We start from the raw sequence: 112,729 nt of genomic DNA on the forward strand, positions 1-112,729 counted from the left end.
CGGACCAGGACAGGCACATGTCGCCGACGAGGATCGCGACGGCGGTGCCGTGGCGCTCGGCGTCCCCGCGACGCTGGGCGCGCAGATGGGCGTCGGCGAAGTGTCGGTGCACGGTGGGCAGGCCGCGCCGGACGTCGCTGTCGTCCATCACGTCGTCGTGGACCAGGGCGGCGAGATGGAACAGCTCGATCGCGGCCGCCATCTCGACGATGCCCGGCACGGTCCGGCCCTCGGCTGCGCCTCGTGCGCCCCAGAGGCAGAACGAGGCGCGCAGACGCTTGCCGCCGCCGATGCGTTCCGACACGACGTCGATCGCGGGAGTCAGTTCCGCCCCGACCTGCTGCAGGGTCGAGGCGTGGCTGCGGAAGTGTGCGACGAGCACCTCTTCGACGAGTTCGAGATCGGTCGTCGAGGAGTCGATCGGATGCAGGTCGCAGGCCGGGGAGATCGACCGTGCAGGCGGCGCTGACGAGTCGGTCATCTCGGCGGTCGGTGTCATGACGGGGTCCTTCGGAAGTCCTGGGGTTGCGCTCGGTTACCCCGTCTTCGGAGCCGTAATCGTGGACGGATTGGTGGCGGCCGTGAAGCCGGTAGCGTGAGGCGCATGGCTGTGGATGCAACGGTGCCCGTGGTGGCGGTCGGTCTTGTCGGTGGTTTCGCGGTCGCCCGGTACAGCGGTCGACGTGAGCTGGGCGGTGTGGTGCTCGGCACGGCCGGTGCCTGGTGTACCCGCCAGTGGGCGGTGACGAAGGGGCCTGCTGTCGCGGGCGGTCTGCTGGTCGGCTACCTGGCGGCGTTCGGCGGATCGCATCCCCTGGCGAAGAAGATCGGCGCATGGCCGGCCGTGGCGGCCGTGACCGTCGCCGCGACAGGTGCCACCGCCGTCGCCACCCGCTGAGCGGCGCGCCTCGGCAATATCGGCCGGACGGCCGACGCCGGCACTACCATCACCACCCATGATCTCCGGATACGGGCGGGCGCGGCAGAACGAGATCTACACGGCTGGGGTGCATCGGCGAAAGCCGCGTGTGCCAACGGATTTCGCGGAACTCGAACGACGTGCCAAGCGTGCGATGTCGGCTCGGGCCTGGGCGTACATCGCCGGCGGCGCAGGCGAGGGCCGCACCATGGCGGCCAACCGCGCGGCACTCGACCGGTGGGCGATCGTGCCGCGCATCCTGCGGGATGTCTCTCAGCGGAATCTGGGTGTCGAGCTGTTCGGCCGGCAGTTGCCGGCGCCGGTGCTGTTCGCACCGGTCGGGGCCGGTTCGCTCGCTGCCCCCGACGCCGACGCGCTCATCGGTCGCGCCGCCGCGGAGCTCGGTGTGCCGTACATCTTCTCGAATCAGGCGAGCGTCGCCATGGAGAACGTCGCGGCGGCGATGGACGAGGTGGCGGACGGGGCGCCGCGGTGGTTCCAGCTGTACTGGTCCACCGACGACGACCTCGTCGACAGCCTGCTCGCACGCGCGGCGGCGATCCGCGCCGAGGCGGTGGTGGTCACGTTGGACACGACGATGCTGGGATGGCGGCCGCAGGACCTCAACCTCGGCTCGCTGCCCTTCGCCCGGGGTCAGGGCATCGCGCAGTACACCTCCGACCGTAGGTTCGTCGACATCGTCGCCGACCGGTTGCGCATCGCGACCGACGAACGCCCGGAGATCTCCCTCGGCGCGATCGCGACTCTCGTCTCGATCACCCGCAACGCACCCGGCCGGTTCCTGCAGAACATCCGGTCGCCGCAGCCGCGGGCCGCGGTGCAGACATTCCTCGACATCTACTCGCGACCGTCGCTGAACTGGGACGACCTCGCCGGACTGCGCGCCCGCACCTCGCTGCCGATCGTCTTGAAGGGCGTGCTGCACCCCGACGACGCGCGGCGTGCCGTCGACGCCGGGGTGGACGGCATCGTCGTCTCCAATCACGGCGGCCGGCAGGTCGACGGCGCGATCAGCACGATCGACGCCCTCGACACCATCGCGCCGGTTGTCGATGGCCGCATCAAGGTCCTCGTCGACTCGGGGATCTACACCGGTTCCGACGTGTTCAAGGCGCTCGCCCTCGGTGCCGACGCCGCCTGCATCGGGCGACCGCACATGTACGGTCTCGCCCTCGCGGGAGCCGACGGTGCCCGCGACGCGGTCGCCGACATCATCGCCGAACTCGACCTCACCCTCGGGCTCGCGGGGCACACCGATGTCGCCGAGCTCGGCCGCGAGGCGCTTCGGCGGCTGTAGACCCACTGTCCCCTAATCCGAAAGACCGCATAACCCCTGCTCCCTAATCCGAAAGAACCGCATAACCCCTGGTCCCTAATCCGAAAGAACCGCATAACCCCTGGTCCCTAATCCGAAAGAACCGCATAACCCCTGCTCCCTGAGGTGCGAGGAGCGCAAGCGACGAGCCTCGAAGGGCCTGGTGCGACACGTTGCGAGGCCCGTCGTGGCTCGCTTCGCTCACACCTCAGGGAGCGTGAAATTCGGGGGCGCGTCGAGGTTGACGAGCCTCGACGACTCAGACCAGCGGGCGACCCGTGCGCATACGCCACCGGACGTCGGCGAGTAGGACGTTGAACGGGAAGGCGCGTACCCACTTCGGGGCGCGCGTGATGACGGCGCGCAGGACCGCGTTGTGCTTGTCGAAGTACAGCTCCTGCCACGGCGAGAGCTGAACCCGCATCTTGCGACGGAAGTTCTCGGGCAGGAATCCGATGGCCATGATCTGGAAATGCCAGCCGAACAACCGGGAGACCACGGGGCCGAGGAACTCGGCGCGGGCGATCGACATCAGGTACTCGCGGATGGTGTCGTCGATCTCGAGGGTCTCGACCGTCTCGTTCCAGTACGTCTCGAAGTCCTCGCGCGTGGCGGGCCACATCTCGCGCGGGACCTGCAGCGTCGTGCCGAGTACCGCGCCGGCCTGGTAGCGCTCGTCGGTCACCTCGGTGACCCCACCGAAGATGCGGTGGACGTCCTCGGTCCCGCGGTAGAGACAGGCCGCGACCCACAGCTGCAGGGTCGGGTCGAAGGCGTTGTACTTCACAGGGCTGTCGGCGGTCGATCGGACCTGCGCGTGCGCCTTGCCGATGGCCTTCCGGTAGGCCTTGCGGTCCTTGGCGCTGCCGAGTCCGGCGACGGCGAGGTAACTCAGCGTGGTGCGGCCGCGCTTCATCGGGTGCTTGAACAGGTTCCCCGAGTCCACGCGGCTCTCGTAGACGCCGTACCCGACCGCAGGGAGGCTGAGCTGCATGATGACGTTCGCGGCGCCGGCGAGTACGCCGATGCCGAGGGGGTCGAGGTCGCTGGTGGGGAGCGCGTCGAGCTCGGCTCGGGACATGCGGGCGGATGAGGGGAGGAACTCGGTGTCCGGGCGCTCCGCGGTGAGGAACTCCTGAACCTCAGTGGTCACGTCCGGCGACGGCTGTGGTGACAGGGCCGAACTTCCACTGGTGATAGGCTCCGTTGCCATCGAACACCCCTCCTGCTCGAAATCTGGAAACGTTTGTTTCCCGTTTAATGACACACCTAACTTACCGGGGTGTCAAGATAGGAACCATGGGACGAGCACCATCGACTCCGGACAGCCGATCCGGTGCGGCGTCGGACTCGGCCGGCACGCTCCGCGCCTACGGCGGTGAGGGCGGCGACACCCGCGTCGCGCGGCGTCGATCAGCGCTGTTAGACGCCGGGCTCGACCTGCTCGGCGCCGGTGACGTGGGCGCGGTGACGGTGCGCGGCGTGTGTCGGCATGCCGGACTCACCGCCCGGTACTTCTACGAGAGTTTCGAGTCGGTCGATCAGCTCGTCGGCGTCATGTACGACGAGGTCATCGAGGAGATCGCACAGGCCAGTCTGGCGGCGTTCTCCGAGGGCGCGAGCATGCGCGCGAAGGTCGCCGGCGCGGTGGCGGCGATCGTCGACGTCATCGACGCGGACCGCCGCAAGGGGCGGCTGCTGTTCTCGCAGGCCCTGCTGAGCCCGGTCATCGCGGCCAAGCGGATGGAGTCGACCACGCTGTTCGCGGGCCTCACCCTGCAGAGCACGTCGGCCATTCTCGACGTCCATGTCGGCCCGTCCGCAGCCGTCGGCGTGGCGCACTATCAGGTCGGTGGACTCAGTCGGCTGCTCGCGGCCTGGCTCGAGGGGGACGTCGAACTCGGCAAGGCCGACGTCGTCGATCTGAGCATCGCATTGCTGGTCTCGCCCGCCGAGATGCTGGAGAAGAGTCTGTCGCGCCGTAGCGGCGATGCGGAGTAGTTCTGCGTGTGGGGATATGTTTGATGCCATGAGTGGCGGAACCGGCGAAGCAGACCTCCGTCCGGCAACGCAACCGCTGGGCGGCTGGCGCGACTACGGCGAGCCCGAACTCCCGGTTCCGCTGGCGGCGGCGCTGGCCGCGTTCGCCGAGCAGGGTTACCACGGCACCTCGGTTCGAGAGATCGCCGCACGCGCCAATCTGTCGGTGCCGGGTCTGTACCACCACTACCCGTCGAAGCAGTCGTTGCTGCAGGGTCTGCTCGAACGGACGATGACCGATCTGCTGGCGCGCTCGGAGGCCGCGATCCTCGAGGCCGGGCCCGAACCGATCCGGCAATTCGATGCGGTCGTCGAGTCGCTCCTGCGGTTCCACATGTATCGGCGCGAACAGGCGTTCGTCGGTTCCACCGAGATCCGCAGTCTGGACGACACCTACCGGCCCACCTACATCGGCCATCGGGACCGGCAGCAGCGGATGGTCGACGAGATCGTCTTCGCCGGCGTGGAGGCGGGCGAATTCACCACGGAGTATCCGAAAGACGCGGCGCGTGCCGTGGCCACCATGTGCGTCGGGGTGTCCACGTGGTTCAAGCTCGACGGGCTTCTGGGTCCGGATGAACTGATTGCGCGCAATCTCCAGCTGGCCCGCGCGCTGGTCGGGTACGGCGCGGGCTGACGGCACCGGCCGACGCCGTCGTCGGTGTGGCTTGACCCGGCGGGTGTCGCCTGGCAAGGTATGGAACGCCGAGCGAGCGATCGGTCGGCGATCGGGGAGTCCTCACCCTGCCCATGCGTTAAGGAGTCACCATGCCCATAGACCTCCGTCACGACGATGACGTGCTCGACGTGGTCGCGAAGACCGAGAGCTTCGTCCGCGACTACGTCCTGCCCATCGAGGACGAGGCGGTCGGCGACATCACGGCAGCCGGTGGTGACGACATCCGCCGCGAGATGAACGCGAAAGCCAAGGAGGCCGGGGTCTTCGGACCGCACGCGCCGGTCGAGTTCGGCGGACTCGGACTCAACATGTGCGATCGAGCACCCGTGTTCGAGGCGGCCGGATACTCGACGTTCGGGCCGATCGCACTGCACATCGGTGCGCCGGACGAGGGCAATGTGCACATGCTCGCGCACATCGCGAGTGAGGAACAGCGGCAGAAGTACCTCGCGCCGCTGGCCACCGGCGACGTCCGTTCAGCCTTCGCGATGACCGAACCCGCGCCCGGTGCCGGCTCGGATCCCAATGCTCTGCGTACGGAGGCCGTCCGGGTGGACGGCGGCTGGAAGATCAACGGCGACAAGCACTTCATCACCGGTGCCGAAGGTGCGGGCTTCTTCATCATCATGGCGCGCACCACGGGCGCGCCCGGCGACCGCGGCGGGGCCACGATGTTCCTCGCGCCCGCCGACGCTCCCGGGCTGACCGTCGGCCGTCACATCAACACCATCGACAAGGCGATGATCGGTGGTCACTGCGAGGTGGCCTTCACCGATCTCTTCGTTCCCGACGAGGACATCCTCGGTGAGGTGAACGAGGGGTATCGCTATGCGCAGGTCCGGCTCGGGCCTGCCCGCATGACCCACGTGATGCGCTGGCTCGGTTCGGCGAAGCGCTGCCAGGACGTCGCCGTCGACTACGTCTCGCGCCGTGAGGGATTCGGCGGACGCCTCGGAGATCTGGGCATGATCCAACAGCTCGTCGCCGACAACGAGATCGACCTGGCCGCCACCCGTGCGCTGCTGCTCAAGGCATGTCACGAGCTCGATCTGGGGAACCATGCCTCCGACGAGACGTCCATCGCCAAGACCTTTGCCGCCGAAGCCTATTCGCGGATCGCCGATCGCAGCATCCAGATGTGCGGCGGACTCGGCGTGTCCGCCGATCTGCCCCTGGCCCGGCTGTCGCAGGAACTGCGTCCGTTCCGCATCTACGACGGCCCTTCCGAGGTTCACAGGTGGGCGATCGCCCGTCGCGCGGTCGGCCGCGCGAAGAAGGCCCAGCAAGCGCTCGAGGCCAAGGCGTCAGCGGGTGCCCGATGACCGCCGTGGATGCCGCGCTCGACCGGGACCGGTTGCGCCAGTTGCTGATCGACAATGGCGTCGAACCCGCCGGTGACCTCTCCATCGACCTCATCAGCGGTGGTAAGTCCAACCTGACCTACACGGTCACCGACGGTGTCACCACCTGGGTGGCGCGCCGGCCACCGACGGGTGGGCTCACCCCGTCAGCCCACGACATGGGTCGCGAGTGGGCGGTCACCAGCGCACTGCAGTCGACGTCCGTCCCGGTCGCGCGCACCGTCGCTTTCGATTCCGATGGCTCGACGATTGGCGCGCCGTGCACGGTCGTGGAGTTTGTCGGCGGTCGTGTCGTCCGGACCGCGGCAGACCTCGACGCATACTCCGACGACGAGGTCGCCCGTAATCTCGACGCCCTGGTGCAGACGCTGGCCGACCTGCACGCGGTGGACCATCGCGAGGTCGGTCTCGGCGAGTTCGGGCGTCCGGCGGGTTTCGCCGCACGTCAGGTGAAGTTGTGGGCCCGCCAGTGGGGCCACGTGAAGACTCGTGAGCTTCCCGACGTCGAACGTCTTGTCGAGGCCCTGGCCGAGCGGGTCCCGGAACAGGCGCGGGAGTCGGTCGTACACGGCGACTTCCGGGTGGACAACACGATCATCGACGCCGACGATCCGGCGCGGATCGCCGCGGTCGTCGACTGGGAGATGTCCACGCTCGGCGACCCGCTCACCGACGTCGCGTTGATGTGCGTCTACCGAACCGGTGCTTTCGACCAGGTCCTCGGGTTCTCCGCGGCCTGGACCAGCGACCGCTACGCGTCCGTCGACGAGATCGCCCAGAAGTACTCCACCGCAACGGGTTCTGATCTGGGCGACTGGGACTTCTACCTCGGGTTGGCCAACCTGAAGCTCGGTGTGATCGCCGAGGGGATCACCTATCGCGCACTCTCGGGTGCGTCTTCGGGAGACGGCGCAGAGAGGGCGAGCGAGGCGACGGCGACGTTCATCGCCGACGGCTTGCGCCACATCAGCTGATCGAGTCGTGACGTCGTCAGAACACTGCCGTGCGCGCACGGCGAAAGGGGTAATCGCATGAGTGAGTCGAGCAGCAGCCGTTCCGTGCTGGTGACCGGGGCGTCGCGGGGGATCGGCGCGGCCATCGCCGACCGGTTCGCCGCCGACGGCTGGGACCTCACCATCAGTGCCCGCGGACGAGAGGCGCTGGAGAAAAAGGCGGCCGAGCTTCTCGAGCGGGGCGCCGGGCGGGTGGAGGTCGTGCCCGCGGACATGACCGACGCGGAGTCCATCAGCGCGCTCGGCACCGCTCACGCGGAGGCATTCGGGCGGTTCGACGCGTTGATCATCAATGCCGGGATGGGGTCGAAGGGCATGATCGCCGACCTACCGGTCAAGCGGTTCGACCGCCTTTACGAGGTCAACGTCCGAGCGCCCTACATTTTGCTGCAATCGGCGCTGCCCGCGCTCCGCGCAACCGCGGAGGCGCACGGGACTGCGAAAGTCATTGCCGTGGCGTCGATCACGGGTGTCTACCCGGAGCCGGAGCTGTCCGCCTATGGTGCGACCAAGGCGGCGCTCATCTCGCTGTGCGAAACCTTCAATCTCGAGGAGTCGCAAGCGGGTGTCAGCGCCACGACGATCGCACCGGGTTACGTCAACACCGACATGACCGACTGGCTCAAGGACCGCATCCCCGCCGAGGAGATGATCACGGCGGACGACATCGCGGTGATCGCGCACTCGGTCACACAGCTGTCGCGGTTTGCAGTGCTACCCAACGTCGTCATCACCCGACCGGGGGAGAACCTGCACCGGGCGTAGGGCTCAGCGCTCGTACCTGTCTCGCCGGGCCCTTCGAGGCTCGTCGCTTGCGCTCCTCGCACCTCAGGGAGCAGGGGGGTCGGTCGCTAGCGAGGTGCGCTCCCTCTGTTCCCTGAGGTGCGAGCGGGGTGCGCTCCCTCTGTTTCCTGAGGTGCGAGCGCGGCGCGTCACCCCTGCTCCCTGAGGTGCGAGCGAAGCGAGCCACGAAGGGTCAGCGGAAGGTGGCGATTCCACCTTCGCGGTCCGACAGGTGACCGTGTTCGTTGAACGAGACCACCGAGACGCCGCTTCGGCCGACGATGAGTTTGCTGATGGAAGCGTTGACCATCGTGCGGGCCATCGCCGGCCACGTCTCGTCGGGAATGCCCCACAACTGGGCGATCCACTGGGTGATGGTGCCGGCCGAGGACACGACGATCACCGTCTGACCCGACCCGGCGAGGTCGGTGGCACGGGCGGCCGCGTCGAAGACGCGGGCCTTGAACTGGGGATAACTCTCGGCGGGTCCACCGTCGAGGCCGGGTGCTGCGTCGTGCTCGCCGGCCGCGATCCACGCCGCGAGGCCCTTGTCGAGTTGCTCCTGATAGCTGCGGCCGTCGCGGTACATCTCCGGCGTGGCCTCGCCGACGAGTGCCGGCAGCGAGTACTCGTTCCAACCCGGGTCGACGTGGGCACGGGGCTGTTCGGGCCCGAACGCCCCGAGTACTCCGTTCAACGTCTGTTGCTGCCGCGGGAGGTCGCCGCTGACTGCTGCGGTGAAGGTGTCGACCTGCCCGGCGAGGAATCCGCCGGACAGCGCGGCTTGCGTCGCTCCTGCTGTGGTGAGACCGCCGGGCCCATTGCTCAGGTCGTCGGAGGCATCGGCGATGCCGTAGGCCAATGCGTTCGCCTGACCATGCCGAACCAGATAGATCACACCCATTCCTGCACCCTATGTCGGCTTCGATGAGTTCGAGGCGCCGGGCCGGTCAGTATCTCTGACCCCCACATGACTGGAGTGCGCTTGTGACGTCGATGCTGTTCGTCAACCTGCCCGTTGTGGACGTCGCGCGGTCTCGTCGCTTCTTCGGCTCGCTCGGGTTTCACTTCGATGAGATCTTCTGCGACGCCGGAAGCGCGTGCATGATGATCAACGACTCCGCGATGGTCGTGCTCATGCAGCGGCGACGCTTCGCGGGATATGCGGCCGGTACCGTCGCCGACCCGGCGCGCGGACGCGAATCGCTGCTCGCGATCTCCGCTGACAGCCGAGCACACGCCGACCGACTCGCCGATGCGGCGCTCGGGTGCGGGGGCAGCGAGCTCCGCGCCGCGGAGGACCTGGGTTTCATGTACTGCCGCAGCTTCTGTGATCCCGACGGTCACGCATGGGAGATCGTCTGGATGGACCCGTCGCAGATCCCGCAGACCGTCGACGACTGATCCCGGGATTCGCGGGAACCGCGACGATCAGTGCCAGGGGTTCGGCGCCGAACGCCCTGGCGCGTCGTATGGGGTTGCCGGGAGTCCGAAGCGCGCGAACTCGGCCTCCAAGTCGTCGCTGAAGAAGGCGACGACGTAGCTGACCTTGGCGACCGTGGGATCGATCTCGAGTACCTGTAGCTGGAACGGTCGGTGGACGCCGTCGGGTTCGCGCATGTACAGCCCGTACGCAGGTTGTCCGTTTGCCGTGGTGGGCAGCAGGATCTGATCGCCGGACTTCTCGGCCGGGCAATTGCGACGGATGAGGGTTCCGATGTTCTCCGCGCCCTGGTACCAACCGGTGAACGGCGGCATCTCCCAGATCGCTTTGTCGGTGAACAACTCGACCATGGCGTCGACGTCGTAGCGTTCGAAGGCAGACACGTACCGGGCCAGCAGTTCGCGTTTCGCCTTGTCGTCGAGTGTCGCCGTCGCTGCGTCGCCGACCGAGTCCTCTTGGGGCCGTGCGGTCTTGAGTTGTTCGCGGGCTCGCTGCAGAAGACTGTTCACGGTGGCGGTGGTGACGCCGATGGTGTCGGCGACCTCGGCGGCGCGCCACTGCAGCACGTCGCGCAGGATGAGGACCGCGCGCTGCCGTTCGGGTAGATGCTGCAGTGCTGCGATGAACGCCAACCGCACCGATTCGCGCGCGCCGACCACGAATGCCGGGTCCGCGTCGTCGCCGGGTGCGATCTCGTCGGCGGTACCGGAATACGGTTCGAGCCAGGGCACCTCGTGGTTCTGCAGCAGGTCGTCGGCAGGGTCGAATGCGTCTCCGCCGAGGCCAGAGGGAAGGGGCCGCCGTTGCGAACTCTGCAGCGCCGTGAGGCACGTGTTGGTCGCGATCTTGTGCAGCCAGGTGCGCACGGACGCCCGATGGTCGAACTTGGCGTAGCCACGCCACGCCCGGAGGAAGGTCTCCTGGGCGAGATCCTCGGCGTCGTGATGGGACCCCGTCATCCGGTAGCAGTGCGCGATGATCTCGCGGCGAAAAGGTTCGCTGACCTCGAGGAAATCGGCGTCGGCTGCGGCGCTGGACTGGGCCGCGGGACTGGTTGTGGTCATGCTCACAATCTACCGGGGTCCACCGACAGCCTCGACTCGAGTGGGCAAGCCGACCCCGGTCCGCTTGCGCCTGGCCCGCAGGTCGGGGCGCCGGTCGCCGTCGGAGTTCGAATCAGGGTGAGTGCAACCCCTGTCCGAGGGTGGCCGCGAGCCTATTCTCGCCGGTGGACGCGTGTGCGGCCGGTCGCCGACGCCATCGTGACGGGGCGCAATGGCTTGCCGGTGCGGGGACGCGTTGCTAGCTTGATCCGCATGACAAGTGCCGACCACAGGCTCACGGAGGTCACCTATGTGACCACCGCGCTGGGCTGTCGTCTGCCGCTTGCACGCGTTCTCTGTTGTTGTCGTCGAATGCGCTGACCGACCCCCGCCGAGTCATCTCCTCCCCGGGGCGTCGCTTTCCCGAGTCTCTGCTCAGAGCACCAGCTTCCGGCTTACGCCCCGCGATCCGCGGGGTCTTTCGACGAGGACCATCATGACCGCGACACTTCCCGAGATCTCTACTCGTACCCTGCGCAACGCCCCGGCCTCCCCCGTTCGGCGCCAACCGCTCACCCGTGCGGTGCGTCGTGCTCCGCAGGGCACACGCCAGCCCGTACCGTTGTCTTCCGTACCGCCGACTCGGACCCCGGGTCCGAATGCCGACCGACGCGGACCAGTGAAGGGGGACCAGCGGGTGCACGTCGCAACGCCGCGCCTGGAGTTGTCGACCAAACCCGCGGCTCTCGTCCTCCGGGCCGCCCGACTGTCGGGCCCACTGTTCCGTGACGACGCGGCCGAGCGCACCGGGCTCAGCATCTCCACGGTCAACCGCCAGGTCAGCGCGCTGCTGAAAGCGGGATTGATCCGCGAGCGCGCCGACCTGGCGCCGTCGGGCGCGATCGGACGTCCGCGACTGCCGTTCGAGGTCAACATCTCCGAGTTCCTCACCCTGGGCATCCACATCGGTTACAAGGTCACCGCGATCACCACCCACGACCTGCTGCACCGCGTTGTGGGTGCCATCCAGATCCCGACTCCGCACGCCGACACACCAGAAGAGGCGCTCACCGCGATCGGCGTCAGCGCACGGCGCTTCGCCGAGCGATGGACGGGCCGGCGGGTGCTGTGGGTGGGCGTCGCACTCGGTGGGCGCGTGGCCGACGGCGGAGTCGTCGATCATCCCCGACTCGGTTGGGAGAGCGCGCCGGTCGGCCGGACGATCGCCGAGGCCGTCGGACTACCGGTGTCGGTCGCTTCCCACGTCGAGGCGATGGCCGCCGCCGAACTGGTACTGAACCCCGATGACCAGCAGTCGAGCTTCCTGTACTTCTACGCTCGCGAGATGCTCGGCATCGCATTCAGTGTGGGTGGGACAGTGCACACCCCGACCGCAGGCCCGCCGGTGATCGGTCACTTCCCGACGGGTTCGACCACCTTGCTCGACCCGAACCGCACGGGCCGCCTGGAGCCTGCGGTGAGCGACACCGGCGTCGTGGAAGCGGCTCGGGCGCTTGGTCTCTCGGCGACGGATGTCGAAGATGTCCATGCCCTCGCCCGCAATGGGGACGTGACGGCGCGTCGCCTGCTCGAAGAGCGGGCGGAGGTGCTCGGACGCACGGTCGGGCTCATCGCCGACATCTTCAACCCCGACCACATCATCCTCGGCGGTCAGGCCTTCACCGACTACGCGGCCGGTCTGCCCACGGTGGCGAAGGCCGTGCGTGAGACCTCGATCGTCGCCAAACGCGATGTGCGCGTCTCTCATTCGGGAGCGACCGTACAGCAGCAGGCAGCCGGCGCGGTCTCTCTCGACGCGATATACAGCGACCCGCTGCAGGCAATCACGTTGACTGCCTGAGCGGGCCGCGTCGACGAGCCTCGGTGGGTGGTGGTCAGTCCGAGGTTCGCTTGTTGTAGGCGCGCAGTGCGAACGGGGCGAAGATCAGCGTCAACGCGACCGTCCAGATCACCGTGGCGAGGACCGGATACTGCAGGGGCAGTGCTGCATCGGAACCGAATGCCGGACCGTTGCCCCACAGCACACGCAACGCCTGCACCAGCGACGACATCGGATTCCATTCGGCGATCGTCCGTAGCCAGGTGGGCATCGGTTCGGTCGGGACGAACGCGTTGGACAGGAACGTGATCGGGAACAGCACCGAGAACATGAAGCCGTTGACGGCCTCGACCGTCCGCAGCCACGATCCGATGAGGATGCCGAACCAGATCATCGCGAAGCCGAAGAGCAGCAACAGGGCGAAGGCGAGGACCGCCTCACCGAACGAGCCGCGGATTCGCCAGCCGATGGCCAGGCCGGTCACGGCCATGACGACGATGCCGATGGAACTGTGGAGCAGGCTGGCGATGCTGCGTCCGATCAGCACCGACGACCGCTGGATGGGCAGCGACCGGAAGCGGTCGATGATGCCCTTCTCGAGGTCGGCGGTGATACCGGTGGACACGATGAACGCGGTGAACACGATCGTCTGGCCCATGATGCCCGGGAGCAGGAATTCCTTGTACGACGCGGAGTCGGTTTGGATCGACGCGCCGAACACGTAGGCGAACAACAGCACGAACATGATCGGCTGGATGGTCACGTCGGAGAGCATCTCCGGCATCCGCTTGGTGTGGATCATGTTGCGCTTGACCATGATCCAGGCCTGTTGCCAGATGGTGGTCGGGTGGGTCCGCGGCTTGTCCGCGACCACCGCGTGGGTGTGTGCCGTGGTGGTCATCAGGAACGCTCCTCGGTGGTGGTGTCGGTGTCGTCGGCGTTGCTGGTCTCCTCGGCGCGGTGACCGGTGAGGGAGAGAAACACGTCGTCGAGGCTCGGGCGGGAGAGTCCGAAGTCGTCGACGTCGATCCCGCTCTCGTCGAACCACGCGGCGACGCGCGGCAGGTCGCCCAGGCCGGCGGCGGCGGTCGTGAGCCGACGGGCCGCCACGTCGACGAACACCTCGGCTCCGTTCTTGCGCAGCAGGGCCTCCGCGGCGGGAAGGTCGTCGGCGTGGGAGACGGTCAGTACCAGGCTGGCCGAACCGGCCTGCTCCTTGAGCTGCAGTGACGTGCCGTGCGCGATGATGGCGCCCTTGTCGATGACGACGATGTCGTCGGCGAGCTGATCGGCCTCCTCCAGATACTGCGTGGTGAGCAGCAACGTGGTTCCGTCGGCGACGAGCTCGCGTAGGACGTCCCAGAGTTCGGAACGGCTACGCGGGTCGAGTCCGGTGGTCGGCTCGTCCAGGAACAGGACCGGCGGGGTGGCCAGGAGGCTGACCGCCAGGTCGAGTCGGCGGCGCATGCCACCGGAATACGATTTGACCTGCTTGTCACCGGCTTCGGCGAGGGAGAACTGTTCGAGGAGCTCGTCGGATCGGCGCGCGAGGGTTTTGCGTCCGATGCCGTACAGGCCACCGATCATCCGCAGGTTCTCGCGGCCGGTCAGGATCTCGTCGACCGTGGCGGCCTGGCCGGTGAGGCCCATGTTCTGGCGGACCATCCCGGGTTGCTCCCGTACGTCGAAGCCGGCGATACGCGCGGTTCCGCTCGTGGGGGGCGACAGGGTGGTCATCATGCGGACGGTGGTGGTCTTGCCCGCACCGTTGGGGCCGAGCAGGCCGAGCACGGAGCCCCGCGGCACGGTGAAACTGACGCCGTCGACAGCGGTGAAGTCGCCGAAGCGCTTCACGAGATCGATGGCCTCGATGGCGACGTCGGCCGTCGCGACTTCTCCCGGTGCGGTGGTGGGAACTGTGACTGAGCTCATGATTCTCCACGGTATCTAGGGGGTGTGACAGCCGCGACTGAATTTCGTGGCGTCCGGGTAACGTCGGGGAACAATTCAGGGCACCTTCGGGGTGGGCGATCGTGTACGAGAGGTCAGACCGTCCGCCCGCACCGAATTCATCGGTAACGGGGCCAGGAATCCGACGGCCGGATCGGATTCGAGCCTAGGACCTCAAGCTCGGTTGAGGTCAATAGTCCCAGAATCCGCACATACGGATCATGCGGCGATGTATTGCCGCAGATGCGGATACCATGACTCGGTGACCTCTATTCGGATCCGAGACGCAGCCATTCTTCTCGGGGTCAGCGACGACACCATTCGACGGTGGATCGCCGCAGGCGTCCTCAAACCCTCCGACGACGGACCCGTCGCCACGGTCGACGGCGTGCAACTGGCGGCACTGGCTCGCGAACGCGCCGTGGCACCCGACGACGGGGCGTCTGTCGGCCGTTCGGCGCGCAATCGGTTCACCGGTCTCGTCACCGACGTCCGCACGGATGCGGTGATGGCCCAGGTGACCCTGCAGTGCGGACCCTTCGAGGTGACATCGCTGATGAGCGCCGACGCGGTTCGCGAACTCGACCTACGGCCCGGCGTCGTCGCCACGGCCGTCGTCAAGGCGACGACCGTGATCGTCGAGACCAACAAGGAGAACAGATGAACAGGTGTGCCGTAGCGGTCGTCGCCGGATTGCTGCTCGTGGCCGGGTGCTCGTCCTCCGAGGGGACCGACACGGGCTCCGGTGACGCCGCAACCTCGACGACGACCCTCGACGTCTCCGCGGCGGCATCGCTGAAGAAGACGTTCACCGACATCGCCGACGAGTTCGAGAAACAGCATGACGGCGTCACCGTCCGGTTGTCCTTCGACGGTTCGTCGACCCTGGCCAATCAGATCCAGCAGGGCGCACCGGCCGACGTCTTCGCGAGCGCCGACGAGAAGAACATGGGCAAGCTCGGCGATCTCGCCGTCAGCCCGAAGATCTTCGCGACCAATACCCTCGTGATCGTCACCGCCCCGGGCAACCCACGAGACATCAAGTCCTTCGCCGACCTGAACAAGCCGGATGTGACGACCGTCGTGTGTCAATCTGCCCAGCCATGCGGCGCAGCGACGGAGACAGTCGAGCGCAACACCGGGATCACCGTCGACGCCGTGTCGGAGGAGCAGTCCGTCAGCGCGGTGCTGACCAAGGTGACGACCGGCCAGGCGGACGCGGGCGTGGTGTACGTGACCGACGCGCGCGGCGCCGGTGACAAGGTGCAGTCCGTGACCGATCCCGCTTTCGAGGCCGTGGTGAACTCCTATCCGATCGCCGGCCTCACCGGAGCCGACGATGCGGAACTCGCTGCGCAATTCGTCGAGGAGGTCCTCGGCGCGGGTGGTCAGAAGATCCTGCGCGAGGCCGGGTTCGGAGCGCCTTGACAAGCGGTTCGTACATTCGCTCCCGACGGGACCCCGCGGGGTTGCCCGGTTGGACGTACGGCCTGGCCGTGATCGGAGTCGGGCTGATCGTCCTACCTCCGCTGGCGCTGGTACTCCGCTCGCCATGGGGCACCTTCGTCGAACAGATCACATCGTCGTCGTCGCTGGATGCGCTGCGACTGTCACTGATCACCGCGGCCGTCAGCACCGCCATCTGCCTGATCGTCGGCGTACCGATGGCACTGGTCTTCGCGCGGTACGACGGCCCGCTCATCCGGGTGCTCCGCGCGTTTGTGCTGCTACCCCTGGTGTTGCCGCCCGTCGTCGGCGGTCTCGCGCTGCTATACACCTTCGGGCGGCTCGGGATCGTCGGCGAACATCTGCATGCCGCCGGCCTCGACATCGCCTTCACGACAACGGCTGTCGTCCTCGCACAGAGTTTCGTGGCGCTGCCGTTTCTCGTGATCAGTGTCGAAGGTGCGGTGCGCGTGGTCGGTACGCGATACGAGGAGGTCGCCGCGACCCTGGGTGCCGGTCCGACCCGGACGTTGTGGCGGATCACCCTTCCGCTTGTGCGACCGTCACTGATCGCGGGACTGGTACTCGCCTTCGCGCGGGCATTGGGCGAGTTCGGTGCGACGATCACCTTCGCCGGGAACGCGCCCGGGGTGACCCAGACCGCACCGCTGGCGATCTACGTGCAGGCCATCGACGACCCGCAGGCTGCTATTCCGTTGTCGCTCATCCTGGTTGTCGTGTCGCTGATCGTCGTCGTGGGTGTTCACAGTCGGCAGTCGCGTACCGGGGCCGGTGGATTGTGACCGGCGGGGACCTGAAGGTGTCCATCGACCTCGCGGTGCCTGAGTTGCGCGTCGAGCACCGGTTCGCCGCGGGTGCGACCACTGCGGTCGTCGGGCCCAACGGTGCGGGCAAGTCGACGATGCTGCGCGTTCTCGCCGGTTTGCTCCGCGAGTCCGGCGGGTGTCGGATAGCGCTCGGCGACAAGGTGTTCTGCGATGAGGTGACCTTCGTGCCGCCGAACCGGCGGGGGATCGCGCTGCTGTCGCAGGACGCCCGGCTCTTCCCGCACCTGACGGTAGCCGACAACGTCGCGTTCGCGCCTGCGGCGCAGCGACTCGCGCGGTCGGAGATCCGGGCTCGCGTGGAACGCTGGCTGGCGGCAACCGAGGTCGCCGACCTGGCCGACCGTAAGCCGCATCAGCTCTCCGGTGGGCAGGCGCAGCGGGTCGCGATCGCTCGCGCCCTGGCTGCCCAGCCGCGAATACTCCTGCTGGACGAGCCGTTTCGCGCACTGGACGTCGACGTCGCGAGCCGGTTGCGTGCGCTGTTGCGAAACCTTCTCGCCGATCGTGACCGAACGACGATCATGGTCACTCATGACCCGGTCGACGCTGTGGGTCTGGCCGACGACATCATGGTCCTCGAGGCCGGTCGCGTCGTCGAATCCGGTTCCGCGCGCGATGTTCTGACACGCCCCACCAGCCGATTCGCGGCGTCGTTGTCCGGACTCAACCTGTTCGTCGGGCGCCTGGCCGCGGGTGACGCCGTCGTCGACCCTTCCGGCAATCGCGTCGTCGGTAGCGTCGGCGACGACGGACCCCAGGAGGGTGAAGGCGCGGCCGCCACGTTCTCGCCGCGGGCCGTCGCCGTCTATCTCGAAGCGCCGCACGGCAGTCCGCGTACGACATTGGTCGCCACGGTCCGAGATGTGGCACCTCGCGGCGACCACGCGGTGGTGACCGCCGAGGTGGGCGAGCAGGTTGTCGCGGCCGAGGTCACCTGGGCGGCGGTCGCGGACCTGGGGCTCGTCGCCGGTCTCGGTGTCCACCTGGTGGTGAAGGCGAGCGAGGTGCGGATCAGCGCCGTGGGCCCGGGCTCGCTCTGACCGCCAGACCTCAACTCGACCGATGGACTTCGATCGAAGTCTTTCGGTCGAGTTGAGTTCTGGGGGTTGGGCTTGGGTCAGGGCTCGTCCTTTCAACCGGCTATCGTGTGGCCGCAGAACAGGCCGGCGAAGAATGCGATGCCAGACGGAAGGCAGATCGCAGTGTTGATGAGGTAGCTAGTCGTGTCCGACACCGACCGTGAGAAGCGTGCTGAGAACGCTTCCGCCGGCTCGTGACCTTCGGCGTGCCTATGCCGTCCGACATACTGACGACTCATCGATCGGACTGTCCGTCCATCAGGGTTCCGGGCGAGGGACGTTGGCTTCTGACGTCGTGATTCGATTCCATACTGCTCCCTGCTCCCTGCTCCCTGCGACTTGACGATGCGCGCCGCGTCATCGTCGCGCCGAACACGAACTCCGACACAGGGCTCGACCGCCGGACTGCGATCGAAGTCGAAGAGTCGGCGTGAGGTTCACCGGTAGCTCTCGGCGCCGTGGTCAGGACGTGCTGGTGAAGTAGGCCAGGACCAATCCAAGTATGAAACAGAGGATCGGGTAGGTGACGAACATCGAAAACCTCCCACTGAAGTAGGTCCTCAGTTCCCGCCACTTGTTGTTGTCGTCGTCCGCAGCCAACTGTCCTCCATCTCGGTGATCTCGCTGATTACCCGGTCCCAATCGGCGATCGGGACGGTACCCGTGAACAGGGACAGCATCGAGTTCCCATCCGATCCGCGGTAGGCCAACTGCGATCGGCGAAGGCGCAACTCGCGCCCTTCGGCTGTGTAGTTTCCGTCGTCTACACAGAGATAGCCGTCTCGGTGGGCACTGTGGTTCAGCACTGTAGCGTTCTGCAGTGCTGCGATGTCCAGCGTGGTATCGAGTGTGTCCAATCGAAGTACCTCAATGGGGCCCAGGTCGAAATATTGGACCACCACGTTCGAGACGAACTCTGGAACCGGACTCTCCGATCGTAGGAGTACTCGACTTGCGCTCGCGTCGTGAGCGGTCTCGGTGTCCATGTCATACCAGGCCGGTGCCGGCGAGAAGTCCAGCGCAGGCGTCGAAGCGTAAAGCGTCGCCGTGCTGCCGAGATTTACGATCGCGTATTCGATTGCAGCGATCACGCGCTTGCTCGTGTCACGCGAGAGCTCCTCCGGCTAGGAGCCCGAGGGCGAATGCCAGGCCTGAGGGGAGGCAGACGAGCATGTTCTTGAGCTGATGGGTTGCATCGGATAGGTAGTAGGAACGGCCTTTCGGAAACGACTCTGCGTGATGGGCGCCTACGTGCCTGTTCCTTCTCGTGTTCATCAATCAAACCAACCTTTCACCGACTTGCCGATGTTCGCACCGACGCTGCTTCCGATCGCGGCACCGATTCCCGCCCCGATGGCCGTACCGACGGGCCCGGCAAAGGACCCGATGGCCGCTCCTGCGGCGAGTCCGCCTAACGCGCCACCCCCCAAGGCGCCTGCGCCGCCCGCTATCGCGTCGCCGCCGTCTTGCTCACCCCGATCGAACTTGCTCCATTCGTCATACGCGGTGACCGCAGTCCCGGCCCAGAAGGAACCGCGGGCCAAATTCTTGCCGACGGAGTTCAATCGAGCAATATCGTCGGCACCCATCCCGGCCTGACCCACGGCACGGCGGGGACGGTTGTAAGCACGTTCAATGTCATTGCCACGCCTTTGGAGCGCAGAAAATGCTCCAGTGACGGCCGCGCTCCTGGGGTCCATGCCCGCAAGTCCCAAGGCGTTGAGGAGGTACTGGAGGCGTGATGGCTCCAGGTCCGAGGGTTGCCCGGCTTTCAACTTTTCCAGCTGCTCCGGGGTCAGATTCATCGCGCGTAGGAATCGCCCACGCTGTTCAGGAGTCGCCGTGCCGGCGCGCACGGCGGCGGCGTCACTCGCTGCGAGACTCGAGTCGACGAGCCCGCGGTTGACGGCGTTGGCGGCGGGTGTCATTCCGCCGAGTTCGCCGAGTGCTGAGTTGATCCCGTCGCGGGTGGCGGTGACGGCGTTGTCGGCCGCGGCTCCGAGGCTGATGAGCGCGGAATGGTGCTCGAATGCTTTCCCCGCGTCGTACTCTGCATCTTTTGGTGCGCGAGACTCGTCGAAGTTGATTGTGTACTCGCGGCTTCCACGATCGAGGATGTAACCCTCGGAGTCCGCAAGGCTGGTTCGGGTCTCGAGTGCCCTCATCGCATCGCGAATGCCGATCTGCCCGTTCGTGAGTACGGAAGCCAGATCACCGAACTCGTCGGCCACACCGCGAATCCACCGGGTGAGGCCCTCGGCGCGATCATCGGCAGGACCTCGAGCCATCCCGGTCCACTGAGCACGCGTCAGGTTGAGAACGGGTTCTCCGGCCTTTGGTGCCTCGACCTCCAGGTGTGCCTGCAGTCGAGTGATCCCATTCGCGATCGACGTCATGACCTCGGGGTTCCAGGACATGACGTCGTCATAGCTGGGCGGCACGACCTATTGGACCGACAGCAGAACGCTGAGCGGGACCACGTGGTCGGTCTGCTGTCCTTGCCGTGCGGGATACGCCGTGGCGTCCTTGATGGTGCTTGCACTCGCCTGATCGGTCTCGACGGTGGTGTCTTTGGCGCCGAGCACCAGTTCGGAGAACGAGGACACCGTGCCGGACACATTGGCCAGCGCGGATGCGATCCTTTCGTCGGCACCCGCCGCCACCGCGGACATGTCGCTCGAAGCCCCGCGGAACTGGCCGGCGAGCTGGCTGAAGGTCGCTGTCGTACCGTTCAGTCCGGCATGGGAGGTGAGCTCCAACGCCATCAGACGGGATGCGCATCTCGAGATCTCCGTCGCTGACGCCCCGACAGCCGCTGGATCGACGATCAAGTCCGACAAAATTCCCCCTTTGACTTCGTGAACCACCATAAATGTTCGACGATGACGATAGCCGGGCAGGGCGCAAACAGCTCGCCACCGTCCACAGCCATGAGTCGCTCCGACCGGCGAACCTCAACTCGACCGATGGACTTCGATCGAAGTCCAGGGGTCGAAATGAGGTTCGCCAGTGGGTCAGTCGCTCAGGGGCCCGTCGCGGTGGGCTGCGAGCACGCGGGCCTTGAGGTGTTTGTACCCCCGGACGCGCAGAGTCGGTATCGATTTGAGGTAGAAGCGGTCGTCGCCGCCGAGCTGGTCGGCGATTGCGTCGTCGATGAGTGTGGTTCCGGGACGGGCGGATCCGGCGAGACGCGAGGCGATGTTCACCGGCTCGCCGAAGACGTCTCCGAGTCGGGCGAGGACGGAACCGCGCGCCATGCCGACCCGCAACGGGGGAAGACTGTCGTCCGTGGACAGCTGATGGATCTCGAGTGCTGCACTCGCCGCGGCGGGGGCGTCGTCGAAGGTGAACATGACCGCGTCGCCGAGGGTCTTGATGACGCGGCCACCATGATCCACGACCACGTCGAAGGTGTCGTCCTCGAATGAGCCGAGCAAGGACTCCAGGTCATTCAGATCGATGCGCCGGGAAAGGCTTGTATAGCCGACGATGTCGGCGAAGCCGACGATCAGGTCGATCTCCTCGTCGTCGGAGTGATCGGTGTGACGCTCGATCGCCTGCGCCATGTGCCGACGCCAGATGAGTTGCTGGATCTGGCCGAGCGCGAGACTCATCTGGTCGAAGTCCCACGGCACCGCGGGGTCGTCGACGATGTCACGCAGCAGGTCGGCTTCCCACTCCGCGAGCCGGGACATCGTCTGTCCGATGGCCCGGGCCATCGCGATCTGGCTGGTCTCCGGCATCGCCGACGAGGAGGATGCGAACATGCGCAGGGCGGCGAGATCCCGATCGGTGAAAACCTTGTCCGAGGACGGTTGACGCACGAAACCGAATGCATTCCAGGCCTTCTCGGCGAAGTCAGCGGACAGTCCGAGTTCGGCGACCAGTTCGTCGCGAGTGTAGCGGGGGCGGTCCCGCGCTTCCGAGGCGTCGTTCATTCGATCCGAGTCCCATCTCCGGCGTCGGCTCAGCATAGCGGCACACGGGCCGCCCGACCCGCTCCTCACCGAGAAGGGGCGACCGCCGCAGCCGCTGCGGACAGGGCGACTGCGACGCCGATCATGACGAACCCGAGCGTGTATCCGACGTCCGACGGTGCGCCGGGGGCGTCACCGCCGACGGTGACCAGGCTGGCCATGAGCGCGGCACCCACCGCGCCGCCGACTGTTCGGATGTTGACGTTCATCCCAGTGACGGCACCCGTCTGGTCCGGCGGGACAGCGGCGATCACCAGGTTGGAGACCGCGGAGAAGGCCAGTCCCAGGCCGACACCGACGATCATGCACCAGACATAGATCAGGCCGGCCGTGGAGTGTGCGGCCGCGAGGGCCAGGTAGCCGACAGATGCGACGAGGGAGCCGACGATCAGGAGGAGCCGGGCGCCGAATCGTCGGGTCAGACGACCGGCGAACAGTCCCAGCACGAACATCCCGGCCGAGATGGGCATGATCATCAGGCCGGCGACCGTGCTCGACGCGCCGAAACCGAACCCGTCCGTCTCCGGGGACTGGAGGAACTGCGGTAACGCGGTGAACGCGGCGAACATCCCGACCCCGAGGAGGAAGGACGACAGGTTGCCCGCCCACACGGTCGGCTCCCGCATGATCCGGACATCGATGAGGGGCACCGTACTTCGGAGTTCGACGGCGAGCCACAGTCCGAACAGCAGAATCGCCACGGCGATCAGCCCGGCGAACGGCCACGACGCCCACCCGATCGTGGGCGCCCGGCTGATGGCGATCAGCAGCGTGAGGAGCCAGCCTGCGAGAACGACCGCGGCGGGCCAGTTCACCCGCGCGCCCGACGAGCGTGTGGCGTCCGGTGCGACCACCATCGCCGCACAGACCGCCGCCAGCGTGATCACCACAAACGGCAGGCCGAACAGCCACCTGACACCGAACGTCGACTCGATGGGCCCCGCGACGACGATCCCCATCCCGAAACCGACCGCGATCAGTGCGGCTATCGACCCGATCGCACCTGCCACCCGCGCCGGAGGGAAGACGTCGCGCACGATGCCGAACGCGGCGGGCAACAGACCACCGGCGACTCCCTGCAGCACGCGCGAGACGATCATGACCGCGAATGTGGTGGCGAATGCCGCCATCACAGTGCTGAGCGCGAGGACCACGAGGCACCAGACGAACACTCTCTTGCGGCCGAACAGGTCCCCGCACCGTCCGATGATCGGGGTGCACACCGATGCCGACAGCAGGAACGAGGTGAGGACCCACGTGATGCCGACCGAGTCGGTGCCCAACTCCTGCTGAAGTGCGGGTAGCACCGGAATCACCACCGACTGCAGCATCGCCATCGACGAAACGGCCACCGCGAGAACGAGGAATGTCGGACGGTGAGAGTGACGGACCCCGTCGAGGGGGAGTCCCGGCGCGACCTTGCCGTCGGACACGATCCACCCCTTTCGACAACATAGTGAAGTGAACTCAGTTAAGGTTCTGGGTACGCGCCGAGTCAAGGGGCGGACATGGGCAGAAGCCGCGAACGGTTTCCGAGCGAGGAGAAGACATGACAGACAACGGCGTCGACCTTCTCGTGATCGGCGCGGGCATGGCCGGTTGCACCGCGGCGGCCAGGGCTGCGACCCAGGGCCTGTCGGTGTGCCTGGTCGACGTCGCCGACGATGTGGGCGGGTCCGCCCGATACGCGGGTTACGTGTGGACGATGCCCGACCACGAGGTGATGGCCGAGCAGAACCCGGATGGTGACCCGGTGTTGCGCCGGCGATTGGTCGACGGCTTCGGTCCCGCCGTCCACTGGCTACGTGAGTTCGGTGCCGATGTTGGTCCGGCGCAGCGGATTCTGAGTTACGGCCGCGGCCATCGGTTCGACACCAACCAGTATGTCGACCTGTGCCGGAAGACGGTGGCGGATCACGGTGGCGAGATCCTGCTGGGCACGGACACCGAGGAGTTGTCGATGTCGGCGGGCGCGGTCGTCGGTGCCGTCGTCCGGCCCGCGGGTGAGTCGACCCGCGAGATCCGGGCGAGGCACACGCTCATCGCCACCGGTGGGTTCCAGGCCGACCCCGAACACCGCGCGCGCCATCTCCATCCGTCGGCACGGGGGATCGCCCTCCGCTCGAACCCGCACAGCCGGGGTGGCGGGCATCGTCTCGCGACCGCGGCCGGTGCCGCTCTCGGCCCTGCCGGGGCGGGCTTCTACGGCCACCTCATCCCCAGCGAGATCTCCTTCACCGATGCGGATTACGTCCAACTCGCCCTCTACTACAGCGAACACGCACTGCTGTTCAATCTCGAGAACAAGCGCTTCACCGACGAGTCGCTCGCCGACCACCTGACGACGATGGAGTTGCTCGCGCAACCGGAGGCGCGCGGTCTGCTGGTCGGCGACGCGCGAGTCCACCGCGACTGGATGACGACGGCGTATGTCGAAGGTGCGATCGCTCCCGACAAGTTCGCGCTGGCGAGCAAACGAGGTGGCCGCGTCGGGGTCGCGGAATCCCTCGACGAACTGCAGTGCCTCCCGGAGGAATGGGGCTATGACGGCGCGGTCATCGCCGCCGAGATCGAGTCGTACAACGCGAGGGTGCGCGACGGCTCTCCGTCGGTCCCGCGTGCCCTGGACCCGATGCCGCTGGACGAGCCGCCCTACTACGTCATCGAGACCGTTCCCGCCGTCACCTTCCCGTTCGTCGGCCTCCGGACCGACGAGAAGGCCCGCGTGACATCCGAATCCGGCGACCCGATTCCCGGACTGCTGGCCGCCGGGTCGGACACCGGGGGTCTCTGGTACCGCGCCTACGGTGGCGGATTGGCGACGGCGCTGGTCTACGGTCTCGCCGCGGCCGACACCGCTGCTTCGGCCTAGCCGTCACGGACGGGGAGTCGCGAACCGCATACTCCCCGAGTGGTCATCCGTTCGGACGGACCACGGCCCGGCCGGCGACCTCGCCGCGCCGCAGCAGTTCGTAGGCCCTCGGCACGTCCTCGAGCGTGAATTCGACCGTCTCTGCGGACAACCGGCCGGCGGCGGCGAGCTCGACGACCGCCGTCAGGTCCGACCTCGTGCCCCAGAACGGTGCACCCACCTGCCATCCCTGGGCGAGCCCGAGGTCTTTGCCGACGAGCACACGGCCACCTGCGGTCCCGACCACCACCAGGCGCCCGCCGGGACCGAGAAGTCCCAGCGAGGTCTCCACCGTCGACGGTGCACCGGCGAAGTCGATGACGATGTCGGCGCCGCCGAGACCGCGTGCAACCGAATGGGCCTCGTCGACCGACGGGTGTACGGAGATGCAACCCAGCGTCGTCGCGAGGTCGCGTGCGTCCGGACGCTGATCGACGGCTATCACCGTGGAGACGCCCAGTGCCGCAAGGATCTGCACGGCCATGTGGCCGAGTCCACCGACGCCGACCACGACCGCGACGGTCGACTCGTCCACAACGTCCAGGTTCATCCGGATGGCGTGGAAGGCCGTCAACCCGGCGTCGGCGAGGGGAGCGGCGAGCCCCGGGTCGAGGTCGCCGGTCGGGACGAGGACCTCATCCGACGGCACGAGCAGCTTCTCGGCGAGTCCACCATGGTGACCCAGGCCGTTCCCGATACGCGGCAGGGGTTCGCCCGGGATCCGCGCCAGACGCAGACAGTAGTTCTCGCGTCCGCGAACACAATTGCGGCATCGCCGGCACGCCCAGATGCCGTGCACCACCACGCGCCTGCCGAGCCAGGACGCGTCCGCCGACGGCCCGACCCCGACGACCGTGCCGGCGGCCTCGTGGCCGAGGGTCAGTGGGAGCGGGTAGTCGAAAATGCCGGCGCCGGTGTCCATCACGTGGATGTCCGACAGGCACAGTCCCGCCGCGTCGACGCGCAGGACCAATTCGGCGCCGGTGGGTTCGGGGTCGTCGATGTCCCGGATTTCCGGCGGCTCTCCCCACTCGACGAGCTGAACGGCGCGCATGATCAGTTCCTCTCGTCGAGCGTCACGAGGGTCTTGCCGAGGTGATCGCCGTGCAGCATCGCGATCATGGCTTCCGGCGCGGAGGTGAGGCCGTCGAAGACCCTCTCGTCGAACCGTATCCGTCCGGCGGACAGATGATCGCCGAGTTCCTCCTGCATCGCCGGGGTGAGGTGGTTGAACGAACCGGCCCGGTATCCCTCCATGCGAATGCTCTTGGCCACCAGTTGGAACAGGTTGTGGGGGCCGGGAACCGGGGCCCCGGCGTCGTAACCGGAGATGGCGCCGCACACGGCGATCCGGCCGCCGGTCCGCATCGCGTCGAGCGCGGCGGTCAGATGGCCACCACCGACGCTGTCGAAGTAGGCGGTGATGCCCGCCGGCGCAGACTCGGCGAGTGACTCGGCCAGGGGCTGCGCGCGATGGTCGAACGCCGCGTCGAGACCGAGGTGGGAGAGCAGATGCTCGACCTTCGGCGGGCTGCCCGCCGAGCCGATGACGGTGGCACCGCGCTGACGGGCCAGCTGCGCGACCAGGCTGCCCACCGCCCCCGCGGCCGCGGACACCCAGACCGTGTCCTCGGCGTCCACGTCGAGGATCACGGTCACCCCGACGTATGCGGTGAGGCCGGAACTGCCGAGGGGGCCCAAGAACCAGCGGTCGGGGAAGCCGTTCGGCTCGATCCGGGTGGGGGCGCCGTAGCCGCCGAGGGTGGCGGCGTCGCCGCCGAGGATCGCGAGGTCGCGATACCCCTGTGTGTGCGAGACCAGCTCGCCCACTGTGAAATCGGGGGACCGGGACTCGACGACCTCGCCGAGGGCGAGACCCGCCAGCGGCTCGCCGATGGCCAACGGCGGGAGATACCCGTCCGGAGTCCGGGCTTCCAGCCGGATGCGTAGCGATGGGTCGATGGACAGCCAGGTGTTGCGGACCAGGACCTCGCCATCGGCGAGCGTGCGCACCGGTGTCTCGATGATGTCGAAGTCGTCGGCGCGCAGCGCGCCCTCCGGCCGGCGTGCCAGACACAACTGTCGGTTGGCCATGATCTCCTGCGTTCTCCTACGGTGAGCTGTGGCGTCCGGACGTCGAGTCCGGTCAGTGTGGGGTCGGGCTCCCGCTGCGGTGTGAGCCGGCGACGCTGAAGTACTCCACCCCGTCGCGTGCATCGACGCGTACATCGGCGCGACCCACCAGCACATCGAGGTGCGCCATCGTCTCGCACACGGCGATCAGCTGATTGAACGTGTCGAGGGCGTGGAGGGAGCGATTGTGGCGGGTCCACGGCAACCCCTGTGCCACCGCATGTCCCGACAGTGGTCGTTCTCGGCCGGTGAGCAGATCGACGATCTGGGAGAACCGGTGCTCATGATGAGCGAGGAGGGCTTCTGCGCGTGCGCCGATCTGGCCGCCGACGGCGCCATGGGCGGGCGCGATGGTGTGGCCACGATCGTCGACGAGCAGTTCGAGGGACCGGAGGAACTTCGCGAGGGGCATCTCCCACTCGCCCAGCTCGAACCCGATCGACGGCGTGATCGTCGGCAGGATGTGATCACCGGTGAAGGACAACCGGTGATCGTGATCGTGGAAGACGATGTGGCCCTTGGTGTGACCCGGGGTGTGGACCGCTTCGATACGTCGTCCGGGAAGGGGGAGGAGACCGGGCTCGAGCCAACCGTCGGGGTGCTCCCAGTCGTCGATCGAGAAGGGCTCGGCGATCGTCAGCGCGTAAACCGTGTCGGCCAACTCGCGCGCCCCGGCACGCCGCACCTCTCGCAGTGACGATTCCGGGACGTTGCTGTCGACGCGGGCGATCTCGGCCAGGCCGGGGGCTTCGGCCGCACCCAGGTGGACTCGACATCCGTATCGCCGCCGAAGCTCGACCGCGAACGTGTAGTGGTCACGGTGGATGTGGGTCACGAAGACGTCGTGGATGTCGGCCGGGGTGTGCCCGATGGTCGCCAGGGCCTCGTTGAGTTCTCGGTGGGTGTCCGGCCGGTGCCACCCGCCGTCGATGAGAGCGATTCCCGAATCGGTCTCGAGCACATAGACATTGACTGCCCGCAGGCCGTCCTGCGGAAGGGTCAGCGGAATTCGGTGGACACCGTCGACGACGGGGTGACAGCCCGGCTCGAGCCACGTCGTCGGGGAACTCCCGACGGTCACGGCGTCGGTTCGGTCAGCGGCACCATGGTCATCTCGTCGCCGTACCAGATCATCCGGCGCCCGCGCATGGTGCCGACGTGGGCGACCGCTGCCTTCCATTCCGGACTCGCGAGCGCGGCGTCGAGTGCTTCTCGCGACGAGAAGCTGAGCACCGACAGACCGTCCCAGCCCGAGGATTTCTCGTCGATGCCCTCGACGATCTCGGTGTGCTGCCACCGGAGCAGACCCGGCAGCGGATAGGTGACGTCGGCATGCTCGCCGCGCCACCACTCGATGAACTGGTCGTGGGTCCAGTCGCTGGGACGCGAGGCCAGGACCATCAGGTTGAACATGGGTGCTCCTCTTCGGGTTTCACACGGATTGGCCGGCGAGCCGGGTGGCCAGCGCGATGGCGTCGGGCCGCGAGAGCTTCCCGACGCGATTCTGCGGGAGGTCCTCGACGGCGAACACGTACTCGGGCCACTTGAACTTCGGGAAACCGGACCGGTCGAGCTGGTCGGTGACCGATGCCAGCGTCATCTCGGCCCCGCCGGCGACGACGAGCGCCGCGGCGCGTTCGCCGAGCATGTCGTCGGGCACGGGGACGACGCAGACCTGCACCACACCCGGGATGCTCGCAATGGCGCTCTCGACCTCGTTGATGTCGATGTTGCGTCCGCCGCGGATGATGATCTGTTTCTGCCGTCCCATGACCTGGATGAAACCGTCGTCGGAGACCTCGACGAGATCCCCCGTCGGCAGGAATCCGTCCTGGGTCAGCTCGGGCGGGTGCGGCTTGCCCTCGCGGGCGTAACCGACGAACAACGACGGCCCCCGAACCTGCGCATCACCGATCTGCCCGGCGGGCAAGGTGGCGCCCGAGGCGTCGACAGCGCGGACCACGGTGCCGGGAAAAGGCTTGCCGTCCTTGCTGAGCCGGCGTTCGGGCGGATCGGTGGGCAGAGGGGTCGTGTGGCCGAGGCACTCCGACATCCCGAACACGCGGAGGAACGTGGTGCCCAGCGTCTGCTCGGCTTCGGAGAGTGCGCGGACGTTCATGGGTCCACCGCCGACGGTCATGGCCCGCAACGCGGTCAGTGGCACATCGGAACCGTCGGCGATGGACAACTGCAGCGCCATGGTCGGCACGAGCATCGTCCAAGCGACGTCGTGGTCACGCATCGCGGCCAGCGCGCCGGACGGAGTCCACCGGTCGATACAGACCATCGTGCCGCCGAGGAACGCCGGGAGGTACATGCCGAAGCAGAACGCGGCGACCGAGGACAACGGTACGAACGCCCCGATCGCGTCACCGGCTCGCAGGCCGACGGCGTCGATGGTGCTCTGTGCCGCGTACCGGATCGCGTCCTCGGACTGCACAACGCATTTCGGTCGTCCGGTGGAACCTGAGGTCATCGCGATGGCGGTCCCGCCCGACCAGCGGTCGATGGGCCCGAACTCCGGCCGCGCGAGTACCGTGCGCGACGCCCCGCTGGACAGCCGCCGGCTGAAACGTCCGTCGTCGGCGCCCCAGTGCGCGAGTACGTCGTCGTCGGCGAGGACGGCGTCGGGCGCGATGTCCTCGACCGCGAGATCGAACTCCGATGCCGTCGCGTGCGGACTCAGCACGGCGACGAGTCCGCCGCGCAGGCCGACACCGATCGCACCGGCCAGGGTGTGCCACGTGTTGTCCGCCTGGACGATCACGGTGGGGGCGGCCGCATCATGTGCCGCGAGTGCATCGGCGATCGACCGGGCGCAGTCGACGACGTCGCCGAGCCGGTGCTCCCCGAACCGGTCGATGACCGCGATCTGGTCCGGCGCCGCGGCGGCCCGGCCGATCAGTTCTGTTGCCAGTGTCTTCATCCCACCTCATCTCCGAACATCTCCAACGTAACTCCTCGGCGGATGACCGGATCCGGACCGATGCGGGCAGCGTTCACCGCGCGGTCCATCCGCCGTCGACGACCAGGGTCTGCCCGGTGACATAGGACGCGGCATCGGATGCCAGGAACAGGACCGCGCCGTCGACCTCACCGTCGCGTCCGCCGCGCCCCAGCATCGTGTTGCGCCGCACCCATCCGGCCGACTTGTCGTTGGTGAACAGACCATCGGTCATCTCGGTGTCGAACCAGCCGGGTACGACGGCGTTGACGCGGATGCCGCGCCGGCCCCATTGGCCCGCCAGTTCGCGTGTCATTCCCAGCGTTCCGGCCTTGGATGCGGCGTACGAGGCACCACCGATCGGGGCGGTCGACACCAATCCGATGACCGAGGCGATGTTGATGATCGACGCGCCTGCGCCGTCGGCGAGCCGGCCGGCGAGGTAGGTCGACAGGTGGAAACCGGCCAGCAGGTTCAGGTCGAGGATCGCCGAGAACCCCTCGTGTGTCTCCTGTTCGGCGTCGGGCGGCCCGGCCATCCCGGCGTTGTTGACAAGGACGTCGACCCGGCCGGTGACGCGGAACGCCTCGTCGACGAGGTGGCGGCGGCTCGCGTCGTCGGTGACGTCGCACCGGACGGGAACGATCGCCGGGTACTTCTCCGCGAGTTGCTCGAGCCGGTCGAGGCGGCGCGCGGCCGCGACAACGGTTGCGCCGGCCGAGGCCAGCGTCGTGGCGAAGCCCAGGCCGAGGCCCGACGACGCGCCGGTCACGATCGCGGTGCGGCCCGTGAGTCCGAAAAGCGCCGACAGCGGGTGTTCGGTGGTGGTGGTTGTCACTGTCGCCTCCTCAGTAGACCGCGGTGCGGCCGCCGTCGACCGGGATGAGCGCGCCGGTGGTGTAACCGGCGTCGTCACCCGCGAGATGGGTGACGAGTCCGGCGATCTCCGACGGCCGGCCCAGCCGTCCGGCCGGGAGCCGGTCGGTGACGAGGCCGATGAACTCGTCGTCCCAGTTCTCGGCCATGTCGGTGGCGAAACTGCCCGGCATCACGCAGTTGACGCGGACGGTCGGCGCGTACTCCTGGGCGAACGCCTGCGTCAGCGCATTGAGGCCGTTCTTCGCCGCGGCGTACATCGCCTCCGCCGGACTGGGACGAACGGCGCCGATGCTCGAGATGTTGACGATCGATCCGCCGCCGGCGGCGCGCATCCGGTCGCCCGCCACGGCCATGAGCCGGAACGGACCTTTGACGTTGACCTCGATGGTCTTGTCCCACAGCGACTCCGAGACGGACATCAGATTATCGGCGAGGGGCGCGATGCCGGCGTTGTTGACGAGGATGTCGAGGCTGCCGTGGCGGTCGATGATGCCGTCGACCGCCGGTTCGAGCTCGTCCCAACGGCCGACATGCACCGCGAGAGGGTACGCCTGTCCGGGGACGTCCTCGAGAGCGGCGACGGCCTCGGCGCAGGCGTCGGGCTTGCGGCTGGACACGATCACGGTCGCCCCGGCCTCTTTGAGGCCGCGGGCGATCGCCAGTCCGAGCCCGCGACTCGCGCCGGTGACGAGCGCGACCTTGCCGGTGAGATCGGTACTCATGAGTGCTTCTTGACCTCCAGTCGGGCGATGGTGCGCAGATGGACCTCGTTGGGGCCGTCGGCGATCTGCAGGGCACGCGTGATCGCGTGGAGACGGGCGAGGACGGTGTCGTTGCTGACCCCGGCAGCGCCGAAGGTCTGCACGGCGCGATCGACGACCCGGTGCGCGACCTCCATCGCCGACACCTTGATCGCGGCGACCTCGGACCGGGCGGCGGCGTTGCCCTGGGTGTCCATCAGCCACGACGAGTACAAGACCTGCAACCGGATCTGATCGATCTCGATCCGGCTGCGCGCGATCCACTCCCGGACGACGCCCCGGTGGGCGAGCGGCCCACCGAAGGCATGGCGTTCCAGCGAGCGCTTGCACATCATGTCGAGTGCCCGTTCGGCCATTCCGACCGCACGCATGGCGTAGTGCATGCGGCCCGGTCCGAGACGCCCCTGGGCGATGGCGAACCCGTCGCCCTCCGCGCCGAGCATGTTCTCGGCAGGGACCCGCACATCGGTGAACTGGACCTCGCCGTGACCGAGGCGGTCGGTGAAGCCGAACATCGGCAGGTCGCGGATCACCTCGATGCCCGGGGTGTCGAACGGAACCAGGATCATGCTCTGCTGTCGGTACGTCGGACCGGCGGGATCGGACTTGCCCATGAAGATGATGAGCTTGCAGTCCGGGTCGAGAACACCTGAGGTGTACCACTTCCGGCCGTTGAGCACGTACTCGTCACCGTCGCGGGTGATCGTGGAGGTGATGTTGGTGGCGTCCGACGACGCGACGGCGGGCTCGGTCATCGCGAAGGCCGAGCGGATCGAGCAGTCCAGCAACGGCTCCAGCCATTGCCGCTTCTGCGCCTCGGTGCCGTACATGGCCAGGATCTCCATGTTGCCGGTGTCGGGGGCGGAGCAGTTGATGGCCTCGTTGCCGATGATGGACCGGCCGACGATCTCCGCGAGCGGCGCGTATTCGAGGTTCGTCAGCCCGGCGCCGAGTCCGTCGTGGGTCATGAACAGATTCCACAGGCCGCGGTCACGGGCCAGCTTCTGCAGATCGCGCATGATCTGTGGTTGTTCGTGCGGGTTGTCGTTCTCGGCGATCTGCTCGTCGTAGACCCGTTCGGCGGGATAGACGTGATCGGTCATGAACTCCTCGAGCTGTGCGGCGAGCTCGCGGGTTCGGTCGGAGTAGGAGAAGTCCACGGTGAGGCCTCCAGGCTGGGTGGTCGGGGACGGCGGGGCGTCGCGGTCAGGATCTCGACGTCACTGTCTGCGCGACAGCACGTCTCGTCTCCTCATCGGTTCTGGGCCATCAGGTCGGTGCCGGCCTCGATGAGGCGGGCGATGGTGTCCGGCAGCTTCTCCTGGTCCGGGTCGTGATGGCGCCCCTCGCGATGCCGTCGGAGGTTGTGGCCCATGATCGCCGCCATCTTGAGGCGGCCCAGGGCGTCGAACCAGGTGAGTTCGGGTAGTTCCGGTCCCGAGGACTCATAGGCGGTCACGAGGTCGCCGGCGGAGGGGAGGCCGGCGACCTCGCGTCCCACACCCGGGAAGTTGGTCCCGTCGGCGAAGACGAGGAACCACCCGAGTTCGACGCGGGGATCTCCGATGCTCCAGATCTCCCAGTCGATGAGAGCGGCCGGCTCGGCGCCGGCCGCAATGATGTTGCCCAGGCGGTAATCGCCGTGGACCAGAACCGGATCGATCGCCTCCGGGATGCGCCGGGTCAGCAGGGCGAGCAGACTCTCGCCGCCGTCCACCAGCTCGGCCGGCACCGCGCGCAGCGTACGGGCCCAGCGCTCGAGTTCGTTTGTGGGAGACAGGACCGCGCCGGCGTCGGGGATGCGTCGGTGGTCCACGGCGTGCAGCCGGGGCAGGATCTCCGCTGCCCGCAGCATCCGGGCGGCAGCGAGATCGGGGAGCACCGGCGGGTCGTCGAGAACCGGTTCCAGTGACTCGCCGGCCACCAGTTCCATGGCGAACCAGGCCGGCTCCTCGGGGTCGATCGCGAGGACCCTCGGCACCGGTACGTCGGTGTCGGCGAGTGCCGAGAGGATCGCGGCCTGTCGCATCATGTCGTGACGGCCGATCGACCGCTGCCCCTCCGGGACCGCTTTGACGACGAAGTCCCCGCCGTCGGTCGCCACCCGGTAGGTGAGGCCGGAATGCCCGCCGGGCAGCGTCGCGAACGACGTCACGGTCAGGTCGTGCGCCGCCCGGAGCCGGGTCGAGACCCGCTGTTCCAGAGAGGTTGTCGAGTAGAGCGTCACAGTCGCGGTTCCTTCGGGAGTCCGAGCACTCGCTCGGCGATGATGTTGTGCTGGATCTCGTCGGTGCCGCCGGCGATGCGATATCCCGGTGCGCCGAGTACGTGTTCGGTCCAGGCGTATCGCCCCCACGCGCCGTGATCGGCGACGAGTCGGGAGCCGAGCAGCAGCCGGACCACCTCGGAGGTGCGCGCCATGGTGTCGGTGGCGAGCAGCTTGCCCATCGATGCCTCCGGGCCCGGGTCTGCGCCGCTCATCATCGTCTGTGCGACGCGCATCCCCGCGATGCGCTGGACGAACCCACGGGTCACCAGGTCGGCAACCCGGTCCGCCTCGACCTCCGTCAGCGAACGGTCGAGGTGACGGGCCAGTTCGACGGCGCGATCGGCATTGGCCAGACCGAGACCGGCGCCGTCGAGCCGCTCGGCGGCCAGCACCGTGAGCGCGACGGACCAGCCCGCCCCCACCGGACCGAGGCGGTGATCGTCGGAGAGCCGGACGTCCTCGAGGTACACCTCGTTGAAGGAGCTGCCCCCGGTCATCTGCCGGATCGGTCGCACGGTCACCCCCGCTGCGTTCATGGGGACGAGGAAGACCGTGAGCCCTTGGTGTTTCGGCGCATCGGGATCGCTGCGGCAGACGGCCACCCCGTAGTCGGCGACGCGTGCTCCGGAGGTCCAGACCTTGTGTCCGTTGAGAACCCAGGCGCCGTCGCGTGCGACCGCGCGGGTGCGGACCGCCGCCAGGTCCGAACCGGCCTCGGTCTCGGAGAAGAGCTGGCACGCTATCAGATCCGTGCGGAGCATCGCCCGGACGTAACGGTCCTGCTGGTCGGGAGTTCCCCACTGCGCGATCGTGGGGGCGACGAGTTGTTGGGTGACCGAGAACATCTCGGTCCGACGCGGGACGTCGAACTCCTCCTCGATGCCGCGGAAGGCGAGCTCGAAGGCCACCGGCAGGTTCCGGCCGCCGAATTCAGTGGGCCACGTCAGTGCGCCCCACCCGGCATCGAACTTCGCCTTCTCGTACTCGGCGACCGCGTCGGTGTGTGCTCGTTCCTCCGCCGCGGTCCAGTTCTCGAACACCGCGACGGAGTCGCTGCCCGTGCCCCAGCGTGCGTCGGCGGCCGGCGAGGCCATGGTGCGCAGCCATGCCCGGGCCTCGGCGGTGAAGGTGGCCAGGTCGGGGAGGGTGGTGGTCATCTCGATCCGATCGCGAGTGCTGGGTGTTCAGACGGTGAGGACGGTGCACGCACTGATCCCGGGCGCGCCGTACACGTGGGTGAAACCCACCTTCGGTGCCCCGGGGACCTGGCGGTCGCCGCCGTCGCCGCGCAACTGGGTGACGATCTCGTGGATCTGGCGCAGGCCCGATGCGCCGATCGGCTCACCGTTGGCGATGCAACCGCCATCGGTGTTCACCGGGAAGGCGCCCCCGATCTCGGTGCGCCCCTCGGCGATCCACTGCTCTTGGGCCCCGTGTTCGCAGAAGCCGCACTCGGCCATGTGCATGATCTCGGCACCGCTCTCGGTGTCCTGGAGCTGCGCGACATCGACGTCGCCAGGGGCGATGCCGGCCTGTTCGAAGGCGGCGGTGGCGGCGTCGGCGGTGACGCTGACCGGTTCACCGGTGCCCTGCACGGCCGGGCTGAAGACTTCGAACGATCCGAATCGTCGTGTCCGATGGCTGATCGCGCGGACCTGTACGCCACGGGCGCCCAGGCGGCGGGTGGCCTCGGCGCTCGCGACGACGACCGCCGCGCCTCCCTCGCCCGGGGAGCAGAACATGTATCGCGTGAGTGGATCGTTGACCATCGCGGCCCCGGCGATCTCGTCGGCGGTCATCGGCTCCCGCCGCCACGCGTTGGGGTTGACTGCGCCGTTGCGGTAGGCCTTTTCGGCGACCTTCGCCAGCGTGGGCGGGGTGATGCCGTGTACGTCCATGTAGCGCGCGATCTTCGAGCCGAAGAACTGCGTGGTGACCATCAGGCCCGCGTCGCCGTAACCGTCGTCGAGGCCCCACTCCGCGGGTATCGGGTCGAACGCTCCGCGTGGGTGCTTGTCGAAGCCGACCGCCAGGGCGATGTCGGCCGCGCCGGACCGGATCGCGTTCACGGCCGACACCAGTGCGCTACCGCCGGTGGCACAGCCGTTCTTGACGTTGGTGAAGGGGATGCCGGTGAAGCCGAGTTCGGCGACGAGGGTGTCGGCCAGTCCGGCTCCGTCGCTGCCGCCGAAGGCGACCTGGACGTCGGGCCAGGAGATCCCGGTGTCGTCGAGGGCGGCTCCGATGGCGGTGACGGCCATCTGTCGGCCGCTCGTCCCGGGCTGGCGTCCGAACTTCGACAGCCCGGCGCCGATGATGTTCACGTCGTTCATCGGGACACCTCTCCTGGAATGGTTGCGCCGGCCGGTTCGTCCGGATGGACCGCGAAGCGCGGTACGGGTTCGGTGGCGATGAGAACGGCAGGGGCACCCATGAGGCCGTCGAAGGTCTCACAGTCGAGGATGCCCGCGACGCGAATGCCCTCGGGCAGTTCGACGTAACCCATCGCGAAGGGCGAGAAACCGTCGGGTGGGGGGACATACGGAGGCGACTTCGGCGCGAACCGCTGGACCGTGTAGGTCCACACCGTGCCCCGGGTACTCAGTGCCCGGGGCGTCGCCGTCGCGGTCGCGCACCGCGCGCAGTGCGCGGTGGCCGGGAAACCGACTGTGCCGCAGGTACTGCACTCGGAACCCATGAGGACGCGATCGATCTCCGTCATGTCCCTCCCATCCACTCCGTCTCGAGAATCAGTCGGCCGAACCGGTCAGCGACCGACCCACTTCGGCTCGCGCTTGTTCAGGAATGCGTTGACGCCTTCCTTGGCGTCCTCGGACTGCAGCGCGTTGCCGACCGCGAGGTGCTCCATGACCATGAGCGACTGGATGTCGGCGTCGAGACCACGGTCGATGGTCATCTTGGTGAGCTTCATCGCGAACGGGCTCTTGTCGATGAGAGGCGCGATGAAGTCGGCCTCGAGCTGGTCGAGCTCGGCAGCCGGCGCCGAGGCGTTGATCAGGTTCCAGTCGGTCGCCTCTTTGCCCGACAGCAGCTTGCCGGTCAGCATGAGCTCCTTGGTCTTACGGATGCCGATCATGCGGGGGAGGCGGTAGATCGGACCGGCGCCGCCGAACAGCGCACGGCGGATGTGGAAGTCGCCGATCCGGGCGTCGTCGGCGGCGATGGCGAAGTCGCACGAGATCATCAGCTCGAAGCCGCCGGCGGTGACGTAGTCCTCGAGGACCGCGACCGACGGGGTGTTCATCGAGTACAGGCGGTCGCACACCTTGGCCGAGAGCACGGCGACGTCCATGGCGTTGGTGGTGCCGACGAAGTCGCTGAGCAGGATGTCGAGGTCGAATCCGGAGCAGAACTGGTTTCCCTTGCCGCGCAGGACGAGTACGAGCAGGTCGGGGTCGTTGTCGACCTCGACGATGATCTCGTCGAGACGGTGCAGCAGCTCGGGGGTGACGGCGTTCTTCTTGTGCGGGCGGTTCAGCCACACGCGGGCGACGGGACCGTCCTTCTCGAGGATGATGTGGTCGGTGTCGATCATTGAGTTTCTCCTTGACGGACGAGCAAGTTGAACTGGATTCACTTCAGTTGTAACGGCCGAGCAGGGTGGAAGTCAACACTCGACACCGGAAAGCCTACTGAACTAAGTTCACTTTATGACTGTGATCGAAAAGTACTACGCCACGGTCGACAGCGGGCGGCTGGAGGATGCGATGGCCCTGCTCGCCGCCGACGTCGAGTTCACGATGGTCCTGCCCGGTGGTGAGAATCGCGGCCGGGGCCGTGACCGCATGCTCGAGTATCTGCGCAATCGACCTCCGGTGAACCGCAAGCACGTCGTGCAGCGGACCGCGGGTGACCGCGATCTCGAGTTCGCCCAGGGCAAGGTGACCGAGAACGACAGCACCACAACGGGATTCTTCGTGGGTGTCATGCATCTGGACGGTCACGGGCTCGTCGACCGCTATCAGGTGACCTTCAGTGCGGACTTCGCGCTGATTCCGGAAGGATCGAACCCTGACGAGCAGGAGGACCGATGACCACCGCCCCGACCCCGACGCTCGCCCGCTGGTTCGAGTACATGGATTCCGATGACCCGGACCGCGTGCTCGGCATGATCGCCGACGACTTCGTGATGTCCGTGCAGTTCTCCAAGGGGGGCGGGGAGTCCGCCGAATTCGTCGGGGACCGGGCCGGACTCGTCGGTTATCTCGCTCAGCGGGAGAAGAGCACGCTGGTCCACCACATCGACGTGGGCGTGACCGAGACCGGTCACGAGATGGTGCTCGGCCGCACGACGAGGAACGGCGCCTTCGAGGCATCGTTCTCCGCCATCGCGCAGGTCGACGCCGCCGGCTCGGTGCGCCGGTTGCTGATCGCCCGTACTCCCGAGGTCTCGTTCGGCTGAGTTGTCTGTCGAAGTGCCCCGTGTCCGCCGTCGTGTGGGCGCGGGGCACCTCGCGTTCCTGGCGGGTGTGTCCTGGTCACAGACTCGAACACGTTAGTGATTGACATCACTTGCATATCTCACTAAATTGCAGAACTGAGATCAGTTCAGTTCGGTCCGGAGGGGTTCACATGAGTGTTGTCCTGGTACATGGGGCGGGGATGGGGAGTTCGTGCTGGGACCGCCTCGTTCCGTTCCTCGACGGACCGGCGGTCGCCGTCGACCTCCCCGGCCGCGGCCGGCGAGGTGACGTCGACCTGCGCGGGGTGACCCTCGGCGACTGCGCCCAGGCCATCCTGGACGACATCGAGGCCGCCGGGCTCGACGACGAGATCGTCCTCGTCGCGCACTCGTTCGCCGGTGTGTCGGTGCCCAGGGTCATGCCGGTCCTCGCGCCACGGCTGCGATCGGTCGTCTTTCTCTCGGCGGTCGTTCCGCCGGATGGCACCCGCGTCCTCGATCAGATCGATCCGGGTGTCCGAGAAGCGGTTCGGGCATCCATCGGCGACGGCATCTATCACCAGGACCGGGTCGCGGTGGAGGCGATGCTCTGCAACGACATGGATGCGTCCCAGACGGCGTGGACCGCCGAGCAGGTCGTCGACGACTCGGCCGCGCTGCTCGAGGAGCCCGTCGACCTCAGTGGCCTGACGGCGCCGGTCGCCCGCACCTACATCCGTCTGACCGACGACCACTGCTACACACCTGATCTCCAAGAACGATCGGCCGCCCTCGTCGGCGGCGACGTCGCGCACCTCGACTCCGGGCACATGCCGATGGTGTCGATCCCCGAACAGCTCGCCGATCTGCTGAACAAGATCGCCGGTCGGCGAGCCACCACCGATTCCACGGCCGATGGCCGCACGAAAGGTATGTGAGAGATGAAGAGCCTGAAGAGAATGACGGCGGTGGCCATCGCCGCGGCGGCGGCCACCGTGCTCGCGGCCTGTGGTGGGGGTGGCTCCGGCTCGAGTGGACCCGTCGACGGAACCTGGGAGGACGTCGTCGCGGCGGCGAAGGAAGAGGGCAGCGTCATGCTGTACTCGAGCCAGAAGCCGGCGAACCTCGAAGCGCTCAAGACCGCTTTCACGCAGAAGTACCCGGAGATCACCCTCGAATTCGTCCGCGGTACCGACCCGGACATCAACCCGAAGGTCGAGACGGAGAACAAGACCGGCAAGGGCATCGCCGACGTCCACATGCTCACCGACGCGGCGTGGATCGACACCGCCGCCGAATCGGGTACCTACTCCACCGATCTCGTGGGTCCGGCCCTCGACGCGCCCGACTACGACCGCGACAAGAGCGTGATCGCCGACAAGTTCGCACTCACCAGCGCCGCCGTGTTCGGCCTGGGGTGGAACACGAATGCCGTCCCCGGTGGTCTGAAGACACCGCAGGACATCATCAATCCCGCGTACCGGGGCAAGATCGGCGTCGTCAACCCGACCGGAATCGCGTCGTATGTCGACATGTACCGCTATTACGCGAGGACCTACGGCGAGGACTACTGGCAGCAGATCGCCGAACTCCAGCCGCGGGTGTACCCGAGCGCTCTGGGCGTGGCGCAGGCGCTCACCTCGGGTGAGATCTCGGTGACACCGTCCGTGCAACCCCTCGTGACCGAGGTCGAGGCCGGCGCCCCGGTCGACTGGAGTCTCCCGGAGACACCGTGGGGGACACCGTGGTACACCCAGGCGCTGTCGGTCGCACCGCACCCCAACGCGGCGCAGGTGCTCGTGGACTTCATGATCAGCCGCGAGGGACAGGTGGCGCTCAACTCCGGGTACGCCGCAGTGCTCCCCGACATCCCCGGTGCCGTCGCCCGCGCCCAGGACATCGCGCTGCCCCAGACGGCCGACCTCACTCCGGACAAGGTCCGTGAGTACTCGCAGGACTGGGCCAAGGAGTTCCAGCCGTGACCTCGGCCGACGACTTCCATGGCGCGGGCGTCCTCGTCACCGGTGCCGCCAAGGGCATCGGCGCGGCGACGGCGGCGCTGCTCGCCGAGCACGGGGCACGCGTCTACCCGACCGACGTCGACTCGGTGACCGGGGTCGCGTCGGCCGCGGAGTACGGTGCAGCCGATCGCTTCCGGGTGCTCGACGTCCGCGACGAGGACGCCTGGGAGGCCGTCGTGGCCGACATGGCGGCCGACGGGGCGCCGCTGCAGGTCCTCGTCAACTCTGCGGGCGCAGCCATCAAGGCGCCGCTCGCCGAGACCACACTCGACGGCTTCCGGCGCATGCTCGAACTCAATCTGGTCGGGACGTTCCTCGGCGTGCGCGCCGCGGCCCGGCACATGCGGCCCGGTGGTGCGGTGGTGAACATCTCCTCGCTGCGCGGCGTGCTCGCCACCGCGGAACTCGGTGCGTACGGGGCGTCGAAGTTCGGTGTACGGGCACTCACCCGGGTCGCAGCGATCGAACTCGCCGACAAGGAAATCCGCGTGAACGACGTCTGTCCCGGCAGCATCGACACCGAGATCACCGCGGTACCGGACTTCGCGTCCGACGACATGGACAGCTACGTTCGCAGCATCCCGATGCAACGACGCGGATCGCCCACCGAGGTCGCCGAGGTGATCCGGTTCCTGGCCGACCCGCGCAGCAGCTACATCACCGGCGTGGACCTGCTCGTGGACGGCGGCACCGGGGCCGGCGTCCGCACCCCGAAGAAGAATGCGGAGAGTCTGACGTGACAACACATTTCGCGGTATCCGGACTGGTCAAGAAATACGGTGACAACACCGTCGTGGACGATCTGGATCTGCCCATCGAGGACGGCGAGTTCCTGGTCCTGCTCGGGCCGAGCGGTTGCGGCAAGACCACGACGCTGCGTTGTCTGGCCGGACTGGAGACGCCGCAGGGCGGCACCATCAGCTTCAAGGACCAGGTGGTCTTCGATGCCGAGCGCAAACTGAATGTTCCTGCGCACAAGCGCAACATCGGGATGGTCTTCCAGTCGTACGCACTCTGGCCGCACATGACCGTACGCAAGAACATCGGGTACCCACTGAAGGTCCGCAAGATGCGCGACGCGTTGCGGGACGGCTCGGTCGACGAGGCGGCTCGCATGGTCGACTGTGAGGGTCTCCTCGACCGCTACCCGTCGCAGCTCTCCGGCGGACAGCAGCAACGCGTCGCCGTCGCCCGCGGTCTGGTCTCCCGGCCCGACCTGGTGCTGTTCGACGAGCCGCTGTCCAACCTCGATGCGCGGCTTCGTGATCAGGTGCGCTCGCAGATCCATCAACTGCACCGGCAGCTGGGCTTCACGGCGGTCTTCGTCACCCACGATCAGTCCGAGGCGTTCGCCCTCGGTGACCGGATCGCGATCATGAAGGCGGGCAAGATCGAACAGTACGACGAACCCGACCAGGTCTTCGAGTTCCCGGTGTCGGAGTACGTCGCGGCGTTCATCGGCATGTCGAACCGCATCGAACTGCGCCGTGGACAGCATGGCTGGGAGACGACGAAGGGCGACGCCGTCGATCTGTCGCGCGCCGTCGTCCGAGGCGTACCCGACCGCGGAACCGAAGCGGTCGCCCGCCTGCGTCCCGACGATCTGCTGCTGCATGCCGGCGAGAACGAGGTCCCCTCCGGAAACGTGGTGTTGCACGCCGAACTCGTCGACCACGAGTACGGCGGCCGCTACTACGACGTCACCGTCCGCAGCGGTGAGGACACGCTCATGTTGCGCACACCGGCCGGAGAACACGGCGGCACGCTGAAGAAGAGCCGACCGGGCGAGAAGATGATCGTGAGTTTCGCACCGTCGGCGCTGCGAGTGTTCGCCGACGAGGCCGGCGCGACCGTCGACCGGGTGTCGAACTCGGCCAAGACGCGCGCCACCGGGCGGGACGACGCGCCGGTGATCGAGGCCGAACACGCGGGGTCGCCATCATGACCGCGACCGTCCCGGCCGGGCCGATGGCGTCGGAGTCGATGCGTTCGTTCGCGATTCCCGCCCACTGGCGCGCGCGGATCGGATACCTGGCGCTCCTCGCCGTGCTCGCCTACCTCGTCGTGCTGCCGATGATCAGGCTGCAGGCACTCGCCTTCGAGGACGGGGCGCAGGGGTACCAGAGCCAATACGGACGATTCGACATCGGTGAGACGATCCGGACCACGATCGCGCTGGCGATCGGTTCGCTCGCCATCGCCATGGTGCTCGGGACCCTGCTGGCCTTCGCGGCCAGCCGGCTGCCGGCCCGGATGGGGTTCCTGAAGATCGTGCCCATCCTGCCGATCGTCATGCCCGCGGTGGCCAACATCGTCGGCTGGGCGTTCCTGCTGTCACCTGGCCCCGGGTATCTCAACGTCCTGTTGCGCAAGCTGCCATGGTGGAGTGGGAGCGACAGCGGTCCGATCGACGTCTACACCGTGCCGTGGATCATCATCCTCACCGGCTTCGGGCTGACCTCCTTCGTCTACCTGTTCGTCAGCGCGGGGATGCAGAACATCAGTTCCGAGCACCTCGAGGCGGCGCAGGTCAGCGGGTCGTCGACGATCGGTGTCTTCTTCCGGGTCGTGTTGCCGCTGCTCCGCCCATCGCTCATCTACGGCGGCGGGATCGCCTTGCTGCTGGGTCTGGGCCAGTTCACCGGCCCGCTGTTGCTCGGTCAGAACACCGGCGTCAACGTCCTGACGACCGACATGTACCGGCGCGTGTCGGAATCCCCGTCGGACTTCGCCGCCGCCGCCGCGGCCGGCTCTCCGCTGGTGATTCTCGGGATCGCGGTCGTCCTCATCCAGAAACTGTTGCTGGGCAACCAGAACCGTTTCGTGACCCACGGCGGCAAGGCCTTTGCGCCCAGTGGCGGCCGTGCGCGCTGGGCGACGGCGACACTGGTGATCTACGCCCTGGTCGCCCTGGTCATCCCGCTGGTCGGACTCATCATCGTGTCGCTGACACCCTACTGGTCCGGCGCGTTGTCCTGGAGTCTGTTCACACTGGACAACTTCCGCGAGCTCGTCGCCACCACGGCGGTGATCGAATCCGTGGTGACCAGCGTGGTGACCTCCTTCGGCGCGGTGCTGATCTGTGTGCCGATCGGCTACATCATGGCCAATCTCCTGGTGCGGGGCAGGCGCTTCCGGGTCCTGTCCCTGACCGGTGATCTGATCACCGCGCTGCCGTTGGGTATCCCCGCGGTCATCTTCGGCGTCGGGTTCCTGTTGACCTACACCGAACCGCCGCTGATCCTGTACGGCACCCGTACCGTGATCGTGCTGGTCTACGTGGTGCTGATGCTGCCCTTCGCAACCCGGATGCAGATGACCGCGATGCTCTCGCTGGGCAACGCCTACACCGAGGCATCGGCCACAAGTGGTGCGTCACCGATGGTCACCAACCTCCGGATCATGTTGCCGCTCATGCGGCCCGCGATCCTGTCGGCGGTCGCGCTGATGTTCATCCTGCTCACCCACGAGTTCGCCGCCTCGTTGCTGGTGCGGGCGTCGACGACGCAGGTGATGGGCACGCTGCTCTACGACATGTGGCAGAACGGGTCGTATCCGCAGGTGGCCGCGATGGCCCTGCTGATGACCGCGGTGACCACGGTCGGTGTCGGTGCCGCGATGGCCGTCGGCGGCCGCAACGTCCTGAGCAACCTCTAGAAACGGAGACACATCCAGATGAGCGTGGGCATGTCACGCCTGGCGGGCAAGGTGGCGCTGGTGACCGGCGCCTCGGGCGGGATCGGCGTCGAGATCGTCCGCCGGCTCGCCGACGAGGGGGCGGCGGTGATGATCACCGACGTTCCCGGCACTCCCCGGGACGAACTGCGCGACGGCCTCGCCGATCCGGGGCGTCATGCGGTGGCCGACCTGGACATCGCCGACGAATCCGGATGGGAACGAGTGGTGGCCGAGGCCGGCGAACGATTCGGCACCGTCGACATCCTCGTGAACAACGGGGCCATCGGCAGTCTCGGCAGCGTCGTCGACGAGACACTCGACAACTATCGGCGGGTCGTCGACATCAGCCAGACCGGAACGTGGCTCGGGATGAAGCACGCCGGTGCGTTGATCGAGAGTTCCGGAGGGGGGTCGATCGTCAACCTCTGCTCCATCCTCGGAAGCGTTGGCGGCCTGGGGAACAGCGTGGCCTACGCGGCGGCGAAGGGCGCGGTGGCGACGATGACAAAAAACGCCGCGCTCCACTGGGCGAAGCGTGGGGTGCGCGTCAACTCGGTGCACCCGGGGTTCATCGGCACCGAGCAGCTCCGGCGGCGCTACGAGGGCACGGAACGGTATGCGGCCATGGTGGCGAACACCCCGATGGGTCGGTTGGGTGACGCCGCGGATGTCGCTGCCGCAGTGGCCTTCCTGGCGGGCGACGATGCCCTGTACGTGACCGGAACCGAACTGTTCGTGGACGGGGGTTGGACATGCGCGTGACGGCTCTGGTCGCAACGACGATGGCGGCCGTCGTATCGATGGCGATCGCTGCGTGTGGCTCGTCGTCGACGCCCGCCGGCCCGGTCGAGGGTGACTGGTCCGAGGTGGTGGCGGCCGCCGAAGAAGAGGGCAGCGTCTTCCTCTACTCGACGCAACACCCCGACAACCTCGCGAAACTGAAGACCGCTTTCGAGACCGAATACCCGGGCATCACGCTCGATTTCGTCCGCGGCACCGACGTCGAGATCAATCCTCGGGTGGAGACCGAGAACAGGACTGGCAAGGGGACGGCGGACGTCCACATGACCTCGGATCCGGCCTGGATCACCACGGCCGCCGAGTCGGGCCGATACTCCACGCCCATCGTGGGCCCGGCCTTCGATGCTCCTGCCTACGAGCGCGATCGCAGTGTCGTGAACGATCGGTTCTTCCTGGTGAGCGCCGCCGTGTTCGCTCTCGGGTGGAACACCACCGCACTGCCCGGGGGACTGCAGACGCCGGCCGACCTGCTGACGGAGTCGTTGCGGGGCAGGATCGGTGTGGTCAACCCGGCCGGTTTCGCGGCCGTGGTCGACGAGTACCGGTTCTTCGACGAGAACTGGTCGCCCGACTTCAACCGCCGGCTTGCGGCCCTGCAACCCCGCGTCTACCCGAGTGCGCTCGGTGTCGCGCAGGCGCTGAACTCCGGCGAGATCGCGGCGACGCCGATGGTGCAGCCACTGGTCCGGGAACAGGCGGCCGGCGCACCGGTGGGTTGGGTTCTGCCGCAACCGGCGTGGGGGACCCCGTGGTACAGCCACGTCCTCACGTCGGCGCCGCATCCGAACGCCGCTCAGGTCCTCGCCGACTTCCTGGTGACCGAGGAGGGGCAGACGGCGCTGTCCACGGGATATGGATCGGCACTGCCGGACATCCCCGGTGCGGTCGCGCGGGCGCAGGACATACCGCTGCCCGACACCAACACCCTCACGGCCGACTCGGTCTCGCGGTTCCAGCAGGAATGGCGCGAGCAGTTCATGCCATGACACCCACGATCAACCCATATCCCGAACTCTTCAGACCGATCGCGCTGGGGGGCACCACACTCAAGAACCGATTGGTGGCGCTGCCCGCCGGCACCAGCCTGGTGCAGGAGGGGATTCCCAGTCACGGCGACGTCGAGCATGTCGAGCGGCTTGCCGCGGGTGGAGTCGGGATGATCGTCGGCGGCGCGACCGTCGTCCATCCGACGACCACGCTGCGCTCACGCAAGCTCGTAGAGGCCTACCAGGAGGCCGTGATCCCCGCGACTGCGGAGAAGGTCGAGGCCGTACACCGTCACGGCTCTCGCCTGGTCACCCAGCTGGTCCACCTCGGACGGGAGTTCATCGGCGGTGAGTCCGACTCGCCCCCGGTAGCGCCGTCGCCCGTCAAGACGGTCCGCGACGCCTACCCACCGCATGAGCTCACCATCGGAGAGATCGAGGACATCGTCGAAGGATGGCGCGTGTCGACCGAGAACCTCGTCGCAGCGGGCGTGGACGGTCTCGAGGTGCATGCTGCGCACGGATATCTCGTCGCGCAGTTCATGTCTCCGCTGACCAACCGTCGAACCGACTGCTTCGGCGGGTCATTCGAGAACCGCATGCGGTTCGGGCGGATGATCGTGGAGGCGATGCGCTCGGCGATGCCTGCGGGCCGGATTCTCGGCGTCCGCCTCAGCGGGGAGGAGGAGATCCCCGGCGGCATGACGATCGAGGACTGCCTCCCCATCGCGGAGTTCTACGCAGGACTGGGGGTCGATTACCTGAGCATCACGCATGGCACCCGGGGCGCCTATGTGAAGGACTCGACGCAGCCCGATGCCGTCGCGGTGCCTTCGGCCTCCCGCGTACGCGCGGCGACCGGCCTGACGACGTTGGTGGGACAGCGGATTCGCGATGCGGCCACCGCCGAACACATCCTGAAACACGGACATGCCGACCTGGTGGGGATGGCGCGCGCGTTGATCGCCGATCCGGAACTGCCGAACAAGTCGGCGCAGAACCGGCTACTGGAGATCCGCGGGTGCCTCGGAGTCAACCAGGACTGCCGGGCGTTCGATCCGCACCTGCACTGTGCGGTGAACGCCGAGGTCGGCCGAGGCCGGCATCGGCAGGCGGGGGTCAGGGCATCGGAGACCAAGGACGTCTACGTCATCGGTGGTGGCCCGGCGGGGCTGGAGGCGGCGCGCGTCGCTGCCGAGCGAGGACACCGCGTGTCCGTCTTCGACAAGGACACCGCACTGGGCGGGGCGGTGCGCGTCGCGGCCGCCGCACCGCACCGAAGCACGGTGATCGATGTCATCGACTACCTGGGCAACGAGATGCGCCGACTGAAGGTCGAGGTGAACCTCGCCGCCGGGATCGATGCCGACGACTTCGCCGAGATCCGTTCCATCGCAGACCACATCGTGGTGGCAACCGGGTCTCGGCCGGCGCCCGCACCGGAATGGCTGGACGGACACCCGACCGCGAGCGTCGACGAGGTCATCGTCGGCGATCCGGCGGGGATCTCGGTGGGCGAGGCGGTCGTCGTCGACGACGGCGACGGCTTCTGGCCGGCGTACAACGCCGCCGAGTCACTGGCACAACGCGGTTGGCGGGTCACGCTGGCAACCCCGCTCACCGCACTGTGCTCGCGAGTGCCCGCCGAGAGCGCCGGGCCGCTGCTCCGTCGACTCGGCGACGCCGGGGTGCGGCTCCGGGTGGCGCACGCCGTGGCACCCGGATCGGACGGGAGGACGCCACTGCTGCAACCGGTCTTCGGCGGCGCGGCGACCGCGCTCGACGGCTCGTTGATCGTCTGGCACGGGCCGCGGCAACCGGTGCTCGACCTGGGTGCCCTCGCCGGCGACGACACGATCGACGTCGTCGGCGATTGCGTGACCCCCCGACGCATCGGCCATGCGATTGCCGAGGGATATCGCGCCGGATGCGAGATCTGATTCCCCGAACTCAGGAGAGACGCTGATGGACAGTCAGTTTCAGGGTGCCATCGCGGTCGTGACGGGCGCCGGGTCGGGGATCGGTGCGGCCACGGCCCACGCTCTGGGCCTGCGGGGCGCGAGTCGGGTATACGTCCTCGATCTCGACGAGACCGGCGCGCGGACCGTTGCCGAATCCATCACCGGTGCGGTCCCCGTGGCTGTCGACGTCGCCGATCCGGTACAGGTGGCCGATGTGTTCGACACCGTCGTCACCGACAGCGGGCGCATCGACATCGTGGTGCATGCCGCAGGCGTCGACGATCCGGTGAGCAAGGCCTGGATTCAGGAGGCCGTGGACTCGGGTGATCCGGTCGACGTGATCGCGCGGCTCTCGGACGACATGTGGCGGCGTGTGCTGGCGGTCAACCTCGACGGCACGTTTCACGTTCTGCGCGAGGCAGTCCGGTGCATGCGCGACCGAGGTGGTGGATCGATCGTCACGGTCGGGTCGTCGTCGGCGTTTGATACGCTGATCGGCTATCCGCACTATTCGGCGTCGAAGGCGGCTGTGCACGCGCTGACTCAGTCCGTCGCGAAAGAGGTCCTGCCCTTCGGGATTCGGGTCAACACCGTTGCGCCTGGGCCGGTCGACACGGGGATGGCTGCCCGTACCCCGCCCCACCTACGTGCGGCGATGGAGTCGGGACCCGCTCGGGGATACGCCACTGCTGCGGAACTCGCCGACTCGATCCTCTATCTCGCGTCCCCCGGCGCGGCCAACGTCGTCGGGGCCGTGCTGCTGAGCAACGGTGGTCGGTTCACGGTCTGAGAAGCCGCTAGGGCGCGGTCACCATCCGGATCGCCGAGTCGGACACGGTCCGGATGAGGTCGTCGAGCGACAGCGGGCCGCCGGGGCGGTACCAGCGCCACACACTCACCAGGGCGCCGAGTACGAGACGGGAGTAGACCACCGGGTCTCCCTGGACGAAGATGCCCTCGTCCATGCCGCGCTTGATCAGGTCGGCCCAGTTCTTCTCGATCTCGGCGACGAGTTCCCGCGACCGGAGACGCTCGGCCTCTTCCTTGTCCGATTGACGCGGCGTGCTCAGAATATCCATGTGGTTCTGCAGGATTCGACGCTGCAGGGCGTCGATCGGCTCGCCACGCAGCGAGGCGTCGATGGCCGATCGGAGAGCTTGTGCCGGGTCGGGGATTCCGGCGGTGCCCGCGCGGAATCTCTCGACCGAGTCGGTGAGTTCGAGCCGCATGATGGTCAGCAGGCAGTGCGCCTTCGACTCGAAGTAGTGATACAGCGCCGTCTGGCCGATGCCGACCTCACCGGCGACCGAGGCCCACTTCGTGTGCTCGTAACCGACTCTGCCGAACTGCTCGATCGCGACTGTGAGTATCCGCGCGCGTTTGGAACGGGGACCGTCCTCGCGCACCTCCGTAGCCACTGGCATGGTGACCCCCTTCTGTTCGTTGCCGAAGTATACGTCGAATGAGCTGAACTCGGGTCAAGCTGCGGACGGGAGCAGGGCGAGGGTCTGCGCGATCCGCCGCCGGTGAGCAGCGGTGTCGCCGAACAGCGTTTCGTTGGTGAGCGCACGGCGATAGTAATTGTGGGCGGAGTGTTCCCACGTGAACCCGATGCCGCCGTGCAGCTGGATCGCCTCCGTGGACGCGCGGACGACGACGTCTCCGCAGACCGCTCCGGCGACCGCGGCGGCGAGGGCGGCTCGGGACGGATCGATGTCGTGGAGGGCGGCGGCGTACCGGGCGGTCGACCGTGCTCGTTCGAGGTCGACGTACATGTCCGCGAGCCGGTGCTTGATCGCCTGATAGGACGCGATCTGCCGCCCGAACTGCTTGCGGGTCTTGGTGTGGTCGAGCGTCATGTCCACCAATGCGCCGGCGATCCCGACATTCTCGGCAGCCAGGGCGATGACCGCGCGGTCGCGCAGGGTTGCCACGGCGCGGGGGGTCTCGTGGGGATCGGTGAGCGCGATCGCCGAAGCGTCGTCGAAGCGCAGAGCGGTGATCGACCGGGTCGGGTCGAGGGAATCCAGCGACGTCCGCTCGACGTGGTCTTCGGTGGGGACCGCGAAGAGCATTCGACCGGTGCCGGTTTCGGCCGTCGCGAGAACGACGTCGGCGGCCACCCCGGAGGCGACGGCCGGCGCACGCCCGGTGACGAGCCATCGGTCACCGTCGGATTCGGCGGTCAGGTCGTCGGACTCCGGCGTGAGCGAGGTCGTCGTCACGATCCGGCTGCCGTCGAGGGCTCCGTCCAGCAGCGCGGGGAGTTCCTCGCCGCGCCCGAAGAGGAGGCCGCGAACACCGATGGCGGCGGACATGACCACGGGTTCGGGCCGCAGCGCCCGGCCGCACTCCTCGATCACCGTGCACAGTTGGGCGAGTCCGTATCCGAGACCGACCGGTTCCGGTACCGCCATGGTCGTCACCGACATCGACCCGGTCAGAGCGGACCACATCTCCGGTGAGTATCCGAGCGCGGTGGCGGCAACCCGTCGCACGTCGTCGATGTCGCCGGTTCCGAGGAGATCCCGGATGGCCGCACGCAGATCCTCCTCTTCCTCGGAAGGCAGCACCGGGACCGTGCTGTCGACGAGCCACGGCTTCGTCGACAGGTCGTCTGTGTGGCTCATCAGGGCTCCGTCACGTCGATCAACAAAACTGATATCAGTTCAGTAGACCAGGTGGGAGTATTCGGGTCAACGTCCCGGACGGCGGAGTGGACCATAAAACCAAAGTGAAGTAAGTTCAGTTTGTGGGAAACGAACCGGCGCATCCTCGTCGGCGCGGATCAGAGCGCGAGCACGCCTTTCATGAGGTAGGCCATCCGCGCGGCGAACTGCGGACTCTCCGAGCCGCGTCGCATGCGCACGGCGTCGTTGACGATCGAGAGTGCGGCGTGCACGGCGACCGCGCCCTGATCGCGCTTGATCTCCGGGTCGACCTGCATGAGCAGATCCACCCAGCGCGCCACGTAGCGTCGCTGGACGTCGACGAGGTCGGTGGCGCTGGCCTGGCCGGCGAGTGCGGGGGAGTTGTTGAAGCTGACGGAGAGGTCGGGGGTGCTGGTGATGGTCTCCACATAGGAATCGACCAGACCAGCAAGGAGTTTCGCGGGATCAGACGTCGCGCCGTACACGGCCATCACGCCCGCCTCGAGCCGGGCCCCGCTGCGCTGGCCGATCGCCACGAGAATGGCGAGCTTCGACGGGAAGTGTTTGTAGACACTGGGACCGGCGATACCCACTGCCCCGCCGATCTCGTCGACACCGACGTCGGTGTACCCGCGGTCGGCGAAGAGCTCGGCCGCCGCGTCGAGGATCTCATCGCGACGCGAGCCAGGCACGGAGGTGACCGTCGGCGAGGTCGCGAACGGAGGTGCCGCGGCGGGACTCAAGGCGAGAATCCGGCGAATGAGCTTCTCGATCTCGTCACGCGCACGCGCTCCGGACATGCGCGTGTGGTGCACGGTGAGGCTGCCGCTGACGCTCAGGATCGCCCATGCCAGCTGCACGGCCTCGCGCTCGGAGAGATCCGTGCGCCGGGCGGCGAGCGCGGTCGCCCAGTGGCCGATCACCTCGCGGGTCCGGATCGCCACCTGTTTGTTCTGCTCGGTGGTCAGGTAGTTGCTGGTCCACCGCCACAGCGACGCCGCCTGGGGGCGCTGGACGGCCAGGTCGCACACCGTCGAGATCAGCGAGGTCGTGTCCCCGCTGCCGGTGAGGGCCCGGTCGGTACAGGTCTCGAGATCGTCGACGCCGGCCAGCACCGCGGCCGCCAGCAGGGACTGCTTGTCGTCGAAGTGTCGGTACACCGAAGGCGCGGTGACGCCGGCCGATCGCGCGATGTCTGCGAGTGACACCTGCGCGTACCCGCGCTGCAGGAAGAGCGCGGCCGCGGAGTCGACGAGTTGTCGCTTGCGGTCGGCGCCCCGAGTGCGGGTGGTGGGTTTGCGGTCAGGCATGGTGAACAGACCATAGCGCACATTCGACACAACGCCAGACCTCTTGACCACCGGGTATAGCCAAACAAGTTATTCCGCGTTAGCCTCGGTGGGTAACCAACCAGTGGTTCGTGTGAAAGGAACACTTTCGTGCCTGATCAAGCATTCATCTACGAGGCGATCCGTACGCCTCGTGGCAAGCAGCGCGGCGGCTCGCTGCACAGCGTGAAGCCGGTCGACCTGGTCTCCGGTCTCATCAACGAGGTCCTGTCGCGTCACGGCGGCCTCGATCCGGCAGACGTCAACGACGTCATCCTCGGTGTCGTCTCCCCGGTCGGCGAGCAGGGTGCGGTCATCTCGCGCACCGCCGCCCTCAACAGCGGCCTCCCCGAGACCGTCCCCGGCACCCAGATCAACCGCTTCTGCGCCTCCGGCCTGGAAGCCACCAACCTCGCCGCGGCCAAGGTCGCCTCCGGCTTCGACGACCTGGTTCTCGCCGGTGGCGTCGAGTCGATGTCGCGCGTCCCGATGGGCAGCGACGGCGGTGCACTCTTCACCGACCCGGCCACCGCATACGACCACTACATCGTCCCGCAGGGCATCGGTGCCGACCTGATCGCCACCATCGAGGGCTTCTCGCGCGAGGACGTAGACGCCTACGCCGCCGAGTCGCAGGCTCGCGCCGAAAAGGCATGGAACAGTGGTTTCTTCACCAAGTCCGTGGTTCCGGTCAAGGACATCAACGGCGTCACGATCCTCGATCACGACGAGCACCGTCGCCCGGGCTCGACCGTCGAGAGCCTCGGCAAGCTGAAGGCCGCCTTCGCCGCCCTGGCTGACATGGCCGGCTTCGACGACGTCGCCCTGCAGAAGTACCCGAGCGTCGAGAAGATCAACCACGTTCACACCGGTGGCAACAGCTCCGGCATCGTCGACGGTTCGGGCCTCGTGCTCATCGGCAGCGAAGAGGCAGGCAAGCGCAACGGCCTCACCCCGCGTGCCCGCGTCGTCTCCTTCGCCGAGATCGGCAGCGAGCCCACCATCATGCTCACCGGCCCCACCCCGGCCACCGAGCTGGCCCTGAAGAAGGCCGGCCTGACCGTCGACGACATCGACGTCTTCGAGCTGAACGAGGCCTTCGCTTCGGTCGTCATGAAGTGGATGAAGGATCTGAAGATCCCGCACGAGAAGGTCAACGTGAACGGCGGCGCGATCGCCATGGGTCACCCGCTCGGTGCCACCGGCGCCATGATCTACGGCACCTGCCTCGACGAGCTCGAGCGCACCGGGGGCCGCTACGGCCTGATCACTCTCTGTATCGGTGGCGGCATGGGCGTCGCGACCATCATCGAGCGTCTCTGACGCTCCCCGCAGCCCTGCCACTTCACGAGAAAGAACTCTGCGAATCACCATGAGTGACAACATGATCAACTGGGAGAAAGACGCCGACGGCGTCGTCATCCTGACCATGGACGACCCCAACCAGGGCGCCAACACGATGAACGCGCTCTACCAGGAGTCGATGGCCGCGACCGTCGATCGCCTGGAGGCCGAGAAGGACGACATCACCGGTGTCGTGCTCACCTCGGCGAAGAAGACCTTCTTCGCCGGCGGCGACCTCAAGGACATGACCAGCGATCGCAAGGACGTCTCCAAAGCGGAGATCGCCACCCAGATCACCGAGACCACCAACGCCATGAAGAAGGTGCTGCGTCGTCTCGAGACCCTGGGCAAGCCGGTCGTCGCCGCCATCAACGGTGCCGCCCTCGGCGGTGGCCTGGAGATCGCGCTGCACACCCACTACCGCATCGCCGCGGACGTCAAGGGTGTCCAGATCGGTCTGCCCGAGGCCACCCTCGGCCTGCTGCCCGGTGGCGGCGGCGTCGTCCGTACCGTACGTCTGCTCGGTATCCAGAACGCCCTCATGGGTGTCCTGCTCCAGGGTCAGCGCTTCAACCCGACCAAGGCCAAGGAGACCGGCCTCGTCAACGAGGTCGTCGGCTCCATCGAGGAACTGATCCCCGCCGCCAAGGCATGGATCAAGGAGAACCCCGAGGCCCAGCAGCCGTTCGACGTCAAGGGCTACAAGATCCCGGGCGGTGCCCCCACCAACCCGGCGTTCGCCGCCAACCTCCCGGCCCTGCCGGCGCTGCTGCGCAAGCAGATCAAGGGCGCCAACATGCCGGCTCCGCGTGCCATCCTGGCCGCTGCCGTCGAGGGCGCGTACGTCGACGTCGACACCGCCGACATCATCGAGACCCGCTACTTCGTCTCGCTGGTCACCGGCCAGGTCGCGCAGAACATGATCAAGGCGTTCTTCTTCGACCTGCAGCACATCAACGGCGGCGGCTCGCGCCCCGAGGGATACGACAAGTTCACCGCCAAGAAGGTCGGCGTCATCGGCGCCGGAATGATGGGCGCGGCAATCGCTTACGTGTCGGCGAAGGCCGGCATCGAGGTGGTCCTCAAGGACATCGACCTCGATGCTGCCAAGCGCGGTAAGGGCTACTCGGAGAAGCTCGAGGAGAAGGCTCTCGCCAAGGGCAAGACCACGCAGGAGAAGAGCGACGCTCTGCTCGCCCGCATCCACCCGACCGTCGACGCCGCCGACTTCAAGGGCGTCGACCTCGTCATCGAGGCCGCCTTCGAGTCGGTCGAGGTCAAGCACAAGGTGTTCCAGGAGATCGAGGACATCGTCGAGCCCGACGCCGTCCTGGGCTCCAACACCTCGACCCTGCCGATCACCATCCTCGCCGAGGGCGTGAAGCGGTCCGAGGACTTCATCGGAATTCACTTCTTCTCGCCCGTCGACAAGATGCCGCTGGTCGAGATCATCCGCGGTGAGAAGACCTCGGATGCCGTGCTGGCCAAGGTCATCGACTACACCCTGGCGATCCGCAAGACCCCGATCGTCGTCAACGACAGCCGCGGGTTCTTCACCAGCCGCGTCATCGGCACCTTCGTCAACGAGGCCATCGCCGCCGTCGGCGAGGGCATCGAGCCGGCGTTCATCGAGCATGCGGGCACCCAGGCCGGTTACCCGGCCGCGCCGCTGCAGCTCATGGACGAGCTGACCCTGACCCTGCCGCAGAAGATCCGCAAGGAGACCGAGGCAGCGGCCAAGGCCGAGGGCAAGGACTTCCCGCAGCACGGGTCCAACGCCGTCGTCGACTGGATGGTCGACAACGGCCGCACCGCCCGCAAGGACGGCAAGGGCTTCTACGACTACGACGAGAACGGCAAGCGCACCCAGCTCTGGCCGGGTCTGCGTGACCACTTCAAGTCGGGCACCAAGGAGATCCCGCTCGAGGACATGAAGGAGCGCATGCTCTTCGCCGAGGCCCTCGAGACCGTCAAGTGCTTCGACGAAGGTGTCCTCACCTCCGTGCCGGACGCCAACATCGGTTCGATCTTCGGCATCGGGTTCCCCGCCTGGACCGGTGGTGTCATCCAGTACATCAACGGTTACGAGGGTGGCCTGCAGGGCTTCGTCGACCGCGCACGCGACCTCGCGTCGAAGTACGGCAAGCACTTCGAGCCGCCGGCCTCGCTCGTCGAGAAGGCCGCCAAGGGCGAGAAGTACTGATCTGAACTGACACTCAAGAACCCCGGCCGGACGTGTTCCGGCCGGGGTTCTTGCTGTTCGCTCACCTTCTCCGCTCCCGCTCACCGAAATCGAGTGAGCGGGACCGGAAAGAGTGAGCGGAAGGTCATGCAGCGAGCAACCCGAGCTTCTGCAGCCACGGTCGCAGGACCTCGTCGAGTTCACCCTTCCGCAGCGTCGCCCAAGTCCACCGGACGACCACCACTCCGGCGGCCCTCAGCCGGTCCTCGCGGATCTTCTCTCGGATGACGGCGTCAGCCGATGTCTCGCCGGGTTTCACCAGCGCGTCGTACTTCTGCAGACCGTCGAACTCGCCGACGAGCAGCCCCTCCCAGTCGAAGTCGCACCGGTACCTGCCACCACAGATGAGGTACTCACGCTGCAGTGTGGGGGTGGGTAGGCCGGCATCGATGATCTGGGCCCGGCTCCACGATTCCCCGACGCTCTCCGACGCGGCGTCGGCGAACGGCAGGGCGCGCCTGGCGTTGCGAGCGCTTCGACGCCGACGGCCGGACAGCAGGTCGCTCATCGTCTCGCGGTCCGCGCCGACCCGCAGCGCGGCGTCGAAGACGACGAGCGCCTGCGCAAAGGTGCCCATGATGGCGACGTCGACCGCGGTGCGCTCGATCGAGGTCGTGCGAACCCCGTCGATCTGGATGATCTCGGCGGGGTCGAGTGGCGCGGCGTGGATGTGTCGCTGTGCCCGGATGGAGCCGCCCGAAGTGCGACCGGTCGTCACGTGGACGAGGGACAGATCGGGGTCGAGCATCGGCAGACCGAGCACTGCAGCTGCGGAGGTATGACTGAGGGGGTGTCCGTCAGCGCGTTCCGAGGTGGCGGCGGCGAGCGCGCGGAGGCGATGCCGCTTCTCGGCCGAGTCCGCACCTGTGGGCTGACCGGCGGCGGCGATCCAGACGCCCGGGTTCACACTGATCAACTCGCCGCGGGTGACGGCCCCGGACAGCTCCTCGTCGGAGAACCCGGCGCGGAGTGCGGCGTCACGATGGAGGAGTCCGAACCGGTCGGCGGGGAACATCAGCATGGGTACTTCGACGCAGTGGAGCGCTCTTCGGTTCCATCTCCACTGCCGCTCACGATATCCGTTCCCGCTCACATGATCTGGGTGAGCGGGAACGGATTCGGTGAGCGGGAATCAGTCGTCCGACGGCACCTCGGCACCACCGACGCTGAGGACGACCCGAGCTCCGTAGGGGACGGACTCCACGAGGCGCAGCTGCGCCAGCGCCGGGTGGGCGTCGAGCAACCGACCCGCGTTGGCCAGCGCCCGCAGGGCGGCGGTCTCCGCCCGAGCCGCCTCCAGCTTTGCGAGACCGCGCGTCTTGGCGGTGATCACCTCGAGTGCGGCACTGCGGACTTCGGCCGGGACGATGACGTCGCGGACGACGACCTCGAGGACTTCCATCCCAACTGTCCCCGCGACCTGTGCCGCGGCGACGCGGATCGGTTCGACGTTGACAGAGTCGCCGCGCCGCACGAGATCGTCCGACGCAACGCCGGCGCAGACCTCACGCAGCGCGATCTGCGCGGCCAGGTAGACCGCGCCGATCGGGTCGGAGGCCCGCTCGACGAATGCCACGGCATCGATCACTCTGGCGCGCAACGTCATCGAGATACGGACCACCATGGAGTCGGCGGTGAGGATCTCCTGCGGTGCGACCTGGATCAGGCGCTCACGCAGGTCGACGCTCAGCGTGGCGTCGGGCTTGCGTACGCGGTGACGACCGGTGGGCAGCGTCTGGACCTCGGTACCTCGGTAGGCCAGCACGGTGTGACCCGGGGGGACGGTGATTCGGTTGTGGAACAGCATGGCGATCCTCCTTTCCGTTGCGTCGCAATGCTTGTCGGGTCATCAAAGTTCGGATGGCGACACCACTCGCGGGCGGGCCGGTCGGTGGGGTGCGTCGCGGGGTCGCGAACGACCCGGACGACGACCGCAGAACCGACCAGGCCCGTGCTCCCGGGAGCGGTGCCGTGTCAGGACTCGAACCTGCTCAGGAGGTATCCCTTGCCATCTGAAGGCGGACGAGGATTCCGACGCGCAGAAACACTTCGCGGTACCCCGCTCCGGTCTGCTGGTCCTCGTGCCGAACGGGAACTATGCCAGCGTCGTGCGCTGGGGCGCAACGGAGTTTCGCTGCTCCCTGAGGTGCGAGCGCAACCCCTGCTCCCTGAGGTGCGAGCGAAGCGAGCCACGAAGGGTCGTCCCAATTCGTCTCACCGAGCCCTTCGTGGCTCGTCGCTTGCGCTCCTCGCACCTCAGGGAGCAATAGTTATGTGATTCTTTCGGAATGGGGAGCGGGGGATGGAACCGTGTGGCGGCCCGGCACGTCCAAGTGCCGTGATCCCGATACCCACTGATCATTCCGGTCTCATCCTGCGCGAGCACGCGGTGCGCGCCGGACTCTCCGACGCCGACCTCGACGAGGCGGTGACCCGTGACCATCTGGTGTGTCTGGGTCCCGGCGTGTTCGCGCTCGCGGTGGGATACCTGCTGTGGTCGCGGGGATGACGAACGGCGCGCCGGGAGGTTCCCGGCACGCCGTTCGGTTGAGGCTCGACGCCGCCGCGTCAGGCCGGTCCGCCGACCGCCTGGCCCCGAAGGGGTGCGGTTCCGGTCGACTGGCTCCCGGCCACGTCGTCGGACACCTTCGGCTCGGTCCGGCGGAGCAGCAGGATGAGTCCGAGTGCGACCGCGACGGGAGCGCACGCGATGAGCACGATGGCACTCGTCGACAGTCCCAGTCCGATCAGGGCGCCGCCGACGATCGGGCCGACCACTGATCCGAGGCGGCCCATCGAGGACGCCCAGCCGACCCCGGTCGCGGCGGTGGCCTGCGGATAGATCGACACCGCGACGGCGGCCTGCCCGATCATGCCGGCCTGCAGTCCGAGCCCGACGCCGCCGAACACCACCAGCAGCAACGCTTTGTCGGCGCCGAGAAAGGCGGACAGGATCAGGAACACGATTGCCGCCACCGTGGTCCCGGCAAGGACGGAGCTCATCCGAAAGCGGGTCGCACCGAGGATCAGCACTCCGGCGCCGACGATGCTGCCGACGCCCAGTGCCGCCGACCCGAGCGGTGCCAGCCCCGTGCTGAAGCCGTAACTCGTCAGCAGGGTGGGCAGCCAGGACGAGAAGATGTAGAAGACCGAGAACACCATGAAGGCGAAGCCCCAGAGAAGCATGGTCCGCCCGCGCACTTCGGGGTCGAACAACCGGGCCACGGCCGCGTGGTGGCGGGCCTCCGAACCCTGGGTCACACCGGTCAGCTTGCGCTCGTCGGGCAGCCACACCCACAGGAAGGGGAACAGGACCGCCGAGGCGATGGCACCGGCGACGAACACCGACGGCCAGCCGTATGCCGACACCAACTGGGAGCCCAGCAGTCCGGCGATCAACGCACCCATCGAGATGCCCATCGTGACGAACACCGCGATCGACTGCCGGTGCCGTGCGGGGTTGAGTGCGGTCGCCTGCGCCACCGCCGCCGGCATGACCGCGCCGAGACCGAAGCCGGTGATCAGGCGCAGCACGCTCAGCTCGACGATGTTGCCGGCCCAGGCTGTCAGCAGACTGCCGACGGTGAAGACGATCACCGCGGCCAGGATGACGTTGCGGCAGCCGAACCGTGCGGTCAGGCGTCCGACCGCGATGTAGCCGAGTGCCACGCCGAGACTCGTCAGCGAGAGCGCGGGGGTGAAGTGGGATGCGGGGACACCCCAGTCCTCCTTGAGCGCCGGTACCGAGAGGCCCAGGGCGATGGTGTCGTAGCCGTCGAGGACGACGGCGATGAAAGCGAGGATCAGGACCGGCCAGTTGGGTCTGTCGACTGCCGGTGCTGAGTTGTTCGGGCTGGAGTTGAGAGTTGGTCCGCTCACGATGGCGTCCTCGGGGTGTAGTCGGCGTGGCTGACGCCGGTTCGAGTGATTCTAGTCGGCCGCGGGTGCGGCCTTCGGGAGAAATCCCTGTGCTTCGACCTCGACGCTGAGGCCGGGCTCGACCAGTGCCGACACCTCGACGAGGGTCGAACACGGGAAGTCTCCGGAGAACATCGCGCTCCGGGCGCGTCCGACCGCCGCCTTGTCGGCGATGTCGGTGACGAAGATGCGCAGAACGACGATGTCGTCGACAGTCGCGCCGCACGCCTCGGTGAGTGCGCGGACGCGGCGGAAGGTCTCGACGGCCTGCGCGTACGTGTCGTCACCAACCACCGGTCCGCCCGGACCGCCGGCGTGCATCCCCGACAGGAAGAACTGGTCGCCGACGACCCGGGCGTTGCTGAACATGTCCGGACGAGGCGGCTCCGCGACACCGGGGTGGCCGACCCGGCTCATGACGTCACCGCCGCCCGCCGCGCATCGGATTCGCGGGTCAGTCGTTCGCGGACCGGTAGGAAGTCGTACGTCGGGTAGAAGTCGGTGGCGAAAGAACCCCACGCCCGCCGTTCCAGTTCGACGTTCACCGCGGGCAGCCGGTCGGCCGGGAGCCGGAGGGTCACGATCTGTCCGATCCCCATGGCGACGACCCAGGAGACGATCTCGCAACCGGCGGGCGGGAAGCCGTGCCACCAGTCGTTCTCGTCGAGCCGGCCCTGCAACTGTTCGAGGTTCTGGCTCTGATCGTGGCGCAGCACGACGGTGAGCAACATCGTCTCGCCTGCGGTCATGCGTTCGCTGCGACGAGTTGTTCGGCCTGGGCGACGGCGTCGGCGCGGTAGATCCGCCGAATCCGGGAGACGCCGAGATCGTGCTGGTAGAGGTGCTCCTCACGGTCGGCGTCACCGGCCAGCGCCTCGAGCACCAGCCGGTCCTGTTCGAGGACCTCCCAGTGCTTGGCCTCCAGCGTCGTCCGATACAGGAACCGCCAGGTCTCGCGTTCCCAGCCGGACACGCGGCGGGTGCGCCAATGGAAAATCGCCGACGTCGAGCGGTCGATGGGCGTGCTCATCCCGACGATCCCGAACACCCCGCCGGGACCGGCGCCGGGACCGTACGGGATCTCGAGGTCGACGTAATCCATCGATCCGCGGACGAACTCGACCCAGTCGAAGTTGACGCCCCGCTGGTCGGTCTTCTCGAAGAAGAAGCCGCGGTCGGTCTCGCGGATGCGGAACCGCGCCGAGGTGTCGCCACCGAACATCGAATGCGAATTGCGGTGCAGGAACGCGCCGTGCATGGGATCGAGGACGTTGTCCATGTAGAAGCGCCACGGTCCCGCCCATTCGGCGAAGTTGCCGAACCACGACACCTCCGGATCGGACAGCCGGTCGGGCAGCACGAACGGGGTGGGCACCGACTCGGCGGTGAGCGGAAGGAAGGCGAAGATCGTGTCGGCTGCTTCGACCACCTCGAGCGACACCGTCGCCCGGCGGCCCTCGAGGGCGCATCCCGGCATTCCCGGCACCGACACGACGGTGCCTTCGCCGTCCACCTGGACACCGTGATACGCGCAGGCGATGCGGTCCCCGAGATGTTGGCCCACCGACAGCGGCGCGCTGCGGTGCGGGCACCGGTCCTCGAGCATGCGGACCCGTCCCTGCGCGTCGCGGAACAGCACCCAGTCGACCTCGAGCCGACGGACCGGGACCATGGCGCCGGGTTCGAGCATCCGCGACGGGAGGATCGGGTACCAGCGGTCTCGGAGTCCCGTCGCCGCGATCTCGTCGGCGTCGAGGTGACGGCGGGTCCCCACGGCGTAGGTCGGGGTCCGTCGCGCGGAGGGCCGTTCGCGGGTCGCGGACCTGTGGTCGGAGGTGGGCTGCGTGGTGGTCATGTCATTTCCCCAATCTGCGCATCTCGGCGCGGAAGGTCTCGGCGGTCCACGGACCACCGTCGGGTCCGTGGAGACCGAGGGCGTTCAGGCCGTCGGTGACCTCGTCGAGAGTCGTTGCCCCCGCGGTGAAGATCTCGGTGACGGAACCGGCGAGCTTGAGCTCGTAGGGGGTCAGCGGTTCCGGATGTGTCTGGTGCGTCTCGAGGTAGGGCTCGCGGGCTGGGCGAGTCATCATCGGAGAACTCCTTCGTCGATGAGTGGGGTGGGCTGGGCGAGGAGGCGGCCGTCGCGGGCGGCGAGGCCCTCGGCGATCGCGACGAATGAGACGGCCCACTCCTCGAAGGACTCCCGGCACTCGGTGTGCGCGGGGACGGGGGCGCCGTCGAGAACGACGAAGACACCGTTGTCGATGTCGCCGGCCAGCGTCTGTGCCGCACCGAGATCGGTGTCGGCGTCTGGCGCGGAGGCGAGCACCAGGGTCGGAACCCGCACGGAAGAAAGCATCTTCGTCGTCTCCGCGGTGAGTGGTGCGGGCTCGGCCAGGATGAGACTGAGCACGAGATCCGGATTCTCGACGGCAAGTGCGACCGCGTCGGCGACATCGGTACCGGAGGCGAAGACGTGGGCCTGGTCTCCAGAACGCACCCGCGTCGCGAGGTCATCACCCCACCAGAGGGCCGGGGTGGTCATGAGGAAGCCCCGGACGGATTGTGCTCGGTGGGAACGTGCACGGGTGGGACGAACGGGCCGGGAGCGGGCTCGATTGCCTCGACATCCACCTCGATGAACGACGGTCCGCCGCGTTGCACCGCGGCCTCGAGGGCCTCGGAGATGACGCCCGGACCCCGCACGAGCCGGTAGGGGATGTCCATCGACGCGGCCAGCAGGTCGAACCGCGGGGTGTGGAGGTCGACACCAGCACGACGGAAGCCGTTCTTCTGCTGCATGTTTCGCAGCACTCCGTAACCGCCGTCGTTGACGACCAGCACGATCACCGGGGCGCCCGACCCGGCCAGGGAGGCGAGCTCGCCCAGGTGGACGGCGAGTCCGCCGTCGCCGGCCAGCACGAGTGTAGGGACGTCGGGCCGGGCATGCGCCGCACCGATTCCCATGGCGAGTCCCTGACCGATGCCGCCGCCGAGCGGGAAGATGTTGGTGCCGCGCTCGTAGATCGGGAGCAGGCGGTTGCCCCATTGGCTCGACGGGATCGTCACGTCGCGGGCGATCACCGAGCGGCGAGGCAGCGCAGTGCGGATCGCCGTGCAGATCTCGGCGTAACCGCCGATGTAGGTCGTGAGATCGGCCCGGACCTCCTCACGGACCGCTGTCACCCGGGCGGGCCACTCGTCGACGGTGGCGACCGTGTCGAGGCAGTCGAGGATCGCCGTGATCGTTTGTGCGGCATCGCCGGTGAGTCCTACCGTGGCGGGATAGACCCGGCCGATCGTCGTCGGCTCGACGTCGATCTGGATCATGGTCGCCGGCAGCGACAGCGAGTAGGACGCCGTCTCGTTCGACCGGAAGTGCGTGCCGACGGCGAGGAGCAGGTCGGCGTCGTCGAGCAGCGCTCGTACCGCGGGAGTGGTGGCGAAGTTGCCGATGACCAGCGGGACATCCTCGGCGACGATCCCGCGTCCGGAGTTGCTGGTGACGATGCCCGCGCCGAGGCTCCGCGCGAGCTCGGCCACCTGGTCACCGGCACCGGCGGCCCCGCCACCCAGCCAGAGCAGAGGCCGTTGCGCGTTCCGCAGCAGATCGGTGGCGCGGGCGATGGCGTCGGTGTCGGCCACGGGCAGTGCGACCGGCGTCGACGGAGCCGGTCGCTGGGCGTCCGGTGAGGCGAGATACTGGAGGTCCGTGGGCCATTCGACGCTGGCGGGGCCCGACGGTGCGGCGAAGATCCGCGCGATGGCGGTCTCGAGTTCGGCCTCGACGTCCTTGGCCTCGGTGATGGTGGTGGAGTACGCCGAGATCGCGTCGAGCATCTGCGGCTGGGCCGGGAACTCGTGGATGACCCCGCGACTGGCGACCGGCCGGCCGGGTGCGAGGAACTCGCTCTCGATCTGACCGGTGATGTGCAGGACGCGGCTGCCCGCGGTCAATGCCTCCACCATCGAGCCCGCGGCATTTCCGGCCCCGGTACCGGTACTGGTCAGCGCGACGCCGAGACCGCCTGACGCGCGGGCGAATCCGTCGGCGGCGTTGACCGCGGCCGCCTCGTGCCGCATCTCGACGAACACGAGGTCGCGGTCGACGGCTTCGACGAGCGGGAGATTGTGGATGCTGATGACCCCGAAGACGGTGGTGACGCCGTGCCGGCGCAGCACCTCGACGAGGACGTCGCCGCCGGTGGGTCGGCGGTTCCCGGTGTGTTCGGTCATCGGATGGATCTCCTGTTGCTGGGTTCGTATGGGGAGGGCGGGACTCGTGTCAGGCAAGAGCGCGATCAGACATAGCGGTGCACCCCGCCGCCGACCTCGAGCGTGGCGCCGGTCGTGTAGCTGTTCCGCGGCGAGAGCAAGGTGGCGATGGGAAACGCGAGCTCGTCGGCGGAGCCGAAGCGTCCCAGTGCGATTCCGCGGTCACCGGCGATCTCCGCGCTCCACGCCGCGAAGTCGTCGGCGCCGCTCTCGGCGAACCGGCGCTGCCACTGCCCGGTGTCGATGAGGCCGAGCAGCACCGAGTTGACGCGCGTCCCGTCGGTCGCGAGCTCCTCGGCGAGCGAGCTCGACAGGTTCAACAGGCCCGCCCGGGCCGCCGACGTGACTGCCAGGCGGGTTTCGGGCTGCCGCGACAGGATGGCGTTGACGATCACCACGGCGCCGCGGTCCGACGCCGCGAGCGCGGCACGGGTGGCACGGATGACGTGCAGGGCGCCGAAGATCTTGAGGTCGAACTCGTCACGGATCTCCTCGTCGGTGGTCTCGTCGAGCGACCGCATGAGCGACCGGCCGGCGTTGCAGACCACGCCGTCGAGACCACCGAGGCGATCGACGGCGGTGGCGACGAATGCGTCGACCGACGCGCGGCTGGTGACGTCGCACGAGGCGGTGACCACGTCGGTGATCGCGGCGAGATCGGCTGTCGCGGAGCGAAGGCGGTCCTCGTCCCGGGCGCAGAGTGCCAGCCGCGCGCCTTCCTCGGCGAGGAGCCGGGCGGTGGCGAGACCGATGCCGGAGCTCGCGCCGGTGATCAGCAGCCGGCGACCGGCGAGTTGCAGGTCCATGGGTACTCCTCGGGGCTGGTGGTGGGGAAAGGTGGTGCGGGGCCGCGTCGTTCAGCGGAAGATGAAACCGCCGTCGACGACGATGGTCTGACCGGTGACGAAAGCGGCGTCCTCGGACAACAGGAAGCGGACCACACCGGCCACGTCCTGCGGGGTCTGTTCGCGGTCGAGTGCGCGTCCGGCGGCGTAGGTGCGGTACCGGTCTTCGGGAACACCCTCGGTGGCCTCGACCCGGATCAGCCCGGGCGCAACGGCATTGACGCGGACACCGTGTGGGCCGGCGTCGCGGGCCATCGATCGCGTCATACCGATGACCGCGGCCTTGGACGACACATAGTGCACCAGCCGCGGCGACCCGTACATGGCGACGTCGGAGGCGATGTTGACCACAGCGCCCTGAGAGCGGGAGAGCAACGGCCACAGGTACTTCGTGACCGACCAGGTGCCGCGGACATTGACGTCGGTCAGTCGGCCGAACTCGTCGTCGGCGAGTTCGAAGAACGTCGCACCGCCGACGCCGTCGGCGATCGCGGCGTTGTTGACCAGCCCCACGACCCGGTCACCGTCGTCGTCGAGACGATCGGCGAGTGCCCGCACGGAGTCGACGTCGGCGATGTCGGTGACGATGGCGAGCGCGTCGTGGCCGCTCTCGCGGAGTGCGGCCTCGGCGCGACCGGCGGTCTCGGCGTCGCGTTCGGCGATCACGAGCCGATGACCGTCCCGGCCGAGCCGCTCGGCGATGGCCCTGCCGAGACCGCGCCCGCCACCGGTCACGACGACCGTGCCGGCGTTCACGGCAGGCTCCCGAGGAAGTCCATGACGTGGTCGGCGACCGTGCCGGGGCGTTCCTGGATGGCGACGTGTCCGGCGTCGGAGACGATGCGTAGCACGGCCCCGGGGATGCGTTCGGCCAGGAGGCGCGACTCGTCGACTCCGGTGATGGTGTCGTGCTCGCCGACGACGACGAGGGTGGGTGCGGTGATGGAGGCCAGGTCGGCGCCGAGGTCGGTGGCGGCCATGAACTCCGCCGCGACCCCGAATCCGGGCAGACGCACGGCTGACATGGTGCGCTGGACCTCGGCGGTGATCGAGGGGTCGGCGCCCGGGGCGGTGAGTGCCCCCGCCCGCTCGGCCGCCACCGCGGCGGGGCCGCGATCGGCGAGACCGGTCACGCGCGATCGCATGGCGGCCGCCCTGTGCGCGGAGGTGCCCGAGCCGCGGGTGCTGTCGGCGACGACGAGCGCGCTGACGAGGCCGGGGTGCCGGATCGCGAGTGCCATCGCGATCACCCCGCCCCAGGACGTGCCGAGCAGGACGACCGACCGGTCCGGGGACAGCGCACGCACCACGTCGGCGATCTCGTCCACCGGGTCGACGCCGGCGCGTGGATCGTGGGAACGTCCGTAACCGGGCGCGTCGGGACACCAGCAGTTCAGTCCCGCGGCGGCGAGTCGTGCGGCGAGCGGTGCACAGGACGACGCCGCTCCGCCGATGCCGTGCAGCAGCACCGCGTCGTGTTCGCCGCGGACCTCGCGTCCGGACGGGTGGTCCTCGACGTGCACGCGTTCGAGAACTGGTGTGGCGGTGATCATGCGACACCCACGGGTTCGGGCAAGGCGATGAAGTAGTCGGGGTCTCGCGGTGTCACCAGGGAGCTCGCACCGTGGTCGGGAATGCCGGCCATCGCCGAGCGGACCGCGGTCGTCGGCGGGCCTGCGGTGCCCCACTGATCGGACAGTTCGGGCGTGCGTCGCCAGGTCCGGCACAGCCATGCGTCCTCGTCGATCTGCGCCACCTCGGAGGTGTACTCGCAGACGAGCCCCGCCGGATCGGTGAAGTAGGAGAACGTGTTGTCGCCGGGGCCGTGGCGGCCCGGACCCCACTGCGGCGAGATCCCGTGGGAGCGCAGGTTGCCGATGCCGCGCATGAAATGGTCGATCGAGGTCATCTCGTAGGCGACATGGTTCAGCGCCGGCCAGGCCGCCTGATTCAGCGCGATGACGTGATGCTCGGAATTGCATCGCAAGAACGACATCTGGCGCTCCGACCAGTCCGACACCCGCATTCCCAGGACCTGGGTGTAGAACGCCGTGATCCGCTCGATGTCGGTGGTGTTCAGCACGACGTGGGCGATCTTGCGCGGGATGGCGCGACGACCCGAGGGCTCCTGCGACGACACGGCGTGCACATCCGCCGACAGTTCGACGGTGCGTCCCTCCGGATCGACGAGGGCCAGACCGTATCCGCCGCCGGCGTCGTCGAGAGGCCCGGGTTCGCGGAGCAGCGGCACGCCGATCCGCTCCAGGGCGCGGGCGGCGTCGTCGACCTCGCGGGGTGTCCCCAGCGCGAAGCTGAAGCCGCCCAGGGCGTTCGAGTCGCCCCGGCAGAGGTCCAGGACGTGGTGCTCGGTGCCGGTGGCGCGGAGCCAGAACCGGTCGCCGTCCTCGTCGACCGTGCTCAGTCCCCACACCTCGTGGTAGAAGTCCCGCGAGGCCAGGGGATCGGGGACGCTCAGTGTGACCGACCGCAGGCTGCGCAGTCGGCACACCGGCTGGTCGGTGAGAACGGGAAGCTGGGAGTAGAGCACGGGATTCCCCTAGAGGTCGAGTACGAGTTCGGCTGAGCGGCAACGCGAGACGCACGGAAGCATCGTCTGGCCGCTCGCATGTTCGGTGTCGGTGAGTACGAAGTCGCGGTGGTCGAGGTCGCCCTTGACGACCCCGACCTCGCAGGTTCCGCAGATGCCTTCGGTGCAGGAGCTGGGGACATCGACGCCGGCGTCGGCGAGGGCGTCGAGCACGGACCTCTCGGCCGGTACCGGGATCCGCTGACCGGTCCGTTCGAGGACGACGTCGAAGGCCGTGTCCCCGCCGGTGTCCACCTCGACGACCGGCGCGGCGAAACGTTCGCTGCGCAGGGGGATCTCCGGAGGGACGACGCCGGCGACGGCGTCGAGCAGTGCGGCCGGCCCGCAGCAGTACGCCACCGATCCGGGCGGCACGTCCTCGAACAGCGCTCTCAGGTCGGGCAATCCGCCGCGCTCGTCGTCGGCATGAACGACCGACGCCGAGTGCGCGGCCACCTCGTCGACGAACGCCATCGACCGTCGTGACCGGCCCGCGTACAGCATCCGCCAGGACCCGCCCTCGGACTCCAGCCGGCGCATCATCGCGACGATCGGGGTGATGCCGACGCCGCCGGCGATCAGGATGTGGTGCGCGGCATCGGGGTCGATGGCGAAGGCGTTGCGCGGACCGTCGACCTCGATCTCGGCGCCGACGGACAGTCGGTCATGGACATATGTGCTTCCGCCCCGGGACTTCTCGGCCCGGAGGACGGCCACGGTCCAGCGCGACGAGTCCTCCGGCGCCGAGCACAGCGAGTACTCCCGCACGAGCCCGTCCGGCAGACGAAGCGCGACATGCGACCCCGGTTCCCAGCGCGGGAGTTCGGCACCGGACGGATCCACGAGGGTGATGCTCGTGACGCCGTCGGCCTCCCAGGTCTTCTGGTGCACGCGAAGGACTCTCGTCGTGTCTGCGGACATGGTGGGCACCTCTCGGGTTCGGGTACGGGCAGGACGAGGCTCAGCGCGTGACGCCGAACATCTCCGAGCTCGGCGGGTAGGTGGGCAGCTGCGGCTTCTCGGCGCCGATGATCACGCAGAACAGCGCGTCGGTGTCGCCGACGTTGGCGAGGCTGCGGGGGACGCCGGCGGGCACGCGGATCAGGTCGCGGTAACCGAGACGACGGACCGCCTTCTTGGTGCCGTCCTCCACGTCGTGGACGGCGACCTCGAGCTCACCCTCGAGGACGAAGAACACCTCTTCGACGTCGTGGTGGGTGTGCTCGGGTCCGACGGCCCCGGCGGGCAGGCGCATGTTGGAGAACGTGAAGTGGTCCGACGGCAGGGTCCGGTTGTCGTTCTCGTGGTTGCCGGTGGCGCCCGAGCCGATGTAGCGGATCTGGGCGCGCTTGAAGCGGTCGCCGCCGGCGGCGGCCTGGAAACCCAGTGTGTCCCAGTCCTCGTGGCGGGTCTCGCGGCTGGCGATGCACGAGTCGATCTGCTGCTCGAGGTCGGCGACGGTCTTCTCTGGTGCGGTCATGGTGATGATTCCTCTCGGTGTTCTGGGTGGGATTGGTGCGGAGGTGGTCCGGTCAGGACGAGTGGGCGATCGCCTCGATCTCGACGGTCGCGCCATAGGGCAGCGCGGCCACCTCGACGAACGACCGGGCCGGGCGCGGTGCGTCGAAGACGCTCTCGTAGTGACGGTTCGCGGCATCGCGCAGCGAGACGTCGGTGACGAAATAGGTGGTCTTGACGATGTCTGCGAGGGTCATGTCGATGGTGGCCAGTCGCTCGCCGAGCCGGGCCATCGCCGCGTCGAGTGCGGCGTCGACACCGGGCACGGCCACGCCGTGCTCGTCCACCGACAGTGCGCCGGAGACGAATCCGAAACCGGCGACGGCGAACGCGGGGCTGTAGGGGTGCGCGGTGTCGTGGTCTGATGTGGCGGAGTCGGTTGAGGCTGAGGTGGTCGAGTCTGGGGTGGTCGAGGCTGGGGCGGTCATGGGTGTGGTTCCTTCCGTCGGGGTGTGGATGTCGTCGCGATGCACGGATGGCGCGGTCACGGCCGGCGACCCCATGCGATCGGCTCGTCGCTGCGGTCGAGGTAGATGCTCTTCTGGTCGGAGTACTGGCGGATCGCCTCGCGTCCCTTCTCGGTACCGAGCCCGCTGTCGCGGAGCCCGGTGAACGGCGTGGAGATCGAGAACTGCTTGTAGGTGTTGACCCAGACGGTTCCGGCGTCGACGGCCTCGCCGACCCGCAGGGCGCGGCGGTAGTCCTCGGTCCACACTCCGCAGGCCAGTCCGTAGACGGTGTCGTTGGCCTGCGCCACGACATCGGCCTCGTCGTCGAACGGGATGATCACCGCGACCGGTCCGAAGATCTCCTCCTGGCTGATCCGGTCGGTGTTGGCCACCCCGGTCAGCACCGTGGGCGGGTAGTACCAACCATCGGCCAGCGGACCGTCGACGGGAACCGCACCACCGCAGCGCACTTCGGCGCCGTCGGCCACGGCACGATTGACCTTGTCGGCCACCGAGTCGCGATGCGCGGCCGAGATCATCGGTGCGACGTCGGTGCCGGGGTCGGTACCCGGGCCCATGCGCAGCTGCTGGGCGCGCCGCACCAGATCGTCGGTGAAGGGCTCGACGATGCTGCGCTGCAAGAACACTCGCGAGCCGGCGATGCAGCTCTGTCCGCTCGACGAGAAGATGCCATACAGCACGCCCTGCGCGGCGCGTTCGAGATCGGCGTCGGCGAAGACGATGGTCGGGGACTTACCGCCCAGCTCCAGCGTGATCGGCATGAGCTTGTCGGCCGCGATCCGACCGAGGTGGCGCCCGGTGCTCGTCCCACCGGTGAACGACACCTTCGCGACGTCGGGGTGACGCACGATGGCCTCGCCCACGGTCCGACCAGGGCCGGGCAGAACCGAGAGCAGGCCGCGCGGCAGTCCGGCCTCTTCGCAGATACGGGCCAGCAGCAAGGTCACCCATGGCGCCCAGACCGGCGGCTTGCTGATGACCGCGTTGCCCGCTGCGAGCGCGGGCGCCAGCTTCTGGGCGTCGGACGCGATCGGCGAGTTCCACGGGGTGATGGCACCGACGACACCCATCGGACGATGCGTCGACATCGTCAGCCACGGGCCGCGCGGGGTCGTGAGCGCGCCGTCGGAGGTCTCCGCGGCAGCCGCCATGTATCGAAAGGTGTTGGCCGCACTCACAGCCAGTGCCGTCGTCTCGCCGAGGGTCTTGCCGGTGTCGAGGGTCTGCAGCCGCGCGATGCGATCGCGGGCGGCGTCGATCCCGTCGCCGATCCGGTGCAGCACCGCGGCGCGCTCGTGGGGAAGTGCGCTCGCCCAACCGCTTTCGTTGCCAGCTTGCAGACCTGCCCGGACCGCGCTGTCCACGTCCGCCGGTGTCGCCGCGTGCAAGGTCGCGAAGACCCGGCCGGTCGACGGGTCGACGGACTCGATCAGGTCACCGCCACCGACCTCCCAGTGGCCGCCGACGTAGATGCGGTCGTCGAGATCACGGGAGTCGACCGTGAGGTGTTCGGGGGTACTGGTCACGAGGGGCATGCGATTCCGTTCGGGGCAGAAGACCGAGATGGTCCGGAGGAATATCTTTGCGCTAAGACAGTTGTAAAGCCTTAGCGCTAAGAGGTCAACCGGGGAAGTCGCAGTACAGAGCTCTGTAACGCCGGTTTTACGTCGGCGAAACAGCGGAGACGCAGGTCACATGGGGTGTGTCGGCCATCACGGCCAGGCAGAAAATTTTTCCACCGGGGAGGTCAGAGCGCTGCGATCGGATCCGATTCGCCCGGATCGAGACCGTCGCCCAGGACGGCGAAGCGCGCGGAGTGCTCCAGCTTCCCGAGCAGCCTGGCAAGGTCGGCCGCCTCATCCGACGACAGTTCGGCGAGCATGGCATGAAGCTTCGCGAAGTGCTCGTCGGCGATGCGGTCGACGAGTGCCGCACCCTCGGGGGTCAGTTCGACGTAGACCACCCGGGCGTCCGAGCGGTCGCGCGTGCGCGTCACGAAGCCCGCGTCCTCGAGTCGTTTGACGCGCAGGGACAGACCGCCCGTGGTGACGAGGGTCTGTTCGGCGAGTTCTCCCGCGGTCAGGCGGTGGTCGGGGACGGCTCGGCGCAGACAGGCGAGGACGTCGAAGCCGGAGTCGGTGATGTTGTGCTCGTCGAACGTCGAGGCGATGCGCGCCTTGTAGACGAGGAAACTGCGGTGGAGCCGGCCGAAGACCTTGAGCGCGGAGACATCGAGCTCGGGCCGGGCGACGGCCCAATGGGACACGATGACGTCGACACCATCCATGGTGGCGAGGTTAGTGGATCACCGGGCGAGGAAAGCTCCCACCGTCGCCTCGAAGGCGGCCTTGGCCTCGATCATCACCCAGTGGCCGCACTTCGGGAAGATGTGCAGCTCGGCGTCGGGGATCAGACGCATCGGGACCATTGCCATGTCGGGTGGACTGACGCGGTCGTCGCGGCCCCAGGTCAACAGCGTCGGGCAGGCGACCTTGTGCATCGACGCCCAGTACGGCGGGTTGTCGGAGGCGGCCATGAACTGCTGCTGCATCTCGAAAGCCGCTGAGCCGTACATCATCTGCGCCGTCTTCTGCGCGTCGGGATTGATGGCCGCTTCCCATCGCTCCTCGATGAGCTCCTCGGTGACGAGCGAGCGGTCGAAGACCATCGAGTTCAGCCATCGGACCAGCTTGTCCCGTTTGCCGTCGAGGTCACTGTCGGGGGCGTCGGTGAACTCCTGCAGCAGGCGCAGGCCCTCACTGGGGCTGGGGCTGAACACATTCGGGCCGACGCCGCCGATGGTGACCAGCTTCTCGACGCGTTCGGGCTTCTTGATCGCCAGGTTGACGCCGACGACCCCGCCCATCGAGTTGCCGATCATCGCGGCCTTGTCGATGCCGAGTGCATCCATGAACCGGATGACCGAACCGCCGGCGGTCAGCACCGGGTGGCCCTCCACGGGGTCACTCACCCCGAAGCCGGGGAATTCGATGACGAAGCAGTGATGTGTCTGGGCGAAGTGCCCGAGGTTCCCTCGGTAGTTCCGCCAGCCGGTCACGCCGGGGCCGGAACCGTGCAGCAGGATCAGCGGCGGGGCGTCGGCGTCGCCGGCCTCGTGATAGCGCAGCGTGCCCTTGTCGGTCGTCAGTTCCCGTTTGGTCGCATCGAAGGTGACATCCACGACGACCAGACTAGAACGTGTTCTAATCCGTTGTCACCGGGTGGGCATGATCTGGCCGATCTGCGGAGGTGATGTGCCCGACGCCGATGATGTCGTGCAGGATGCGGTGCACGATCGCGTCGCCGACCACCTCGTAGTGGACCATCCGACCGGCCTTCTCCGAGCGGACCCAGCCCTGGTCGCGAAGCTTGCGGATCGACTGGGAAGCGGCGTTCTCGGTGATCCCGATGCGGGTGGCGAGTTCGGCGACGGTCGATCCCGGGTTGGCATGCATCTCGGCGACGAGTCGGAGCCGATTCGGGTCGCTGAGCAGCATGAACCGCGCGGCCCAGGAGTCAGCGTCGAAAGAGTCAGCGTCGAATGAGTCCGGGTCGAAGTCGGTCACCGGTACTCCTCGTCGTCTCGGCGGGCACGCCGTCCATCGTTCACCACCGCTCCGCTGGCGGCAAATGTGTGTCTGGTGGAACATATGTCTGTGCACACAGGTGTAGGGGGATCGTCATCGGCCGTTCGCGGACTCGCCACGGCCGGTGCGGCCGTGCTGGTCGCGACGGTCGCACTCGCGGGCTGTTCGGCGTCCGAACGCGCCACGGTGACCGATCAGATCGTGCTCGGGGAGGGGCAGCCACTCGGCGACCTCAATCCCATGCTGGGCTACGCGCAGCTCGGCGTCTCGCCGGTCTACGACGGTCTGCTCATCCCGGCTGGCGACGGCGACGACCGCGTCCCCGACCTCGTCCCGGCCCTCGCCGAGTCGGCGCCGGAGCGTGTCGCCCCTCGGACCTGGCGGGTGCCGCTCAGGAGTGGGGTGACGTTCTCCGACGGCACCTCCTTCGACGCCGCCGACGTGGTCGCCACCTATCGCGCGGTGGTCGATCCGCGGGTCGCGTCGGCGATCGCCACCGACTTCGCACCGATCGTCGCGGTCGAGGCCGACGGATCTCGTGCGGTCACGGTGCGGATGACGACCGAGGCCGACCCGTCGCCCTACCTTCTGGTGGGCATCGTGCCGTCGGAGAAGGTCGAGGAGGCGCCGGCCGCAGAGTGGGCGCTGAACACCGAGCCGGTCGGCACCGGGGCGTACCGACTCGAGTCGCTCGAACCGGATCAGGCCGTTCTCGTCGCGCGCGAGGACTACTGGGGTACCCGGCCGGCAGTGAACCGGATCGTCTACACCCACGTTCCCGACGACAACACCCGCGCACAACGGATCGCGGCCGGTGAGATCGACGGTGCGAATCTGCCGCCGAGACTCGCCGACAGCCTCGAGGGACGCGACGGCATCGACGTGGTGTCGGTGAGATCCGCGGATTGGCGCGGTGTCTCGCTGCCGAGCACCAACCCGTTCACCGCCGATCCGGCGGCCCGCCTCGCCATGAACCTGGGCGTCGACCGGCAGGGCGTCGTCGACGACGTACTCACCGGCGACGGTGAGCCCGCCAGTACACCGGTCGCCTCGGTGTACGGGCCGGACGTCTACGACGAGGGCGCGCAGTTCGGCTTCGACGCCGAGGGTGCGGTCGCAGCACTCGATGCCGCGGGGTGGCGGCCGGGTCCGGACGGCGTCCGCGTCCGCGGAGCCGACCGGGCATCGTTCCCGCTGCTCTACAACGCGCAGGACACCCTTCGTCGCGACCTCGCGGTCGCGTTCGCGGCGTCGATGAAGAAGATCGGGGTGGAAGTGCTCACCCGCGGCACCAGCTGGGACGACATCGACTCCGAACTCGGCACGGCGGCAGTACTTCTGGGTGGAGGAGCGACGCCGTACAGCATCGACTCGCAGGTCTACGACACCCTGCACACCCGGGTCCCGAACTCGTCGCCGTACTCCAATCCGGGCGACCTCACCGCTCCTGGGCTCGACGCTCTTCTCGACGAGGCTCGCGAGAGTGCGCCCGGCGCGGAGAACGATCTGCGGTACAAGCGCATCCAGCAGGTCTATGCAGAGCAGCCGTCCTACGTCTTCCTGGCGTTCCTGCACCACACCTACGCCTCCCGCGGTGACGGATGGCGGCACGACGCGCCGATCCTGGAGCCGCATTCGCACGGTGTCACCTGGGGTCCGTGGTGGAACCTCCCGTCGTGGCAACCGATCTCATGACCTCACTCGCCTCGTCGGTCCGGTCGGCGCCCGGGATCGACGCCGACGATCGGTCCGGGGCCGGGCGACCACGGCGTCCGGACTCGCGCTTGCGCCGGGCCGGACGGCTCCTGTTGCGGCGCGCGCTCCTGATGATCCTCACGACGATCCTGGTGTCGCTGGGGATCTTCGCCGTCGCCGCGGCCTCCCCGTTCGATCCGCTCACCGCCCATCTCGGCGACAACTACCAGTCGGCGACCCCCGCCCAGCGGGAGGCGATCGCGGCCGCCTACGACCTGGACCAGCACTGGCTGAGCGCCTGGTGGAACTGGTGGGGCGCGGTGCTCCGCGGTGACCTGGGCTGGTCTTCCACGCAAGGCCAATCAGTCGGGGACGTGATCTCCCAACGACTTCCGTTCACCGTCGGGATGTCGTCGGCCGCCCTGCTCTCGGCCGCACTGATCGCAGTCGTCGGCGGGGCTCTCATCGGGATGCGGCGCGGTGGACTGGTCGACCGTGCGTGTACGGCGCTGGCGGCCATGCTCGCCGCGACCCCGCCGTTCGTCGTATCCCTGGTGCTGGTCAGCGTCTTCGCGGTCACGCTCGGGTGGTTCCCGACCTCCGGTGCACGACGTCCCGGCGATGCCTACTCGCTCGACGGTCTGCTCACGCATGCCGTGTTGCCGTACCTGGCCCTGACCGTGTCGATGGTTCCGTGGCTGCTGCTGACCATGCGCGCGGCGGTCGTCGATGCCACCGCCTCGGACGCGGTCCGGGCCGCCCGCGCCCGCGGCGTCGACGGGTGGGCGCTGCTGAGAGGGCACGTGATTCCGGTGTCGGTGCTGCCGACGCTCGCACTCCTCGGTACCCGCCTGCCCGAACTCATCGCCGGAGCCGCCATCGTCGAGGCCGTCTTCGGCTGGCCGGGTCTCGCCGAGGCGCTCGTCGATTCTGCGGTGGCTCTGGACTTCTCGTTGCTAGCCGCGCTCGCGGTCGGTTCGGCGGTGCTCGTCCTCCTCGGGTCTGCCGTGTCCGACGCGGCGGCCGTGTGGACCGATCCGCGGATCGGACTGACCGCATGACGACGTTCGGTGACGCGACGAGCGTCCAGGTCGAGGGCCGCCGGGCCGCGATCGGTCACCGCGTGGTCGTCGTCGCGCCGTGGGTTGTGCTGGCGATTCTGGTCGTCACGGCGATCGGGTGGCCTGTGGTCGCAGGCGAGCAGACCGCCGACTTCGCTCGGTCGCTGTTGCCGCCGGGTGCCGAGGCGGCGCTGGGGACCGACCACTCGGGATACGACCTGGGCATCAGAACCGCAGCCGGACTGAGGATCTCGCTACTGATCGCCGCCGCGTGCGCGATCCTGGCGACGTTCCTCGGCGTCCTCGTCGGGGTGGGGGCGGTGACGCTCGGCGGATGGTTCGACGCGGTGGTCATGCGCCTCGTCGACGGCGTCAACGCGTTGCCCCATCTGGTCGTCGGAGTGGTCATCGCCGCGATGTGGCGTGGGGAGCCGATTGCGATCATCGCATCGATCGCGCTGACCCACTGGCCCGCTGTGGCGCGGGTGGTGCGCGCCGAACTGCTCGAGGCGAGGTCCTCGGGGTGGGTGGAATCGGCCCGTCTGGCCGGCGCATCCCGCACCTTCGTCGGCGTGCGCCACCTGCTGCCCGCGGTCAGCGGCCAGGTACTGGTGGCGATGACCGTGCTGCTGCCGCATGCGGTCTGGCACGAGACCACCCTGTCGTTCCTGGGGGTCGGGCTCTCGCCCGACTCCGCGAGCCTCGGCACCCTCCTCGGCCAGGCGCGCGGTGACATCCTCACCGGTGCGTGGTGGACGCTGGCGGTGCCGGGCGTCGCACTGATGATCACCGCGCTCGCGTGCGCGGCGGCCGCGGCCTCGCTCCGCCGCGCCACGTTGCCGCCCGCCGGGGAGGTCTGGCGGTGAACGCCGGGCTCGAGGGGGTGACGGTGGACATCGTCGCCCGCAGCACGTGGAGCCGATCGGCGATCCGCGTCCTCGACGATGTCACGGTGCCGCTGCCCGCCGGTTCGATGACCGCACTCATCGGCGAGTCCGGTTGCGGCAAATCGATGGTCGCAGGTGTTCTGTCCGGATTGCTCCCGCCCGGCTCCGTGGTGACCGGGCGGCTGCGGGTGGGCGGCGAGGTCTTCGCCGATCGTGAACTGGCCGGCGCCGACCGCCGCTGGCGGGGCCTCCGCGGGCGTCGCATCGGCCACGTCCCGCAGTCGGCGGCGACCTCCTTCACTCCGGTGCGGACCGTCGGCGCCCAACTCGACGAGGTGAGCGACATCCTCGGCGGGACGCACGACGCCGTCGAACTGTGCCGGCGCGTGCACCTCGACCCCGATGCGCTGCGGTTGTACCCGCACGAGCTGTCCGGCGGCATGGCGCAGCGCGCCGCGATCGCCGCAGCGCTGGCCGGTGACCCGGACACGATCGTCGCCGATGAACCCACCTCGGCGCTCGATTCCGAGCTCGCCGCCGACATCTGGGAACTCCTCGCCGATACCGCACGACGCGGTGCGGCGGTCCTCGTCATCACGCATGACATCGCGACGATGCGGCGCGGATGCGATTCGGTGGCCGTCATGCGCGCGGGGCGGATCGTCGACCATCGTCGGCTCGACGAGGTCGTGGCCGCCGACGACGCGTACGTCGCCGGCTTCTTCGAGGGTGTGCGGTGACCACCGGCGACCTCCTCGTCGGCACGGGCCTGAGCGCCCACTTCGGTGACACGGTCGTGTTCGAGGGCCTCGACATCGGCATCGGGCCCGGGTCGGTCACCGGGGTGGTCGGACGATCGGGAAGTGGTAAGACGACACTGTTGCGCATCCTCGCGGGGCTGACGGCCCCGACCGAAGGGACGGTGGAGTGGCGAGGTGACCGGCACTCGGGTGCCATCGGTCTGCTCGCGCAGCATCCGCGGCTGGTGACCAACCCACGGTGGACGCTCCGGCGGATCGTCGCCGAACCCGCGACGATCATGAGACAGGACTGCGATGTCGACACTGTCGCCGACCGCGTCGGGCTCGACCCTGGCCTGCTCGACCGCTACCCGTCACAGGTGAGCGACGGCCAACTTCAGCGAGCGTGCCTCGGCCGACTCGCGGTGCAACAGCCGAGGGTCGTGCTGTGCGACGAACCGACCGCGATGCTGGACCCCGTCGCGAAGCGGGCGGTGGCGTCGCTGCTCGACGACCTCGTCGCCGAGGGGGCAGGTCTGCTGCTGGTCAGCCATGATCGGCGGCTCGTGGGTTCGCGCAGCAGGAACGTCGTCGACCTCGACGGGCGCTGACGGTCCGGCCGGGGTGCACCGTCACATCTGTAGGCGGATGGCGTCGTCCTCGCCGAACTGGTCTTCGAGGACCTCGGGGGAGTAGTCGAGGTCGATCTCGGCGACAGGTCGTCCCCGGGCGGACTCGATGGCCGAGAGCCGACGCTGTGCGCGGTCGGCCGCGTACGCGAGGAACTCGTCGTTGTCGAGCCCGAAGGGTTGGACCTCGAACTGCTGATTGACCCACTCGATCATGCCCAGGGCGAGGGGCAGCAATTCGTTCATGCGTTCGCCGACGGCGTCCCACAGCGTGTCGTCGGCCGCGACGTGCCGACGGCACGTGAAGGTTCCCCACGCCATGTGGCGGCGCTCGTCGTCGCCGATGAACCGGATGAGTTTCTGCATCCCGGGGAAGATCCCGTGCTGTGTACACACCTTCTGCCAGGCGTGGTAGCCGGTGAGTGCCAGGCTGCCCTCGATCACATGGTTGTAGGTGACGCTGGCGCGAATCTGGTTCCGCGGTGACGGGTCGTGGTCGAGGATGTGCAGAGAAGCCGGCAGCTCCTCGTAGAACAGCTGGTGATAGTACGGATTTGCGCTGACGAAGCTCTGCAGATCGCCGGTCAGGCCGACAGCATCCATCCACCGCCGGAACACCTGGGTGTGCTTGGCCTCCTCGAAGCAGAACTGCGACAGATACATCTCGTCGCCGAAGCGGCCCTCGGTCGCCATCGCCTTCATGAAGGGTTGGATGTCCTGCGTGACCGCTTCCTCGCCCGCGATGAACTGACTCACCAGATAGGTGGCGCTCCGCCGCTGCTCGTCGCTGAGCTCGGCCCAGTCCTGTGCATCCTGCGAGAAGTCGATGGCGGCCGGGTCCCAGAACCGCGCGTTGCCTTTCACGAAGAGCCGCAACGGAAACGAGTCCCAGTTGAGACCACCTTGTCGCAACGACGAGAAGTCCTGCCGGCCCTCCGCCTTGTGTTCGATGAGAGTCATGAGATCACCAGCCAGATACTTCGGAAGTGGAATACCCCGACGCTAACCCCTTCCTTGATCCATAGGTATGAGATCGGCCAACTCTGTTGTCGTGGTGGACTTCTCGGTGACTGTACGACAGGCGGGCCCCCTCGGTGGCGGCCGATCGGCAACCGGCCCGCAACCCTGTCCTGCACCGCCGGATCCCGGATGCGGAGCCCGGTCAGGCGTCGGAGAAGTCGGGCTGAAACGCGAACCCCAATCCTGTGCCATGGATCGCGTGAAACGGCTGCGGACGCCCCGGCGGTGGAGCACCATGTGATCTACGTCGCATAAGCAGACGGCGATATCTGACGCCCCGAGTTCGGGGCAGCACGAGCGAGGAGCACGAATGAAGACCAAAGGTGCAGTTCTGCGCAACCCGGGCGAAGAGTGGAAGATCGAGGAGTTCGAACTCGGCGATCCGGTCGCGGGCGAGGTCCAGGTCAAACTCGTCAGCTCGGGTCTGTGCCACTCGGATCATCATCTGCGGACCGGCGACAGCCCGGCACCCATGCCGGTACTCGGAGGTCACGAGGGTGCCGGTGTCGTCACCAAGGTGGGCCCCGGTGTCACCCGCCTCAAGGAGGGTGACCATGTCGTCACCGCCTTCATCCCGGCCTGCGGCACGTGCGAGCCGTGCTCCCGCGGTCAGCAGAACATCTGCGACGAGGGAGCGCGCCTGCTGACCGGTCTGTCCATCTCCGACGACACCAACCGCGCGTACACGCACGACGGTGTGCGGCTGGTGCAGATGTGCATGCTCGGCACCTTCGCGCCCTACATCACCGTCAACCAGGCATCCTTGGTCAAGATCGAGGAGGACATCCCGCTCCAGGCGGCTGCGCTGCTCGGTTGCGGTGTCGCAACCGGTTGGGGCTCGGCTGTCGAGATCGGTGGGACCCACGCCGGTGACACCGTCGTCATCGTGGGTATCGGTGGCGTGGGTATCAACTCGGTGCAGGGCGCGGCCGCCGCGGGCGCACGCAATGTGATCGCCGTCGATCCCGTGCCGTTCAAGTTGCAGATGGCCGAAAAGCTGGGCGCGACACACACGTTCGCGTCGATGGAGGCCGCGCTCGAGGCCATCGGTGACATCACCTGGGGCAAGATGGCCAACACCACCATCCTCACGGTCGGTGAGATCGACGGTTCGATGATCGCCCCGGCCCTCGCCCTCACGGGCAAGGCCGGACAGGTCGTCGTGGTGGGCATGGGCAACTTCGCCTCGATGGACGCCCAGATGAACCTCTTCGATCTCACCCTCATGCAGAAGCGCGTGCAGGGCGCGATCTTCGGTGGTGCAAGTCCTCGCACGCAGGTTCCGGCTCTGCTCAACGAGTACCGCGCGGGCAAGCTCAACCTCGACGACCTGGTAACCAACACCTACCGTCTCGATCAGATCAACGAGGCCTACGACGACATGCTGGCGGGTAACAACATCCGCGGCATGATCGTCTACGGCGACGACGACTACTGAGCCGACCGGGGTTGTTGCCCGAGGTCTGACCGATCACCGACGCCAGGTCACCGCCCGGTGGCCTGGCGTCGGTGGTTCACCAGCAGATTGAGGAAGCGGACGCCCAGTCCGAGCAGGAGCAGGGTGCTTGCCATCTGGATGGACACCGCGACCCGGGCGCCCTGCGAATCCGGCGCGATGTCGCCGAAACCCGTCGTGGTGAACACCGTGAGGCAGAAGTACAGCGCGTCGACCCGTGTGAGCGGCTCGTTGAAACTGCCGGGATCGTATTCGGAGAACAAGAAGTAGGTCGTGGCGAACGCGACGATATAGAACCCGGCCAGCGCGACCAGCATCTCCATCGCGGTCGCGACGGGTCGATCGGAACCCGCGAACTTGCGAACCTCCCAGACACAGAACGCGATCAGCAACGCCGCACCGACGACGAGTCCGAGGTAGTTCAGATCACTCTCTTTGTTGATGGGTAGCAGAAAATATCCGATGAGCAGGACGACTGCCGCCCCGATCGGCCGCAGCAGGGCGACCGTGAGCTCGCGTCCCCGGACCAGACCGAGAGACGCTGTCGTGCCCGGCGAATTCTCCTCACGCGGACCTGTGCCGCCGGGCACGGCGTTCACCAGATCCGGACGCGCTCGGACGGGTCCAGATACAGGGCGTCCCCGGGCTTCACCTCGAAGGCGTCGTGAAACGCGTCCATGTTTCGGACCACGCCGTTGCACCGGAACTCCGGCGGCGAGTGCGGATCGATCGAGAGGCGGCGGATGGCTTCGGCATCCCGGGTCTTGGTCCGCCAGATCTGTGCCCAGCTGAAGAACACGCGCTGGGTCCCGGTCAGGCCGTCGATGACCGGAGGCCGAGCCGTGCCCTCCGCGCTCTCGTTCGCGATCTGATAGGCGACGAGACCGATGGACAACCCGCCGAGGTCGCCGATGTTCTCACCGATGGTGAAGTCGCCGTTGACCTTGTGCTCGGGATCGAGTCCGGTCGGAGTGAACTCACCGTATTGGTCGATGAGTTTACGTGTCCGCGAGGAGAACTCGGTGCGGTCGGTGTCGGTCCACCAGTCGACCAGGTTGCCGTCGCCGTCGTACTTGGCGCCCTGATCGTCGAACCCGTGCCCGATCTCGTGACCGATGACCGCGCCGATACCGCCGTAGTTGACGGCGTCGTCGGCGTCGGGATCGAAGAACGGTGGCTGCAAGATCGCGGCCGGGAACACGATCTCGTTCATGCCGGGGTTGTAGTAGGCGTTGACCGTCTGCGGCGTCATGAACCACTCGTCATGGTCGACCGGCGATCCGATCTTGGCGAACTCGCGATCCTGCTCGAACGACGAGGCACGCGCCACGTTCCCGATGAGGTCGCCGCGGTCGACGGTCAGCGAGCTGTAGTCCCGCCACTTCGCCGGGTACCCGATCTTCGGGTTGAACTTGCCGAGTTTGACCAGGGCCCTCTCCCGGGTCTCCGGGGTCATCCACGGCAGGTCGGAGATGTTGCGGCGGTAGGCCTCCACCAGGTTGGCGATCAGCTCGTCCATCCGAGCCTTGGCCTCGGGCGGGAAATGCTTGGCCACATAGAGTTTGCCGACCGCGAAACCCATCGCACCCTCGACGAACCCGACGCCGCGCTTCCACCGGTCACGGTTCGTCTCCGCGCCGGTGAGGGTGCGGCCGTAGAAGTCGAAGTTCTCATCGACGAACGACGACGACAGGTACGGCGCCGCCGAGCGCAGCAGGCGCCAGGTCAGCCACGTCTTCCACTCGTCGAGCGGGCGGGTGGTGACGAGTTCGCCGACACCCGACACGAACGACGGCTGCGCCACGACGACCTCGGCGAAGGTGGCATCGCCGCTGGTGCCCAATCCGCCGAACCACTCGCTGAATGGGAATCCATCAGCGGTGGAGGCCAACTCGCTCAGCGACATGAGGTTGTAGGTGAGCTCGGCATCGCGTCGCCGAACCACATCCCAGTGCCGGCCGGCGATCGCGGTCTCGAGGTCGAGGATCACCGCTGCCCGAGCGGCCGCGTCGTCGAACCCGGCAAGCGCGAACATGCGCTCGACATGCGCGACATACGCCGTCCGGGTCTCGGCGTGCTTGTCCTCCCGGTAGTACGACTCGTCGGGAAGTCCGAGGCCCGACTGCGTCAGGTGCACCAGGTAGCGGTCGGACTGTTTCGCATCGGTGTCCACGTAGTAGCCGAACAGGCCACCTGTGCCGTGACGCTGGAGCCGGCCGACCCGCCTGGCGAATGCCTCGACGGAGTCGATGGCCGCGATCTTCTCCAGTTCGCCGGTGATCGGGCCGATGCCGAGGGCCTCGATGTGGTCGGTGTCCATGAACGAGGCGTACAGATCACCGATCTTCTGCGCGTCGGAGCCGCTCTCCGGACTCGACGCGGCGCACTCGGTGATGATGTCGCGCACGTGTTCTTCGGAGTTGTCGCGCAGGACGTGGAAGGCGCCGTCGACCGAGCGGTCCTCGGGGATGACATGGGACTCGAGCCACTTACCGTTCACATGGGCGAACAGATCATCCTGGATGCGGACGGAATCGTCGACCCACTCGAGGTCGAGTCCGGAGTCGAGGTCAGTATTCGATGCAGTCACGCGCTCCATCCTGTCACCGGATCGGCGATTCGTCAGCCGCCTCCGCCGTAGGCGAAATCGCGGAAACCCTGGCGATGCTGCACGAGCCCGGAAACAGGCGCAACGATCAGCGATATGCGTCAAGTCGCGGCTGCATTCCGCCGCGGTTCAGCAATAGGTCACGCCGAGCGATACCCACTGCTGAACCTTCGCCGCCCGGTCACCACGGCCGGGCCGGAGTGGGTGGTGTCACTGTGGAGTTGTCGAGGAACAGATGCGGTCCCGGGCATGAGTCGGGTGCGGAAGGTGCTGCGCGAAGTGCGTTGTGGTCAGGCGGCGTTGTCGAGTCGCAAGCTGCGTCGGTTGTAGGCGGGTAGCGGTCGTCGTTGTGGGTCGATGGTGGCGGGTGGGATGAGCCAGGGGTGACGGTCGAGACCGAGGATGATGTCACATCCGTGGTGGTGGACCTGCGTATGTGACGGCGGTGCAACGCATTTGATGCAGCACCTGTCGCGGACGATCACGGCTTTGCGCAGATGTGCCGGGAACAGTCGGTGGGTGTGCCCCATCTGCAGAGGAACGCCTTCGCTGTCGAGGACGATCTCGGTGAGTGTCCCGTCGCACGACAGCTGTCTCGCGGTTGCCTGGCTGACCGATCCGGTCCACGGCAGGCTGGCCGGATCGGCGGCGCGTCGGTCGTCGGCGGCGGGGGTGGCGGTGTCGGTGGTATCGGCGATGGTGCGGGCGTGGGCGAGTAGTTGCGTCGGCGTGGCGCCGGACAGTGCTTGGCCAAGGAGTTCGATCTCGTGCGCGCCTTGTCCTGCTCGGAAAGCGCTTCGGAACAACGTTTCTCGATGTGGTTCATGCCTCGGATGATGGCGTCGACGACTTCCGCGGACAGGCGGCCGTCGGCGGCATGCCGGGCCGGTGCGGGCAGCGCGGGTAGATTGTCGACGCTTCGCATGACGCGGAGGGCCGCTGCGGGGACCAGTCCCATCTCGATCAGCATGTTCTTGGTGGTGCCGCCCGCCTTCTGTGCGACTCCGAGTTCGTCGAGTTGTGCTGTGTGGGTGACGATCTGGTGATCGACGATGTTGCGGATCAGTCGCAGCGTGCTGAGGGCGTCGAATGTTGCTTTACCCGTGGGGTCGTCGGTGGGTGGGATGGTCTCGCGCGCGGTCGACACCAATGGTGAACGCCCGTCACGCCCGTATCGAATATCGGTCCGAAGTGAGCGATCCGTCCCAACTGGCGAGATCGCAGACCGCCTCGGGGCCGCGTGCGGCGTGGGTCGCCGCCTACCGGGTTGTTGCTGCCCGAGGAGGAGTCGCGGTCGACTCGAGTGCGTGTCCGCGGACTCGCCGACCGCAGGCACGAATCCGACCTACGCTGAACCAATGGAATCAACCTTCGACGTGGTCGTGATCGGCGGCGGTCCGGTGGGCGAGAATGTCGCCGACTACGCGATACGGGGCAGCGATCGAACCGCTGTCATCATCGAGCACGAGCTCATGGGTGGTGAATGCTCCTACTGGGCGTGCATGCCGAGCAAGGCGCTGCTGGGTCCCGGGTCGGCGCTCGAGGAAGCTCGTGCGCTGGCGGGGGCGCGTGAACGCGTAGGTGGGGAACTTCCCGATGCGTCCGGTGTCCTCGGGTGGCGGGACACCGTGACCGGACGTCGCGACGGATCCGGTGGCACGCATGATGATGCCGGTCAGGTGCGGTGGGCCGAGAGTGCGGGGATCGACGTGATCCGCGGGCACGGCCGGATCTCGGGTGAGCGGCAGGTGACCGTGGGCGACACCGTGGTGACCGCACGCGAGGCGGTGGTCGTGGCGACCGGGAGCACGGCGTCGATCCCGCCGACCCCCGGTCTGGCCGAGGCGCTCCCGTGGACCTCCCGCGACGCGACGAATCTCGTCGAGGTGCCGGATCGTGTCCTCGTCCTGGGCGGCGGCGTGGTCGCCTGCGAGGCGGTGACCTGGTTGCTCGACCTCGGGGTACGCCAGGTCGTGATGGCCATCCGCGGTGACCGGTTGCTACCCAAGATGGAGTCGTTCGTCCCGCAGCGGATTGCGGACTCGCTCACGGCACGCGGCGTCGACATCCGGTTCGGGACGACGATCGAGTCGGTCGACCGTCCCGATGCCGCCGACACCGGTTATGGACGTGTCCACGGCGGACCTGCCACCGTGCGGCTCGCCGGGAAGGGTGCCGGCGAACTCGTCGTCGACGAGATCCTGGTGGCCGCGGGGCGATCGCCCGCGACGCGGGATCTGGGCCTGGAATCGGTGGGGCTCGAGGCGGGTGGTCCCCTTCGTGTCGACGATCAGCTCACGGTGGCAGACCGTCCCTGGTTGTACGCGGTGGGCGATGTCAACGGACGTAATGCGTTGACGCACATGGGAAAGTACCAGGCACGGGTGGCGGGGGAGGTGATCGCCGCGCGTGCGGAGAGTCGAGATCTCGACGGCTCGCGGTTCGTCGCGACCTCCGACCACGGTGCCGTACCGCAGGTGGTGTTCACCCGGCCGGAGGTCGCATCGGTCGGGCTGACCGAGCAGCAAGCACGCGAGGCCGGTATCGATGTACTGATCGCCGATGGGGACATCTCGGTAGCAGGGTCGTATCTGACCGATCCCGAGTACTCGGGTCACGCTCGTCTCGTCGTCGACGCGAACCGCGACGTCCTCGTCGGGGCAACCTTCGTGGGGGCGCAGACGGCCGAACTCGTGCATTCGGCGACGGTGGCCGTCGTCGGCGAGGTACCGCTGTCGCGGCTGTGGCATGCCGTCCCGTCGTACCCGACCATCAGCGAGGTGTGGCTGCGGCTGCTCGATCAGCTGCGGTGAGTCGCGACTTGTTGCTCGATCCGCTGGTCAGAAGCTGAGCCGTCGGATCTTCTCCGGTCGGATCACGATCCGCACCCAGTCGTCGGCGAGGATCTCGGCGAGGTCCTGTGCGCGGGTGGGGTCATCGAGGTCCCAATAGCGGTCGGCGAGTCGGGCGGCGAGTTCACGCGCGGCCTCGTTGTCGGTCTCGACCACCGCGGGACCGGATACGGAAATCCAGCGTTCGCGCTCCTCGACCGGTGTGGCCACCACGATCGAAGCGCGCGGGTCGGCGTCGAGACGCCGGACCTTCACCGAATCGGGCCCGGTGAAGAGCTGGATCGTGCCCTCTGCGGTTGCCTCGAACCAGACCGGTCGGGGTTGTGGGGGCGTGGGACCGGTTGCGGTCGAGAAGAACCCGAGTAGGGGGCGGCCGAGGAACTCGAGGTCGTCGGCGGTCAGGGTGTCGGATGAGGTGGCGGCGGTGTCACTCATGGTCGGTACAACCAATGCGTCGACCGAACATTCCGACACTGACTGAATAGATTGGTCTTACCACTTGACCACCAGGCCTCCTGATCGTACGGTCGGTGCATGCCGTTCGAGCCCGTGTCCCAGCAGAGCGCTCCCGAGATCGTGTTCGACCAGATCGTCGAGGGCGTGCTGTCCGGCGACCTTCCGGCCGGTGAGTCGCTGCCCAGCGAACGGGAGCTGGCGCGCATCCTCGGCGTCTCGCGTCCCACCGTGCGAGAAGCGCTGAAACGGGTGGCGGCGGCCGGGCTGGTCTCCATCCGGCAGGGTGACGGCGCACGGGTTCAGGACATCGCCCGGACGGGCGGTCTGGATCTGCTGCCGCGCCTGCTGATCCGGGGTGGAGCCCTTGTGCCGAGTGTCGCGCGGTCGATCGTCGAGGCCCGCGCCGCAGTCGGCCCGGAAGTCGCGGGCCTGGCGGCGAGGCGGGCGACCGACGACCACCTGGCGAACTTGACGGCGATACTCGCCGATCTCGCTGCCGAACCCGACCCGGTCGGCCAGCAGGTCGTGGCTCTCGAGTTCTGGAGCACGGTCGTCGACGCGGCCGACTCCATCGCTTTTCGCCTCATGTACAACTCGCTCCGCGCAGCGTACGAACCGGCGGTTCCCGCGCTCGCGGCAATGCTGGAGCCGGAGGTCGGGAACATCGACGGCTATCGCGCGCTCGTCGACGCGATCGCAGCGCACGAACCCGAACGCGCCGAGGCCGCGGCTCGAGCACTGCTGTCGCCCGCGACCGCAGACCTACTCGAGCTCTGTCAGGCACTGGAGGACGCCGAGTCCGCTTCCGGAGAGGAGAGCTGATGTCCACCGACGACATCGACGCCAAGGCTCGTGAGCAGGTCGCCGCCGAGGAGCGGCGCATGCGGTCGCGGCGTTCGACGAGCCTTCGCGACGCATTCGCCGAGTTCCTCCGACACCCGTCGCCCTGGATGATCGCCGCATTCCTCGCAATCTCGCTCGCGGCGCGGATATGGCTGGGCGGGTGGGGCATTGCCGATCTGCTGGTTCCTGTCGTGATGATCGCCGTGTTCCCGCTGGCGGAGTGGCTCATCCACGTCTTCGTGTTGCACTGGCGACCGAAGCGGTTGGGTCCGATCAGCATCGACCCGCTGGTGGCGCGTAAGCACCGGGAGCACCACGCCGATCCCCGGGACATCCCGCTCGTATTCATCCCGTGGCAGGTGCTGGTCGGGGTCGTTGCTGCGGCTGTCGTGGTCGGGCTCATCGTATTCACCAGTGCGGAACGAGGTCTCACGTTCATGATGACCCTCGCGGCGATCGGACTGGTCTACGAATGGACGCACTACCTGATCCACTCCGACTATCGGCCGCGCCACTCCTACTATCGCCGGTTGTGGCGGAACCACCGCTTCCACCACTACCGCAACGAACACTACTGGTTCGCGGTCACCACCGCAGGCACCGCTGATCGGCTCCTGCGCACCTATCCCGATCCCGAGTCGGTCGAGAAGTCATCCACGGCAAAGGATCTGCACGCCCTCTCGCGGACAGCGGACTGACCGGAGAAGTCCATCACGTTGCGTTTTGTCCCGGTAACCGGGACAAAGCGCACCCTGATCCGGGGTACTCTCGACGCATGCGGGTTTTCGTGACCGGCGGTACGGGCGCCATCGGGGGATACGCGGTGCCCGCGTTGGTCGCCGCGGGACATGAGGTGCGCGCCCTGGCGCGCTCGGAGGCCGGTGCTTCCGCACTGCGCGCCCAGGGTGCGACTCCGACGCACGTGTCGTTGTTCGACCGGAACGGCCTCGCCGAGGGCTTCGACGGATGCGCCGCCGTCGTCAATCTCGCGTCGGCACTGCCCGGGACGGCCTCGTTCGTCCGCCTGTCGGCCTGGGAGGAGTGCCACCGGATCAGGCGCGAGGGTTCGGCAGCGGTCGTGGATGCGGCCATCGCCGCCGACGTGCCGCGGGTGCTGCAGGAATCGGTTGCCATGGTGTATGCCGATTCCGGTGACCAGTGGATCGACGAGGAGTCACCGGTCGACCATTATCCGATCGCGGCAGGTAATCACGCCGCCGAGGCATCGGCCCATCGGTTCACCGGTTCCGGCGGCACCGGTGTGGTGCTCCGATTCGGGCTGTTCTACGGCGCCGGCGCCGCCCACAGCGAGCAGCTCATGGCGCTCGCGCGGCGGCGGATCGGCTTCCGTGCAGGTAGGCCCGATGCCTACGTCTCCTCAATCCATCTCGCGGATGCCGCCGACGCGGTGGTGTCGGCACTCCGGGCCGAGTCCGGCACATACAACATCGTCGACGATCTGCCGGTCACCAAACGGCATCACACGGCTGCCCTGGCCGGTGCGGTCGGCAGGCATCCGGTCGTGACCGGGCCCGGTCGTGCTGCGCTCCTGCTCGGCGCGCGCACCACGTCGCTCACCCGATCGCTCCGTGTGTCCAACAAGCGATTTCGGTCGGCAAGTGGCTGGCAGCCGCACTATGCGTCGGTGTGGGAGGGGTACGCGCAGATGGCGCGCCGACTCGACGCCGTCCCAGGTTGATCACCCGGAGATTCCGACAGCGGACCGGCCGGGTGCGACGGAGCCGGTGCGGTTAGGTACCTCGCGTCTGAGGTAACGCAACCAGCCACCGTACTCCGTGATGTCGACTGCGGAATCGACAGACGATGCAGCGCAACCGAAACCAGTCGTCGTACGACCGTCGGACAGCTGGACCGGTCCCACTGCCATCGGCGATGGGAGTGCCTGGACGAACGACGCGAACGCCGCGGCTGGTACGCGCCAGATGCCGCCGTCGATCTCGACACCGCCGGTATTCGTGTGCACGAGACCTGGTTTGGGTGGGGTGGTGTCCAGGGCGTACAACCGATAGGCCGGGGAAGTGGAAGCGCCGCCCAGGTAGCGAGCCCCTCGCCCGGTGAGCTCGTGCTCGAGTGGTTGACCGGGGAGATGAGCCCCGACGACGAAGAGATCGACGAACGTGGCTCCGGCGGCCTCGATCCAGGGTCCGGTTGGACCGAGTGGGCCCGTAGCACTTAGTGCGGCAACGGATTCGGGCTCTACGAACACGCGCCGGGCAAGGTCGAGTGCCACCGCGTCACCGAAGGCGCGGCACAGCACGGTGACCCCGAACTGAGCACCACCGACCATGCCCGCGGGTGTCGCGACACCGGACATGTCGAAGAGATTGGCGAAGTTCGTGTAGGTGCCGAGCCACGAGTTGACGCCGACGGGGTCGGCCCGGACATCCTCGATCGTGGGATGCCCGGGAACCGTCGGTACGAGGAGGGCATCGAAGCCGTCGAGCGAGGCCAGGGCGCGCCGCCGGAGGCCTTCGAGACGTTCGAGATCGCGGACCATCCGAGACGCGGGGATTCGGCCGGCCGCGGAGATGATGTCCCCGACGGTCGGATCGATGGGTGACGCGACGGTCCCGGTACGGTGACCGTCCACGAACCGGCCGACCGCGGCGTGCCGTTCGGCCACGAGACCACCGTCGTACAGCAACCGCGCGGCCTCGAGAAATGTGGTGAACGGTATCGGTTCCACCGCAACACCATCGGCGCGGAGCCGGGCCACGGTGGCGGCGAACGCCTCAACCCAGGCCGGCGCCAGACCGGGCAGCTCCGAGGGTATCGCGACGCGTGCGTCAGACGGTGCCGCAAGGGGGGCGTCGTGCGGGACCGGCCGAGCTCGGGGACCGCCGGCCATGTGTGCCATCGCGGTGTTCGCGGTCTCGAGGTCGCGGGCCATGATGGTGACCGCATCCCATGAACGGCAGGCGGGCACCAGGCCCTGCGCGGAGACCACACCGAGGGTGGGCTTGATCCCGACGATTCCCTGCAGCGCCGCGGGCACTCGCCCGGACCCGGCGGTGTCGGTGCCGATCGCGATGTCCGCGAGACCCAGAGCCACCGCGACCGCGGAGCCCGAACTGGACCCGCCCGAGACGTGATCGGGTCGACGGGCATCGCGTACACCGCCGAACGGACTGCGCTGCCCGACGAGTCCGGTCGCGAACTGATCCAGATTGGTCGACCCGACGACGGTTGCGCCGGCGGCACGCAGACGGGCGACCGACTCGGCATCGGCGATCGCAGGCCCTTCGGCAAATCCCGGGCAACCGGCAGTGGTCGGCAGACCGGCCACGTCGACGTTGTTCTTCACCGCCAGCAGCAATCCGGCCAGCGGACCTGCTGCGGCGGACGCCTCGCGCGTCACGCTCACCCGGTCGCGGATGTCGATCCACACCTCAGGGCGGCGGACGGTGTCCAGCGTGTCGAAGAATGCGGTGACCCGTGGTGTCATGGTCGTCCCTGTCTGTGTAGGCGGTGCGCGGAGAGGTGCATGAGTGTGCGAGATCGTCGATCACCGGCACGAATGCGTTGTCCAGGTGCGCCGCGTGCGAGGTGCCGGCAAGGACGCGCCGCCCGAAACCGCACCGACCCGCGACCGCGTTCACCGATTCGTGTCGTGCGGCCGGCGACAACCGGCCTACCGTGAGGGTCACCGACGTTGCATCGGCAACCGGTTCCTGCGGTTCGAACGCACGGAACATCGCCAGTTCCCGTTCGACGACGGCATCGTCGGCCGACGTCATGGCGGTGGTCCACCCCGGTCCGTAGAGGGCTCGGCCGAATCCGTGCACTCCCTCACGCCGAAAGGCGTCGACGACGTGATCGAGCAGGCCGGGGACGAGTGATCCGGCCGCAGGCTCGTGGAAGAAGCCTGCTGCCATCCCGACGCCGCGGATGGCGAGTTCGACGCCCAGAGTGGCGCCCCCGCTGACCCCGAAGACCACGGCACCCTCGCACCGTGGTGCCAGGAAGTCGACTTCGGTGTCGAGACAACCGGATTGGGGACGGATCGGGACGTCGACGTCGTATCCGATGGCGGCGAGCGCGTAGGCGGTCGATTCCCACACCGGCGGGTCGGTGGCGACGCCGCAGACGAGGACCGCGCGACGCGGCGTCGTCATGACCGGGCGGCGGCACCGGCCGACCCGAGGGTCGTCAGCAGCTGCCCCGACGTCGCCGTCGCCCCGAAGACGCCGCCCTGCATGGCGATCATGCTCAACGCGGCGAGGTGATGGCTGTGGTCGGTCGCGCCCGTGCAGTCCGACAGCACCAGGCATTCGAAACCGCGATCGTTGGCCTCACGCATCGTGGTGTGAACACAGACGTCGGTGGTGATCCCGGTGAGGATGAGGTGCGTGATCCCGGCGGATCGTAGGACGAGGTCGAGATCGGTGGCGTAGAACGCTCCTTTGCCGGGTTTGTCGATGATCGGCTCACCGGGAACGGGCGCCACCTCGGGCACGATCTCCCATCCGGGTTCGCCGCGGACCAGAATCCGGCCGCATGGGCCTGTGGAACCGATCTCGGCGCCGGCGCGGGCCGAGCGCCACCGCTTGTTGGCGGGGAGATCGCTGAGGTCGGGTCGGTGCCCCTCCCGCGTGTGGACCACCAACATCCCGGCCGCGCGACAGGATTCGAGGACTGCGGCGGTCGGCTCGAGTCCGGCGCGGGTGAGGGTGAGGTCGTATCCCATCGAGTCGACATAACCGCCGGGACCGCAGAAATCCACCTGCCAGTCGATGAGCAGCAGGGCCGTCCGCGTGACGTCGAGCCCGCCGTCGTAGGGCCATGGGTAGGGATGTGCGTCGACGATGGATGTCACCGGTCTGTTCCTCGCTTCGGAGTGGCGATGTGCACGGGATCGATTTCGTAGACGACGGTGACGCTGCCGCCGCCGGGCCGGCCCTGATGTTCGGCGCCGCCGGACACGTACACGGCTCCGTCTCCCTTCACCGCGGCGGCGAGCGCCCCGACAGCGGCGCGCGCGTGGCGGGTGGCGTTGATGTCGGAGTCGGTCAGCATCGTGTGCCGGAGACCCCGGATGGTCCCGGAGGGATCCGACTCCGCCTTGACGAACAGTTGACGGATTCGTCCGCCCCGCTCGGCCACCTGTGCGGCAGCCTCCTGCAATGCGGCCAGGTCGTAGGCGTCGGTCATCTCGGTGTGTAACGCCCGCAACGGGTTCGATGCCTTCGAGCTCTCGGCGAGCACCAGGATGTGGCAGGTGTCGAGTTCGGCACCCGCGCTCGCGGATGCCCGGTTCGACCACGCGGATCGATGACCGGCGAGTGCTGCCCGCGCCGTGTCGTCATCGATCTCGTCGAGTGCCGACGCTATGCCGAGGGAACTGGCCGCCCGCGAACGCGCCATCGACTCGTAGGTGTCCTCGCTGACGGGTTCGATGCCGCGGCTGCGCATTTCGGCGATGTCGGTCGAGGTGAGCAGCGGGCACTTCGCCAGCACGAGGTGTACGTCGTCCACGGCGACGTCGAGGTCGACGAGCAACTTCGCAACGGTGTCGCGGACCGCTTCCATCTGACCGGTGCGGCCCAGCTCGTCCGACGGGATGACCGGCGTCGTGCCGACGGCCGCCACCAGTCCGCGGTCGTGGCGCGGATCGTGGGAGGCGTCCGCCACCAGAAGGTTGACGTGCGGTGCCAGCACGCCTTCGGTTCCCCCAGAGAAGACGGTGATCGCCTCGGCGGCGAGCCGAGGGTCCCACGTGGCGGCCGCAAGAGTCCGGCTGAAGTCGTTGACGCAACCGTTGCCCTCGGTCTTGCCGATGACGGCGAGGATGTCGTCGGCCGCCGATCCGTTCTCGGACAGCACATTCAGTGCATCCGTGTCATTCGGGCCGGTGGTGGGGACGGTCAGTAGTCGAACACCGGTCACGCCACTGTCTCCTTGTCTGCGATGGGGTCCGTGGCCGGCGGGTTCGTTCGTCCGCCGCGCCGAGGGAGGTGATGGAAGAAGAGGTTCAGGACGAAGGCGGTGATGACGGCGCTGCTGATCGCGTTGCCGAAGATGATCTGCACTTCCGCCGGGAAGTTGCTGTACACGTCCTTCGACACGATCGGGATCATTCCGGCGCCCAGTGCGAGAGACACGATCAGAAGGTTGTCGTTGTCGCGGTAGTCGACCTTCGACAGCGTGCTGATCCCGGTTCCGGCGACGGTTGCGAACATCACCAGGCTGACCGAGCCGATCACCGCGCCGGGAAGACTCGCGATGGTCTCACCGAGCTTCGGGATGACGGCGAGCACGATGAGAAGGGCGCCGGCGACCACGACCACCGTCCGGCTCGTCACCCGGGTGATCCGGACGAGGCTCACGTTCTGCGCGAAGATGGTGTCCGGGAACGACGTCCATGCTCCGGCCAAGACCGCCGAGACGCCGTCCGCGGCGAGCCCGCGGGCGATGCGCGGTGGGTCGGCGTCGATGCCGGTGGTTTCCGAGATCGCCATCATGTAGGCGGTCGACTCGATGAAGATCACGATCATCACGATGCTCATCGAGATGATCCCGGCGATGGGGAACGTGGGAGCGCCGAAGAAGAACGGCTCGGGGATGCCGAACCAGGCGGCGTCGCCGACACCGGTGAAGTCGGTCAGCGACATGAGTGCGGCCGCAACGGTACCCAGGACCAGAGCGATGAGAACGGCTGCCTGGCGCAGGAATCCCGTGCCGTAGCGCATCAGCGCCACCACCACGACGACGATGCCGAGGGCGAGTGAGAGGCGGGCTCCGTCGGCAGGCTCGTCGTCGAAGATCATGGACACGGCCTTGCCGATGAGCGAGAGGCCGATCATCGTGACGGCTGCGCCGCGCACGGCCGGTGGGAAGAATCGCAGCAGTTTCGAGAACGGCACCGCCATCAGGATGGCGAAGATGCCCGCACCGATCATCGACCCGTAGACGGCGTTGAGGCCGTACTCCTGCCCGATGAGGATCATCGGTGTGACAGCTGTGAACGAGGCGCCGGCCACCACCGGCATGCGTGCGCCGAGGAACTTGCCGACGCCTGCGGCCTGGATGATGGTGACGATGCCGGCGATCAGCAGATCGGCGTTGACGAGCAGTCCGATGGTCTGTTTGTCGAGGCCGAGAGCGGCGCCGAAGACCAGGGGGACGGTCACGCAGCCGGTGTACATGACGATGACGTGTTGGGCGCCGAACACGCCCGTACGCCACCATCCCGTGAGGCCGGTCGAGCCGGCCGGTTTCTTGAGGAGTTTGTGCATACGAAGATTCGTATACGTTCTACGTGTCTACGACGTTAGCTAGCGTTACCTAGCGGTTAATCCGACCATTTTCGTATACGAACATGGTCATTGCAGTAGCGCGCGGACCAAATCCTCGTCTCTACGGACGTGCTCGTCCATCAGATAGCCGGCCTGTACCGGTGAGCCGTCGAGAATGGCGCCGGCGATGGCGGTGTGGTCGCGCCAGCAACCGTCGGCGCGGGTGGCGACCTCCCGATCGAAGACCCACGCTATGCGGCGCAGGGTGCGGTCCAGTGTTCTGGCGAGTTCGCGGTTGCCCGAAGCCTCGGCGACGAGCGCGTGGAACTGCATCACCAGGGGCGGCACCGCATCGTGCTGCCGCATCTGCTTCGCGGTGGTACCCGATTGGGTCACCATCTGCAGCTGCTCGGCGTACTCGCCCCCCCGACGTTCGGCCGCGAGTCGGGCGCCGAACACCTCGAGCCCACGACGGACCTGCATCACCTCGAGTGCGTCGGTACGAGACTCCCCCGAGACCGTCGCTCCCTTGTATCGCTCCAGATGGACGAACCCCTCGCTCTGCAGCTGGGACAGTGCCTCGCGCACAGGTACACGGGAGACCCCGAACCGTTCCGCGAGCATCGGCTCGGGGAGACGATCGCCCGGCGAGAGTCGGCCGTCGAGCACATCGTCACGGATCGCAGCGGCGATCGCATCCCTCGTCGTCGGTCGCTCCGGGGTGCCGTCGGCCATCGTCGGCACGCTGATCGTCAGGACCGGAGTGGGGTCGGTCGTGTCTGCTTCGGGCCTCACGCGACTCAGGATAGGCCGAGATCGTGGAGCCCACTCGGTGGCGCTACGTCCAGATGAGAGGTGGTGACCGGGTGGGCGTGGGCACCTACGCAGTGTGCCCGACGCTAACCACCCAGCCCGGCGGCCATCGACCACACGAGGAGCTCGACGTCCTCGTCGCCAACGGTGCGAATCGACAGCGGCCCCGAGTCGACGGTTCGCAGGGCGTCGCCCGGACCGAGGACGCCGACCTCGTCGACGCTGATCTGTCCGTCCACGACGAACACATGGGTGAACCGGGCGCCGGGCACCTCGACGGTCCCGCCGGGCCGGAGTAGCGCGGCGTAGAGGGTGGCGCCCGAGTTGGCGACGTCGATGGCGGCGTCGCCGGCCGGGTCGCCCGAAGCGATCGGCACGAGTCCGCCGGCGGCGAGACGCTCCCGGACGTCGGCCTGTGCATACGAGGGGGCGAGACCGTGGCGGTCGGGCATCAGCCACATCTGGATGTAGCGCACGGGCCCGGTGCCCGAGCCTGCGAGATCGGTCCAGGCGTCGTTGCGTTCGGAGTGCTCCACGCCGGTGCCGGCGCTCAGACGCTGCACCAGGCCGGGGTAGAGCACGCCGGAGTGACCGGCCGAGTCGCGATGGACCAGCGTCCCCGAGACCACCCACGTCACGATCTCGCTCTCCTGATGGGTGTGGAGATCGAAGCCCGCGCCCGGCGCGACGACCTCGTCGTTGACGGCCAGCAGCGCGCCGAAGTGGGTGTTCGACGGGTCGTAATGGTCGCCGAAGGAGAAGCAGTGCCGTGAGGTCAGCCAGTCGGTCGTCGTGACCGCTCGGTCAGCGCTCCGGATCACGGTGAAAGCCATGTATTCATTGTCGCAGTCGGGCAAGCTGTGGGCGGTCGGGGATGACCGGGTCCGGCGTGGTACAGACGCACTGCGCCGGACAGCGATCGCGCACGACAGGGAGTGCCAAAGGTCCTGTCGACGAGATGAGTTCGTGACCGGCTTGATCCCCGAATGGAAGCTCACCGCGTCGTATTCGAGTGTTACAAGAGTGAAGATTGTTGTCATGAAGATCTGGGTCAAGCGCGCGACGACAGCCGCTTGTGCGGCGGTCACGTGCGCGGTCATGGTGAGTTCCTGCGGCTTCGGCGGTTCGTCGAACACGGGTGCCGCTGCTGCCATCGACTCATTCGCCGAAGCGCTGAGCCGTCAGGACGCCGGCGGTGCGGCCGGGTTCACGACCGCGCCGGGTCAGGCCGGTGACACTCTCGCCACCACCCTGAAACAGATGTCCGCTCAACGCGTCGACGTCGACGTCGAGAACCCTGTCGAATACAGCGACGGGACGGCGACGTTCTCGGTCACCACCACCTGGAACTGGGACAAGGGGCGCGTGTACGAGTCGACCAGCGGCGGTACGGCGCGCAAGCTGTCCTCGGGCTGGAAGGTCACCTGGGACCCTGCGATCCTGCACGCCGGGCTCACCGCCGGTGGCACCCTGCGCGAGATCCGCACCGACGCGAAGCCGGCACCGACCGTGCGCAGCCGCACCGGCCGGGTCTTCATGTACGCCCAGCCGGTCAACGAGATCGTGCTCGACCCCACTCGCACCGCGGACCTCAACGCCTCGGTTCGGGCGCTCGCCGGGGTGATCGCGCCCATCGCACCCCTGATCACCGGTCAGGTGATCCGCGAGAAGCTCGACGCGACCCCGGGCAGGGCCATCACCGCGGTCGGACTCCGCGACTCCGACATGGAGGTCCTTGCGGGCGACCCGCGTCGGGTCCCCGGAGTCGTGGTCAATCGGTCCGATCAACTCGTGACGGCCGACCGGAGACTCTCCTCACCGCTCGAGGACGGACTCACCAACTACTGGCAGGCCATCCGCGACGCGACCGCCGGCTGGCAGGTGGAGATGGTCGGTCCGGGGGCCGCTCCCCGGAAGTTGGCAGGCGAACAGGGCCCGCCCGGACCGGACGTGCCCACGACAGTCGACCAGGGCGTTCAGCTGACCCTGGGTGACGCGGCTGTCGAGGTGGGTCAGCCCGCGACCATCATGACCCTCGACGCGCAGACCGGCGCCATCCTCGGGATGGCCCGGAACTCGTACGCCGTCGACAACGGAATCGACATCGACCAGCCCTATCCGGTCGGTACGACGCTCAACCCCGTCTTCGACGCGATCGGACGCGCCGCCGGACCGCAGCCAGAGCGCGGCGACGAATTCCTCGATCGTCTCGGACTCGGTGTCCAGTTCACGGTGCCCGGCGCGAGCGTTCCCACGCCGGATCGTCCCGGAATCGCGACCATCGACTTCCGGCCCGGTCAGAGCATGATGTCGATGACGAACATGGCCGCCTTCGGGGTCGCGATGGCGCGCAGTGCATCCGGACAGACGTCGTCGGTGCCGCCATTCGTCCTCAAGAACGTGCCGACGAAGATCGCGGGTGGCGAACTCGGCGGACTCGATCCGGCCGTCGTCCGGCCGGTCCTGCATGCCATGACCACGACAGCCGCCACCGGCGACGCCAGTGACCTCACCCGGGCACCCGGGCTGCGAGCCCTCGTGGGCACCAACGGCCCCGAGGGGCCGGGATGGTTCGTGGGTCTGCAGGGCGGTCAGGTCGTCGTGATCTACACCGAAGGGCCCAAGTCGGGGACCGCTGCCCTCCAGGTCGCGCAGAAGTACTTCACGATCAAGTAGGTCCGCAGACAGCTCGGGGAGGGGACCGTCTACGCCGACGCGCGCCGGCCGAGCACGGCGAAGACGGCACGCCAGCCCAGCAGGAAGATCGCGAGCACCACGGCCGCGACGATCACGAAACTGACCGCCACGCCCTGGCTGAGGATGAAACGCAGGATCATCGCGACGGTCACCGTGCAGAACCAGACGACCAGACCGACCGGGACCACCCGGTCCGGACGATAGTCATGCCCGAAGAAGTCACTCGACCGCACATGGGCATAGACGTAGGTGATGGACCAGCCGGCCGCGCAGCCGGCCAGGAACGGCCACAGCGTGTGCAGCACCGAGGTCAGCGCGTAACCCTCTTCGTGGCTGGCCCGGCCGATGAGGACGAAGACCGTGATCGCCACGGCGTCGAACAGGGCTGCGACGGGAGCCGTCGCGGTTCCGCGCGCCGGCGAGGTCCCCGTCTCCGCCGTGTCGGAGCCCCGATCCGTCTTCGAGCTCAGCATGGTGGACTACCGTACCGGGTCGGGCGGCGGATCGGTGTCGGACGCAGTGCCGGACTCCCCGGGAGGACGCTCACCGGGTGGTCCGTCCGGGGTCTGTCCATCGACCGACGGACCAGGGGTCGTGTCCTCCGGTGGGCTCCGGTCACCGGGGATCGCATCGTCGACGCCGGGATCGGCGGATGCCTTGTCGGCGCCGCGTTCGAGGACCTCGGCGTCTCGCTCCACCTCGTCGATGAACGTGTCGTCGCGCTTGATCCGGCTGCGGAACATGACGCCGATGACGCCCCAGCCGATGGCCGACACGATGACGTAGCTGATGAGGCGGTAGATGAGGACCGCCGTGATGGCGTCGGCCGCGGGCATCCCGGCGCTCGTCAGCGCCGGCACGAGCACCGCGTCGACGACCCCGATACCGCCCGGCAGCAGCGGGATCGCCGAGCCGACGGCCTTGCCCGCGGCATAGGCGACCATCAGCCCGGAGATGCTCGGATGGGCGTCGACCGCCCAACAGGCGAACATCAGGCACGCGACGTCGGCAACCCAGTTGAAGAAGCTCCACCCGAATGCGATCGAGGTGTCGCGCTTGCCGAGCTGGACCGCGCGGAGCTGTTCGAGGGTCTCGAAAAGGCGCTCGGTGCCGTGGGCCTCGGGCTTGTTGCGAAGCTGGTTGACCCAGCCGAGAACACGGATGCCGGTGCTCTTCAACGACTCCGGGTGGCTCGCCAGGTACTGCAGCACCACCGCGACCGCGAGGAATCCGGCGACCGAGAAGACCACCGAGAACGGACTCGTCTTGGCGCCGGCCAGCAGCGCGCCGCCGAAGCCGAGGACGGCGAGCCCGATACCGGCCAGCAGGCCCGACATCACGACCTGCCACGACGCGATCACCGGCGTCGCACCCCACTTGCGGGTCTCCCGGTAGGTGAATGCCGGGGCGAGGACCTGGCCACCCGGCATGGTCTGGCTCAGCGAGTTCGCCGCCAGGATGACCGACAGGGACTGCCACTGGGTGACGCGCACGCCGGCCGAGCGGAGCAACGCCCGCTGGACCTGGGCGAAGCTGTCCATCGACAGCATCGCGGCGACGAGACAGGCCGCGACCCAGTGCCACTCGATCTCGCCGATGCGAAGCCAGGCGCCCTTGAGTTCGGGCCAGATGATGACGATCTCGACCGCGAGGATCACCAGGACGACGGTGAGTAGGACCCAGCGCACCCACCAGAACCGAGGACGGGTTGCCGGGGCTGCCGCGCCCCCCGGCGAGCCAACATCCTCCGACGACATACGTGCCACCCTAAGGTAGGGGGCTCATGACGGTGACCACCCCGTCGGCCACCTGCGCCGGCTGGTTGTCTGTCTCAGAACCGGGGCGACCGGTCTCCGACGTCCGATCGATGACCGGATGCGTCGAATACCGGCCACCTGTTTCCGAGACACAGCACTACTGTTGCTTGCGTGACCGAAGCCGAACGATCCGACCGGCCGCGCGATGTCCGGGACCTTGCGTCGATCGATCGGGCGAAGGTGCACCCACAGGTGCGGGCGGCGGCGGAATGGGCGTGGCGGCTGCTGCTGCTCGTCGCGGCCGGGTACGTCGCGACCCGGGTGTTCCGGGAGTTCGAGGAAGTGCTCGTACCCGTCGCCCTGGCCATCCTGATCTCGGCGATGCTGGTCCCCGGGGTCGACGCCCTCGATCGGCGGGGGCTCCCACGGTCGCTGGCGGTGATCGTCAACCTGATCGTCGCGACCGGGCTCCTCGCCGCGGTCATGACGTTCGTGGTCCGCGAGTTCATCGACGGCGTACCCGAACTCGCCGAACAGGTCCGGGTGACCGTCGAGAAGACCAGGGAATGGCTCATCAACGGGCCCCTCGGCCTCGACCGGGACCAAGTGCGCAACATCGGCACCGACACCCTCAACTTCATCCAGCACAATCAGGACCGCGTCACCAGCGGTGCCCTGGCCACAGCCACCACCGCGACCGAGATCATCACCGGTGCACTGCTGACGCTGTTCCTGGTGATCTTCTTCCTGTACGGCGGGGGTCAGATCTGGCGGTTCTCGGTCAACGTGATCCCCGCGGCCAACCGGAATCGGGTGTGGGAAGCGGGCATCGCCGGGTTCGGCACGTTGGTCGGTTACGTCCGGGCAACCGTCGCCGTCGCCTTCGTCGATGCCTGCGGTATCGGCATCGGACTCGCCATCTTGCAGGTGCCCCTGGCTCTTCCCCTGGCGTCGCTGGTGTTCCTCGGCGCGTTCATACCGATCGTCGGCGCGCTCGTCACCGGCACCCTGGCGGTGCTCGTCGCCCTGGTGACCCAGGGGTGGATCGCCGCGGTCGTCGCCCTCGCCATCGTCATCGGTGTCATGCAACTGGAAAGCCATGTGCTGCAGCCATTCCTGCTCGGGCGTTCGGTTCGTCTCCATCCGGTCGCGGTGGTACTCGGGATCGCGGCCGGGCTGGTGTCGGCCGGCATCATCGGCGGTCTGCTCGCCGTGCCCCTGATCGCGTTCTTCAACACCGCGATCCGGCGTCTCAAGGGGCGCGGAGTCGACGGCGACGGCAACGACGGGCGCCCGGGTGTGGTCGCCGAGCCCGACCCGCCGGTCTGGGACACCGATGACCCCGACGCCGCCGCCGAAACGCTCGCCCATGACCACTCCGACACCCGATCTCGTCCCGGTGACGGATCGGAGGGGCGGTCCGGTCCCGACAAGGAACAGCACAGCGCCCGAGACGGTGCCGATCGGGACGGGAGCGATCGAGACGGGAGCGATCGGGACGGGAGCGGCGGGACGTGACGCGGCAGCGGCCGCCGGTGTTCGGCACACTGCCGGACCGGCAACCCGGTCCGGATCGCCTGGACCGGGTCGTCGACAACGATCCGGTCGGCCCGCTGTGGCGGGGCGCGCAGATCTTCCGGTTGCTGTCGTACCTGTACGCGCTCGGCTTCCAGATCGCCGTCAACCCCGACCTCGACCGCGGCGGGGTCGCCTGGGTCCTGTTCGGACTGCTCTCGGTCTGGACGCTGGTGAGCGGGATCGGCTACTTCGTGGGGTTCGCGCGTAATCGGGTGTGGGTCGGTGCCGAGGTGGTCGTCGTCTGCGCGCTGATGCTGTCGACGTCGTATGTCGCCGGCGCGGAGTGGGCATGGAACAACCAGACCTGGCCCACCACCCTGTGGGCCACCAACGCCGTCATCTCGGTCGCGATCCTCACCGGGCCGGTCGGCGGGATCGTGTCGGGACTGATCGTCGGCGGCACCAGCACTTTCGTCAAAGGTGAACTCAATCTCGACTTCGGACGGAACGCGACGATCATCGTCATCGTGGCGACCGGCATGGCGGTCGGACTCGCGGCCGCGAACGCGCGCCGGGTGCAGGAGCAGCTGTCCCGGGCGGCGCGTATCGCCGCGGCCGCCGAAGAACGCGAGCGACTCTCCCGTGAGGTCCACGACGGGGTACTCCAGGTGCTGGCGCTGATCGCCCGACGCGGACGCGAGATCGGCGGCCCGACAGACGAACTCGCCACGCTTGCCGCGGAACAGGAGCGTACGCTGCGTCGACTCATCTCCGATACGGACGAACCCGTCGCCACCGATCCCGACGCGCAACGCAGCGTCGACCTCGCCGCCGTCCTCCGCGGCTTCGCCGACGGTCGGATCTCGGTGAGCGCTCCCGCGGATCCGGTGATGATCCCGGAGAGCCGGGGAGCGCAGATCCGCGCGGCGGTCGTCAACGCACTCGACAACGTGGTGAACCATGCCGGTCCCGGTGCGCGCGCGTACATCCTGGTGGAGGATCTGGGCCGGGACGTCGTGGTGAGTGTGCGCGACGACGGGATCGGCATCCCGGACGGCCGCCTCGCCGAGGCGGTCGTTCAGGGGCGCCTCGGAGTGTCGAAGTCGATCGTCGGGCGGATCGAATCACTCGGCGGGACTGCGCACCTCGACACCGAACCGGGTGCCGGGACGGAGTGGGAGTTCACGGTCCCGCGGGACGACAGCTGAGAGCCGAGGGGAGCAACGGGTATGAGTGCAGGCCGGAGTGACGAGGGGCGGGCGCCGCTGCGGATCATGGTCGTCGACGACCACCCGATCTGGCGTGAGGCGGTGGCCCGTGACCTCGCCGACGAGGGGTTCGACGTCGTCGCCACCGCGGATGGGGTGGGCAGCGCGGGCCGACGCGCGGCAGCTGTCACACCCGACGTCGTACTGATGGACATGCAGCTACCCGACGGTACCGGCACCGAGGCGACGGCAGCGGTTCTCGAGGTCTCGCCGCGGACTCGGATCCTGGTGTTGTCCGCCTCGGGTGAGCGTGACGACGTGCTCGAGGCCGTGAAAGCCGGCGCCAGTGGGTATCTGGTGAAGTCGTCGTCGCGCGAAGAGCTGGTGGAGGCGGTGCGGGCCACCGCCGATGGTCAGGCGGTCTTCACCCCGGGACTCGCGGGACTGGTGCTGGGCGAGTACCGGCGCATGTCCCAGCAACCCGACGCCGCGCCCGCGGCGCCCGTGCTCACCGAACGCGAGACCGAGGTGCTGCGTCTGGTGGCAAAAGGGCTGAGCGCCAAACAGATCGCGCGACGCCTCGAGTTGAGTCACCGCACCGTCGAGAACCACGTCCAGGCCACCCTCCGCAAGCTCCAGCTCGGCAACCGGGTGGAGCTGACCCGCTACGTCATCGAACACGGCCTCGAGGAGGAGTGAACTCGGTGCGCCCGTCAGAGGTGGCGAGCGGTGGTCGTCCACGAATCGCAGTGGCCACGAGGACAATCACGGCGATCACCCATGTCGCGACTCCGATGTCCCGTCCGAGGGCGGTATCGGGCAGCCAGATGCGCGCCTGGGCGGCATCGAGACCGACGAAGGTGGGAAGGTACCAAAGCGAGATGAGGATGCCTGCGGAACCCACGATGGCGAGCGCGCGTGACAGGGGTCGCCGGATTCGAAGGCCGACTGCGGCCATCACCAGGCCCGAGATCGCCACCACCGAGATCACCCACGGGATCGTGCCCAGCAGGGTGTCGACGCCGGTCTGGTGGGGTTGTGCACCGTCGAGTAGTGCCAGGACATCGGGGGCGATACCGGCGAGCGAAGGTGCGGCCGCTTCGCCGTAGATGTTCGCGAGAACCACGACCGTACGGTCGCGAGTGCCGAGCAGGACGTGTGCGAAATAGCCCGGGGTCGCGCCGGTGTGGTCGATGGTCGTTCGGTTACCGGCATCATGAACACGCCAGCCGTAACCGTACGTCGCGGTGCCGCCGTCGACCCGCGGTCGGTGTAGGAGCTGGAGCGTGCCGGCGGGCAGCACTGCCGGTGCGGCGCCGCTCATCAGCTGCGCGTACACGGACATGTCGGTGAGGGTCGAGGACACGTATCCGTAGGGGGCGCCGGAATCGTCGAACCCGGGATCATGTGTACGCGGTGTGCCGAACCAGTACCGGTGTCCCGGCGGGAGTCCAGACGCATGCTCCGCTGAGGCGACAGTCCGCGTCATCCCGGCAGGGGCGGTCAGTTCGTCGTCGAGAACCTCGGCGAAGTCATGTCCGGTCAGCTCTTCGATCAGCGCGCCGAGCACGAGGTAGTTCGCGTCGCTGTAGACGAACTCGCCTCGAAGTCCGCTTCGATGCAGTGATTCCGCGGCCCTGCGTAGGGCGCCGGGACTGGTGTCGTACCGCTCGGCGACCGCGAGCCCGTCCGCTCGGCTGTACCCGCTCCTGTGAGTCAGCAGTTCGTCGACGGTGACGCCTCCCGAATCAGAGAGCCAGGGGAGGAGTGACGAGATGGGTGTACCCGGTGACACTCGGCCGTCGACGATACGGCGTCCCACCAGAGCCGCTGTCATGGATTTCGCAACCGAGCCGATCAGGAACTGCGTGTCCGGCGTGATCGGTGCGCCGGTTCCGTCCCTGCCGTCCAGGAAGGTCAGAACTGGGTCCTCTCGCTCGGTCACCCGTACCGCCAGACCCGGGATGTCGAGTCTGTCGCGCACGTCGTCGAGGTAGGCCTCGACCTGTGCGATGGTGCCGCCCGTCGCGGTATGGGCGGCGACGTCAGGTGTGCCGATTGCCGGTCCTACCCCTGTCAGGCACATCAGGAGTGCGACGACGAACAGGATCGATCCCGACTGCATTGCGCGGACGCGCATTTCGCTCACCTCAAACAATATGGTCATATGGTCGTCGATAACCATACGAACATATTGTCCCGAGTGTGTCCAGGGGTATGGTCGGTCCATGGGACGCGTAGCCGATCACGGACAACGGCGCCTGCAGATCGTCGGCGGCGTCGCGGAAGTGGCCCGTACGACCGGGCTCGGCAGCGTGACGATCGCACGAGCCGCACACGCGGCCGGGGTCTCGGTCGGTCTGGTGCAGCACTACTACCCGTCGAAGGAAGATCTGCTGATCGACACCTTCACCTCCCTGCGTGCCGGCGTTCTCCATCGGATCGACGCGGAGATCGAGCGGGCAGAGCGCCGAGGCGCACGGATCGAGGACATGATGATCAGCGGACTGTCGCAACTGCTTCCGTTGACGCCGCGTCGTCGCGACGAGGTGTACCTCAGCCATGCTTTCGCCGGCCTGGCGCTCGAGAACGAGCAACTCCGTCAGCACCTCGAACGAGCGCACGGCGACGTGCGCGACCGGATCGAGTCGGCGCTGGTGAACGGCACGCAATGCGGTGAGGTCGATGAGGAGACCGACGCGGTATCTGCGGCGTTCGGCGTCGCGGCGCTCACCGACGGCCTGGCCGCCCAGTTGCTGGTTCGTGCTGGGACCGCCGAGAAGTCGCTCGCCAACGCGGTGCTGTCGGGTGAGGTTGCGCGACTGTGCCCGGGGGAGTGCACTCGGCATGGCTACCGCGATCGATCGGCCCACGGAACCCGTGGCCGCGAATGACCTTCGCTCACACATTCCGTTCCCGCTCACCGAAATCGGGTGAGCGGGAACGGAATGTGTGAGCGGGCCGGATTCCGGCCGGTCACTTCTGCGAACGACTCCGCTTCAGCAGTTCCTGGACGCTGATCTGGCCGTCGTCACCGGTGTCGTCGGATCGGGCGTGCCGGTCGGTACGCGGGCGGCGGCGGCGAGTCGACTCGTCCACCGGGCGATCCTGCTCGCCCGAGGCGGGACCGCCCTCGGGCCGTGAGGCGGCTGCCGGGGTCGCGTCGGCGCTGAGTCCGCGCTCCATCGGCGACGGACCGTTGCTCCGACGGCTCCGCGACGACGGGGTCGACGTCTCAGGGCTGACCGAGGCCGCGAGCGGGCGACGACCGGTCTCGTCGAGGGCGGGCCTACGTCCGAGCGGGGAACGCTGACCGGACGGATCGGGATTCGGCCGAACCGGTCCCGGGGTCGGATTCGGACGCTCACCGGTCTCCGGCACGCGGGGCGGGCCCGAAGGGGGTGTGACCGTCGGCCGGTCGCCGTTCGTGGATCGGGGCGTGGCGTCGCCGAGTCGGATGCCGCCTTCGCCGAGACTCCAGCCCCCGGTGTCGGGACGGTCGCCCTTCGACACCGCGGGACGCCGATACGGCGTGGCGGGACGGCGTTCGGCGGGCTCGGGGGTCGGCGCACCGGGTGCGGGCGAGGGTCCGACGCGCGCCGGCGTGGTGCGCGGCGGGGTCGGCCCGGTGTTCGGGCGGCCCGGGCTCGGCGGCGGACCGGCGGGGGCGCCCTGCGGAGCAGGTGCGGGTCCGGAACCGGTGCGCAGCTCGGATGCCTGGCCCGTCGGCGCACCCGCGCGACCATTGCCCATGGATCGGTCTGGGGCGGGTCGGTCTGGGGCAGGTCGGTCCGGAGCGGGTCGGATCGGGCTGCCGGGCCGGCCGGCGCCGACCGGCACACGACCCCGGCCGGGGACCGCGCCCGCGGCTACCGGTTGCCTACGCGCCGCAGCCATCACCGAAGTCGGGGCCTCGGCCACCACGGTGCCAGCGCTCATCGGACGGGCGGTGGCGCCGGCGTCGCGTTGTTCGTCGGGCTCGTCGTCGAGGACGGTCTCGCCGAGACCGATCTTGCGCTGGACCACTCGCATCCACCTCGGCGCCCACCAGCAGTCGTCACCGAGCAGCTTCATCACCGACGGGACGAGCAGCATGCGGATGACCGTGGCGTCGAGGATCAGGGCGGCGATCATGCCGAACGCGATGTACTTCATCATCACGATCTCGGACAGGCTGAACGCGCCGGTGACCACGACGAGGATCGCGGCCGCCGCGGTGATGATGCCGCCGGTGTGCGCGGTACCGCTGCGGATCGCCTCCGTCGTGCTCGCGCCCTTCTGTCTGGCCTCGACCATTCGGGAGAGCAGGAACACCTCGTAGTCGGTCGAGAGGCCGAACACGATCGCAATGATCAGCACCAACACGGCCGCGAACAGCGGGCCGGGGGTGAAGTTGGCCAGTTCGGCGCCGTGGCCGTCGACGAATATCCAGGTCAGGATGCCGAGAGTGGCACCGAGTCCGAGAGCCGTCATGAGCGCGGCCTTGATCGGCAGGACGATCGAACCGAACTGCAGGAACATCAGCAGGCCCGTGATGAGGACCAGCATGACCGCCATCAGCGGGAGCCGCTGCATGAGCGCGTCGATCGAATCCTGGGTCAGGGCCGGTGTGCCCGCCACGTACATCGTGAGGCCCTCGGTGTCGATCGCGCGCAACTGATCGATCGCCTGCGCCGCGGTGTTCCGGTCCTGGAGACCCGCCGACACCTGGTAGACGCCTACATTCGGGTACCGCTCGGCGTCGAAGGAGCCGAAGTCGGACTTGTCGGCGTCGCTGAACTTGTTGGTGAAACCGGGGACCTCGTCGGCGCGCTTGGCGATCGCGTCGAGCTTGTTCTGGTCGGCCTGGCTCGACTCGTCGTAGATGATGACGAGCTTGATGGCCTCGGTCCGCTCGCTCGGGAAGTACTCGTCGAACTTCTCCTGCGCGACACGGTTGGGATTGTCCGGCGGCAGGAACTTCTCGCTGATACCGCCGAACTGGATGCTGCCGAACGGGATGATCAGCGCGAGCAACAGGAGCACGGTGGGGACCGCGGTCTTGACCGGGTGCTTCATCACCCACGTCGCGAGCCGGCCCCAGAAGCCGTTCTCGACCTCCTGGCTGGTCTTCATGCGTCCGCTGAACCGCGTCTCGATCGCAACGGCCCGCTCCTCGCCGGAGAAGCGCCGGGCCAGCGGGACGGCCGTGTACTTCATGACCGTGCTGATCGACAGCATGTTCACGCGGGGGCCGAGGATGCCGAGGAGCGCCGGCAGGACCGTGATCGACAGGATCGCGGCGAGCGACACCGATGCGATCGCGCCGTACGCGACGGACTTGAGGAATCCCTGCGGCATGATCAGCAGACACGCCAGCGCGGCGACGATGATCGTCGCGGAGAAGACCACCGTCTGGCCGGCGGTCATCACGGTTCTTCGGACCGCGGCCTTCGTCGAATACCCCTCACCGAGTTCCTCGCGGAACCGGGACACGATGAACAGGCCATAGTCGATCGCGATGCCGAGACCGATCAGCGTGACGACCGACTGCGCGAAGATGTTGAGCTCGGTGGTGAGCGCCAGGATCTTCATGATGCCCAGCGAACCGGCGATGGTCAGACCGCCGATGAGGACGGGCAGACAGGCGGCGACGACGCCGCCGAACACGAAGAACAGCATGATCGCCACAAGTGGCAGCGCGAGCACCTCGGCGCGATGGATGTCCTTGTCCATGCCCTCGGCCATGGACCCGGCGATCGGCTGCAGGCCGGCGAGTTCGAAGCTCGTCCCGGGGAGATCGAAGCGTTCGGGGATGTCCTCGAAGAACGGTTCGATGGTCTTGTAGTTGTTCAGGACCGTCGTGTCGTCGTTTCCGGCGACGCCGATGCTGATGAAGGCGTGTCTGCCGTCCTCGGTGAACAGCCGGTCCTGCAGCGTGCTCTGCGCCGGCTGGACCAGGAACGGGTCGTACAGACCCGGATCGGCGCGTCCGACGATGTCGGGGTGCGTCGCGATGAGGTCCTCGACGAACGTCTCCACCTTGGCCCCGAAGGCCTTGTCGTCGACTTGCGTGCCCTCGGGCGGGGTGACCATCAGGATGACGTCGGAGGTGTGGTCGCGCCCCAGCGCCTGGTCGGCGTACCGCGCGCCGGTGTCGGACTCCGACGTCGGATCGAACCAGCCGCTCTGGCTGAGGTGCTTGCCGAGATCGAGACCGTACAGTCCGAGTCCGGCCATCATCGCGATCAGCACCGCGATGACGAGGAAGCGCATTCGGTAGACGAATGTGCCGATGAACCGGAACACGCTGATGTCCTTTCGTGTACGACGAGTCGGGCTCTGGTCGCCCGCGTTCGCAGACCGCCGCTGGCGATTCTGTCAGTTTCCCGAGAGATCCTGACAGTGTTGCCTGAGTGATCCCTGAGGCATCGGCCTCGGGGTCACCCGCGGGCCCACCCGCAGCGGCGCCGCGCAGTCGATCGCGGACGACCGTCCTCCCACACCCGCACGGCCACGACGCCGCAGGTCAGCGCAGCAAAGCGCTGAGCGGACGGAAGGGCGTGAGCCACGCACCCTCGTCGGGCAGGGAGTCCAGGCCGATGCGCGGAAGTGGCTCGCGGAACACGCCGGTGATGTCCTCGAGGTCGATGAACTCCAGTTCTTCGGCGCTCAGTGCCCAGCTGGCGTGCTCACGGAATCCGATGACGGTGACGGGCACGCCGTCGGCGACCACCTCGAGCAGCGGTTCGCGGAATGCCTGGCCGTCGGCGGACGCCACGATCACGCCGGCTAGTCCCACAGTGTGCCTGCGAAGTTCGATGTGGTCGAGCATGTCGGAGTCGACGTCGCTGTCGTCGGTCAGCTTCGGCTTGGCGAACACCGCGAAACCGACATTACGGAGCGCGTCCACCCACGGACGGACAACATCGGCACTACCAGGGGCGATGTTGGTGAACACGGTGGCCTCGGGCTCCACCGCACCGGCGCCGTCGGTGAGAGCGGACACATCTGCGGTCCGCTGCAGCAACCAGCGCCCGAGAGCGTCGAAACGGGGGCGGTGTGCGGCGGTCGGACGCCCGCCGAGGAGGGCTCCGAGACCCATGTCCATGTTGGGTGCGTCCCACACCAGCAGCATGCGGCGCGTCCCCGTCTGACCGGCGATGGTGTCGGCGAAGCCGGTCGGGCTCTGGTCACTCATGGCTGGCTCCCGTCGGGGTGCCGCCGGTCGCGGTGACCGGCGGGATGGGCCGCGTGTACACGAACTCGCTGACAAACCGACCGTCGCGCTCCGCGCGCCCCTCGAACTTCGTCGTCGGCCGCTCCAACGAGATCGGCGACTCGCGGGTCAGCTGGACGACGTGCGGGCGACCGGCGTCCTGGGTGGCGAGCGCCTCCGCGATCCATTCCGCGTAACCCGCGTGATCGGTCGCGATGTGCAGCACTCCGCCCGGGACGAGACGGTCCGCAATCAGCTCCAGTGTGCCGGTCTGGACGAAGCGACGCTTGTGGTGCCGCGATTTGGGCCACGGGTCGGGAAAGAACAGGCGGACCCCGGTGAGACTCGACGACGGGATGAGTTCGGTGAGGACGATGGCGGCGTCGCCGCGGATCAGGCGCACGTTGGTGAGCCCGTTGCGGTCGACGAGACCGAGGAGTTGGGCCAGGCCGGGCTTGTAGACCTCCACGGCCACGACGTCGACGTCGGGCTCGGCCTCGGCCATCGCCGCGGTCGAGATGCCGGTCCCGCTGCCGATCTCGAGGACCTTCGGGGCGTCGCGGCCGAACAGCGCGGTGAGGTCGAGCTGCGGCTCCGGGACGCGTTCGGGCCCGATCTCGAGGTCGCGGCCCAGAACCGGCCACAGCGTCTCCCAGTTGCGCTGCTGACCGGTCGTCAGCGTGCCGCGGCGGAAGCGAAAGCTCGTCACGCGGGGGTACAACCTGGACCTGTCGGGGCTGTTGTTCACGCGTCCATCGTTGCGCATCGAGCCGTCTCGGCGAAGTCGCGGGCGGATTGCGGCCGCGGTCAGGGGCAGCGCGGGTGGCTCGAACGTGGATCGATCCCGCCGCCGCGAGAGATGTGGAGGCAGCTCCGCCGTTCGCGCCGATCCCGATTATTCTCGGCCCTGCTGCGGTTCACGTGCGCTGATGGCCCGGGGCTGTCGGCGCGGCCGGACCGGGTCGCGTGATGCGCAGGGGGCGACGACGAGGAGGCTGCGGTGGGGGCACCGGTGAACACCGTCGGGCGCGGTGCGCCCGGCGGCAGCGAGTTGTCGATCGCCGCCGAACAGGGACGTCTCACCGATCTCGTCGATCCGGTCTCGTCGTTGGTGCCCGTCCTGAGCGCCGCCGGCCGGCGTTTCCTCCGTCCACTGCACGTCCAGGTCGTCGGCCGCCCGGGGACCGGGCGCGACACCATGGCCCGCGCGCTTCGAGAACGGCTGTCGCTCACCGTGATCGGGCCCGGCGAAGGCAAGAATGCCGCTGTCGACGCCGATCTGTGGCTGCTCGTCCTGGCCGGGTTGCCCCGGCGGGCCGACCACGAGCTGCTCGCAACCCTGCCGTCCGATCGTGTCCTCGTGGTGCTCGGCAAGGCCGACACCCACGGCGAATGGGATTCCGCGGTCGCCGTCGCATCGGCGTGTGCCACCCGCCTGGGCACGCCGGTGTATGCGGTGTCGCAGTTGCTGGCGTGCGCCGACCTCGACTCTGCGGAGTTCGCGGCGCTGACGGCCATGGCGGCCGCCGGTGGCGGGATGCCGTCGATGGCCGGTCGGTTCCTCGTGGGACGCCCGGGTTCCGACGAACGGCTGATGCGGCAGGGTCTGCTGCGCCGGATCGACGCCTACGGCATCGACACCGCGCTCGCGCTCATCGAGACCGCGTCACCTGTCGCCACGAACGCGGGAGACCTGAGTCGGGCACTGCGGGACGCCAGCGGGGTGCCCGACCTCGTGGGGCCGATCGGGGAGCGGGTCGGCCGCATCCGGCACTGGCGCGAGGTCGAGTTGCGCCACCGGTTGGAGGAGGCGGCCGCGGCCGGTCTCGACCGCGCCGGGGCCGAACGACTCCTGGCCGGCGCGGGGGCGGCCACATGACCGGCACGGCACTCGATGCCGCACGCGAGCTGACCGGGTTCGACCCTGATCGCGTCGACACCGGCACCGGAGTGCTGGTTGTCGGCACCGACGGGGTGGGCGTACGGACGCTGGTCGAGGCCTGTCACGCGCTCGGGCCGGACCTCGACATCGCCGCCCGGACCCGTCGAGGTGCACCGGTCGGTGCGGCTCTCGTGGTCGTGGACCCGTCGTCGTCGGTCGGCGAGGAGGAACGACTCCTCGTCGAACAGATGCGCGCGCAGATCGGGACGGTCGCGATCGTGTGCACCAAGATCGACGCGTTCTGGGAGTGGCCGCGGACGGTGCGTGCGCACCGATCCACGCTCGACCCGTTCGCGACGCTGCCGCTGTTCGGGGTGTCCGCGGTGGCGGCGCTCGGGGGTGCGGTGGACGAGTCGGGGGTCGACGCGCTCGTGGAGTGGTTGCGCGAGGCGACGGACGCGCCGGAGGAGTCCCGCGGCGAGCGAGCGCGTCTGGCGGCCGGTATCGGCGCGGTCGAGCACCTGCTCGGTTCGGCGGGGACCGGTGCGGACGACGAGGCGACCGCGCAGGCCGCCGCCGACGAACTCCTGACCCGCCGCCGCCGACTCCTCGCCAACCGTGACCGCGGACGCACCGACCGGCTGACGGCCGCACGCGCGGGCCTGGCTCGCGTGCGCGCGCAGTCGTCGACTGAATTGCACGCCGGAGTGCGCGACCTGGCGGCGGCGGCCGCCGACCACGCTCCGGCCGCCGACCCGGGATACGCCACCTGGGTCCGAGCCGGATGGGCCGAGCTCGCCGACCGCGTGCGTCGCCGGGCCGACGAGCGGGCCGACGCCGTGCGGGCGACCGCCCTGGTGGGTCTGGACCCCGAGTCGGCGACGGACGAGCCGTGGCCGGCGGTGTCACTGGACACCGAGCGGCCGAGCCCGCGGGCGCGGCGCGCGGGTGCCGAAGACGCGTTGCTCGTCGTCATCGGCGCGTCGACCGGTCTGGGCGTCGGACGCCTCGTCGTCGCGCCGATGGCGTCGGTGCAGACGCTGCAGTGGATCAGCATGCCGCTCGCCCTGCTCCTGGGTGTGGCGGTCGCGGCGTGGGTGATCCGAGTCCGGCGGGGTGCGGTGAACCGTTCGGAACGAGCGGTGCGCACCGTCGAACTCCTCGCCGAGGCCCGGACGACACTCGATCATCAGCTCGCCCTGCGTCTCACGGCGGCCGAGACCCGGATCGCCGGGCAGATCGCACGCGCCCACGAACGCCGCAACCGGGAGGTGTCGGCAGAGATCGCGCGCCTCGACGAGGAGATCCGCCGGGTGCGCAGTGGTGTCGATGTCCGCGGTGCCCGGGTCCGGCGCGAGCGCGCCGAGGCCGTCCGCCGCGATCTCGCCGCACGGTCGGAACGGCTCTGGGCGCATCCCGCCGGCCGCGGCGACGATCCGGGACGGAAGTCCGACGACCCCGCAGAGCACCAGGACGACCGACGGCAGGACGAGGGACCGGCCGGAACCGCCCGAGCCGGCCACGACGACGGGAAGCAGTGATTCTGATGGACCCGATGTTCTCCGACGACGCCACCGAACCGGATCGCCCCGACGAGTCCTTGCTGTTCGGTACGGCCGACGGGGCTGCTGATCCGAGGTCGGTCGAGTCGGTCGCGGCGCTGCACGAGTCGCCCGCGTCCGATGATCTCGACGACCACCTGTGGATGCACGACGACGGCCGGATCTGGGATCTCGGACCCGCCGAGGTGGACACCGACAACGACGGCGTCAACGATTCGCTCACACGGAACGGGCCCGACGGGTTTACCGTGTACACGGACAGCGATCGGGACGGGCAGGTCGACAAGATCACCGAGATCGGCGCGGACGGCGAATTCCGGTC

Annotated in this window: 110 protein-coding genes and 1 pseudogene (2 of these 111 only partly in view); 46 read left to right on the forward strand and 65 right to left on the reverse strand. The window is 68.0% G+C overall.

Annotated elements, in window-relative coordinates:
• Positions 1–499, reverse strand: partial view of a polyprenyl synthetase family protein gene (locus tag ACFW3F_RS07315; protein ID WP_388055774.1) — the start only. Its footprint begins 644 nt before the window's first position; only the first 499 of its 1,143 coding nucleotides appear in the window; its start codon is at positions 497–499; its stop codon lies off the left edge, out of view.
• Positions 500–604: 105 nt separating this feature from the next.
• Between ACFW3F_RS07315 and ACFW3F_RS07320 the strand changes: the two genes are divergently transcribed.
• The gene (locus tag ACFW3F_RS07320; RefSeq protein ID WP_388055776.1) at positions 605–898 is read left to right on the forward strand and encodes a hypothetical protein; all 294 of its coding nucleotides are present in this window, start codon (positions 605–607) and stop codon (positions 896–898) included.
• Between the two features lie 58 nt (positions 899–956).
• Positions 957–2,237 carry an alpha-hydroxy-acid oxidizing protein gene (locus ACFW3F_RS07325; protein ID WP_388055778.1) on the forward strand — a complete coding sequence of 427 codons (1,281 nt, stop codon included), beginning with the start codon at positions 957–959 and terminating at the stop codon, positions 2,235–2,237.
• A 277-nt stretch (positions 2,238–2,514) separates the two neighbouring features.
• Here ACFW3F_RS07325 and ACFW3F_RS07330 read toward each other — a convergent pair whose 3' ends face one another.
• Positions 2,515–3,468, reverse strand: a complete 954-nt coding sequence (locus ACFW3F_RS07330) for an oxygenase MpaB family protein (RefSeq protein ID WP_388055780.1) — start codon at positions 3,466–3,468, stop codon at positions 2,515–2,517.
• Between the two features lie 86 nt (positions 3,469–3,554).
• Between ACFW3F_RS07330 and ACFW3F_RS07335 the strand changes: the two genes are divergently transcribed.
• The 5 genes from ACFW3F_RS07335 (at position 3,555) to ACFW3F_RS07355 (ending at position 8,113) form a co-directional block, all read left to right on the forward strand.
• Positions 3,555–4,256 (forward strand): TetR/AcrR family transcriptional regulator, encoded by a 702-nt coding sequence (locus ACFW3F_RS07335; protein WP_388055782.1) that lies wholly within the window; start codon positions 3,555–3,557, stop codon positions 4,254–4,256.
• 28 nt (positions 4,257–4,284) lie between these two features.
• On the forward strand, positions 4,285–4,932 hold the full coding sequence (locus ACFW3F_RS07340; protein ID WP_388055784.1) for a TetR/AcrR family transcriptional regulator: 648 nt from the start codon (positions 4,285–4,287) through the stop codon (positions 4,930–4,932).
• Between the two features lie 131 nt (positions 4,933–5,063).
• Entirely contained in the window at positions 5,064–6,296 is a 1,233-nt protein-coding gene (locus ACFW3F_RS07345) for an acyl-CoA dehydrogenase family protein (protein WP_388055786.1), read from the forward strand.
• Complete coding sequence (locus tag ACFW3F_RS07350) at positions 6,293–7,309, forward strand: phosphotransferase family protein (RefSeq protein ID WP_388055788.1); 1,017 nt, start codon at positions 6,293–6,295, stop codon at positions 7,307–7,309. Before ACFW3F_RS07345 ends, ACFW3F_RS07350 begins: the two co-directional genes overlap by 4 nt.
• A 57-nt stretch (positions 7,310–7,366) precedes the next feature.
• On the forward strand, positions 7,367–8,113 hold the full coding sequence (locus ACFW3F_RS07355; protein WP_388055790.1) for an SDR family NAD(P)-dependent oxidoreductase: 747 nt from the start codon (positions 7,367–7,369) through the stop codon (positions 8,111–8,113).
• A 211-nt stretch (positions 8,114–8,324) separates the two neighbouring features.
• On the opposite strand, the gene ACFW3F_RS07360 is transcribed toward ACFW3F_RS07355, so the two are convergent.
• Positions 8,325–9,035: a histidine phosphatase family protein gene (locus ACFW3F_RS07360; protein WP_388055792.1), complete on the reverse strand. Its 711-nt coding sequence runs from the start codon at positions 9,033–9,035 to the stop codon at positions 8,325–8,327.
• 83 nt (positions 9,036–9,118) lie between these two features.
• Here ACFW3F_RS07360 and ACFW3F_RS07365 point away from each other — a divergent pair, with 83 nt between their 5' ends.
• Positions 9,119–9,535, forward strand: coding sequence for a VOC family protein (locus tag ACFW3F_RS07365; RefSeq protein ID WP_388055794.1), 417 nt, complete (start codon positions 9,119–9,121; stop codon positions 9,533–9,535).
• Positions 9,536–9,562: 27 nt separating this feature from the next.
• Here ACFW3F_RS07365 and ACFW3F_RS07370 read toward each other — a convergent pair whose 3' ends face one another.
• Positions 9,563–10,639: a sigma-70 family RNA polymerase sigma factor gene (locus tag ACFW3F_RS07370; protein ID WP_388055796.1), complete on the reverse strand. Its 1,077-nt coding sequence runs from the start codon at positions 10,637–10,639 to the stop codon at positions 9,563–9,565.
• Positions 10,640–11,315: 676 nt separating this feature from the next.
• Between ACFW3F_RS07370 and ACFW3F_RS07375 the strand changes: the two genes are divergently transcribed.
• Positions 11,316–12,479 (forward strand): ROK family protein, encoded by a 1,164-nt coding sequence (locus tag ACFW3F_RS07375; RefSeq protein ID WP_388055997.1) that lies wholly within the window; start codon positions 11,316–11,318, stop codon positions 12,477–12,479.
• A gap of 34 nt (positions 12,480–12,513) precedes the next feature.
• Here the strand turns inward: ACFW3F_RS07375 and ACFW3F_RS07380 are convergent, their stop codons facing one another.
• Both ACFW3F_RS07380 and ACFW3F_RS07385 read right to left on the reverse strand, forming a co-directional pair.
• Positions 12,514–13,359 (reverse strand): ABC transporter permease, encoded by an 846-nt coding sequence (locus ACFW3F_RS07380; protein ID WP_388055798.1) that lies wholly within the window; start codon positions 13,357–13,359, stop codon positions 12,514–12,516.
• Positions 13,359–14,390: an ATP-binding cassette domain-containing protein gene (locus ACFW3F_RS07385; protein ID WP_388055800.1), complete on the reverse strand. Its 1,032-nt coding sequence runs from the start codon at positions 14,388–14,390 to the stop codon at positions 13,359–13,361. Before ACFW3F_RS07385 ends, ACFW3F_RS07380 begins: the two co-directional genes overlap by 1 nt.
• A 280-nt stretch (positions 14,391–14,670) precedes the next feature.
• Between ACFW3F_RS07385 and ACFW3F_RS07390 the strand changes: the two genes are divergently transcribed.
• The 4 genes from ACFW3F_RS07390 to ACFW3F_RS07405 are packed head-to-tail and all read left to right on the forward strand — an operon-like array spanning position 14,671 to position 17,742.
• Positions 14,671–15,072 carry a molybdopterin-binding protein gene (locus ACFW3F_RS07390; RefSeq protein ID WP_388055802.1) on the forward strand — a complete coding sequence of 134 codons (402 nt, stop codon included), beginning with the start codon at positions 14,671–14,673 and terminating at the stop codon, positions 15,070–15,072.
• Positions 15,069–15,836: a molybdate ABC transporter substrate-binding protein gene (modA, locus tag ACFW3F_RS07395; protein WP_388055804.1), complete on the forward strand. Its 768-nt coding sequence runs from the start codon at positions 15,069–15,071 to the stop codon at positions 15,834–15,836. Before ACFW3F_RS07390 ends, modA begins: the two co-directional genes overlap by 4 nt.
• Entirely contained in the window at positions 15,833–16,657 is an 825-nt protein-coding gene (locus tag ACFW3F_RS07400) for an ABC transporter permease (RefSeq protein ID WP_388055806.1), read from the forward strand. Before modA ends, ACFW3F_RS07400 begins: the two co-directional genes overlap by 4 nt.
• Positions 16,654–17,742, forward strand: coding sequence for a sulfate/molybdate ABC transporter ATP-binding protein (locus tag ACFW3F_RS07405; RefSeq protein ID WP_388055808.1), 1,089 nt, complete (start codon positions 16,654–16,656; stop codon positions 17,740–17,742). Before ACFW3F_RS07400 ends, ACFW3F_RS07405 begins: the two co-directional genes overlap by 4 nt.
• Before the next feature lie 599 nt (positions 17,743–18,341).
• On the opposite strand, the gene ACFW3F_RS07410 is transcribed toward ACFW3F_RS07405, so the two are convergent.
• The 5 genes from ACFW3F_RS07410 to ACFW3F_RS07430 all read right to left on the reverse strand — a co-directional run bounded on the left by ACFW3F_RS07410 (position 18,342) and on the right by ACFW3F_RS07430 (position 23,191).
• A complete protein-coding gene (locus ACFW3F_RS07410; protein ID WP_388055810.1) occupies positions 18,342–18,872 on the reverse strand; it encodes an acetyltransferase in 531 nt (176 codons plus the stop codon).
• A gap of 183 nt (positions 18,873–19,055) precedes the next feature.
• Positions 19,056–20,177 carry a hypothetical protein gene (locus tag ACFW3F_RS07415; protein WP_388055812.1) on the reverse strand — a complete coding sequence of 374 codons (1,122 nt, stop codon included), beginning with the start codon at positions 20,175–20,177 and terminating at the stop codon, positions 19,056–19,058.
• Between the two features lie 48 nt (positions 20,178–20,225).
• Positions 20,226–20,546, reverse strand: a complete 321-nt coding sequence (locus ACFW3F_RS07420; RefSeq protein ID WP_388055814.1) for a hypothetical protein — start codon at positions 20,544–20,546, stop codon at positions 20,226–20,228.
• A gap of 249 nt (positions 20,547–20,795) precedes the next feature.
• Positions 20,796–21,719: an adenylate/guanylate cyclase domain-containing protein gene (locus ACFW3F_RS07425; RefSeq protein WP_388055816.1), complete on the reverse strand. Its 924-nt coding sequence runs from the start codon at positions 21,717–21,719 to the stop codon at positions 20,796–20,798.
• Between the two features lie 65 nt (positions 21,720–21,784).
• Positions 21,785–23,191, reverse strand: coding sequence for an MFS transporter (locus ACFW3F_RS07430; RefSeq protein WP_388055818.1), 1,407 nt, complete (start codon positions 23,189–23,191; stop codon positions 21,785–21,787).
• 116 nt (positions 23,192–23,307) lie between these two features.
• On the opposite strand from ACFW3F_RS07430, the gene ACFW3F_RS07435 reads away from it, so the two are divergent.
• Complete coding sequence (locus ACFW3F_RS07435) at positions 23,308–24,630, forward strand: FAD-dependent oxidoreductase (protein ID WP_388055820.1); 1,323 nt, start codon at positions 23,308–23,310, stop codon at positions 24,628–24,630.
• Positions 24,631–24,673: 43 nt separating this feature from the next.
• Here the strand turns inward: ACFW3F_RS07435 and ACFW3F_RS07440 are convergent, their stop codons facing one another.
• From ACFW3F_RS07440 to ACFW3F_RS07500, 13 genes are all read right to left on the reverse strand, one after another.
• Positions 24,674–25,723, reverse strand: a complete 1,050-nt coding sequence (locus ACFW3F_RS07440) for an alcohol dehydrogenase catalytic domain-containing protein (protein ID WP_388055822.1) — start codon at positions 25,721–25,723, stop codon at positions 24,674–24,676.
• Between the two features lie 2 nt (positions 25,724–25,725).
• A complete protein-coding gene (locus ACFW3F_RS07445; protein WP_388055824.1) occupies positions 25,726–26,763 on the reverse strand; it encodes an NADP-dependent oxidoreductase in 1,038 nt (345 codons plus the stop codon).
• 52 nt (positions 26,764–26,815) lie between these two features.
• Positions 26,816–27,883, reverse strand: coding sequence for an MBL fold metallo-hydrolase (locus tag ACFW3F_RS07450; protein WP_388055826.1), 1,068 nt, complete (start codon positions 27,881–27,883; stop codon positions 26,816–26,818).
• Positions 27,880–28,215 (reverse strand): EthD family reductase, encoded by a 336-nt coding sequence (locus ACFW3F_RS07455; RefSeq protein WP_086536341.1) that lies wholly within the window; start codon positions 28,213–28,215, stop codon positions 27,880–27,882. The genes ACFW3F_RS07450 and ACFW3F_RS07455 overlap by 4 nt, the downstream gene beginning before the upstream one ends.
• A 19-nt stretch (positions 28,216–28,234) precedes the next feature.
• Positions 28,235–29,728, reverse strand: a complete 1,494-nt coding sequence (locus ACFW3F_RS07460; RefSeq protein ID WP_388055829.1) for a class I adenylate-forming enzyme family protein — start codon at positions 29,726–29,728, stop codon at positions 28,235–28,237.
• A gap of 73 nt (positions 29,729–29,801) precedes the next feature.
• Positions 29,802–30,584 (reverse strand): SDR family NAD(P)-dependent oxidoreductase, encoded by a 783-nt coding sequence (locus ACFW3F_RS07465; RefSeq protein WP_388055831.1) that lies wholly within the window; start codon positions 30,582–30,584, stop codon positions 29,802–29,804.
• A 10-nt stretch (positions 30,585–30,594) separates the two neighbouring features.
• A complete protein-coding gene (locus ACFW3F_RS07470) occupies positions 30,595–31,347 on the reverse strand; it encodes an SDR family NAD(P)-dependent oxidoreductase (RefSeq protein ID WP_388055833.1) in 753 nt (250 codons plus the stop codon).
• A complete protein-coding gene (locus tag ACFW3F_RS07475; RefSeq protein WP_086536337.1) occupies positions 31,344–32,546 on the reverse strand; it encodes an acyl-CoA dehydrogenase family protein in 1,203 nt (400 codons plus the stop codon). Before ACFW3F_RS07475 ends, ACFW3F_RS07470 begins: the two co-directional genes overlap by 4 nt.
• A gap of 92 nt (positions 32,547–32,638) precedes the next feature.
• Positions 32,639–33,613 carry a phosphotransferase family protein gene (locus tag ACFW3F_RS07480; RefSeq protein WP_388055836.1) on the reverse strand — a complete coding sequence of 325 codons (975 nt, stop codon included), beginning with the start codon at positions 33,611–33,613 and terminating at the stop codon, positions 32,639–32,641.
• Complete coding sequence (locus tag ACFW3F_RS07485) at positions 33,610–34,812, reverse strand: acyl-CoA dehydrogenase family protein (protein WP_388055837.1); 1,203 nt, start codon at positions 34,810–34,812, stop codon at positions 33,610–33,612. Before ACFW3F_RS07485 ends, ACFW3F_RS07480 begins: the two co-directional genes overlap by 4 nt.
• Before the next feature lie 27 nt (positions 34,813–34,839).
• Positions 34,840–35,988, reverse strand: coding sequence for a thiolase family protein (locus ACFW3F_RS07490; RefSeq protein ID WP_388055839.1), 1,149 nt, complete (start codon positions 35,986–35,988; stop codon positions 34,840–34,842).
• Complete coding sequence (locus ACFW3F_RS07495) at positions 35,985–36,377, reverse strand: Zn-ribbon domain-containing OB-fold protein (protein ID WP_388055841.1); 393 nt, start codon at positions 36,375–36,377, stop codon at positions 35,985–35,987. Before ACFW3F_RS07495 ends, ACFW3F_RS07490 begins: the two co-directional genes overlap by 4 nt.
• 45 nt (positions 36,378–36,422) lie before the next feature.
• Positions 36,423–37,211, reverse strand: a complete 789-nt coding sequence (locus ACFW3F_RS07500; RefSeq protein WP_064570468.1) for an enoyl-CoA hydratase/isomerase family protein — start codon at positions 37,209–37,211, stop codon at positions 36,423–36,425.
• A 115-nt stretch (positions 37,212–37,326) separates the two neighbouring features.
• Here ACFW3F_RS07500 and ACFW3F_RS07505 point away from each other — a divergent pair, with 115 nt between their 5' ends.
• The 11 genes from ACFW3F_RS07505 to ACFW3F_RS07555 all read left to right on the forward strand — a co-directional run bounded on the left by ACFW3F_RS07505 (position 37,327) and on the right by ACFW3F_RS07555 (position 48,294).
• Positions 37,327–37,710, forward strand: a complete 384-nt coding sequence (locus tag ACFW3F_RS07505; protein ID WP_086536332.1) for a nuclear transport factor 2 family protein — start codon at positions 37,327–37,329, stop codon at positions 37,708–37,710.
• The gene (locus ACFW3F_RS07510) at positions 37,707–38,078 is read left to right on the forward strand and encodes a hypothetical protein (protein ID WP_086536331.1); all 372 of its coding nucleotides are present in this window, start codon (positions 37,707–37,709) and stop codon (positions 38,076–38,078) included. The genes ACFW3F_RS07505 and ACFW3F_RS07510 overlap by 4 nt, the downstream gene beginning before the upstream one ends.
• Positions 38,079–38,248: 170 nt before the next feature.
• A complete protein-coding gene (locus tag ACFW3F_RS07515; RefSeq protein WP_388055844.1) occupies positions 38,249–38,995 on the forward strand; it encodes an alpha/beta fold hydrolase in 747 nt (248 codons plus the stop codon).
• 3 nt (positions 38,996–38,998) lie between these two features.
• Entirely contained in the window at positions 38,999–40,039 is a 1,041-nt protein-coding gene (locus ACFW3F_RS07520) for an ABC transporter substrate-binding protein (protein ID WP_388055846.1), read from the forward strand.
• Complete coding sequence (locus ACFW3F_RS07525; RefSeq protein WP_388055848.1) at positions 40,036–40,818, forward strand: SDR family NAD(P)-dependent oxidoreductase; 783 nt, start codon at positions 40,036–40,038, stop codon at positions 40,816–40,818. Before ACFW3F_RS07520 ends, ACFW3F_RS07525 begins: the two co-directional genes overlap by 4 nt.
• Entirely contained in the window at positions 40,815–42,023 is a 1,209-nt protein-coding gene (locus ACFW3F_RS07530; protein ID WP_388055850.1) for an ABC transporter ATP-binding protein, read from the forward strand. The genes ACFW3F_RS07525 and ACFW3F_RS07530 overlap by 4 nt, the downstream gene beginning before the upstream one ends.
• Before the next feature lie 23 nt (positions 42,024–42,046).
• Positions 42,047–43,735: an ABC transporter permease gene (locus tag ACFW3F_RS07535; RefSeq protein ID WP_388055999.1), complete on the forward strand. Its 1,689-nt coding sequence runs from the start codon at positions 42,047–42,049 to the stop codon at positions 43,733–43,735.
• 18 nt (positions 43,736–43,753) lie between these two features.
• On the forward strand, positions 43,754–44,518 hold the full coding sequence (locus ACFW3F_RS07540) for an SDR family NAD(P)-dependent oxidoreductase (RefSeq protein ID WP_388055852.1): 765 nt from the start codon (positions 43,754–43,756) through the stop codon (positions 44,516–44,518).
• Positions 44,509–45,543: an ABC transporter substrate-binding protein gene (locus ACFW3F_RS07545; protein ID WP_388055854.1), complete on the forward strand. Its 1,035-nt coding sequence runs from the start codon at positions 44,509–44,511 to the stop codon at positions 45,541–45,543. The genes ACFW3F_RS07540 and ACFW3F_RS07545 overlap by 10 nt, the downstream gene beginning before the upstream one ends.
• The gene (locus ACFW3F_RS07550; protein ID WP_388055855.1) at positions 45,540–47,483 is read left to right on the forward strand and encodes an FAD-dependent oxidoreductase; all 1,944 of its coding nucleotides are present in this window, start codon (positions 45,540–45,542) and stop codon (positions 47,481–47,483) included. Before ACFW3F_RS07545 ends, ACFW3F_RS07550 begins: the two co-directional genes overlap by 4 nt.
• 25 nt (positions 47,484–47,508) lie before the next feature.
• Positions 47,509–48,294 carry an SDR family NAD(P)-dependent oxidoreductase gene (locus ACFW3F_RS07555; RefSeq protein ID WP_388055857.1) on the forward strand — a complete coding sequence of 262 codons (786 nt, stop codon included), beginning with the start codon at positions 47,509–47,511 and terminating at the stop codon, positions 48,292–48,294.
• A gap of 7 nt (positions 48,295–48,301) precedes the next feature.
• Here ACFW3F_RS07555 and ACFW3F_RS07560 read toward each other — a convergent pair whose 3' ends face one another.
• From ACFW3F_RS07560 to ACFW3F_RS07570, 3 genes are all read right to left on the reverse strand, one after another.
• Entirely contained in the window at positions 48,302–48,928 is a 627-nt protein-coding gene (locus ACFW3F_RS07560; RefSeq protein WP_388055859.1) for a TetR/AcrR family transcriptional regulator, read from the reverse strand.
• 54 nt (positions 48,929–48,982) lie between these two features.
• On the reverse strand, positions 48,983–50,134 hold the full coding sequence (locus ACFW3F_RS07565) for an acyl-CoA dehydrogenase family protein (RefSeq protein WP_388055861.1): 1,152 nt from the start codon (positions 50,132–50,134) through the stop codon (positions 48,983–48,985).
• A 158-nt stretch (positions 50,135–50,292) separates the two neighbouring features.
• Positions 50,293–51,465, reverse strand: coding sequence for a TetR/AcrR family transcriptional regulator (locus ACFW3F_RS07570; protein ID WP_388055863.1), 1,173 nt, complete (start codon positions 51,463–51,465; stop codon positions 50,293–50,295).
• 129 nt (positions 51,466–51,594) lie between these two features.
• Here ACFW3F_RS07570 and ACFW3F_RS07575 point away from each other — a divergent pair, with 129 nt between their 5' ends.
• Positions 51,595–52,806 (forward strand): acetyl-CoA C-acetyltransferase, encoded by a 1,212-nt coding sequence (locus ACFW3F_RS07575; RefSeq protein WP_388055865.1) that lies wholly within the window; start codon positions 51,595–51,597, stop codon positions 52,804–52,806.
• A 49-nt stretch (positions 52,807–52,855) separates the two neighbouring features.
• The gene (locus tag ACFW3F_RS07580) at positions 52,856–55,030 is read left to right on the forward strand and encodes a 3-hydroxyacyl-CoA dehydrogenase NAD-binding domain-containing protein (RefSeq protein WP_388055867.1); all 2,175 of its coding nucleotides are present in this window, start codon (positions 52,856–52,858) and stop codon (positions 55,028–55,030) included.
• Between the two features lie 124 nt (positions 55,031–55,154).
• Here the strand turns inward: ACFW3F_RS07580 and ACFW3F_RS07585 are convergent, their stop codons facing one another.
• Entirely contained in the window at positions 55,155–56,090 is a 936-nt protein-coding gene (locus tag ACFW3F_RS07585) for a hypothetical protein (protein WP_388055869.1), read from the reverse strand.
• A 111-nt stretch (positions 56,091–56,201) separates the two neighbouring features.
• Positions 56,202–56,876: a slipin family protein gene (locus tag ACFW3F_RS07590; protein WP_388055871.1), complete on the reverse strand. Its 675-nt coding sequence runs from the start codon at positions 56,874–56,876 to the stop codon at positions 56,202–56,204.
• 531 nt (positions 56,877–57,407) lie between these two features.
• On the opposite strand from ACFW3F_RS07590, the gene ACFW3F_RS07595 reads away from it, so the two are divergent.
• Positions 57,408–57,578: a hypothetical protein gene (locus ACFW3F_RS07595; protein WP_388055873.1), complete on the forward strand. Its 171-nt coding sequence runs from the start codon at positions 57,408–57,410 to the stop codon at positions 57,576–57,578.
• A 59-nt stretch (positions 57,579–57,637) separates the two neighbouring features.
• Here the strand turns inward: ACFW3F_RS07595 and ACFW3F_RS07600 are convergent, their stop codons facing one another.
• The 18 genes from ACFW3F_RS07600 to ACFW3F_RS07685 form a co-directional block, all read right to left on the reverse strand.
• Complete coding sequence (locus ACFW3F_RS07600) at positions 57,638–58,948, reverse strand: MFS transporter (protein WP_388055875.1); 1,311 nt, start codon at positions 58,946–58,948, stop codon at positions 57,638–57,640.
• 51 nt (positions 58,949–58,999) lie between these two features.
• The gene (locus tag ACFW3F_RS07605; protein WP_388055877.1) at positions 59,000–59,404 is read right to left on the reverse strand and encodes a RidA family protein; all 405 of its coding nucleotides are present in this window, start codon (positions 59,402–59,404) and stop codon (positions 59,000–59,002) included.
• Entirely contained in the window at positions 59,401–59,736 is a 336-nt protein-coding gene (locus ACFW3F_RS07610; RefSeq protein ID WP_388055879.1) for a hypothetical protein, read from the reverse strand. The genes ACFW3F_RS07605 and ACFW3F_RS07610 overlap by 4 nt, the downstream gene beginning before the upstream one ends.
• Positions 59,733–60,842 (reverse strand): Rieske 2Fe-2S domain-containing protein, encoded by a 1,110-nt coding sequence (locus tag ACFW3F_RS07615; RefSeq protein WP_388055881.1) that lies wholly within the window; start codon positions 60,840–60,842, stop codon positions 59,733–59,735. The genes ACFW3F_RS07610 and ACFW3F_RS07615 overlap by 4 nt, the downstream gene beginning before the upstream one ends.
• A 1-nt stretch (position 60,843) precedes the next feature.
• The gene (locus tag ACFW3F_RS07620; RefSeq protein WP_004018951.1) at positions 60,844–61,077 is read right to left on the reverse strand and encodes a recombinase-like helix-turn-helix domain-containing protein; all 234 of its coding nucleotides are present in this window, start codon (positions 61,075–61,077) and stop codon (positions 60,844–60,846) included.
• Complete coding sequence (locus tag ACFW3F_RS07625) at positions 61,074–61,532, reverse strand: alpha/beta fold hydrolase (protein WP_388055884.1); 459 nt, start codon at positions 61,530–61,532, stop codon at positions 61,074–61,076. Before ACFW3F_RS07625 ends, ACFW3F_RS07620 begins: the two co-directional genes overlap by 4 nt.
• Complete coding sequence (locus ACFW3F_RS07630; protein WP_388055886.1) at positions 61,529–63,223, reverse strand: thiamine pyrophosphate-binding protein; 1,695 nt, start codon at positions 63,221–63,223, stop codon at positions 61,529–61,531. The genes ACFW3F_RS07625 and ACFW3F_RS07630 overlap by 4 nt, the downstream gene beginning before the upstream one ends.
• 65 nt (positions 63,224–63,288) lie before the next feature.
• Entirely contained in the window at positions 63,289–64,068 is a 780-nt protein-coding gene (locus ACFW3F_RS07635; RefSeq protein ID WP_388055888.1) for an SDR family oxidoreductase, read from the reverse strand.
• A gap of 51 nt (positions 64,069–64,119) precedes the next feature.
• Complete coding sequence (locus ACFW3F_RS07640; protein ID WP_388055890.1) at positions 64,120–64,863, reverse strand: SDR family oxidoreductase; 744 nt, start codon at positions 64,861–64,863, stop codon at positions 64,120–64,122.
• On the reverse strand, positions 64,860–65,660 hold the full coding sequence (locus ACFW3F_RS07645) for an alpha/beta fold hydrolase (RefSeq protein ID WP_388055892.1): 801 nt from the start codon (positions 65,658–65,660) through the stop codon (positions 64,860–64,862). The genes ACFW3F_RS07640 and ACFW3F_RS07645 overlap by 4 nt, the downstream gene beginning before the upstream one ends.
• Positions 65,657–66,655: a VOC family protein gene (locus ACFW3F_RS07650; protein ID WP_388055894.1), complete on the reverse strand. Its 999-nt coding sequence runs from the start codon at positions 66,653–66,655 to the stop codon at positions 65,657–65,659. Before ACFW3F_RS07650 ends, ACFW3F_RS07645 begins: the two co-directional genes overlap by 4 nt.
• Positions 66,656–66,664: 9 nt before the next feature.
• A complete protein-coding gene (locus ACFW3F_RS07655; protein WP_388055896.1) occupies positions 66,665–67,615 on the reverse strand; it encodes a PDR/VanB family oxidoreductase in 951 nt (316 codons plus the stop codon).
• A 40-nt stretch (positions 67,616–67,655) separates the two neighbouring features.
• Complete coding sequence (locus ACFW3F_RS07660; protein ID WP_388055898.1) at positions 67,656–68,174, reverse strand: cupin domain-containing protein; 519 nt, start codon at positions 68,172–68,174, stop codon at positions 67,656–67,658.
• Between the two features lie 52 nt (positions 68,175–68,226).
• On the reverse strand, positions 68,227–68,640 hold the full coding sequence (locus tag ACFW3F_RS07665) for a RidA family protein (RefSeq protein WP_388055900.1): 414 nt from the start codon (positions 68,638–68,640) through the stop codon (positions 68,227–68,229).
• Between the two features lie 56 nt (positions 68,641–68,696).
• Complete coding sequence (locus ACFW3F_RS07670) at positions 68,697–70,217, reverse strand: aldehyde dehydrogenase (RefSeq protein WP_388055902.1); 1,521 nt, start codon at positions 70,215–70,217, stop codon at positions 68,697–68,699.
• Between the two features lie 212 nt (positions 70,218–70,429).
• Complete coding sequence (locus ACFW3F_RS07675) at positions 70,430–70,969, reverse strand: MarR family winged helix-turn-helix transcriptional regulator (RefSeq protein WP_388055904.1); 540 nt, start codon at positions 70,967–70,969, stop codon at positions 70,430–70,432.
• Between the two features lie 18 nt (positions 70,970–70,987).
• A complete protein-coding gene (locus ACFW3F_RS07680; protein WP_388055906.1) occupies positions 70,988–71,863 on the reverse strand; it encodes an alpha/beta fold hydrolase in 876 nt (291 codons plus the stop codon).
• A gap of 22 nt (positions 71,864–71,885) precedes the next feature.
• Positions 71,886–72,179 (reverse strand): helix-turn-helix domain-containing protein, encoded by a 294-nt coding sequence (locus ACFW3F_RS07685; protein ID WP_388056001.1) that lies wholly within the window; start codon positions 72,177–72,179, stop codon positions 71,886–71,888.
• A gap of 153 nt (positions 72,180–72,332) precedes the next feature.
• On the opposite strand from ACFW3F_RS07685, the gene ACFW3F_RS07690 reads away from it, so the two are divergent.
• From ACFW3F_RS07690 to ACFW3F_RS07710, 5 genes are read left to right on the forward strand one after another with little or no spacing between them, the layout of a single operon-like run.
• Positions 72,333–73,964 carry an ABC transporter substrate-binding protein gene (locus ACFW3F_RS07690; protein WP_388055907.1) on the forward strand — a complete coding sequence of 544 codons (1,632 nt, stop codon included), beginning with the start codon at positions 72,333–72,335 and terminating at the stop codon, positions 73,962–73,964.
• Complete coding sequence (locus ACFW3F_RS07695) at positions 73,946–75,025, forward strand: ABC transporter permease (protein WP_388055909.1); 1,080 nt, start codon at positions 73,946–73,948, stop codon at positions 75,023–75,025. Before ACFW3F_RS07690 ends, ACFW3F_RS07695 begins: the two co-directional genes overlap by 19 nt.
• Entirely contained in the window at positions 75,022–75,891 is an 870-nt protein-coding gene (locus tag ACFW3F_RS07700; RefSeq protein ID WP_388055911.1) for an ABC transporter permease, read from the forward strand. The genes ACFW3F_RS07695 and ACFW3F_RS07700 overlap by 4 nt, the downstream gene beginning before the upstream one ends.
• Positions 75,888–76,652 (forward strand): ATP-binding cassette domain-containing protein, encoded by a 765-nt coding sequence (locus ACFW3F_RS07705; protein ID WP_388055912.1) that lies wholly within the window; start codon positions 75,888–75,890, stop codon positions 76,650–76,652. The genes ACFW3F_RS07700 and ACFW3F_RS07705 overlap by 4 nt, the downstream gene beginning before the upstream one ends.
• Entirely contained in the window at positions 76,649–77,263 is a 615-nt protein-coding gene (locus ACFW3F_RS07710) for an ABC transporter ATP-binding protein (RefSeq protein ID WP_388055914.1), read from the forward strand. Before ACFW3F_RS07705 ends, ACFW3F_RS07710 begins: the two co-directional genes overlap by 4 nt.
• A gap of 21 nt (positions 77,264–77,284) precedes the next feature.
• Here ACFW3F_RS07710 and ACFW3F_RS07715 read toward each other — a convergent pair whose 3' ends face one another.
• Positions 77,285–78,241, reverse strand: coding sequence for a R2-like ligand-binding oxidase (locus ACFW3F_RS07715; RefSeq protein WP_388055916.1), 957 nt, complete (start codon positions 78,239–78,241; stop codon positions 77,285–77,287).
• A 370-nt stretch (positions 78,242–78,611) separates the two neighbouring features.
• On the opposite strand from ACFW3F_RS07715, the gene ACFW3F_RS07720 reads away from it, so the two are divergent.
• The gene (locus tag ACFW3F_RS07720) at positions 78,612–79,739 is read left to right on the forward strand and encodes an NDMA-dependent alcohol dehydrogenase (protein WP_388055918.1); all 1,128 of its coding nucleotides are present in this window, start codon (positions 78,612–78,614) and stop codon (positions 79,737–79,739) included.
• Positions 79,740–79,786: 47 nt separating this feature from the next.
• On the opposite strand, the gene ACFW3F_RS07725 is transcribed toward ACFW3F_RS07720, so the two are convergent.
• The 3 genes and pseudogenes from ACFW3F_RS07725 to ACFW3F_RS07735 form a co-directional block, all read right to left on the reverse strand.
• A complete protein-coding gene (locus ACFW3F_RS07725) occupies positions 79,787–80,347 on the reverse strand; it encodes a potassium channel family protein (RefSeq protein WP_388055920.1) in 561 nt (186 codons plus the stop codon).
• Positions 80,348–80,352: 5 nt separating this feature from the next.
• Positions 80,353–82,356, reverse strand: coding sequence for a M13 family metallopeptidase (locus tag ACFW3F_RS07730; RefSeq protein WP_388055922.1), 2,004 nt, complete (start codon positions 82,354–82,356; stop codon positions 80,353–80,355).
• 299 nt (positions 82,357–82,655) lie between these two features.
• Positions 82,656–83,545 (reverse strand): annotated as a pseudogene (locus ACFW3F_RS07735) (HNH endonuclease).
• A gap of 178 nt (positions 83,546–83,723) precedes the next feature.
• Here ACFW3F_RS07735 and ACFW3F_RS07740 point away from each other — a divergent pair.
• Positions 83,724–85,178: a dihydrolipoyl dehydrogenase family protein gene (locus tag ACFW3F_RS07740; RefSeq protein ID WP_388055924.1), complete on the forward strand. Its 1,455-nt coding sequence runs from the start codon at positions 83,724–83,726 to the stop codon at positions 85,176–85,178.
• Positions 85,179–85,205: 27 nt separating this feature from the next.
• Here the strand turns inward: ACFW3F_RS07740 and ACFW3F_RS07745 are convergent, their stop codons facing one another.
• Complete coding sequence (locus tag ACFW3F_RS07745; protein ID WP_388055926.1) at positions 85,206–85,652, reverse strand: pyridoxamine 5'-phosphate oxidase family protein; 447 nt, start codon at positions 85,650–85,652, stop codon at positions 85,206–85,208.
• A gap of 99 nt (positions 85,653–85,751) precedes the next feature.
• Between ACFW3F_RS07745 and ACFW3F_RS07750 the strand changes: the two genes are divergently transcribed.
• From ACFW3F_RS07750 to ACFW3F_RS07760, 3 genes are all read left to right on the forward strand, one after another.
• Positions 85,752–86,495, forward strand: coding sequence for a FadR/GntR family transcriptional regulator (locus ACFW3F_RS07750; protein WP_388055928.1), 744 nt, complete (start codon positions 85,752–85,754; stop codon positions 86,493–86,495).
• Complete coding sequence (locus ACFW3F_RS07755) at positions 86,495–87,214, forward strand: sterol desaturase family protein (protein ID WP_388055930.1); 720 nt, start codon at positions 86,495–86,497, stop codon at positions 87,212–87,214. The genes ACFW3F_RS07750 and ACFW3F_RS07755 overlap by 1 nt, the downstream gene beginning before the upstream one ends.
• A gap of 77 nt (positions 87,215–87,291) precedes the next feature.
• Positions 87,292–88,215, forward strand: coding sequence for an NAD-dependent epimerase/dehydratase family protein (locus ACFW3F_RS07760; RefSeq protein WP_388055932.1), 924 nt, complete (start codon positions 87,292–87,294; stop codon positions 88,213–88,215).
• Here ACFW3F_RS07760 and atzF read toward each other — a convergent pair whose 3' ends face one another.
• The 7 genes from atzF to ACFW3F_RS07795 all read right to left on the reverse strand — a co-directional run bounded on the left by atzF (position 88,216) and on the right by ACFW3F_RS07795 (position 95,418).
• The gene (atzF, locus tag ACFW3F_RS07765) at positions 88,216–89,982 is read right to left on the reverse strand and encodes an allophanate hydrolase (RefSeq protein WP_388055934.1); all 1,767 of its coding nucleotides are present in this window, start codon (positions 89,980–89,982) and stop codon (positions 88,216–88,218) included.
• Positions 89,927–90,652: an alpha/beta hydrolase gene (locus ACFW3F_RS07770; RefSeq protein WP_388055936.1), complete on the reverse strand. Its 726-nt coding sequence runs from the start codon at positions 90,650–90,652 to the stop codon at positions 89,927–89,929. Before ACFW3F_RS07770 ends, atzF begins: the two co-directional genes overlap by 56 nt.
• A complete protein-coding gene (locus ACFW3F_RS07775) occupies positions 90,649–91,353 on the reverse strand; it encodes a cysteine hydrolase family protein (protein ID WP_388055938.1) in 705 nt (234 codons plus the stop codon). The genes ACFW3F_RS07770 and ACFW3F_RS07775 overlap by 4 nt, the downstream gene beginning before the upstream one ends.
• A complete protein-coding gene (locus ACFW3F_RS07780) occupies positions 91,350–92,423 on the reverse strand; it encodes a ring-opening amidohydrolase (RefSeq protein WP_388055940.1) in 1,074 nt (357 codons plus the stop codon). Before ACFW3F_RS07780 ends, ACFW3F_RS07775 begins: the two co-directional genes overlap by 4 nt.
• Positions 92,420–93,772: a nucleobase:cation symporter-2 family protein gene (locus ACFW3F_RS07785; protein ID WP_388055942.1), complete on the reverse strand. Its 1,353-nt coding sequence runs from the start codon at positions 93,770–93,772 to the stop codon at positions 92,420–92,422. Before ACFW3F_RS07785 ends, ACFW3F_RS07780 begins: the two co-directional genes overlap by 4 nt.
• Before the next feature lie 87 nt (positions 93,773–93,859).
• Entirely contained in the window at positions 93,860–94,567 is a 708-nt protein-coding gene (locus ACFW3F_RS07790; RefSeq protein ID WP_388055944.1) for a GntR family transcriptional regulator, read from the reverse strand.
• A gap of 104 nt (positions 94,568–94,671) precedes the next feature.
• Positions 94,672–95,418 carry a pirin family protein gene (locus ACFW3F_RS07795; RefSeq protein WP_388055946.1) on the reverse strand — a complete coding sequence of 249 codons (747 nt, stop codon included), beginning with the start codon at positions 95,416–95,418 and terminating at the stop codon, positions 94,672–94,674.
• 205 nt (positions 95,419–95,623) lie between these two features.
• Here ACFW3F_RS07795 and ACFW3F_RS07800 point away from each other — a divergent pair, with 205 nt between their 5' ends.
• On the forward strand, positions 95,624–97,261 hold the full coding sequence (locus ACFW3F_RS07800) for an NTF2-like N-terminal transpeptidase domain-containing protein (protein WP_388055948.1): 1,638 nt from the start codon (positions 95,624–95,626) through the stop codon (positions 97,259–97,261).
• A gap of 29 nt (positions 97,262–97,290) precedes the next feature.
• Here ACFW3F_RS07800 and ACFW3F_RS07805 read toward each other — a convergent pair whose 3' ends face one another.
• Both ACFW3F_RS07805 and ACFW3F_RS07810 read right to left on the reverse strand, forming a co-directional pair.
• Positions 97,291–97,755 carry a DUF3054 domain-containing protein gene (locus ACFW3F_RS07805; RefSeq protein ID WP_388055950.1) on the reverse strand — a complete coding sequence of 155 codons (465 nt, stop codon included), beginning with the start codon at positions 97,753–97,755 and terminating at the stop codon, positions 97,291–97,293.
• A 6-nt stretch (positions 97,756–97,761) separates the two neighbouring features.
• A complete protein-coding gene (locus tag ACFW3F_RS07810; RefSeq protein ID WP_388055952.1) occupies positions 97,762–99,039 on the reverse strand; it encodes a YbhN family protein in 1,278 nt (425 codons plus the stop codon).
• A gap of 171 nt (positions 99,040–99,210) precedes the next feature.
• Here ACFW3F_RS07810 and ACFW3F_RS07815 point away from each other — a divergent pair, with 171 nt between their 5' ends.
• The 3 genes from ACFW3F_RS07815 to ACFW3F_RS07825 are packed head-to-tail and all read left to right on the forward strand — an operon-like array spanning position 99,211 to position 102,464.
• A complete protein-coding gene (locus ACFW3F_RS07815) occupies positions 99,211–100,557 on the forward strand; it encodes an AI-2E family transporter (RefSeq protein ID WP_388055954.1) in 1,347 nt (448 codons plus the stop codon).
• A complete protein-coding gene (gene macS / locus ACFW3F_RS07820) occupies positions 100,554–101,765 on the forward strand; it encodes a MacS family sensor histidine kinase (protein ID WP_388055956.1) in 1,212 nt (403 codons plus the stop codon). Before ACFW3F_RS07815 ends, macS begins: the two co-directional genes overlap by 4 nt.
• 21 nt (positions 101,766–101,786) lie before the next feature.
• Positions 101,787–102,464: a response regulator gene (locus ACFW3F_RS07825; RefSeq protein WP_388055958.1), complete on the forward strand. Its 678-nt coding sequence runs from the start codon at positions 101,787–101,789 to the stop codon at positions 102,462–102,464.
• Here ACFW3F_RS07825 and ACFW3F_RS07830 read toward each other — a convergent pair.
• A complete protein-coding gene (locus ACFW3F_RS07830; RefSeq protein WP_388055960.1) occupies positions 102,436–103,905 on the reverse strand; it encodes a serine hydrolase domain-containing protein in 1,470 nt (489 codons plus the stop codon). The two genes, ACFW3F_RS07825 and ACFW3F_RS07830, sit on opposite strands and share 29 nt — an antisense overlap.
• An 88-nt stretch (positions 103,906–103,993) precedes the next feature.
• Here ACFW3F_RS07830 and ACFW3F_RS07835 point away from each other — a divergent pair, with 88 nt between their 5' ends.
• A complete protein-coding gene (locus ACFW3F_RS07835; protein ID WP_388055962.1) occupies positions 103,994–104,659 on the forward strand; it encodes a TetR/AcrR family transcriptional regulator in 666 nt (221 codons plus the stop codon).
• Between the two features lie 82 nt (positions 104,660–104,741).
• Here the strand turns inward: ACFW3F_RS07835 and ACFW3F_RS07840 are convergent, their stop codons facing one another.
• From ACFW3F_RS07840 to trmB, 3 genes are all read right to left on the reverse strand, one after another.
• Positions 104,742–108,053, reverse strand: a complete 3,312-nt coding sequence (locus tag ACFW3F_RS07840; protein WP_388055964.1) for an MMPL family transporter — start codon at positions 108,051–108,053, stop codon at positions 104,742–104,744.
• A 220-nt stretch (positions 108,054–108,273) separates the two neighbouring features.
• Positions 108,274–108,945 carry an NYN domain-containing protein gene (locus ACFW3F_RS07845; RefSeq protein ID WP_388055966.1) on the reverse strand — a complete coding sequence of 224 codons (672 nt, stop codon included), beginning with the start codon at positions 108,943–108,945 and terminating at the stop codon, positions 108,274–108,276.
• Positions 108,938–109,729 carry a tRNA (guanosine(46)-N7)-methyltransferase TrmB gene (gene trmB, locus ACFW3F_RS07850; RefSeq protein ID WP_388055968.1) on the reverse strand — a complete coding sequence of 264 codons (792 nt, stop codon included), beginning with the start codon at positions 109,727–109,729 and terminating at the stop codon, positions 108,938–108,940. Before trmB ends, ACFW3F_RS07845 begins: the two co-directional genes overlap by 8 nt.
• Positions 109,730–109,963: 234 nt before the next feature.
• Here trmB and ACFW3F_RS07855 point away from each other — a divergent pair, with 234 nt between their 5' ends.
• The 3 genes in view from ACFW3F_RS07855 to ACFW3F_RS07865 are tightly spaced (at most 5 nt apart) and all read left to right on the forward strand, a layout consistent with a single transcriptional unit that may run on beyond the window.
• Complete coding sequence (locus tag ACFW3F_RS07855; protein ID WP_388055970.1) at positions 109,964–110,842, forward strand: hypothetical protein; 879 nt, start codon at positions 109,964–109,966, stop codon at positions 110,840–110,842.
• Positions 110,839–112,386 (forward strand): hypothetical protein, encoded by a 1,548-nt coding sequence (locus ACFW3F_RS07860; RefSeq protein WP_388055972.1) that lies wholly within the window; start codon positions 110,839–110,841, stop codon positions 112,384–112,386. Before ACFW3F_RS07855 ends, ACFW3F_RS07860 begins: the two co-directional genes overlap by 4 nt.
• Positions 112,387–112,391: 5 nt before the next feature.
• On the forward strand, positions 112,392–112,729 hold the 5' portion of the coding sequence (locus ACFW3F_RS07865) for a DUF6802 family protein (RefSeq protein ID WP_388055974.1). The gene runs 61 nt beyond the window's last position; the window shows 338 of its 399 coding nt (coding positions 1–338); its start codon is at positions 112,392–112,394; the stop codon falls past the right edge of the window.

This window comes from Gordonia sp. NPDC058843 (assembly GCF_042743165.1).
Lineage (GTDB): Bacteria > Actinomycetota > Actinomycetes > Mycobacteriales > Mycobacteriaceae > Gordonia.

Bases quoted from the DNA above. Each gene is read 5' to 3' on its own strand.
- ACFW3F_RS07580 (WP_388055867.1), top strand. From the start codon at position 52,856: ATGAGTGACAACATGATCAACTGGGAGAAAGACGCCGACGGCGTCGTC.
- ACFW3F_RS07570 (WP_388055863.1), bottom strand. From the start codon at position 51,465: ATGCCTGACCGCAAACCCACCACCCGCACTCGGGGCGCCGACCGCAAG.
- ACFW3F_RS07845 (WP_388055966.1), bottom strand. From the start codon at position 108,945: ATGAGTGACCAGAGCCCGACCGGCTTCGCCGACACCATCGCCGGTCAG.
- ACFW3F_RS07545 (WP_388055854.1), top strand. From the start codon at position 44,509: ATGCGCGTGACGGCTCTGGTCGCAACGACGATGGCGGCCGTCGTATCG.
- ACFW3F_RS07615 (WP_388055881.1), bottom strand. From the start codon at position 60,842: ATGACCACCACGCAGCCCACCTCCGACCACAGGTCCGCGACCCGCGAA.
- ACFW3F_RS07795 (WP_388055946.1), bottom strand. From the start codon at position 95,418: ATGGCTTTCACCGTGATCCGGAGCGCTGACCGAGCGGTCACGACGACC.
- ACFW3F_RS07495 (WP_388055841.1), bottom strand. From the start codon at position 36,377: ATGACGGAGATCGATCGCGTCCTCATGGGTTCCGAGTGCAGTACCTGC.
- ACFW3F_RS07630 (WP_388055886.1), bottom strand. From the start codon at position 63,223: ATGACCGAACACACCGGGAACCGCCGACCCACCGGCGGCGACGTCCTC.
- ACFW3F_RS07380 (WP_388055798.1), bottom strand. From the start codon at position 13,359: ATGACCACCACGGCACACACCCACGCGGTGGTCGCGGACAAGCCGCGG.
- ACFW3F_RS07635 (WP_388055888.1), bottom strand. From the start codon at position 64,068: ATGGACCTGCAACTCGCCGGTCGCCGGCTGCTGATCACCGGCGCGAGC.
- ACFW3F_RS07665 (WP_388055900.1), bottom strand. From the start codon at position 68,640: ATGACCGCCCCAGCCTCGACCACCCCAGACTCGACCACCTCAGCCTCA.
- ACFW3F_RS07335 (WP_388055782.1), top strand. From the start codon at position 3,555: ATGGGACGAGCACCATCGACTCCGGACAGCCGATCCGGTGCGGCGTCG.
- ACFW3F_RS07590 (WP_388055871.1), bottom strand. From the start codon at position 56,876: ATGCTGTTCCACAACCGAATCACCGTCCCCCCGGGTCACACCGTGCTG.
- ACFW3F_RS07730 (WP_388055922.1), bottom strand. From the start codon at position 82,356: ATGGAGCGCGTGACTGCATCGAATACTGACCTCGACTCCGGACTCGAC.
- trmB (WP_388055968.1), bottom strand. From the start codon at position 109,729: ATGCGCAACGATGGACGCGTGAACAACAGCCCCGACAGGTCCAGGTTG.
- ACFW3F_RS07760 (WP_388055932.1), top strand. From the start codon at position 87,292: ATGCGGGTTTTCGTGACCGGCGGTACGGGCGCCATCGGGGGATACGCG.
- ACFW3F_RS07350 (WP_388055788.1), top strand. From the start codon at position 6,293: ATGACCGCCGTGGATGCCGCGCTCGACCGGGACCGGTTGCGCCAGTTG.
- ACFW3F_RS07555 (WP_388055857.1), top strand. From the start codon at position 47,509: ATGGACAGTCAGTTTCAGGGTGCCATCGCGGTCGTGACGGGCGCCGGG.
- ACFW3F_RS07685 (WP_388056001.1), bottom strand. From the start codon at position 72,179: ATGCTGCTCAGCGACCCGAATCGGCTCCGACTCGTCGCCGAGATGCAT.
- ACFW3F_RS07670 (WP_388055902.1), bottom strand. From the start codon at position 70,217: ATGCCCCTCGTGACCAGTACCCCCGAACACCTCACGGTCGACTCCCGT.
- ACFW3F_RS07700 (WP_388055911.1), top strand. From the start codon at position 75,022: ATGACGACGTTCGGTGACGCGACGAGCGTCCAGGTCGAGGGCCGCCGG.
- ACFW3F_RS07505 (WP_086536332.1), top strand. From the start codon at position 37,327: ATGACTGTGATCGAAAAGTACTACGCCACGGTCGACAGCGGGCGGCTG.
- ACFW3F_RS07425 (WP_388055816.1), bottom strand. From the start codon at position 21,719: ATGAACGACGCCTCGGAAGCGCGGGACCGCCCCCGCTACACTCGCGAC.
- ACFW3F_RS07515 (WP_388055844.1), top strand. From the start codon at position 38,249: ATGAGTGTTGTCCTGGTACATGGGGCGGGGATGGGGAGTTCGTGCTGG.
- ACFW3F_RS07340 (WP_388055784.1), top strand. From the start codon at position 4,285: ATGAGTGGCGGAACCGGCGAAGCAGACCTCCGTCCGGCAACGCAACCG.
- ACFW3F_RS07755 (WP_388055930.1), top strand. From the start codon at position 86,495: ATGTCCACCGACGACATCGACGCCAAGGCTCGTGAGCAGGTCGCCGCC.
- ACFW3F_RS07470 (WP_388055833.1), bottom strand. From the start codon at position 31,347: ATGAGTACCGATCTCACCGGCAAGGTCGCGCTCGTCACCGGCGCGAGT.
- ACFW3F_RS07770 (WP_388055936.1), bottom strand. From the start codon at position 90,652: ATGACGACGCCGCGTCGCGCGGTCCTCGTCTGCGGCGTCGCCACCGAC.
- ACFW3F_RS07830 (WP_388055960.1), bottom strand. From the start codon at position 103,905: ATGCGCGTCCGCGCAATGCAGTCGGGATCGATCCTGTTCGTCGTCGCA.
- ACFW3F_RS07605 (WP_388055877.1), bottom strand. From the start codon at position 59,404: ATGAGCCGGGTCGGCCACCCCGGTGTCGCGGAGCCGCCTCGTCCGGAC.
- ACFW3F_RS07420 (WP_388055814.1), bottom strand. From the start codon at position 20,546: ATGGCGTTGGAGCTCACCTCCCATGCCGGACTGAACGGTACGACAGCG.
- ACFW3F_RS07690 (WP_388055907.1), top strand. From the start codon at position 72,333: ATGTCTGTGCACACAGGTGTAGGGGGATCGTCATCGGCCGTTCGCGGA.
- ACFW3F_RS07785 (WP_388055942.1), bottom strand. From the start codon at position 93,772: ATGCACAAACTCCTCAAGAAACCGGCCGGCTCGACCGGCCTCACGGGA.
- ACFW3F_RS07645 (WP_388055892.1), bottom strand. From the start codon at position 65,660: ATGATCACCGCCACACCAGTTCTCGAACGCGTGCACGTCGAGGACCAC.
- ACFW3F_RS07445 (WP_388055824.1), bottom strand. From the start codon at position 26,763: ATGGCCAACCGACAGTTGTGTCTGGCACGCCGGCCGGAGGGCGCGCTG.
- ACFW3F_RS07560 (WP_388055859.1), bottom strand. From the start codon at position 48,928: ATGCCAGTGGCTACGGAGGTGCGCGAGGACGGTCCCCGTTCCAAACGC.
- ACFW3F_RS07585 (WP_388055869.1), bottom strand. From the start codon at position 56,090: ATGCTGATGTTCCCCGCCGACCGGTTCGGACTCCTCCATCGTGACGCC.
- ACFW3F_RS07535 (WP_388055999.1), top strand. From the start codon at position 42,047: ATGGCGTCGGAGTCGATGCGTTCGTTCGCGATTCCCGCCCACTGGCGC.
- ACFW3F_RS07485 (WP_388055837.1), bottom strand. From the start codon at position 34,812: ATGACCACCACCCTCCCCGACCTGGCCACCTTCACCGCCGAGGCCCGG.
- modA (WP_388055804.1), top strand. From the start codon at position 15,069: ATGAACAGGTGTGCCGTAGCGGTCGTCGCCGGATTGCTGCTCGTGGCC.
- ACFW3F_RS07325 (WP_388055778.1), top strand. From the start codon at position 957: ATGATCTCCGGATACGGGCGGGCGCGGCAGAACGAGATCTACACGGCT.
- ACFW3F_RS07320 (WP_388055776.1), top strand. From the start codon at position 605: ATGGCTGTGGATGCAACGGTGCCCGTGGTGGCGGTCGGTCTTGTCGGT.
- ACFW3F_RS07655 (WP_388055896.1), bottom strand. From the start codon at position 67,615: ATGTCCGCAGACACGACGAGAGTCCTTCGCGTGCACCAGAAGACCTGG.
- ACFW3F_RS07510 (WP_086536331.1), top strand. From the start codon at position 37,707: ATGACCACCGCCCCGACCCCGACGCTCGCCCGCTGGTTCGAGTACATG.
- ACFW3F_RS07440 (WP_388055822.1), bottom strand. From the start codon at position 25,723: ATGCGCGCCGTTCAGCTCGTCGAGTGGGGAGAGCCGCCGGAAATCCGG.
- ACFW3F_RS07455 (WP_086536341.1), bottom strand. From the start codon at position 28,215: ATGTTCAACCTGATGGTCCTGGCCTCGCGTCCCAGCGACTGGACCCAC.
- ACFW3F_RS07550 (WP_388055855.1), top strand. From the start codon at position 45,540: ATGACACCCACGATCAACCCATATCCCGAACTCTTCAGACCGATCGCG.
- ACFW3F_RS07500 (WP_064570468.1), bottom strand. From the start codon at position 37,211: ATGATCGACACCGACCACATCATCCTCGAGAAGGACGGTCCCGTCGCC.
- ACFW3F_RS07740 (WP_388055924.1), top strand. From the start codon at position 83,724: ATGGAATCAACCTTCGACGTGGTCGTGATCGGCGGCGGTCCGGTGGGC.
- ACFW3F_RS07825 (WP_388055958.1), top strand. From the start codon at position 101,787: ATGAGTGCAGGCCGGAGTGACGAGGGGCGGGCGCCGCTGCGGATCATG.
- ACFW3F_RS07625 (WP_388055884.1), bottom strand. From the start codon at position 61,532: ATGACCACCCCGGCCCTCTGGTGGGGTGATGACCTCGCGACGCGGGTG.
- ACFW3F_RS07565 (WP_388055861.1), bottom strand. From the start codon at position 50,134: ATGAGCCACACAGACGACCTGTCGACGAAGCCGTGGCTCGTCGACAGC.
- ACFW3F_RS07415 (WP_388055812.1), bottom strand. From the start codon at position 20,177: ATGACGTCGATCGCGAATGGGATCACTCGACTGCAGGCACACCTGGAG.
- ACFW3F_RS07385 (WP_388055800.1), bottom strand. From the start codon at position 14,390: ATGAGCTCAGTCACAGTTCCCACCACCGCACCGGGAGAAGTCGCGACG.
- ACFW3F_RS07715 (WP_388055916.1), bottom strand. From the start codon at position 78,241: ATGACTCTCATCGAACACAAGGCGGAGGGCCGGCAGGACTTCTCGTCG.
- ACFW3F_RS07750 (WP_388055928.1), top strand. From the start codon at position 85,752: ATGCCGTTCGAGCCCGTGTCCCAGCAGAGCGCTCCCGAGATCGTGTTC.
- ACFW3F_RS07460 (WP_388055829.1), bottom strand. From the start codon at position 29,728: ATGAAGACACTGGCAACAGAACTGATCGGCCGGGCCGCCGCGGCGCCG.
- ACFW3F_RS07360 (WP_388055792.1), bottom strand. From the start codon at position 9,035: ATGGGTGTGATCTATCTGGTTCGGCATGGTCAGGCGAACGCATTGGCC.
- ACFW3F_RS07835 (WP_388055962.1), top strand. From the start codon at position 103,994: ATGGGACGCGTAGCCGATCACGGACAACGGCGCCTGCAGATCGTCGGC.
- ACFW3F_RS07620 (WP_004018951.1), bottom strand. From the start codon at position 61,077: ATGATGACTCGCCCAGCCCGCGAGCCCTACCTCGAGACGCACCAGACA.
- ACFW3F_RS07490 (WP_388055839.1), bottom strand. From the start codon at position 35,988: ATGAACGACGTGAACATCATCGGCGCCGGGCTGTCGAAGTTCGGACGC.
- ACFW3F_RS07435 (WP_388055820.1), top strand. From the start codon at position 23,308: ATGACAGACAACGGCGTCGACCTTCTCGTGATCGGCGCGGGCATGGCC.
- ACFW3F_RS07860 (WP_388055972.1), top strand. From the start codon at position 110,839: ATGACCGGCACGGCACTCGATGCCGCACGCGAGCTGACCGGGTTCGAC.
- ACFW3F_RS07810 (WP_388055952.1), bottom strand. From the start codon at position 99,039: ATGTCGTCGGAGGATGTTGGCTCGCCGGGGGGCGCGGCAGCCCCGGCA.
- ACFW3F_RS07805 (WP_388055950.1), bottom strand. From the start codon at position 97,755: ATGCTGAGCTCGAAGACGGATCGGGGCTCCGACACGGCGGAGACGGGG.
- ACFW3F_RS07660 (WP_388055898.1), bottom strand. From the start codon at position 68,174: ATGACCGCACCAGAGAAGACCGTCGCCGACCTCGAGCAGCAGATCGAC.
- ACFW3F_RS07540 (WP_388055852.1), top strand. From the start codon at position 43,754: ATGAGCGTGGGCATGTCACGCCTGGCGGGCAAGGTGGCGCTGGTGACC.
- ACFW3F_RS07330 (WP_388055780.1), bottom strand. From the start codon at position 3,468: ATGGCAACGGAGCCTATCACCAGTGGAAGTTCGGCCCTGTCACCACAG.
- ACFW3F_RS07675 (WP_388055904.1), bottom strand. From the start codon at position 70,969: ATGGATGGTGTCGACGTCATCGTGTCCCATTGGGCCGTCGCCCGGCCC.
- ACFW3F_RS07370 (WP_388055796.1), bottom strand. From the start codon at position 10,639: ATGACCACAACCAGTCCCGCGGCCCAGTCCAGCGCCGCAGCCGACGCC.
- ACFW3F_RS07800 (WP_388055948.1), top strand. From the start codon at position 95,624: ATGAAGATCTGGGTCAAGCGCGCGACGACAGCCGCTTGTGCGGCGGTC.
- ACFW3F_RS07720 (WP_388055918.1), top strand. From the start codon at position 78,612: ATGAAGACCAAAGGTGCAGTTCTGCGCAACCCGGGCGAAGAGTGGAAG.
- atzF (WP_388055934.1), bottom strand. From the start codon at position 89,982: ATGACACCACGGGTCACCGCATTCTTCGACACGCTGGACACCGTCCGC.
- ACFW3F_RS07520 (WP_388055846.1), top strand. From the start codon at position 38,999: ATGAAGAGCCTGAAGAGAATGACGGCGGTGGCCATCGCCGCGGCGGCG.
- ACFW3F_RS07745 (WP_388055926.1), bottom strand. From the start codon at position 85,652: ATGAGTGACACCGCCGCCACCTCATCCGACACCCTGACCGCCGACGAC.
- ACFW3F_RS07610 (WP_388055879.1), bottom strand. From the start codon at position 59,736: ATGACCGCAGGCGAGACGATGTTGCTCACCGTCGTGCTGCGCCACGAT.
- ACFW3F_RS07345 (WP_388055786.1), top strand. From the start codon at position 5,064: ATGCCCATAGACCTCCGTCACGACGATGACGTGCTCGACGTGGTCGCG.
- ACFW3F_RS07355 (WP_388055790.1), top strand. From the start codon at position 7,367: ATGAGTGAGTCGAGCAGCAGCCGTTCCGTGCTGGTGACCGGGGCGTCG.